Genomic DNA, 115,343 nt, shown 5'->3' on the forward strand with positions numbered 1-115,343 from the left:
CAATCTCGCTATAAGTTTTAACAATATCTTTTTGCTCTCTTTGGGTTTTAGATAAATCACTCATAGTTTGTTTTACATGCTCACTGCTTAATCTTACAGCTTTTTCTTCAGCATTTACAAGTTCTTGAAAAACTTTGAATTTTCTATCTATTGTATTATCTAGTTCTTTAAAAAATTCCTCATTGCTTACATGTTCAAAAATCGTGCCTATTTTTTCAAAATGTTGCAAACTTTCTTGAAGATATTTTCTATCAATTTCTTCTTTAGACCAAAAAAAATCGCTTGTTGCGTTTTTTTGACGATTTAGAAGTTTTTGGAATTTACTACTACCGTATTTTTCAAAAAATATCCACCAAAGTGCTAAGAAAATTCCATAAATTGATACATAAAAGGCTGTTCCTACTCCATTTAATAAAACTGAAATCTCTTGTTCTAAGCCTGCTGTGTCGCTTGAATTAAAATTTGGCATAGACATGGCTATACTTATAAAAGTTCCTAAAATACCAAGCATAGGAAAAATAGCTGCACCCACAGAAGCAAAATTTTCATTTCTCAAATCTTTCACATAAGCATATGCAAAATCATCAAAGCTAGCATTTGACTTTGTTTCTTTACCTATAACTAAAAAATGCTTCATAATATAGCGTTTTAATATCAGCTTAAACTCATCTTTTTGTTGCTCAAAAATACTTGAAGCATAATCAGCACTATGTCTAGCAAAGATCAAAGCCACTAAAAAGATAATCCCTATCATTACAACACTATGTAATTCTACTTTAAAATCAATCTTTCCAAAATACCCTAAAAGCACTAAAATATACAATATAGCAGGGATAAAAATAATCTTTAAATAAGCAACAATTCCTGTGCTACCTTTTCCTTCAGGTAATACAAGATCAGAAAAATCATCAGTTGTTTTAACTTCCATTTTATAAACCTTTGTTAATTTTACTCTAAAAATTTGAAATCTTCACAGGAAAATCAACTAAGAGTTATAAAACTCTTAGTTTCTATCGATACAATTTAAATCACTAAAAGCACATTCTAAGCGTTTGATCATACTCTCTTCGCCCGCTCTAAGCCATACTCTTGGATCATAATATTTTTTATTTGGCTTATCTTCTCCATCTGGATTACCAATTTGGCCTTGCAAATAAGCTTTATTTTTAAGCTCATATTCTCTAACACCATCCCAAAAAGCCCATTGTGTATCTGTATCAATATTCATTTTAATTACACCGTAGCTAAGTGCTGCTTTGATATCCTCTATATCGCTACCACTACCACCATGGAAAACAAAATTGATTGGTTTATCTTCACCAAGATTGAATTTTTCTTTTACATAATTTTGAGAGTTTTTAAGAATTTCAGGTCTTAAAATCACATTTCCTGGTTTATATACTCCATGTACATTACCAAAACTAGCTGCAATTGAAAATCTATCACTAATTTTAGAAAGTCTCTCATAAGCTAATGCTACATCTTCAGGCTGAGTGTATAATTTTGCATTATCAATATTAGTATTATCCACTCCATCTTCTTCACCACCCGTACATCCTAGCTCAAGCTCTAAAGAAATTCCAAGCTCAGACATTTGTTTTAAATAATTCTCACAAGTGCCTAGATTACTTTCTAAATCCTCTTCACTTAAATCAATCATATGAGAGCTAAACAAAGGCTTACCTGTTTCTTTTTTAAACTCAATATTTGCTTCAATCAAAGCATCAATCCAAGGAAGTAATTTTCTAGCAGCATGATCTGTGTGTAAAATTACTGGAACTCCATAAGCTTTTGCCATTAAATGTACATGTCTTGCACCACTTATAGCACCAAGCACATCAGCTTTTGGACAAGCTTTTCCTGCTACAAATTTAGCTCCACCATTTGAAAATTGAATAATCACAGGTGAATTAACTTTTTTAGCACTTTCTAAAACCGCATTAATAGAATTTGTCCCCACGACATTTACCGCAGGGATAGCAAATCCTTCTTTTTTTGCATAATTATATACAGTATTTAGATCATCGCCACTTAAAACACCTGGTTTGACAAGATCTAATACACCCATTATTTATATTCCACTTTTGCTTTTTGACGAAGCTCTTGAGCTTTTTTATTCATAAGTTCTTTAAATTCTTCCATTTTGATATTGCTTTCAATACCTGCTTTTACTTCATTATAACTCATAGTACTTTTCGCTCTAGCATCTTCTTTTAAAATAATATGATATCCAAAATCACTTTTTACTGGTGTTTTAGAAATAGTACCTTTTTTCATAGAAAAAGCTGCATCAGCAAATGGTTTTACCATAGTTGATTCAGCAAACCATCCAAGATCACCACCTTGAGCCGAAGAACCTTTGTCGATTGATTTTTCTTTTGCAAGTTGAGCAAATTTATCATTTAAAGCTTTTCCACTTAACTTACTAAGCTCGGCAATAATATCTTTAGCTTCTTTTTCACTAGTTACCAAAATATGCTTAGCTTTTACTTGAGCTGGTTTAGTAAATTTATCTTTATTTGCTTCATAGTATTTTTTAGCCTTAGCATCATCATTTTTGATAGAATCAAAAATTTTCTTTTGATAGATATTTACCATGATAGCTTCTTTAGCACGCTCTAATTCTTCTTTATATGAAGGATCATTTTCTATTTTTTGAGCTTTAGCGTCTTTTAATACAAGTTGTTGGATGATATATTGATCAATGATTGCTTTTTTTTGTTCAGCTGGTAAGTCAGTGATTTTAGCACCTCTTAACATAGGAGCAAAAAACTCATTTATTTCTGTATCGCTAATATTGTTTCCATCAAGGGTTGCAACCACCGCAGCATTTAAACTCAAACCTGTTAATAAAGCCGCAGCAACTAAAGAAATTTTTTTCATTGTTTTTCCTTTGAAATAGTTTTGTTGATTTTATTATATCTAAACTTTATTTAAAGCCGATTAACATACAATAAGTTTATGAAAAGAAATTTAGAAATTAAAGAATTATTTTTAAAACATTTTGGACAAGCAAAAACAGAATTAGTTTTTAGTAATGCTTATGAACTTATAGTTTGTGTTATGCTTTCAGCTCAATGTACTGATAAAAGGGTTAATCTCATCACACCTGCTTTATTTAAAGCTTACCCTAGCGTGCAAGATTTAGCTAAGGCAAATTTATCTTCTTTAAAACTTTTGATTAATTCTTGCTCATTTTATAATAATAAAGCACAAAATTTAATCAAAATGGCTCAAGCAGTTTGCGAGCAATTTAATGGTGAAATTCCAATGGACGAGCAAGATTTGAAAACTCTAGCAGGTGTAGGACAAAAAACTGCACATGTAGTGATGATAGAATGGTGCGGGGCTAATTGCATGGCTGTAGATACCCATGTATTTAGAGTTTCGCATAGACTTAATCTTAGCAAAGCCAAAACTCCCGAAGAAACCGAAAAAGACTTAACTAAAATTTTTAAAGATAATCTAAACTATCTTCATCAAGCTATGGTGCTTTTTGGGCGTTATACATGTAAAGCTAAAAATCCTTTATGCAAAGAGTGCTTTTTAAATCATTTATGCAAAAGTAAAGATAAGAAAATTTAATCTAGCACCAATTTAGTGCTAGATGATTTTAATGAAAGAATGGTAGATATAAGAAAGCATTGATCACTAAAGCATTTACTATATCTATGAAAAACGCACCCACTAAAGGTACAATAATAAATGCCATATGGCTCATACCATAGTGATTTGTTACAGTTTGCATATTTACCATAGCTGTTGGAGTAGCGCCCAAACCAAAACCACAATGTCCTGCTGCTAAAACTGCTGCGTCATAATCTTTTCCACACACTCTAAAAGTGATAAATATAGCATAAGCAGCCATCATAGCAACCTGAACAGCTAAAATTACCAACATCGGTAGTGCAAGAGTTACTAAATCCCAAAGATTAATAGTCATTAGAGCTAAAGCTAAAAATAAAGATAAGCTTACATTACCCAAAACTGATACTTCTCTATCAAATACATGATGAATTTTTGTAGCTGATAAAACATTTCTTAAAACCACACCTACAAAAAGACAATACACAAAAGTTGGTAAAGTAAAACCTGTATTTGTTTTAATATAAGTAGACAAAGCACTACCTATTAATAAACATAAAGCAATTAATGCCAAAGATTCTATAAAAGAAGAAGGTGTGATTAGTCTTTCTTTTTCTGGAGACTGGAAATTTAAAATCGCATCTTTATCATCATTTTGCTTTGGAACTACTAACTTATATTTATTGACTAAATATCTTGCAACAGGCCCACCTATGATACCACCTGAAATAAGCCCAAAAGTAGCACAAGCAATAGCAACAGTAGTTGCACTAGAGTAAAAATAAGGTTCTTTAATAAATTCAGCTGCCCATGCTGCACCTGTTCCATGACCGCCACTCATTGTAACAGAACCTGCTATAAGTCCCATTAGTGGATTTTGCCCCATAGCACTTGCCACACCTATGCCAACTATATTTTGAGCAAAAAGCAAGCCAACAACAACAACTAAAAAAATTGCTAATTTTCTTCCACCCTTTTTTAAAGAAGCAAAATCAGCTAACAAACCAATACTTGAAAAAAATGCAAGCATTAAAGGATCTTTCATAGATTCATCAAATTTAATATCCAATGAGAAGAAACTATGTAAGATCAAAAGAATAATCGCAGCAATCCCACCACCAACAACTGGCTCAGGGATATTATAATCACGAAGAAATTTTACCCTTTTAATGACAAATACGCCTAAAAGCAATACTATAACCATAGTAACTAGCGTTGCATAAAAATCAAATTTCATAATTCTCCTTTGTTTGATTTATTTATCAATTGTATTCTAAATGACTTTAAAACAACGCAAATAAACAACACTCTTTTCTTATAATATTACAAAATGAAACACTTTTAGTCTTTTTTACTCTGAAATTAAAACAATATTATGATATAAATTAATATTTTTAAGCAAAGATAGCTTTGCTCTGCTAAGCTCTTGGAGTGAATTTATAAACAAAGCGTCCGCATCAAGATAATCTTTTAATTCACTGCGACCTAATTCATATTTTTCTAAATATAGCTGTGTAATTTTTTCTTGATTAACATTAATGTCTTTTACTAATTTTAACAAATCATTATAATACTTGTCATTTTCATAACAAAAATTAAATTCATGGATAGTTCTTTGTAATACATCTTTATATTCAACCAAACGAGCTTGGTATGTTAATTCAGAAATTTTTACATTTTGTTTTACTCTATAAAAGTCCAAAAATGGTAAGTCAATGGCGACATTGCCTCCTAAAATTAAAAATTTAAAACTTTCATCAATATTCTTATCATTCCCATCTAAATTTCCCAATATTTTTATGCTAGGTAAAATACTTTTTTGCACACTTGTATAATCCTTGTAAGAAGCCATAAGTTGATTTAGTTTTGCTTGAACTTGTGGTCTATAAGCAAGCATTTTTAATTCTATATCAAAATTAATTTTTTGCAAAGAAAAATCTTCAAGAGTATAATTTAGCATTTTATTAATCAAATGCTCATCATCTTTACCCAGTAAGTCTTTTATATTTTTAAGAGTTAAGTCTTTATTTTGCAAATTTGTAATGATATTTTGTTTAGTGTTTAATAAAGATTTTTTAATATTTAAAAGATCTATATATTCAACTTTTCCATAATTAAGTTTAGTAGTATAAATTTCTAGCATTTGCTCTAGATTTTTTAAATGTTTGTTTAATAAATGATCTACATCATTGAAATAAATAAATTCAAAAATACTATTTATCGCTAAATTAATCGTATCAAGCTCTAAAGAGTGCAACTCATACTCACTCGCCTTTGCTAAAAATTCAGAACTAGCAACTTGATCTGAAATTTTGCCATATATATCAAGCTCATAATTTAACATAATGCCATTTGAAAAACTATGCGTTTTTGTGCCATTGTTTAAATTTTTTCTTATATTTGCACCAAAATTTCCACTCAAAGTAGGATAAAGATCTAAATTTAAAAGCTTATATCTAGCTAAGGTACTTAAAAAATTAATCCTTGCTATATTTAAGTCTTTATTATTATCAATAATAGCTTTTAAGATATTATTTAAGTCTTGATTGTTATATTTTTCCCACCAAGCCTTGCTTGCGTTAAAATCTTCAAAATATTCTTTTTTTATTTGTTCTTGAGATACTTGTTCTAATTTTACTCCTACGCAGGCATTTAAAAAAAAGGCTATAAAAAATAATAAAAATATTCTCATCTCATTCCTTTGATAAAGCACTAATAGGATTTAAATTTGCTGCATTTTTTGCTGGGAAAAATCCAAAAACCACTCCGATTAAAACCGAACTTAAAAGCCCTAAAAATACCGAATTTAATGAAAGTATCATCGTAAAACCAAAATTTAAAGAATTAAATACTTCAATGATGATAAAAGAAAGCATTACTCCAAAAATAGCCCCTAAAGAACAAATCAACACAGCTTCGATTAAAAACTGCATTAAAATATCTTCTTTTCTAGCTCCAATAGCCATTCTAACTCCAATTTCTCTTGTGCGCTCACTTACTGAAACAAGCATGATATTCATCACACCAATACCACCTACTATCAAAGATACCACTGCAATAGAAGAAATGAGTAAAGTTAAAGTAGCAGTATTTTCCTCAATGGCATTTTTAATTGCGTCAGAATTTATAGTGAAAAAATCTTTTTTTCCGCGTTTAATTTCTAAAATTTTTACCATAGCCTCTTCAGCTAAAGCAGGATTTACCTCATCTTTTACCTTAGTTACTATAGCTCTTATTTGCTTATCTCCTGTGATTTTATTCATCAAAGTAGAATAAGGAGTATAAATTTTAATGGTATTTTCATCAGCTCTAAAGCCTTTATTATCTCTTTCTTTTTTTAAAACACCAACTATAGTTAAAGGTTGCTTGTTAAAAATCACGCTTTTACCTAAAACATCTTTAGCACTAATATTATCAAATAAAATTCTCAAAGCATTTTCATCTATAATGCAAATATTAGTATTATCTTTTATATCCTCATTATTAATAAATCTACCATCTACCATCACAAAACCTCTAAGTCTTAGATGATTTGGCCCTACTCCATAAATTCTAGCTTGTAAAGAATTATTCTTATAAGTTACTACCCCTATTTTGCCTACATCTGCTTCTACTGCTTCTAAATAAGGCAAAGAACTTAAGGTTTTTAAATCACTTAAATTTAGTCTTGTTCTACCTGATCGAATATCCCCCAAACCACGCCCTGAAACAACTTCTATGGTATTAGTCCCAATAGAGCTAATAGAAGCAAGTATATTTTGTTGGGCTCCAAGTCCTAAAGCAACCACGCAAACTACTGAAGCTATACCTATAATAATACCAAGCATAGTAAGCAAAGAACGTAGCTTGTGTGCTACAATAGAAGCTATGGACATTTTTAAACTTTCAAAAAGCTGATTTTTAAGCAAATTAAAGCTTTTTTTCTCTTTTGGCATTAACTTAGCTTTTATTTCGTCTGCTTTTTTTGCACCACTATCGCTTATAATCTTACCATCTTTAATTTCTATAACTCTTTTTGCTCTAGCAGCTATTTCTCTATCATGAGTGACTAAAACTACAGTGTGTCCTTGATCGTTTAGTTTATTTAAAATTTCTAAAACTATCTTACCGCTTTTAGAATCAAGTGCACCCGTTGGCTCATCTGCTAAAATAAGCTCACCGCCATTCATCAAAGCTCTTGCTATGGAAACTCTTTGCTGCTGTCCACCACTTAGCTCATTTGGCTTTGATAATTCTTTGTGATCAAGCTCTAAAAAAGAAAGTAATTCTTTAGCCTTTTGTGATCTTTCATGTTTGTTTTTACCTGCATAAACAGCAGGCAAGGCTACATTATCTTTAGCATTTAAAAGACTAAGCAAATTATATCTTTGGAATATAAAACCAATTTTTTCGCGTCTAATCCTTGCTTTTTCATCTTTACTTAAATTAGTTACTTCATATGCATCTAAAAAATATTTTCCACTACTTGGTTCATCAAGTGTTCCTATAATATTTAAAAGAGAGGTTTTCCCACTACCTGATTGCCCTATAATGGCTACAAATTCTCCCTTTTGAATATAAAGATTAATATTTTCTAAAATAGTTGTATTATTAATCTTTTTTTGTATATTTTCTAAGCGTATCATTTTTTATTTTTACCTATGATAACTAAATCACCCTCATTAATACCATCTAAAATTTGAGTATTTAAACTATCTTTAATACCTAATTTAACAGGTGTTTTCACACTTATATTATTTGCTTTTAAAATTTCTACATAATAACCACTTACATCGCTTTTTATAGCTAAAGTTGGTATAACTAAAGTATTATTTTCTGTTTTAATAGCAATTTCATTTTCTGTGCTCATACCTATGCGTAAAAAATTATTATCATTTTTTACAAAAACCCTTGCATAATAATACACAGCGCTAGTGCTAGTACTTGAGTTTGAGTTTAAATTTGTATTGCTTGTTGCATCGCTTATGGTAGTATTTGCTGGATCTATGCTTGAAATAGTTGCTTCATATTTTTTATCAGGCTCATTTAAAATACTAAATTTAACCTTTTTTCCAACACTAATTTTATTAATATCAGCTTCAGCTATTTGCATACGAATTTCCATTTCACTTAAATCAGCCAAACGCACTATACTTGGTGTATTTTGGTTTGCATTTACAGTTTGCCCCTCTTCAACTGCTACATTGATAATCTCACCCTTACTAGGTGCAGTTATAGTAGTATAAGCTAAATCTTTTTGAGCATTTTTTAAAGAAATTTCAAGTTGAGTAGTTTGAGCTTTTAAATCAGCCACATTTGCTCTTAAGGCATAAAAAGTATTTTTAAGATTTTCAAGATTTTCTAAAGAGGTAGCCTTTTTAGCATAAAGCTTTTGCTCTCTTTGGTATTGTTTAGTAGCTATATCAAGAGCAATTTTTTTACTTTCTAAATTTGCCTTTGCACTTTCAAGTCTAGCTTTGGTAATATCTAAATCATTTTGTTGTTTATCTTTATCAATTTGTGCGATTAAATCACCCTCATTAACACGATCGCCCAATTTTACATATAGTTTAGTAATTTGCCCACTAACTTGTGCACCAACATCAACTTGGGTTTTTGCATAAACTTCACCTATTGCTTCTATGCTTTGAGTAATGTCTTGTTTTTTAACCTCATAAGTTAGATAATTATATTCTTCCTTATTTGCAAAAAAGAAAAAATACATCCCTATAATAAGTATAATCAAAAATATGCTCAAATAAATTATTTTTTTCATTTTAATCCTTTAAAAACCGTATAATAAAATATTTGTATGAAGTAAAAATAAAATTGTAGCAATAAAATATAATTTTAACAATTTTAAAGCTTATAAGATATAAGATAAATTAAACTAAAAATAAGGAAATTATATGCAAGATTATTTAAATTTAATGCAAAATCGCTCTTCTATTAGAGCATATACTCAAGAAAAAATTTCTAGAGAGAACTTAGAATATATCTTAGAATGTGCTAGATTATCTCCTAGTTCTTTAGGACTTGAACCTTGGAAATTCTTAGTTTTTCAAAAAGATGAACATAAAAAAGAAATTGCCAAAATAGCTAACAATCAAAATCATGTAGCAAATTGTGCTGCTATTATTGTTGTGATCTCAAGAGCTGATTTTAAAGATTATTTTGAAGAAAAACTAAAAAAGCGTGGTTTAAGCCAAGAAGAGTTAAATAAACGCTTGCAAACCTATAAGCCATTTTTAGACGCAATGGATTTAGAACAAAGTTTTATTTATGCAAAAGAGCAAAGTCATCTTGCTATTGCAAATATTATCAATGCTGCTTATAGTTTAAATTTGGGTTCGTGTATTATCGGTGGTTTTGATAAAGATAAAATCAATCAATATTTAAATTTAGACACCGCTAAACAAAGAGTATCTATGCTCATTGCTCTAGGACATGCCCAAAAAAATTCTGGTACAGAAAAAGCTCGTTTTGCATTTAATGAAGTGGTAGAATTTAAAGATTAATCAAATATCAAAACTCCATTTAAATTTTATATAATAAAATAATATTTTTAAAATAAAATGGAGTTTTAAATGCAAGGAAATTTTTTAAAGATTTTTGGCGTATTGCCATTTTTAGCAGTAGCTTTTATTAATGCTTTTGTGGATTTAGGACACAAAATCATCATACAAAATACCATTTATAAATTTTATGAAGATAGCACCCAACTTTTTCTAACTGCTATTGTCAATGCTTTAATGCTTTTGCCTTTTATTCTTATGCTTTCACCATCTGGATTTTTAGCGGATAAATTTCCTAAAAATAAAATCATGAAAATATCTGCATTATTTTCAGTAATATTAACTTGTATTATTTGTTTGTGTTATTATCTTGGAGCATTTTGGCTTGCATTTACAATGACTTTTATCATGGGAGTGCAATCTGCCTTATACTCTCCTGCAAAATATGGCTTTATAAAAGAATTAGTAGGAAAAGAGCTTTTAGCTATGGGAAATGGAGCTGTCAATGCAGTAAGTATTGTGGCTATTTTAGCCGGTATGGCAGTATTTTCTCTAAGCTTTGAAATGCTTTTTGAGTCAAATTTTAACACTCCTTCGGATATTTTAACACAAATTGCACCTTTGGGTTTTGTATTAATAGCTTTTGCTTTATTAGAACTTTTTTTAGCTTATAAACTTCCTAGCTTAAAAGAAGAAGATAAAAATTTAAGTTTTGATAAAAAACAATATTTACAAGGAAAGCTTTTAACCTCTAATTTAAAAACAATATTTTCTCATAAAATTATTTGGCTTTGCATTATAGGAATTTCACTTTTTTGGGCCATATCACAACTTTATTTAGTGAGTTTTCCTGTATATGCAAAAAATGATCTTTTTATAGAAAATACCTTTTATGTACAATGCTCTTTAGCTTTTTCTGGTATAGGAGTGATTATAGGATCGCTTGTTAGTGGTAAGTTTTCTAAAAATTACATCGAATTAGGTCTTATACCACTAGGTGCTTTAGGGGTTTTTCTAATGAGCATTTTAATGCCATTTTTAGAAAACTTACTAAGTTATAGTGTAGTGTTTTTTATTTTTGGTTTAAGCGGAGCATTTTTTATCATACCTTTAAACTCTCTAATACAATTTCATGCAAAAGAAAATGAACTAGGAAAAGTCTTAGCAGGAAATAATTTCATACAAAATATTTTTATGTTAGGCTTTTTAGCACTAGCTACTTTTGCTGCTTATGTTAAAATTGAAGTGATAAATTTGTTTTATTTTATCATCGCTGTGGCATTTTTTGGAAGCATTTATGTGCTAAGTAAATTGCCTTTTTCTTTAGTGCGTTTATTAATGAGTATAGCGTTTTTTCAACGCTACCGTTTATTGGTAGAAGGTTTTGAGAATATTCCTGAAAAAGGTGGAGCGTTATTGCTTGGTAATCATATATCTTTTATAGATTGGGCTATTGTGCAAATGGCTATACCAAGAAAAATTTATTTTGTTATGGAAAAAAGCATTTATTCTAAGTGGTATATTAGAATTTTTCTTGATAAATTTGGAGTTATTCCTGTTTCAAGTGCTTCTAGCAAATCAAGCTTAGAGCTTATTGCTATGCATATTAAAAATGGAAATTTAGTTTGCCTTTTCCCAGAAGGAGTGCTTTCACGCCATGGACAGCTTAATGAATTTAAAGGTGGATTTGAGTTAGTTTGCTCAAAATTAGAAGAGCAAGATGGAGTGATTTTACCTTTTTATATTAGAGGACTTTGGGGAAGTGCTTTTTCAAGAAGTGATGAAGAATTTTCAGCAAGAAACCGCAAAATAAGCAAAAGAAAAATCGCTATTGCTTTTGGAAAAAGCTTGCCAATACACACTAAAAAAGAAGTGGTTAAAGCAAAGGTTTTTGAACTTTCATTTATTGCTTGGAAATCTCAATGTGAAAGTATGCATACTATAGCTAGAGCTTGGATAGATAGCGCTAAAAGAAATTTAAGTCAAATAGCTATTGTTGATCCTTTAATAGGTGGTATTACTTATAGAAAAATGCTTGCTTTAAGTCTAGTTTTTAGCTCTTTTATAAAAAATAGATCACATGAGTTAAATATACAACCTACCCAAGGAAGCTATGCTCCAAAAGAAGAATGTATAGGAATTTTGCTCCCTGCTTCCATGGCTAGCTCTCTTTGTAATCTAGCTGTATTACTTGCAAATAAAATCGTGGTAAATTTAAATTTCACAGCAGGTGTAAAAGCAATAAATCAAGCCATTCAAAGCTCTCAAATTCAACAAATTTATACTTCTAGAAAATTTATGGAAAAATTAGAAAATAAAGGCATAAAACTAGAATTTGAAGAGCATGTTAGAATTATTTTTATGGAAGATATTATCGCAAACTTTAAAAGACAAAAACTCAAAATCTTTTCTATGCTTGCTTTAGTAAGTATCTTACCTACTTGTTTAATAAAAGCATTATTTGCGTCTAATAAACAAAACCTTGCCATAGCTGCTATATTATTTAGTAGTGGTAGCGAGGGAACACCTAAGGGGGTAATGCTAAATAATCGCAATATTTTAAGCAATATAGCTCAAATTTCAGATGTATTATGTGCAAAAAATGAAGATGTTGTCTTATCTTCTTTGCCACCTTTTCATGCTTTTGGATTAACTGTAACTACTTTTATGCCTTTATTAGAAGGGATTAAAAGCATAACACATGCTGATCCAACAGATGCACTAGGTGTAGCAAAAGCTATAGTAAAAAACAATGTTAGCATTATGTGTGCTACTTCAACTTTTTTAGGTATTTATGCAAGAAATAAAAAACTTGATGCGATTATGTTTGAAAGCCTAAGGATTATCGTTTCAGGTGCTGAAAAACTCAAAAGCGAAGTAAGAACTGCCTTTGAAATTAAATTTAAAAAACCTATTTTTGAAGGCTATGGAGCCACTGAAACCACTCCAGTTGCAAGTGTAAATTTACCGAATAAATTTGATCCTGACTATTGGATTTTACACCGTGCAAATAAAGAAGGTAGTGTAGGTATGCCTTTACCAGGAAGTGCTATACGCATAGTAGATCCATCTACTTATGAAAGTTTAAATCATGGAGAAGATGGATTAATACTCATTGGTGGCCATCAGGTTATGGTGGGTTATTTAAACAATAAAGAAAAAACCGATGAAGTTATCAAAGAAATCGATGGCATACGCTGGTATAATACCGGCGATAAAGGCCATGTAGATGAGGATGGCTTTTTATATATAGTAGATCGTTATTCTCGTTTTGCAAAAATTGGTGGTGAGATGATATCTTTAGGAGCTTTAGAAGAAGAAATTGCTAAATTTATCAATACAGATGTAGTAAAATTTTGCGCAGTTGCACTAGATGATGATAAAAAAGGTGAAATGGTATGCTTATTAGTAGAATGCCAAGAGCAAGATTTTGAAGGAATTTGTGAAGCAATTAAAAACTCTACTATGCCTGCTATTTTTAAACCAAGTAGATATTTTAAGGTAGAACAAATCCCACTTTTAGGCTCTGGCAAAGTGGATCTAAAAGGTGCTAAAGATTTAGCTAAAATCTTGCAAGAAAATTAATTCCCAAAGTAAATTTTACTTTGGGAAATTTTATAAACTATTTCTTTTAGTTTTACAATCATATTTTTTATCAAAAACAAGCTTATTATTTTCCTTAACTACTAATTTTCCCTTAATATAAAAATACTCCAAATCGCTAGTTTGTGTTAAGATTATATCCGCCTCCATCATACAACCCTCGCGTCCTATTTGCATTGTTTGAGTAATGGTATATTCTGCACTTAATGGGTTTTCATTTTGAAGTTTTAATTCTCTTTTTAAATTATGCTTTACTAAAACATCAACCTCATCAAATCTATAAACACCTTCTCCAAAAACCCCGCCAACACCATCTGTAATACAAGTCCAAGTATCGTTTAAAATATCATAAGAAATGCTTCTATCTACCCTACCTTCTTCTAAAAGTGTTATTGGGGTTAAAGGAGCACTTTGTGCTTGCATATTGATTTTATCGCTATCTTGACCATTAAAACATGGTAAATTAAATTCACACTCATTTAAATCTAAAGTCAAGGTTGAAATTTTTGGCATAGGCCAAAACATAGGCCAAAAAGAATTTGCTAATGATAATCTTATCTTAGAACCCTTGGCAAATCTATATCCACAAGCATCAAGTTTGATTTGCTTTTGGATAAATTCATCTTTTTTTAAAGGTATAAATTGCTCTTTATTATCACTTAATGCAAGATTGATTACTCCATAACTTACTCTTTTTACAAAACCATCAGCTCTAACTTCACTAAGTTGAGCAAAAAGCATAGCTTTTTCTTGATCGCTTGCAATTTTTACATTTAACATAGGAAAGCCTAAGACATCTAAATCTTGTTCTAAAAAATCACTTTCAAAAACAACTGCCATCCCATCATCTAACCTTTGATCGCTAGGACTTTCTCCTAAAACACCAGCTCCCATCCACTCTCCTGATAAAAGCCCATGATTTAATGGAGTGTTAATTTTGATAAATTCACTTGATTTTTTACATGTTAATTTATGCGGATTTAAATAGTATCTTTTATAGCTAATATCATTTTTAAAATCATTTAAAGCAACAAAACGACCTTCTACTTTCTCTGTTTTTGAATTTGGCTTAGAGCTATTTTCAATATATGCTTGTATCATAGGAGCTTCAAGCACATCGTTTTCTTCATTTTTAAGCCATTTATCCCACCATTTAAGTGCTTCTTGTAAAAAACCCATTGCAGGCAAAGGTAAACCATCATGAGGATAAACATGAGCCCAAGGACCAACGATAGCTTTTTTTGGAACTTTCAAACCATTCATTAGAGTAAAAACAGGATTAGTATAAGAATCAGCCCATCCATCTAATGCAAAAACAGGGACTTGTATATCATCATAATTTTCCCCAACAGATCCATGCTTCCAATAATCATCTTTTAAAGTATGCTCAAGCCATAATGTGGGCCATAAAGGCATATTCTCAAGCCTATTGAGCCATTTTTTTCTACCATTTGGATCAATTTTTGGATCAACAAAGCGTGATTGATATGCAAGCATGATATTACCCCACCAAAAATTATCATTAAGCAAACATCCGCCTTTATAATGAATATCCTCATTAAACCTATCATCAGTAAAACCTACTACTATAATTGCTTTTAAATTTTTAGGTCTTCTTGCTGCAACTTGTAAAGAATTAAAGCCACCCCAAGATTTACCCATCATACCAATATTCCCATCACACCATTCTTGCTTTGCAATCCACTCAATGACTTCTAAGGCATCATCTTGTTCTTGTTTTAAATATTCATCTTCTAATAAACCATCAGATTCCCCACTTCCTCTAATATCAACCCTAACAACCGCATAGCCATTACCACTAAAATATCCGTGCATAGGCTCATCTCTACCCCTTGTTCCATCATTTTTTCTATAAGGAATGTATTCTAATATAGCAGGAACTTTTTCTTTTACTTGAGGAAGCCAAATTCGTGATGAAAGCTTAGTGCCATCTTTTAAAACTATCCATTCATTTTCTATTACTCTAACCTTGTTTTTAAAGTTAAAAACAATTTCCTTCATTTCATCTCCTTTTTATTGTATTTTTTAATCCAAATCAAACAAAACATTACACCCAAAATAGCCATAACTATCATGATGGTAAAATATATATGAAAACCTTTTACACCTGGGTATCTATCTAATAAATCTCCAGCAAGTAATGGTGCAAAAACTTCAGGCAAATACCCAAAAGTAGATACAATACCTATAGCCATACCCGCTAAATGTATAGGAATTTTTCCCTCACTAAGTAAAGAATAATAAATTCCAAAATTAGAATACATAGCTATATAAATTACGACACAAGCAGAAGTTAAAACACTCATTTGTAAAAATCCATTTAATTTTGAACTAAGCATTAAAAAAATAACACCAATTCCCATTAAAATAAAGCCTATCATCATTATTTTAGCTTTTCCATATCCATCTGCTATAAATCCACCCACTACAGAAGAAACCGGACGAATATATTGAGCCAATACCGTTAAAATAGCTGCAAAAACAGCAGAAGTTCCTATAACATTGCTTGCATAAGGAGTAAAATAATAAAAACTCATGTTAAAAAAATATGTACAAAAAGTAATAGCAACCACAAGCCAAAGAGCAGAATTTTTCAAAAGAAAAACCAAGTCTTTGATTTTAATCTTCTCACTTTGGTCATTAATATCATCTTTCAAAAGAAAAAACAATAAAATAGCACTTGCAATAGGAGCTATAGAATAAAACACAATAACCATTTCTATACCTTGTGCGGCCAAGGCTTTTGTTTGAAAATATCCAAAAATACTCGTAGCTATAGCCAAATGTGCAGCACCAACAACTCCTCTACCGCCTTCAAAAATTCCATAAGCCCTTGCTTGTTCTTTAGAATTTGCTAAGTTCCTTACTATTTTCATCAAAGAAGGCCAAAAAATTAATAAAGAAGTAATCCCCCAAATTCCATAAATAATCAAAAGTGCATTTAAAGAAGTAAAATATAAATGCAATAAACCACCAAGTCCTGTAGCAATTAAAGAAAAAATCAATAATTTTTTTGGTGCAAAACGATCTGCTAAATAACCTCCTAAAGCATAAGAAAACAAACCAAGCAATCCATAAGCACTACCCAAAAGCCCCATTTCAAAATTATTTAAGTGATAAAGACTCATATAATCATCATAATAATACTTTCTAAAATAAGGCAAACCATAAATAATAGATCCGCAAAAGGATAATAACAATAATGTTAAAAAATTATTTTTTAAACTTTGTCCTGTATTTTGTCCCATCAAAAACTCCTTTTGCATACTATATATAATTTTTATGTTTTTTTGCTTTTATGTAAGTGATTTTATGCAAAAAATATTATAATAATATCATTTTAATCTACTTTATTATAAAATTTTATTAATTTAATAATTTATAAGCATAAAAAAATTTATTTACAAGATAAAAATAATTTCTGTTTTTTATTTTTTATTATTGTTTTTTTGATACATTTACATAAACTAAAAATTAAAAAAGGGAAATAATGAAAATTTTTGATATGGTAGTTATTGGCGCTGGCCCTGCAGGTATTGCAGCTGGAGTAGAAGCTAAAATAAAAAATAAAGAAGTTATTGTTTTAGAAAAAGCTGATGCGATTTGTCAAACCTTAGTAAAATTTTACAAAGAAGGCAAAAGAGTAGACAAAGCTTATAAAGGTTGTGATAGCACAAATCATGGACATATAAATTTTGAAGATGGAACCAGAGAAAGCACAATAGAAACTTTCCAAAATGCCATTAAAGAGCACAATCTTGAAGTAAAGCTTTCTAGTGAAGTTGAAAGTGTTAAAAAAGATGGAGAAAATTTCATAGTTAGCACTGCAAATGAAAATTATATTTGTAAAAATGCAGTTATTGCCATAGGTAGAATGGGTAAGCCAAATAAACCAAACTATACTTTACCTATAACTTTAACTAAAATCATCAATTTTAATGCAAATTCAACAAGCCAAGATGAAAAAATCTTAGTTGTAGGCGGTGGAAATTCAGCAGCAGAATACGCTATAGATTTAGCTAAAAATAACGATGTTACACTTTGCTATAGAAGAGAAACTTTCTCAAGATTAAATGATATTAATCTTGAAGATATTCAAAAAGCTTTTGAACAAGGCAGTGTAAAAGCAAAACTCGGCATAGATATAACTGGTATTGAAGATGAAAATGGTAAAGCTAAAGTAAATTTCACTAACAATACAAGTGAAATTTATGATCGCATTATTTATGCTATTGGTGGTTCAACCCCACTTGATTTCTTACAAAAATGCTCTATAGAAGTTGATGAAAAAGGTGTGCCAAGCTTTGATGAAAACAAAGAAAGTAATGTAAAAGGATTATTTGTAGCAGGTGATATAGCGAGTAAAAACGGAGCTTCTATTGTAGTGGGTTTAAATGATTCATTTAAAATCTGCGATCATCTTTATAAATGCTAAAACTCTTTCAATATTCAAAAGGCTATCGTTATAATAATGATAGCCTTTTACTTTTTGACTTTTTATCTAAAAATAACTTAAAAGGAAATATCCTTGATATAGGATGTGGATGTGGAATTTTAGGACTTTTAGTAAAGCAAAAATTTCCAAATTCAAAAGTTTATCTACTAGATATTCAAGAGCAAAATATCAAACTAAGTTATAAAAATGCCAAAGAAAATAAACTTGAAATTCAAAGCATTTGCGAAGACTTTTTAAACTATAAAAGTGATATAAAATTTGATTTTTTGATCTCTAATCCTCCATTTTATAAAAAAAATACACAAAAAAGCCAAGATTTGCATTTATGTATATCAAGATATCAAGAATTTATGCCGCTTGAGAAGATGTTTGCTAAAATAAATACTTTAATCAAGCCAAATGGTAGTTTTTTTATGTGCTATGAGGCAAGTTTTTTAGATGAAATTTGTGCTTATTTAAAACAATTTAAATTAAAACTAGTTTCCCTTCAATGCATTCACACCAATACACAAACTAATGCAAGGCTTGTTTTAATGCATATTAAAAAAAATAGTAAAAGTCCTTGCGCGATAATGCCTACGCTTTTTATGTATGAAAATAATGTTTTAAATCCAAAAATTAGTGAAATTTATGAAAATACAGGAACTATAAGCTATGATATGTGAAAAAGACTTTGATTATTCTTTTGATGAAAATGCTTGTAAAACATGCGGTGGAAAATGCTGCACTGGAGAAAGTGGATATATCTATGCTAGCAAAGAAGAGCTAGAAGCTATTGCTGCTTTTTTAAATTTAAACTTTGAAGCCTTTAAAGAACAATACCTTATCAAAGTTGGATTTAAATATAGTTTTAAAGAAGTAAAGCATGAAAATGGCTATCGTTGTATTTTTTTTGATACAATGTATAAAAAATGTTTAATTTACAAGCATAGACCAAAACAATGTAGAACTTTTCCATTTTGGGAGTATTTTAAAACACACAAAGAGGAGTTGAAAGAAGAATGTATAGGGGTTTGCTTTCACTAATTATCGTTTTTATCCTAACAAACCTTGCTTTGGCTAAAAGCGAAGATAAAATCTTACAAGCACTCATTTATGAAGAACATGGACAGTTTCAAAAAGCATGTGATATTTATACAAATTTATTTCATGAAAATAATGAAAGTATCTATTTGCAAAAAGCATTGCTTTTAGCTTTGGGTGCTAACTTAAAACAAAAAGATGAACTTTTAAAAGCCTCTAAAGAATTTTTAAATCATACAGCTATTGCAAGATTAAATGCTTTGCATTTTTTTGAAATAGGAGATTATAAACAAGCCGAAACTATACTTTATAAACTCATTAAAGAAGAGCAAGATTATAGAAACTATGAAATACTAGGTGATATTTTTGCTAAAAAAGCTTTATACACCAAAGCTTTAGAGCAATACAATCTTGCTTATAAGCTTTTTGAACATGAAAATTTATTACTTAAAATAGTTGAAATTAATATAAAAAATAAAAATATTGATCAAGCTAAAAAAGCTTTAGAAGAATTTGTAAAAAATTCACAATGCACTCTTAAAACATGCACCCTACTTTTAAAAATTTATCAAGAGCAAAAAAACAATAAGGCAAGCATTCAAACCCTTGAAAAACTATATAAACTCAACAATGATATTAAATATATATATGCTATGATAGAATTACTAGTGCAAGAAAAAAATTATAAACAAGCTCTAAATTTAGTCCAACAATACAACATAGATCCTGATACTAAAATTTTCTTATATACACAAACAAAAAATTATAAAAAAGCTTACGAAATAGCTTTAAAACATTATGAACTTAGCAAAGATAAAAAATACCTTTCTATGGCAGGGGTTTTAGAATTTGAAATTTATATGGATTCTAAAAGTAAAAAAATCACGGATCCAAAAATTCTAGCTTCTATTATGAAAAAATTTGAACAAAGTGTAGATGTGCGTAGCGATGCTTTATATCAAAATTACTATGGCTATGCCTTAATCGAATATGATATTGATATTGCAAAAGGTATAGAATTAGTAGGCTGGGCACTTGAACAAGAACCACAAAATCTTTACTACCTAGACTCTTTAGCTTGGGGCTATTATAAACTTAAAAATTGCAAAAAAGCTTATGAAATTTTACAAAAAACATTCCACGATAAAGAATTTGCAAATTCCCAAGAAAGCAAAGATCACTTAAAGGCCATTGAAAAATGTTTAAAACAATAGATTTAAAAGATCATTTTTCAAAAACACAAAAAATTCTAGAAAATAAAAAAGAAATTTTTCCTTATGATATGCTAGGCAGAAGCCTAGCTTCTAATGCTTTTTATCCTAAAGATATTTACACACTTTTGCTTGAAAGAAAACTTTCGCATTTTTTATATTCTAAAGATTTAAATTTTAATCATGAAAATTTTGATGCTATCGTTTTACCAACAAGTCCTTTGCTTAATCAAGACATACAAAATTTAAGTCTTTTTAGACGCTATCATGAAAAACCCATTGTGCAATTTGACTTTATTTTTGATGAATATCAAATTTTAGAAAGCTTGGTATATGGAGCTGATGCGTTTATTGTATTTCCTAAAATGCTAAAAACTATGCAACTAAAAAAACTTTATAATTTTGCAATACATCTTGGCTTAGAGGCCATTTTTTATATTGAAAGCAAAAGCGATCTTAATAATGCTATTTTAGCAGGAGCTAGAATTTTTTTATTAGAAGATGAAAAGCTATTACCTTTGATACCAAAAAATAAAGCTCTTATAAGTAAAAATATCAAAAATCTACATGCTTGCATAAAGGAGAGTTGATGGAGTATTTATATGCACCTTGGAGAGATGTTTATTTTAATAATAAAGATAAAAATTTTTGTCCTTTTTGTCATTGTAAGTATGAACTTAATGAAGATGAAAAACTTGGGGTAATTTTTAGAGCTAAAGAATGTTTTGGCATTATGAATAAATACCCTTATAGTCCGGGTCATTTCATGATTATCCCTTATGATCATTTAGAAAATATAGAAGATTTAAATAATGATACATGGCTAGAAATTAGCCATTTTGTGCGTATTGGAGTTAAAATTTTAAAAGAAAACTTTCATGCTAAGGGTGTTAATATAGGTATGAATTTAGGCAGTGCAGCAGGAGCTGGCATAGCGCCGCATTGTCATTATCATTTAATCCCAAGATGGCAAGGGGATACAAATTTTATCACTACCATAGGACAAACTAGAGTTTGTGGGAGTGATTTGGGAAAAGTTTATACCACCTTATGCAAAGCTTTTAAAGATTATGTATAAAGAAGTTGATTTTGAAAATTTTTTAAAATTTAATTTTGATCTTTTAATTGATGTAAGAAGTCCCAAAGAATACAAACTTGCTCATATAAAATCTGCGCAAAATTACTACGCACTAAATGATAATGAATTTGAAGAAATAGGCACACTTTATAAGAAAAATAAAGGCTTAGCTAAAGCAAAAGGCGCAAGTTATATTTGTAAAAATATGAGTGAACATATTAATAAACTTTATCAAAATTATAAAATAGGTTCTTTGGTGGGAATTTATTGCGCAAGAGGCGGTAAAAGATCAAAAGCTATTGCTTTAATCTTGGCTGAACTTGGTTATAGAGTTGTAAGATTAGAAGGTGGATACAAGGCCTATAGAAGTTATGTGAGCGAGTTTTTTAGGAAAGATTTAAATATTGAGTTTTTATGTCTTTGTGGTAATACAGCAAGTGGTAAAAGTGATTTAATCCAAACTTTAAATAATGCTTTAAATTTAGAAAAACTAGCTAATCACCAAGGATCAAGTTTTGGTAAAATTTATGGAGAACAACCAAGCCAAAAAGCCTTTGAAGATAAGTTGTTTTATTTTTTAAAAGATTATACTCACAAAACTTGTTTTATAGAAGCTGAAAGCAGACAAATTGGAAATTTAACTATCCCGCTAAATTTATATAATAGTATGCAAAAAGCTAAGAAAATTTGGTGCGAGTGTGATATAAATTTACGCATTCAAAGAGTTTTAAAAAACTATACTCCAATGGATAAAAAAGTATTTTATCAATGCGTTGAAAAAATATCACCTTATATCAGCAAGGATTTTAAATTAAGACTTTGTAAAAATTATGAAGAAAATAATTTAGAACTTTGTGTAAAAATGCTTTTTGAATATTATGATAAAGTATATAAAAAACCTGCAAAAATTGATTATTTTATAAATAGCTCTAATTTAAATGAAGCTAAAAAATATCTTATGAGTTTAAACTCATAAGATTATATTTACAAAAATTACAAAAATAATACTTGAAAGAATTCCAGCAACTGGTAAAGTAATAACCCAAGCTAAACCAATAGGTTTCATCATACCCCATTTAGCATCTTTATTAAACACCCCTATACCCAAAATAGCGCCGATTAAAATATGGGTTGAGCTAACTGGAATTCCAAGTTGAGTTGCTAAAAGTATAACAATACTTGCACCAAGTTCAGCACTAAAGCCTGTTGTTGGCTTAATTTCTGCTAGTTTTGAACCAACAGTTTGAATAACTTCTTTACCTAAAAACCAAAGTCCAATAACCAAAGCTATACCAAACATAAGCATTACAGCAAATGGCACTGGCGAACTTGGATTAATGGTATTATTTTTAAGCACATCTAAAATCGCAGCAAATGGTCCAAGAGCATTAGCTATATCATTAGCTCCATGCGAAAAAGCAAAACTAGAAGCAGTAAAAATTTGAAACCACGAAAAAATCTTTTCTATAGTTTTATTTACTTCAGTTTTTTTCATCAATCTTACAACAGCCAAAGTAACTATATAAGCAAAAATAGAAATAATAGAAACTATCCATAAATTCTGCACCATATCTAAAGTAGAAACTTTATTTAAACCTTTAAATAAAAACATTGACGCTATTATTAAAGCAGCTATCCCTGCAACCAAAGGAACATGAAATTTCATTTTAGAAAAAACATCTATATTTTTTTCTTTTTCTTTTAATTCTTTAATTTTTAACTTATATTCACTTCTTTTTTCATCATCATCTAAAACAATGGCACTTAATTCTTTAATTTGCTCTTCTTGACTTTTGTTTTTTAAATTGATAAAAAAATTTTCTTTAAACTCCTTTTTTTCTTTTTTAATTTCTTTTATTTGCATATTAATCAAAGCCGAAGGTTGAAGTATTTTTTTATAAATATAAGCATAAATTAAATACGCCACAAGTCCACCAAGTAAAGGAGAAATAACCCAACTCATAGCTATTTTATAAATACCATTCCAATTTACCATAGAAAAAGCTTGGTCTTGATCAAAAAATACAAACCCCATAGCTATACTTGAACCTACAATACCACCTATAATGCTATGAGTAGTAGAAACTGGAAGTCCTTTTTTTGTTGCTATAAATAACCAAATACCTGAACTTAGCAAAGCAGAAAGCATAACACATACAAACACCATAGGATCAACACTATCTGGTAAAACTACTATACCACTTCTTATAGTATTAGTTACTTCCCCACCTGCAAACACAGCTCCACTTAATTCAAATACTGCTGCAATAATTAAAGCTTGCTTGATAGTAACTGTCTTAGCTCCCACGCTAGTACCAAATGAATTTGCAACATCATTACCGCCAACATTAAAGGCCATAAAAATTCCAAATACACTAGCAAGAATAAATAATATCATGGAATTATTAGGAATATAATTATAACCCCAAACAAAAAAACACAAAACGCTTACAATAAAAATAAAAAATGCAATGGTATTGTCTTTACTCAAGCATTCTCCTTAAGAAATTATTTTAAGAATATTTTAGTAACTTTTACTTATTTTTTTCTTTGATTTGTAAAAATTGTAAAGCAGATTTTACTGCTTGCATATAACTTTGTAAGTTTATTTTTTCATTTTTATAAGCCCTATCATAAGCTGTTCCATGATCAACACTAGTTCGAATTATGGGTAAATTTAAACTCGCATTAATGCTTTTATCAAAATATAAAGCTTTTAAAGGTGCTAAAGCTAAATCATGATACATACTGACTAAATACTTGCATTTACTTAATGCAAAAGGAGTAAAAGCACTATCGGCCACTAAAGGCTCACTTAAAAAAATATTTTCCTTATAAGAAAACTCTTTTTCTTTTTGACTTAAAAAATATTCATTTTCTAAATTTTGTAAATTTAATGCATGATCTTTTAAAAATACATTTGCCATTCTTATGGCCTTTTTTATTTCTTGCTCTTCCTCTCCACCTATTACGCCATTATCGCTTGCATGAGGATTAAAACCCAAAACTCCAATTTTTTCAAATAAAGTGCATTGATAAAAATTAATTAAAAATTTCGCAAGCTTAAAAGCCTTAATCTCTTTATAAACATCTCTTAAAGGCATATGTTCAGTATATAAAGCCACAAAAAGCTCATCACACCCTAACATCATAATAGCATCTTGTTTGAAAAAATCTCTTAGTGCTTCAGTATGACCTTTATAGCTCACTCCCCCCATTTGCCAAGTTTTTTTATTAATCGGTAAAGTTACTAAAGCATCTAAAAATAAATGCGTGCAATAACTAGCTCCTTCAAAACTTAAAAAAGAATAAACTCCACTTTTAGCGTCTAAATTTGCAGGATTTAACTCAAAATCAAAATCAATAATTTTATTAGCTTGATATGAAAACTCATAAATTAAAAAATTTTCTTTTTCTTCTTTAAAGGTAAACTGTGGTTTTAAAGCATTAGAAATTTCAACTAAATTGATTTTAGATTTAGGATTTATTTTCAAAAGCTTACTTGCTTTTTGAAATAATTCATAATGTACAAAATAATATGGCTCACAAATTTTTACTAGCTCATCATGACAAGATAATAAAATTTGCATACCTATACCATTTAAATCTCCTATGCTAATAGCAATTTTTTTCATCTTTTAATCAAAGCTTTCATTTGCAATATAGCTTTTTCTAAGCCTACAAAAACCGATCTTGCTACTATGCTTTGACCTATATTTAACTCTTCTATTTCTAAAATATCCACAATATTTTTTACATTTTTATAATTAAGCCCATGACCAGCTGCCACTCTTAAATTTAAACCCTTAGCCAAACTCGCACTTTGTTTTAATCTTTGGAGTTCATTTTCTAAAAGCTTTTTGAGTTCATTTTTACTTAAAATTAATTCAGGCAATGCATAAGAAGTTTGATTGATATTGGTATATAATGCATTATAAATATTAGCATACAATCCTGTATGAAGCTCTATAAAATCAGCATTTAAAGAAGATGATTTATTAATATCTTCTAAATTTGGATCAATAAATAAAGAAACTTCGATTTGCTCTTGTTTTAAAGCATTAATGGCTTCTTGTAATTTTTCATTGTCTAAATTTAAACCACCTTCTGTTGTAAGCTCTTGTCTTTTTTCAGGTACTAAAGTAACGCGCGAGGGTTTGTATTTTAAAGCATATTCTATCATATCAATAGAGCATTCTAAATTCACTACACACTTGCAGTATTTTAAGATATTTTCTAAATCAAACTCATTAGCATGACGACGATCTTCTCTTACATGGATAGTGATTTGATCAGCTAAATTTGCACTCAAAATAGCAGCTTCAAGTAAATCAGGATCATTTACTTTTCTAGCTTCTCTTAAAACTGCTATATGATCGATATTAACCCCTAAAAGCATAAGTTTTCCTTATAAGTTTTTTGCTATTATACTTTAAATTTTTTAAGGAGAGCTAGTGCTAGGTATTGATATGGGTTCAAATACATTAAGAGCTGTTTTGATGGATGAGAATTTTAATAAATTAAAAAGCGAAGAATTTATCATAGGAGCAGCTAAAAATATGCAAAATGACACCATTAGTGATGAAGCTATAGAAAGAATTTTTAGCGCTTTGAAAATCTTAAAAGAAAAAAATTATAACTTAAGTCAAGCTAAAGCAGTCGCCACAGCTGCTTTTAGAAAAGCAAAAAATACTAAGCTTATTTTTGAAAAAATTCAAAAAGAATTTAAACTTGATATAAAATTAATCGATGCAAAAACCGAAGCAAAACTAAGCGTTTTAGGTATGCAAGAGCGTCTTAAAGCTCTTAAACTTTTTAGAAAAGACTTAAGTTATTGTGATTTGGGCGGTGCTTCTTGTGAAATTTCAAATGATAAATTTAGCAAAAGTTATGATTTTGGAATCATTAGTTTTTATGAAAGAATGCATTTTAAAGCCATAAAACCAAGTGTTTATGTAAGATTTTTTAAAAAATATCCACAAAATCTTGTGCGTATTAAAGATGAAAAATTAAAAATTCATCTAAGCCCCTACCCTGCGCATTTAAAGCAACTTGCCTTAAAAGCTTTTAATCTTAGTAAAGATATAAAATTAAAAGGAAATTTTTTCATACTAAATTCAGGAGTACCTACCACACTTTGTGCTTATAAACAAAACATAAAATACAAAGACTACCTAGAAGAAAGTGTAAATGGTAAAATACTCAAACGCAAAGATTTTTTTGATTTTGCATTAAAAATTTGGAATTTAGAACAAGAAAAAGCTAAAATTTATCTTGGAGAAAATAGAAAAAAATACCTCATAGCAGGCTCAATGATACTTTTTGCTTTATTTAATAAGCAAAAGCTCATTGTGATTGATGATGGTGTTAGAGAAGGTGTGTGTATAGCACATTTTAAAAATATCAAATTTTAAAGGAGAAAAAATGAGTTTAAAAGATCAAATTTTAGAAGACATTAAAGAAGCTATGCGTAATAAAGATGATTTTAAAAGAAACACTTTAAGAACGCTTAATGCTAGCTTTAAACAAATAGAAGTTGATGAGAGAATCACACTTAATAATGAAAGAATATACAAAATCATTGCGAGTGAGATTAAAAAACGAAATGAAGCTGCACTTGCTTTTAGCAAAGGTTCTAGAGAAGATTTAGCACAAAAGGAACTCCAAGAAGTAGCTATTTTAAGTGCTTATTTACCAAAACAACTTAGCGATGAGGAATTAGAAAGTGAGCTAAAAAAACTTATAGATAAATTACAAATTAGCTCTTTAAAAGAACAAGGTATTTTGATGAAAGAAGCTAAAGTAGCTTTTGGCGCAAGCGTTGATGGTAAAAGACTTAATGAAATGGTAAGAAAGCTTTTAGCATGAAAAAAGTTTTAACACTTTGCGCCTTAGCTTTAAGCTCTTTTGCTTATACTCAATATGAATTGCATCCTAGCTTCAAAGCTTATTTTAAAGACTGCTCTTTATTGATGGATAAATATTATTATATTAATTGTTATGATTATAATTACAAAGGCACTAAGGCAATTGCTTATAAACTAGAAGCTAAAATTTTAAATCAAGGGCACATCAAAAAACGCCCAAAATTTAAAGATGATACCAATATTCCTAAAAAGTATAGAACTTATTGGGAGGATTATCTAAGAAGTGGTTATACAAGAGGGCATGTTGTACCAAATCAATCCATGAATGCAACCCCACAAGCCCAACTTAGCACTTTTTTAATGAGCAATATCACTCCGCAAAAAAAAGATATTAATGCAGAAATTTGGAATGAAATCGAACAAAGAGAAAGATATTTAGCAAAGAAAAATAAAGAATTGGAAGTCTTAAATTTAGTACTTTATGATGATAAGCCAAAACGCATTAAAAACAACATAGCCATTCCTAGTTTTTATATCAAAATTCTTAAGGCTAAAAATTTCACTGAATGTTATAAAGTGCCAAATAATGATAATTTTGCAAGATTTGATAGAAATTATTTTAAGGAAGATTGTAAAAAATATATTGATTAAACTAGAAGCAACAAGGCTTCTAGTTTAGTTTTTACTCAACTTCAGCATCGATTACATCATCGTCTTTTTTCTTTTGAGCATTTGGTTCTTCTTTTTTATACATATTTTCTGCTAATTTATGAGAAACTTCACTTAAAGCTTTCATTTTGCCCTCGATTTCTTCTTTAGAAGCATTAGCATTTTTCAATGTCTCTTTTAACTCATCTAAAGCTTTTTGAATATTTGCTTTATCATCATCGCCTACTTTATCTCCAAGCTCACTTAAAGATTTTTCTACTTGATGTACCAAACTATCAGCAGCATTTCTAGCTTCTACTGCCTCTTTGCGTTTTCTATCTTCTTCTTTGTGAAGCTCTGCATCTTTTACCATATTATTGATTTCTTCTTCACTTAATCCACTTGAACCTGTGATTTTAATCTCTTGAGCCTTACCTGTAGCTTTATCTTTTGCACTAACTGTTAAAATACCATTTGCATCAATATCAAAAGTTACTTCAATTTGTGGCATACCACGAGGTGCTGGTGGAATTCCTTCAAGATTGAAATTTCCTAAAGATTTATTATCACGGCTAAATTCTCTCTCACCTTGTAAAACATTGATAGTAACTGCGCTTTGATTATCTTCAGCAGTTGAGAAAACTTGCTCTTTTTTAGTTGGTATAGTTGTACCTTTTTCGATGATTTTAGTCATCACACCACCTAAAGTTTCAATACCTAAAGAAAGCGGAGTAACATCAAGCAATAATACATCTTTAACATCACCTTTAATAACCGCACCTTGAATTGCCGCACCTATTGCAACAACTTCATCAGGATTTACTGATTTATTAAGCTCTTTTCCAAAGGCTTTTTTAACTTCTTCTTGTACTAGTGGAACACGAGTAGAACCACCCACCATAACAATTTCTTTTACTTCACTTTTATCAAGCCCTGCATCTTTTACTACTTCATTAATTTTGCTAATAGTTTCAGCAACTAAACCATCAATCATACTTTCAAATTTAGCTCTTGTTAGAGTTTTAGTTAAGTGTTTTGGGCCACTTGCATCAGCTGTGATAAATGGTAAATTAATATTAGTTTCATTAGCTGAACTCAATTCTTTTTTAGCATTTTCAGCTGCTTCTTTTAACCTTTGTAAAGCCATTACATCGTTTTTAAGATCAATACCTGTTTCATCTTTAAACTCATTTGCTAAAAAGTCGATTAATTTATTATCAAAATCATCACCGCCTAAAAATGCATTACCGCCTGTTGCTAAAACTTCTACAACATTATCACCTGTTTCAAGCACAGTAACATCAAATGTACCACCACCTAAATCATAAACTACAATTTTTTCACTTTCTTTTTTATCAAGTCCGTAAGCTAAAGCTGCTGCAGTTGGTTCGTTGATAATTCTTAATACATTCAACCCTGCAATTTGTCCTGCTTCTTTTGTAGCTTTTCTTTGTGCATCATTAAAATACGCTGGAACAGTAATAACCGCATCTTCTACTTTCTCGCCCAAGAAAGCTTCTGCATCTTCTTTTAATTTCATTAAAACTTTCGCTGAAATTTCTTGTGGAGTATAAATTTTACCTGCTATTTCAATCGCACAAGCTCCATTTCTTTCTGTGATATGATAAGGTAAGCGATTTTTAGCTTCTTTTGCTGCCTCTTCATTGATCATTAAACCCATAATTCTTTTTATAGAATAAATAGTTTTTTCAGGATTAGTCACAGCTTGACGCTTAGCGCTATCTCCAACTAAAACTTCACCTTTATCTGTAAAAGCAACTACCGAAGGAGTAGTATTTTTACCTTCTTTATTTGGGATAACTTTACTCTCACCTCTTTCATACACACTCACACAAGAATTTGTTGTACCTAAATCTATACCTATAACTTTTGCCATTTTTAATCCTTTTTATTAAATTTTATTTTGCAACACTAACTTTTGCTGATCTAATTACTCTATCATTCATCATATAGCCCTTTTGTAAAAGTTGGACAATATGATTGCTTTCATGATCAGCGCTTTCAACATGAAACATCGCTTCATGTAAATTTGGATCAAACTCACCATTTGCTTCTATAACTTTAACCATATGTTTTTCAAGTTTTTTCAAAAGCAAGTCTAAAGTGTTTTGAACCCCTTCTTTTATTTTCAAACTTAATTCATCATTAGCTTCTACATTAATAGCCGCCTCTAATGCATCAACTACATCAAGCAAATCTTTAGCAAAACTTTCATTTGCATAAATTGTTGCTGAAATTTTTTCTTTTTCCATTCTTTTTTTGATATTTTCAAATTCAGCATTTGCTCTTAAATAAGTATCTTTTAACTCATTATACTCTGCTTGAAGTTTTTCTAATTCATTGTTTTGATTTTCTGAATTTTCCACTGCTTCTTCTTGCATTTGCTCATTTTGCTTTTCTTCGCTCACGCAGCCTCCTTTATAATATTTAACATTGTTTTAAAATCAGAATACACACTACCGGCAAAAACCACATTAGATTCTTTGCCTAAAAATGTACTCTTAAGCTTTAATCCCATAAAACCCTCTTCAAATAAAGGATCAAATTGCAATTTATCGTTAAAATAAAATCCAATTTGAGGAGATAAAAGCTTAGCAAATTCATCATTTTGATAAATTTGATAAGCTTTACTCTCATTATATCTATAATAAACCATAGCTTCTTTTAGCATAGTTATTTTTTCCAATAACTCTTTAAACTCAACTCTAAAAGCTAAATTTTCAATACTTTTTAGATCAAGCCCTATAAGTCTTTGTAAGAAAACCAGACTATCTTGGTTAAATCTTAAAACCAACTCATTTTGTCCAAAATCAAGTATGATAAATTTATCATTAACCTTGGTAATATCTTGCAAAATAAGCTCATCGCCACCATAAACTAAAGTATAAATTTCAAACTTATCAAGCAAAAACTCCAACAATGCAAGATCGTTAATCACAATCTCATCTTCGCAAAGTTGCTCATACCAATAAGCCTTCATAGCACTAAAAGTTGGTATGCGACCACTGCTAATATGAAGTTGCGTTAATACACCTTCATCACTTAATTTTTTAAAATAAACTCTTATGGTAGAAGCAGGTATGCTAACTTTATGATTTAACTCATTAGAACCCACAGGGTTATTACCCTCTAGATAGGTTTCAATGATAGTTTTTAAAATTAAATCTTTTTTACTATAAGACTTCACTATAAAACCTTAAATTTTTTATTTTAGCACTCAATGTTTTTAAGTGACAAGATAATTATACAACTTTAGTATAATAATGTCAAGTTATTTTTAAATAAAAATATTTAAAATTATTTAGTCTATATAACTAAAGTTTATTTAGCCATTTATATATAATATATAAAAACTTATTTTTCAGTTTTTTTAAAAGAAAAGATAATATAATTGCGTCTAGCAATATTTTTTAAAAGGTTTATAATAATGAAAAATCTTACTTTAAGAGAAAAGCAAGATCTTGAAGCTTATGTGTTTTCCAATATAGAAAGAAAAAAAATGGCTTTAAGTAGAATTTTAAAGTTATATTATTTAAGATTTTTTAGATTAGTTTTTTAATTTATATTTTCTCATACCCTCTTTTGTAAAAGATAAGTCTTTAAAATCAGGGGATGAGATTAACTCCATACAAGTTTTATCTAAATTTTCCATTCCACTTACTTGCATACTAGCTTGCAAATTTTCATCTAAATATAAATCAAAAATTACACAAGCTTGATTATTGACCTTGTAGAGAATTTTTCCACCTTTTTTCTCATCTAGTTCATACGCTTGTAATTTATCATTTTTACTCATTTTTTTAATTTCATTTGCAAAAGATTGATGTAAGGTATAATAAATCATAAAATCGCGCATAATATTTTTAATATCAGCAATTTCTTTTCTTAGTTTTGATAAATCTTTAGTGTATAAACTTATAAATTGCGTATTTAAGTATTCATTTAGACTTTTTTCGTTTAATTTTTCACACAATGGATAAATTTTAACCACGAAAGCCTTATCTTTAGCAAGTACTATATCCACACAAGCTTGCTTGTTTTGTTTGTATTCTAAAAATAAAGCTTGACTAGAGCTTAAATTTAGCGTGTTTTGTTTATTATAAGCAAAATCACTTAAATCTTCATAGATATTTGCATAAGAAAAAATTCCTATAAAAAGCAATAATAAATTTTTCATTCAAATAAATCTTTATGATGAATTTTTAAGTACTCCACTACTTCTAAGATCTCATCAACTCCTTCTTTTTGGGTATTTTGACAAACTTCATCAATACAATCAATATAAACTCCAATTGCTTTTTCTAATTTTGCTCTTTTTACCCCAGCAAACAAGAGCATTGCTTCTAAAACTATGCTTAATTCATATTGTAAATTTTCTATTTCTTCTTTAAAATCATGATTTGTTTTCATTATTTTCCTTTAATTCTTTGCTTTTAATTAAATCTACAAATTGTGCTTTTATGAAATCATAGTTAGAGCTATCTTTATACGCAGCAAACAATCCACCGCTAGCATTTTTATGCCCTCCCCCATTAACCAAACTTTTAGCCATCAAACTCACATCGATTTTATTATTTGCTCTAAAACTTAAGGTTTTTCTCGAACTAAGATCAACAAAAAAATCAAAATCAGGATTTTGCATTAAAAAATCATTTCCAATTACGGAAGTATTGCCTATATTTGAAGTTAATAAACCTTTACTTCCTTTATAAAATACACTAAATTTTTCTTTATTTACACTTAGTCTTTCTACCACAAATTTTGAAATTAAATTGCTTAAGGTATCATCATTTTCTTTTTTAAAAAAAGATTTTTTTAAGCCATGCAAATCATCATCTAAATTAATATGAGCATTTTTTTGATGAATGTATTTTCTACAAACATCAAAAAGATAAAAAAGATATTTGATATTTTCTTGTGCAAACATTACCCTATTGATTTCTTTTGCTCCAGAAACCATACCAAGCAGTACTTTTCCAAGTTCAAAATTCTCATCTTCACTCAACCAAATATCTACTGCATTTACCACATCCACAAATTCTGACAAAGCCTTATTTTCACCATAACATTTACTAAAAAAATCATAAACAATCTTAGTAGCACATCTTTTATCATCTAAAAAATACCAAGGATATTTTTGCATACATTCTAAGCCACTTTGATGATGATCTAAAAGTAAAAGTTTGATTTTTTTGCCTTCTATGGCTTTTTGAAAATCTTCACATTGACTTAATGTTAAATTTAAATCCGTGATTAAAATCACAAATTCTTCATTAGGATTTTGCTTTAAATCTTCCTCTATATTTTTAAAAATCACATTAAAATTTTCATTAATCTCTTTACCATAATTAGAATTATAAAAATAACAATTCTTAAAATAAAAATCTAACACATACTGACAAGCATAGCCATCTAAATCCGTATGTGAAAGATGATAAATTTTCATATTTTTCCTTTATAAATTATCAACTTTTATGATACCTTCTGTTTCAAACTTGGTATTTTCTGCAATCTCAGCAAAACTTAAGACCGTAATATTAATACCAAAATTAGAACAAATATCAGCAATGAATTTTCTAAGTTGCGGCTCAACACAAAGCAAGAAAGGCTTAATTCTTGTATTTGCCACACTTGCAAGTTCAGCTTTTAAAGCTTCTACTAAAGCACCAGTTTGAGCTACATTTATCATTAAATGATACGAACCATCTTTAAACTGCACATGCTCCATTAATTTTGCAGCCGCAGCAGCATCAAAAATATAAAAGCTAATTTGCCCTTTTTCATCCACATATAAATTTGTAATTGCTCTTGCTAAAGAAGCCCTTACATGCTCAATAATCATATCCAAACTCTTGCTTACTTCAGCTATATCACTAATTGATTCTAAAATTGTAAGCATATCTTTAATAGGAATATGCTCTTTAAGTAAAGCTTTTAAAACTTTTTGAATTAAACCTATACTAGCAACCCTTAAACAATCATCTACCACGATAGGATAATCATTTTTGATTTTATCTAATAAATTTTGCACTTCTTGTTTAGTCAAAAGCTCTGAAGCATTAGCTTTTATAAGCTCACTCATATGGGTTGAAATCACACTTGCTGGATCAATTACAATATAACCATTCAGCGTTGCCTCATCTTTTAAGGATGATTCTATCCACAAAGCATCAGAATTAAAAGCAGGTTCTTTAGTAGCTATACCTTCGATAGGTTCAGTGATAAAACCACTATCCATAGCTAGATATTTATCGGGATAAATTTCAGCACTAGCTATACCCACACCTTTGAGTTTAAAAGTATATTCATTTGGTTTTAATTGCAAATTATCTCTAATTCTAATTTTTGGCATTAAAAAACCTAAACTTTGAGCTATATTGCGTCTTGTTGATCTAATGCGCTCTGTTAATTCACTTTCTGCTAGTTTGATAAGTCCATAACCTAATTCTAATTCTAAAATTTCTAATTTTAAAATATCTGTGATTTTATTTTCTTCTTCTTTTAAGATTTCTTCTTCGCTGCGTTTTTGAGGTTTAGCTTGTTCTTCTTCATGGGTTTCTTGAGACTTTTTAGCTGAAATTGCATTGATTTGAATTTTACCTTCTTGCACTTGCTTTATCATATAACCAAGTCCTAAAAACACCAAAGCCATAAAGCCCAAAGAAAAATGTGGTAAGCCTGGCACTAAAGCAAATATAAATAAAACAAAGCCCACAATTAATAAAGTTTTGTATTCCCCTAAAAGCTGATTGATAGAACCTTCAGCAAAATTATCCTCATCTTTACTAGCACGCGTGATGATAATTGCAGTTGCCGTTGAAGTTATAAGTCCAGGAATTTGAGAAACAAGTCCATCGCCTATTGTTAATATAGTATAAGTTGAAGCACATTCTCCAAGCTCCATATCATGCTGAAAATAACCTATCATAAACCCACCAATTAAATTTACAATGGTGATAATAATCCCAGCAACAGCATCCCCTTTTATAAATTTAGAAGAACCATCCATTGCTCCATAAAAATTTGCTTCAGCTATGATTTCTTGGCGTCTTGCGCGTGCAGTTTTTTCATCAATCAAACCTGCATTTAAATCCGCATCAATAGCCATTTGCTTACCTGGCATTGCATCAAGGGTAAATCTTGCTTGAACTTCAGAAACCCTTGTACTACCTTTAGTTACAACCATAAAATTGATTAAAACTAAAATACAAAAAACAACCATACCTATAACATAATTTCCACCAACAACAAATTCACCAAAACTTGCCACTATATCACTAACAGCAGCTGGACCTTGATGACCCTCGCTTAAAATCATACGCGTTGTAGCTATGTTAAGTGAAAGTCTAAAAAGCGTAATAATTAAAATCATAGTTGGAAAAGTTGTTAAATCTGTAGGTTTTGGTATATATAAAGAAATTAAAATAATTAAAACTGAAATTGCTATACTTAAAGCAAGAAAAAAATCTAAAACTATACTTGGTAAAGGTACTATAATAATAGCTAAAATTGCAATAATTACAGCTACTATAGTTAGACTCTTTGCCCTTAAAATAGGTGCAACAAGTGGAGCAATCCAAGGCAATACTAAGCTAAAAATATCCCTTTTAGCCATTATTTTGAATAATATCCTCTAGAGTAATAGAAACTAAAAAATCATCTATCTTATTTTGAAGCTTCACCAACACAGGCATAATTTTACAATTTTCTTCTTTTTGCGAAGGACAAATTCCATTACTGCACTCAAATACATTGATAGATTTTTTCTCTACACTATTAATAATTTCTTTTAAAGTGTATTCACTTGGCTTTTTAACAAGCATAAATCCACCTTTAGCACCCTTATAAGATTTCAAAAGTGCGTCTTTGGCAAGTGCTTGTAAAATTTTTGCTAAAAAACTTTTTGGTATATCTAAAACACTTGACATAGTATCTACATCTTGTGGTTCTTGGGATTTTGCTATATGAATTAAAGACAATAAAGCATATTCGCTAGCTTTGGTAAATAACACTTTTTTCCTTTCATTAAAATATTAATAAACAATATCTATTTTTAACTTTAAATAAAAATTTTAATTATATCAAAAATATGTGTTGTTAAATATTAAATTTCTTATTTTTTAAATTTCAGCATTTTTTTTGTTTTTTTAGTTATAATTGCACTTTTTATTTTAAATACCGCTCAGGAGGTCTATTATGGCTTTAGATTCGGCTAAAAAAGCAGAAATAGTTGCAAAATTTGCTAGAAAAGAAGGAGATACGGGTTCTCCAGAAGTTCAAATCGCACTTTTAAGCGCAAGAATTTCAGATTTAACAGAACATTTAAAAATCTACAAAAAAGATTTTTCTTCTCGTTTAGGTCTTTTAAAGCTTGTTGGTCAAAGAAAAAGACTTTTATCTTATCTAAAAAGAAAAGATTATCAAGCTTATTCTAAATTAATCAGCGAATTAAATTTAAGAGATAAATAAGCCTCGTGCTTATTTATCTTTAATATATTTTATTTTAGTTATTTACCACTTCTTTAATTTAAGTTTTCAAAATTTCAATATTTTATTCACAAGAGTTTCACGATGTGATTTTAGCTTCTAAGTATCTAAAAATAGCACTTTAAGTTTTATGAGTAAAAATATTTTTCACATTTAATTTTATTGATTTTTAATGTTTTTTCACTTTTGCTATAAAAAACCCATCTGCATAATTATCTGGTAAAACTCTTTTGGCAAATGACAAGTCAAAATCATCACTTTTTGCATTAATGAAGTTAACATTTAATAAATCAAAATCTAGTAATTCTAATTTAAAATTTTCATTTCTTAACGCATTTTCTAAAACAGCTTCATTTTCTTCTCTTAAAAATGTACAAGTACTATAAACCAATTCCCCACCATGTTTTAAGGCTAGTAATGCTGAATGTAAAAGTTTTTTTTGTAAATTTGCTATTTGCTTAATTTCTTTTGTGTTTTTTTGTATTTCAAAACCCATTTTTGCAAAAGTTGAACAAGGCGCATCAAGCAAAATTTTATCAAATTTCAAAGGACAAGCTTTACCTATAGTGCGTGCGTCTTTTAAAAAGCATTTTGCAATTTTAACTTGATAATTTTCCATAGTTTTTTTTAAGGTAAAAAAGCGTGTTTTAGATAATTCACAACTTGCTAAATAACCCTCATTTTGCATAAAATTGGCCAAATTTAAACTTTTTCCACCAGGAGCTGCACACATATCTAATACACTCTCACCAGCTTTAACACCCAAGGTTTTAGCACATAAATACGAAGAATAATTTTGTATATAAAACTTACCCTCATTAAAAGCATTCATTGAGCTTAATTTGCTTTTAAAAATACTAGGTATTTTATAACAATACAAATCAATTTTTTCAAATTTTATATTTTTTTCATTTAGAATTTCTTCTAGTTTTTCATTGTCAATAAGCAAAGAATTTCTAAAAATATTGACATATTTTTCTTGATTAAAACTTTGAAGGATTTGTTCTTTTTGCTCTTTTGTATAAATTTCATCTAAAGCTGTATTTAAATCAAGCAAGGCCATAAAAATCCTTTAAAAATAAATATGCAGCTAAAGAATCAAGTTTGCCATCTTTTTTCTTTAAATTCACTACACCAAGCTCTTGTGCGTTTTTAGAGCTAAAACTCTCATCAACAAAAAAAACTTCTTTATCAAAACCAAGTAAAGATATGAAATGCTCTATTCTTTTTCGCATTTCATCTTCACTAGATCCACCCAAAGGAATTCCTACCACCAAAGTATTTACATCATAGTCTTTAATGTATTTTTTTACCTCATTTGCTGCTTGATTGCGATTTTTTCTAATGATAGCTTCAAGTGGCATGGCCATGCTTTTATTAATACACAAAGCAACACCAATACGCTTTAAACCTATATCTAACGCTAAAGTATTCATATGCAAGCTCTTATTTTCACTCCAGAAATTTCCACCAGACCCTCAAGTTCATATTCATAAACTCTATCACCAAATTTTTTCAAAACTTTTTCTAAATCATTTTCATGCTTTAAAAAGCTTAACAAATCATCCTCACTTTGCTCTTGATAAAGCTCTCCAAACATTTTTACAAATTCCTCAAAATTATGAATTAAATTTGCTTTTTTTGTGGCTAAAAGTAAATTTGTTCCTTCACTTTCATCTTTCCTATGAGGTAATACATATATAGGTTTATTCATACTCAAAGCAAGCCTTGCACTTTGCATAGAACCACTTTTTAAATCAGCTTGAGCTATTATAACAACCTCACTTAAAGCAATAATAAGCCTATTTCTTAATAAAAAATCATATGGCTTTGCTTTATATTTTGCTTCATTTTCACTTAAAGCTAATGCATTTTCATAAATATTTAAAATTTCATTTGTATTAGATTTTGGATAAATCTCATCAAGTCCATTAGCAAATATGGCTATAGTTTGAGGATAAGCTATTTTAGCTGCTTGGATATCCACACCCAAAGCCCCACCACTTACTACACAAACCTTAGTTTTTTTTAACAAAGATACTAACTCAATGAGACAATTTTTAGTATAAACACTCATTTTTCTAGAACCTATAATAGCTACTTTTCTAGCATTTAAAAGCTCTAAATTGCCTTTATAATAAATCTTTGAAGGTGGATTTAAAAGATTTTTAAAATCTTCAATATTCTCAATAAATTTCATTTAAATATACAAGTTCAACTGAATTTAACAAATCTTTACTTTGCACCAAAGCTTTAAAAGTCTTTTCTCTTGGATGACCAATAGCTATAGCAAAACCTTTCTTTCTTGCCTCTTCTACTGCTTGTTTGAGTTGATTTTTAATATATGCTATATCATCTTCATTATCTAAAAAAACATCTCTGGCTATATAAGGCTGATTAAATTGACTTACTAAATTTTTAGCTTTAGAATTTCCTATGGTTCTTGAATCTACAAAAATAAAATCATTTTGTTTAAAAGCATTAAATAATTTTTCCATAGCCTGCTTATTTGCAGTAAATAAACTTCCTGTATGGTTGTTAATAAATTTTACTTTTGGAAATTGTTCTTTTACAAAAGCAATGCGCTTGCTTATTTTTTCCATATCATCACTAGGGTGTAAAGTGTTTAATTCTGCCTTGTCATATTTTATAGCAGCAAGAGGCAAATGCACCATAAAAAAGTCAAAATCCTTTGCAAACTCAGCTGTATAAGGATGGCGTTTATCAGGTGGAAAAAAAGATGGGATTAATTTTAAATTTGTTTTTTTAAGCATATCTACATGAGTGTGACTTGCCATATCATCTATGATAATTGCTAGACGAGGCTTGGTATTTTTTTGTACTAGAATTTGAGTTTTATTATCCTCGCTTTTATCTGATATATTTTGCTCTTCATTTTTTGATTCTTTGCTTGTATTTTGATCTATTACTTCTAAAATTGAAGTTTGATTATCTTCTTTAGTTTGATTTAACTCTGTATTTACAGGGTTTAAATTTAAAATTTCACTAATATTTTTATCTAAAAATTCTAAATTTTCATTTTCTAAAGTCAAATTTATATCATTAAAACTAAAATTATTTTCTTGTTCTATTATAGGTAATGGTTCTTTTTTGTTTATTGTTTGATTATAATCTAAACCTTTATTTTCTTCTTTTTTTAAAAACAAAGCTCCAAATGCAAAAAGAAAAATTCCAATTACAACAAGACAAAGCGCTAAAAGCACTTTGTATTTTTTATTTATAGTTTTCAAATTAGTTTTTATCTTTATCAACTAATTTTTTAGCACTAATCCAAGGCATCATAGCGCGAAGTTCGCGTCCTGTTTTTTCTATCAAAGAATCATTCATTAATTTACGCTCTGCATGCATTCTTGCAAAATTCGCTCTTCTTTCCAAGATAAAATCTTTAGCAAAACTTCCATTTTGTATATCTTTTAAAACACCTTTCATAGCCTCTTTAGTTTCTTTGGTAATAATCTTAGGCCCTGTGATATAATCTCCATATTCAGCAGTATTAGAAACAGAATATCTCATATCAGCAATACCACCTTGATAAATCAAATCTACAATTAATTTCATTTCATGCAAACACTCAAAATACGCCATTTCAGGTTCATACCCTGCTTCAACTAAGGTTTCAAAACCAGCTTGGATTAAAGCACTAAGTCCTCCACAAAGCACCGCTTGTTCGCCAAATAAATCTGTTTCAGTTTCAGCTTTAAAAGTCGTTTCTATAATACCTGTTCTACCACCACCTATAGCACTAGCATAACTTAAAGCTAAATTTTTAGCATTTTTACTTTCATCTTGGTGGATAGCAATTAAACAAGGAGTGCCCCCGCCTATACTAAATTCATGTCTTACAGTATGACCTGGAGCTTTAGGAGCTATCATAATCACATCTATACCTTTTGGAGCAACAATTTGTCCATAATGGATATTAAATCCATGTGCAAATGCTAGAGTTTTACCTGCTTTTAATTCAGTTTTAATTTCTTCATTAAAAATTTCACTTTGAATTTCATCAGGAGCTAAAATCATAATCAAATCTGCTTCTTTAATAGCTTCTTTTACACTTTTTACTATAAAATTTGCTTTTTGAGCTTTTGCCCAACTTTGCCCACCCTCTTTTAAGCCTATGATCACTTCTACACCACTATCTCTTAAATTCATAGCATGAGCATGACCTTGAGAGCCAAAACCTATAATAGCTACTTTTTTTGATTTTATTAAATTAATATCACAATCTTTATCATAATAAATTGACACAGCCATTATGCACTCCTAAAATTAAAATTAAAGCAAAGATTATAACTAAAAAATATAAATTTAATCCTTTTATGATAAAATTTAAGTTTTGAAAAATTACTATAAAGAGTATTATGAAAGAATTATTTAATCAACTAAGCTATGGTCTAAATGCTGATGAAATTACCAATAAAAGCAAGCAAATCATTAGAGAGTTGCTAACTTGCGATATCATTAAATTTTATAAAAACAAATACTATTTAAAAGATGGCTTTACTTTTGGTAAGATTGATATTTCAGCTAATGGAACGGGATTTTTAGAAAGTTTTGATCCTGTTTTTAAGCGTGATTTGCTCATAGAAAATAAAAATTTAAAAGGAGCAAATTATGCTGATATAGTTGTGGCAAAATTACTTCCTCTTAAAAAAAAGCGTCCAAGTGCTAAAGTTATCTTAATACTTAAAAGAGCCCATGAAACTTCTTTGGTTATAACTAAAAAATACGGCGAAGCAGTCCTTGGAGTAAATATTCAAACAGGACTCACATGTGCCTTAAAAGCCTCTCAAAAATCCTTAAAAACTCTACCTTTAGGAACTATTTTAAAAATAGAAAATCATGATAATAATATCACTGAAGTGATAGGGCATATTGATGATGATTTTGTAGATGAAAAACTTTCCTTAGCACTTTTTAATAAAAATGCAGTTTTTGATAATTTATGTGAAAATGAAGCAAGAGCTTATGGAAATGAAGTTGATGCGAGTATGTATCCATCAAGAAAAGATCTTAGAAATTTAAATTTTTGTACCATTGATCCAATTGATGCAAAAGATTTTGATGATGCAATTTATTATGATAAAAATGAGCATGCTATTTATGTAGCCATAGCTGATGTAAGTACTTATGTGCATGCTTATAGTGCTATTGATAAAGAAGCAAGATCGAGGGGTTTTTCGATTTATTTTCCTCATATTGCTATACCTATGTTACCAAGAGCTTTGAGTGAAAATATTTGCTCACTAAAACCTAATAAAGATAGATTAGCATTTTGTTTTAAAATAAGCTTAGATCAAAACAATGAAGTGATTAAAGAAGAGCTTTTTGAGGCTATTATCAACTCAAAACGCCGTTTTAATTACGATGAAGTTGATGAGTATTTACAAAAGCAAGAAGATTTAGGCGCAATCAATTGGCTTTATGAGGTTTTCAAAATCACTCAAAATTTACGAAAAAAACGATTAAAAAATGCTTGTGAGTTTAAAACCCAAGAGCTAAGAATGACTTTAGATGAAAATAATAAACTCACAAAAACACGCCTTGAAAATGACACTGCCTCGCATAATTTAATCGAAGATTGCATGCTTTTAGCTAATAAAGCTGCAGCAAAACTCATTGATATAGGAGTTTTTAGAAATCATTTAAATCCTGATTATAAAAAAATAGATCAATTGCTAGCTGATCTTTCAACACTTAGTATAGATATTAATCCTAAAAATAATGTCATAGAATTATTTAAAGACATTCAAGTCTTAGCAAATGAGCTAAATATAAGAGAAGAAGTAGATAAACTCATCATCAAAGCGCAAAAAAAAGCAGAATATTCTAGTGAAAATGCAGGGCATTTTGGCTTAGGTTTTGATAAATATACCCATTTTACAAGTCCTATTAGAAGATATTCTGATCTTATATTACATAGACTTTTAAAAGCTAAAATCAATAATGATGAAAAAATGTTTAATTATTTGCTTTTAAACATACAAAGCACTTGTGAGGAATTAAGCTTATTAGAAAGAGAAGCAGATAAAGTTGCTTGGCATTTCATGGATAGAAAATTTGCAAGATGGGCAAAAGAAAATATAGGAAAAAGATTTAAGGCTTTAGTGGTAGAAAATCAAAGTTCATTGCAAGTAAAATTAAATGATGAAATTAAGGGGGCTTTGATTACCATCATAGGTTCAAGGGCAAATTTATTAGAAAATATAGAAGTAGAAATCACTGAAGTAGATATTGTTAGTGCTAAAATTTTTGGCAAAATCACCAAGCATTTTAGTTTAGAAAGAAACCAAAATGTATAAAAATCAACTCCAAAGCTTACTTAATAGCAATAATTTTCCTAATTATTTCTTACTTTATGGAGCGGATAATTTCCAAATAGAGCTTTATACTAAATTTATTAAAGACAAATACTCTTTTGATGAGAGTTTAAGATTTTATTTTGAAGAATATGATTTTAAGCAAGCATATGATTATTTATCTAGCGCTTCCTTATTTAGCGAAAGAAAATTGCTAGAAATCAAAACTCAAAAGAAAATCCCAAGTAAAGAACTCAAGCAACTTTTACAGCTTTGTCAAAATTCGCAAGATAATTATTTTTTACTTGAAATTTATGATGAAAGCTCCAAACAAAGTGAAGCGGAGAAAATTTTTGCTAATAATTTTTGTAGATTTTATAAAGTAAATTCAGCTAAGGAAGGCATGGAATTACTAGCTTTAAAAGCTAAAGAATTAAATATTAACATTACTCAAAATGCCCTTTATGCTCTTTTTTATAATTTTAATGAAAATTTATATTTAGCGGCTAATGAGTTAAATAAATTTAGTGGTCTAAATATCGATGAAAAAATCATCCAAGAGCATTGTTATAGTTTAAGTACTATTAGTTTTGAAAGTTTTTTTGATAAATTAATGCAAAAAAAAGATTTAAGGAGTGAACTTGAAAATATTTTAGAAAATTACAATGAAATAGCATTGATTAATGCCTTATATGCAAATTTTTCTAGACTTTTTAAAATAGCTTTATATGTTAAAATTTATGGAAATTTAGACTTGAAAGAAATTTTAGGCTATGCTCCACCTATTTCTGTGGCACAAAATCTTCAAAAACAAGCTCTTATGATCAAAATATCACAATATAAAAATATCTTTCTGACACTTTGTAATTGCGAATATGAATTAAAAAAGAATTCTAAAATAGAAAAAAAAGAATTTTTAATCGCAACACTTTTACAACTTAGCTCCATATTAAAAAGTTAAATTAAGAAAACTTATGGTAAAATAAAATTTGCATTTTATGCAAAATCCTTGCCTAAAATTTTAGGCTTTATATCCATAAGGAGAAATTAAATGAGACATTATGAAGTTTTATTCATATTAAAACCAACACTTACAGAAGAAGAAGTAAGTGCTAAGTTGGAATTCGTAAAAGAAGTCCTTACAAAAAATGGCGCAGAAATTGAAAGCGTAGTTCCAATGGGAACAAGAAAACTTGCGTACAAAATTAAAAAATATGAAAGAGGAACTTATTTTGTGATTTATTTCAAAGCTCCTACAAATTTAATAGCAGAGCTTGAAAGGGTATTAAGAATCACTGAAGAAGTAATCAGATTTTTAATCGTAAAATATGAAAATAAAAAAGAAATTGCAGCTTGGGAAAGACTAAGCAAGGGTATCAAACAAAATAAAAAAGAAATTAAAGCTAGTGAAAGCACAGAAGGCTAATTAATGTTTAACAAAGTCGTTTTAGTAGGGAATCTTACAAGGGACATAGAAATGCGTTATGCTCCATCAGGTAGCGCAATAGGCTCTTCTGCTATAGCTGTAACAAGAAGATTTAGTACAAATACAGGAGAAAAAAGAGAGGAAACCTGCTTTATCGACATTAGCTTTTTTGGAAGAACTGCAGAAATTGCTAATCAATACCTTAATAAAGGTAGTAAAATTTTAATCGAAGGTCGTTTGAGATTTGAGCAATGGAGCGATCAAAATGGACAAAACAGATCAAAGCATAGTATTCAAGTTGAAAATTTAGAAATGCTAGGTTCAACTGTACAAAATAATCAACAAAGTAATTTTGAAAATCAAAATTATGGTTATAATCAAAATTTTAATCAACAACAAAGCTTTGATCCTTATGCTCAAGTACAAACTAGAACAAATTCATCTAATAATACCTATCAAAATCCTCAAAAGGAAGCCCCTATGAAGGAAATTGATATTGATAAATATGATGATGATACAGAATTACCATTTTAAAGGAAAAAACATGGCAGAAAAAAGAAAATACTCACGCAAATATTGTAAATATACTGAAGCTAAAGTTGATTTTATAGACTATAAAGATACAGCATTGCTAAAACATGCTTTATCAGAAAGATTTAAAATCATGCCACGCCGTTTAACAGGCACTAGCAAAAAACACCAAGAAATGGTTGAAGTTGCTATTAAGCGTGCAAGACATGTAGCACTTATCCCTTATATCGTAGATAGAAAAGAAGTTGTTACTAATCCTTTTGAAGGACTATAATTATTAAATCAAACCCAAGCTTTTTAAGCTTGGGAAAATAAAAGGTTGTTTTATGTTTTCAGATATAGAATCTGAAATTTATGTTATTTTACTTGCATCCGTTGCTATTATAGCAGTTTTAAATCCTTTTGGAAATCTTCCACAATTTATTGCAATGACTGAAGGTCTAGATGCTGATATAAGAAAAAAACTTTTTAGAAATATCATTTACACTGCATTTTGTATTGTTTTAGTTTTTTTACTTTCTGGACCATTTATCATGAAATATTTATTTAAAATAGATATTAATGATTTACGAGTTGCAGGTGGTTTGATTTTAATCATTATGAGTACAAAAAATCTACTTTTCACCCCATCAAGCACTCAATTTCAACACTATCAAGGATTAAGCCACAAAGAATTATTAAAAAAAAGTATAGTGCCAATGGCATTTCCTATGCTTGTAGGACCTGGAACACTTTCTACCATAGTAGTTATTTCAGAAGATCAAAATTTAGCTATAGCCATAGCTTCTGTATTACTTACTTTTGCTTTTATTTTTGCTTTATTTCACTTTTCAGCTACTATTGAAAAAGTTATCGGTAAGCTTGTGCTTTATGTTTTTTCACGCATTGCTTTAGTTTTTATTATGGCTATGGGAGTAAAAATGATAGCTATTGGAATTCAAACTTACATTCAATCTACCTAGGATAAATAAAAAAACTTTTTTGTAAAAACACTTCTTCATTTACTGCTTTATTAGTATTTAACAACACACTAATATTTACCACTATAATACTTTTTGCATGAATATACTTTGCAATTAATTTATTATTTTTACATTCACCCAAAGGATAAGCATAATCAATTCGTATTTTTGTATTATTATATTCAAAATTATATTCACTTAAACATTCTTTACCCTCCAAATAGGCTTGATATAAAAAATATTTAGCAAACTCTTTTGCATCATGAAGTAAAATATTTCCTTGGGTATAAAGCGTTAAATCTTTCATAATTCTTGGTGGATATGAAGAAATTTTTATTATAAACGCCATAATAAAAGAAATAAATAAAATAAAAAATATTGTATATATCATTGCAAATGATTTTTTCACAAAAGCATCCATTTATCTAAACATCTATTTTGAGTATTACTGCAAATTGTAATTTTTAATAACTCACCATCATGCTTGAAAATAAGTTTTGAAATATTTTGAGCTAATAAAAATACTTGTTTGTTGTGATTTAAATCATCAATTTGCATATAAATATTTTTATTTTTCAAATACACCTTAATATAAGCATATAAAATAGTATAAAATCCGCTAAAACTCTCATCAAAAAAATTGATTTTTTCTCTATCATCAACTAATATTTTATAGATTTTTGAATTTTTTATATCATAAATATACATATAATCACTAGTGTATATTTTCAACTTCTTCATACTATGCATATCTTTATAATTGCTCAAAATTCCTTCAGAAATTCCATTTTCTATAAAATGCAAATTACTTTTTGGGCTAAAAAAACTTCCATTATTTTCTAAAATAATACCACTGAAGTTTAATTTTTTTAATGACAAATCATAAAAAATATCATCATTTGCACTCATATAACACTCAAAAGAATTACTTGTAAATATTGCATTCAAGCAAGAATTATAAATTTTCTCCATGCTAAGTAAAGCTTGATTTAAATCAAAAAATATTTCACTAGATTTTTTAACATTAAAACTATAATTATAAATATACATAGCTGGATTAATTAAAATAGTAATCAAAATACCCAAAATAACAAGGCTTAACGCAAGTTCCAATAAACTAAAAGCCTTTTTCATCCACAAAAGCTTCTTTATAGGATAAATCTTTTATTTTTAAAGATTTGAGTTTAAATTCATCACTAGTGTATTCTAAAAAGTTGTAAGTATTTATATTTATCTCTTTTGCTTTATATGAAGGAATTTTCTTTAGCAATTCTTTTTCTTCATTAAAAAGGGTTTGATTTTGCCATATAACATTTAAAGATTTATTTGCAAATACAAGATAATAAGATCCAAAAATAAAAGATAAAATTACAATACAAAAAGCAAGCTCTAGGAGACTAAAAGCTTGCTTCATTTATTTAAACTTGCATTAAAAGCTTCAAAAAAGGCACCGCGTAAAGCTCTTTTTTCCAAAGCTTCAATTCCTTTTATAGTTACCCCTGCTGGAGAACAAATTTTTTCTTTAATAATAGCAGGATGAGCATGATTAAACAAAGCACTAAAGCTTTCAAAACTTGCGCGAGTAAGCTCATAACTAAGCTCATTTTTTAAACCATTTTTCACACCTGCATTAGCTAAACTTTCTGCTACCAAAGCTAAAAATGCAGGAGCACAACCACTCAAAACCATAGCTATATCAAATTCTTTTTCATTTTGCAAACTTATGGCTTTACCAAAAGTATTTAACAAAGATAAAATTTCATCTTTAAATAAATCTTTTTCCATTAAATAAGCAGTTGTAGAAGCTTTAAATTCGGCTGCTGTATTTGGCATAATTTTCACATAATTTTGTGCATCAATACAATGAAGCCGCTCAAAAGTAGTGTTTGCTAAAACCGAAATAAGCCATCTTGCCTTGCCTTTTAATTTAACAGCTACTTCCTCTAACGCATAAGGTTTAAAAGCCAAAATAATATTTTTATTATCCATATCAAACTCATCATATGATAATACTTTTAAATTTAAACCACTGGCTTTTTTTAAATCCCTAGCAACAATAACTACTTTATAAGTATCCTCTAAACCTTTAGCTATAGCACTTGCCATAGCACCATTTCCTAAAATATAAATTTCAGACATTATTTTGTTTGTTTAATAAAAGCTGAAATCTTTTCAGACTGAAAATAATTAGGATATTTGCTTGTATCTAAAATCACTTGCACTAAAGAGTTATTATCATAATTCATCACAACAGGTGCTAAAAAATTTACCGTAGATTCTTCTAATGGCTCATTAATAGCCACTATAACAAACACACCAAAATTAGTTTGCTCATTTAAAGCTAATAATTCTTGATAATAATCAGGCACTTCAAAATCATAATCAGGACGGATCATATAAGGATCAATCATCACAAAAGAAAAATCTTTACCATCAAGGCTTTTAAGTCTATAAAAAACCTCGTCTATTTTATAAAAATTCATATTTTTGGTATCTTCAAAACCTAAAATAGGACATTTAACTTCTAAGTTCATCTTGCCTCCTAAAATCTATTAACTAAGAAATTACAACTCATTAAGCAATTTTAGTTCCAATTTTAAAAATTACACTAATTAAGAGTTTTTGACTATAATTTTAGTTTTAAAAATTAACAATTTCATAAACATAAAAACATTATAATTACAATTATTAAATTTATTAAGGTAACACAATGAAAAAACTTTTTATTTTTTCACTTATTATTGCAGGTTTATTTTTAGGAGCATGTAGCTCGAAAAAAGCTGAAGATTTATATAATCTAAGTTCTATGGAATGGTATCAACAAATTATAAAAGATTTACAAGAAAAAAATCTTGAAGCAGCTGATAAACACTATACCTCAATGGCAGGTGAGCATATTGCTGATCCATTATTAGAACAAACTTTACTTATATTAGCTCAAGCTCATATTAGTGAAGAAGAATATGAAATGGCAAATTTTTATCTTGATGAATATTTAAATAAATTTGGTGATTCTAAAAATGTAGCTTATATAAGATATTTAAAAATCAAAGCTAAATTTGACTCTTTTGCTGTTCCAAATCGTAACCAAGCCTTAATGCTAAAAACAATAGAAGAAATCAAAGAATACAATCAAAACTATCCCAATGTACAATATAATGATTTAATCGATACTATGCTAACTAAATTTAATCTTGCAGTTTTTTACCTTGATACAAGTATAGCAGAGTTATATCAGAAAAAAAACAGAGAGCAAAGCTATGAGATTTATAAGCAAAAAATCGAAAATTCCGATTTTAATAAAATCGATATGATTAAACCAGAACTTCCATGGTATAGAAAAATATTTGAAGAAGGTATAATGTAATGAAATTAGAAAATACTCAAAACTATCCAACAAAACTTCCCATTCTTGTAGAAGATGAGCTTTTTTTATACCCTTTTATGATAACACCTATTTTTTTAAATGATATGCAAAATATTAAAGCCTTAGATACCGCTTTACAAAATGAAAGTATGATTTTTGTGGCACCATCAAAAATTGAAGGTGGGCGTGGCTTTGATGATATATATGATTGTGGTGTCATTGGGAGTATTATGAGAAAAGTTCCACTGCCTGATGGTAGGATTAAAATTTTATTCCAAGGATATGCAAAAGCCAAGATTGTTGAGAGAATTTCGGATGATCCTTTATATGCTTTAGTTGATTTAATTCATCAAGAGCCAATTTGCAATACAAAAAAAGAAGCTATTATAGAAGTAGTTAGAGAAAAAGCAAAAGCTTTATCGACTGTGAGTCATTATTTTCCACCTGATCTTTTAAGAACTATAGAAGAAGATGTCGAGCCTAGCAGAATTTGTGATCTAATATTAAATTCTATTAAAATCAAAAAACAACAAGCTTATGAATTTTTTATCGAAACTAATTTAGAAACTAAGCTTTTAAATTTAATTGATTATTTAGCTAAAGAAATTGAAGCAAATAAAATCCAAAAAGAAATCAAAAATAAAGTTCATTCTAAAATTGACAAGGTTAATAAAGAATACTTTTTAAAAGAACAACTCAAACAAATTCAAAGAGAGCTTGGAAGCGATATACAAAAAGAAAGCGAAGTAGAGGAATATAATAAAAAATTAGAAAAGAAAAAAGCTTTTATGTATGAAGAGGCTTATAAAGAAATCAAAAAGCAAATTCAAAAATATGAAAGAATTCATCAAGATAATTCAGAAGCTTCTATGGTGCAAACTTACATAGAAACGGTTTTAGATATACCTTTTGAGCACTCCTCAAAGAAAAAACTAAATTTAAAAGATGTATCTTTACAACTCAATAGTGATCACTATGCCCTAGAAAAACCAAAAGAGCGTATTGAAGAATACTTTGCAGTTAAAGAACTTTTAGAAAAACGCAAGATTAAAGATAGAGATGGTGCAAAAGTCATCTTGTGCTTAGTTGGCCCTCCTGGTGTTGGCAAGACTTCTTTAGCAAATTCAGTCGCAAAGGCATTAAAAAGAGAGTTAGTGCGCATAGCTTTAGGTGGTTTAGAAGATGTTAATGAACTAAGAGGACATAGAAGAACCTATATAGGAGCTATGCCAGGACGCATTATACAAGGACTTATAGAAGCAAAACAAAGCAACCCAGTAGTTGTGCTTGATGAGATTGATAAACTAAGTCGCAATCATAGAGGAGATCCAAGTGCAGTTTTACTTGAAATCTTAGATCCTGAACAAAATACTAAATTTAGAGATTATTATCTAAATTTCAACATCGATTTAAGCAAAATCATTTTCATAGCTACTGCAAATGATGCAAGTTTAATTCCACCTGCTCTAAAAGATAGAATGGAATTTATAGAACTTAGCTCTTACACCCCTCAAGAGAAATTCCAAATAGCCAAAAACTATCTCATACCTGATGAAATAAAAAAACATGGATTAAAAAAAGAAGAAATAAGCTTTAGTGATGATGCTATAGAATTAATAGTAAATGAATATACTAGAGAATCAGGTGTAAGAAATTTAAGAAGAAAAATTGCTGAAATTTGTAGAAAATGTGTTAAAAAACTTCTTTTAGAAAAAGATATTAAAAATATTGAAATTAATGATAAAAATTTAAAAGATTTTTTAAGTAAAAAAGTCTTTGAAATAGAAAAGCACGAAAAAGAAAATAAAATCGGACAGGTAAATGGACTTGCTTGGACTGCGGTAGGTGGAGATGTATTGAAAATCGAAGCCATTAAAATCAAAGGCAAGGGTGATCTAACTTTAACAGGGAGCTTAGGTGATGTGATGAAAGAATCAGCAAAAATTGCTCAAAGTCTTGTTAAGAATTTAATCGATGATGAACAAATTAAAGTCTCAAAGAAACTTTTCTACAAAGAAGATGAAAACATATATAATCAATATAATCTTCACATTCATGTACCAGATGGAGCCACTCCAAAAGACGGACCAAGTGCAGGTATAACTATTACCACAGCCATTGCTTCTATTTTTAGCGACAAGAAAGTAAAATCAAATGTTGCAATGACTGGAGAAATTGATCTAATGGGCAATGTTCTACCAATAGGTGGTTTAAAAGAAAAACTTATTGCTGCTTATAAAGCTGATATTAAAACAGCCATTATCCCACATAAAAACTATGAAAGAGATTTAAAAGATATTCCTGAAGAAGTAGTAAAAAATATGAAAATTATTGGGGTGAAAAATTTACAAGAAGTTTTAAAAATAGCTCTTATCTAAATTAGAAGCTTTAAGCTTCTAATTTATTCATAACTACTCTACTTTCATTTTCAAGTTCTCTTATATCATTAATAATAGAGTCATAATCTTCTTTTGATATATTATCCTTTTTAGCTATTTTTATAGCTTTACTTGCCGCGCTTTGTATTTTCTCACTCTTAATCTCCATTTCATTTTGAGAAATTAAAGGACAGAAAATACTTTTTGCATCTTCATCTTTACATAAAGTTGAAATAGGATCTAGATTTTGAAGATTTTCTTGAGAACCATTTAGAGTTAAATAAACATCAGATTTATATAATATATGATCTATTTTCATTGCAGAAAGAGTTAAATCAGAAGCAAAATTAACAAATTCTTTTCCTAAATGAGAGCTTTTATCCTCTAATTCTTTAAATGCCTCACTAAAATCAGCAACTTTACTATCAGAAGAATTTGCAATATCAAACACTTTTTCGCTATTTTCTTGTATAGAAGCAATTTCTTGATTCATTACTTGAATTGCTAAAGTAATTTCACCTGTTGCTTTTTGTGTTTTTTCAGCAAGTTGTCTTACTTCATCTGCAACTACCGCAAAACCTCTACCATGCTCTCCCGCACGAGCTGCTTCAATAGCTGCATTTAATGCAAGTAGGTTAGTTTGATCTGCAATATCCCTAATTACCTCAACAATTGCATTGATACTCTGAGCATTAGATGCAAAAGTATTTACAGCATTTTTACTTTCATCAGCCACTTGCATCATTGATGAAATTGAATCCTGTAAATTACCTACTTCTAAACCATTTTTTTGTGCTGTATTTGAGATTATTCTAATATCACCAAAAACTTCTCTCATAAGTTTGATGATTTTATTTAATGCAGAAGACAAATCGTTTAAATTTTTATTTTGACTATTTAAACTCAAGTCCATAAGTTCTCTTGATAAAGCATTTTTAAAAACAGATTTTCCTGTTTTTTCTATATCATCTAAAGCTTTATTAATAAAGTTAATATTATGAACAAAAATACCTTTTAAACCTTCAGGGATAGCTCTTCTAAAATATTCACCTTTTTGAGAACAAGCAATTGAAGTATTTATCTCTCTTAAATAAGCTTCTAAACCATCTATTGTATTATTAAGATTATCAGCAATTTCTTTTAATTTTTTATTAGCACATTTAATATATACAATTCTTGAATCAAAATTACCATTTTTTAACTCTCTACTAAGATGTAAAATCTTATCGCTAAATTGTTCTTCTTTTTTTAAAATAAACAATCCATATATAAATAAACAAAACAAAACTAAAAAGAAACCTAAGGAAATAAACTCTGCATAAAACAAAGAATTAATACAAGCTACTATGCTTAAAACTATACCAAGAAACAAAATATTTTTCATAAGAAATCCTTTTTTATTTTTGAATTTTCATCATTAGTTCATTATAGGTCACCCCATAAGATTTTACTATTGCTTTTAACTCTTCTATTCCAGATTTAATACCACCATCTTTTTCTTTCAACAAAAGAACTTTATAAATTTCTTCTATTGTTTTGATAGCTTCCATATTTGGTTTTCTTCTAACTGAATAATAATTTAAAATGTTTCCATTTTCATCACATGAAGCAGTTATATTAGCAAAAACCCAATAATAATCATTATATTTTGTTTTATTTTTTACAAAAGCAAAAACTTCTTTTTTAAGCTGAATGTTATCCCATAAATATTTAAAAACCGTTCTTGGCATATCAGGATGACGCATGATACTGTGAGGTTTGTATAAAATTTCCTCAATTTTATAATCAGAATATCTCAAAAAATCCTCATTTGCATAAATAATCTCACCTTTTAAATTAGTTTTTGATGTTATTAAAACATCCGAGGTTAGAATTTTTTCTGAAGACATAACACAATCTCCTTAGTTTAAAATTAAAATGGGAGTAATTATATCTCAATATAAAATAATAATTTATAAACAAAATTTATCAAATTCATCTTTGAAGCTCTAAAATTAATTGATTATAACTCATACCATAAGAATTAACTATCTTAACAAGTTCATCCACTCCGGCTTTTATACCATCTTTTTCTTCTATTTCTAAAAGAATTTTATAAACTTGCTCTATGGTTGATATTGCCTCTCTTTTAGGTTTTCTTCTAACTGAATAATAATTTATAATATTTCCTTGTTCATCAAAAGAAGCTGTAACATTAGTAAAAACCCAATAATAATCATTTTGTTTGGTTTTATTTTTAACAAAAGCAAAAATTTCTTTTCCATCTTGTATATAATCCCATAAACATTTAAAAACAGTTTTTGGCATATCAGGATGACGCACAATATTATGAGGTTTATATAAAATTTCCTCCATTTTATAACCCGCATATTTTAAAAAATCATCATTAGCATAAATAATATCCCCTTTTAAATCTGTCTTAGAGGTTATTAATGTATCTGGTTCTAAAATTTTTTCTTGCGACATTTTTTTCCTTATAATTTATTTACAAAATATTATATTTCATTTATCATAAAATTTCATTGAAATTAAAACCTTTGTCATAAAGTATCTTTCTGACTAATTCTTGATGTTCTTTTCCTTTTGTTTCCAAAGTAATTGAAATCATCGCATCACCATACTCTAGCTTAGTGGAAAATCTATCATAATCAATTTTAACTATATTAGCTTGAGCTTCTTTTATAGCATCACTCAAAGTACTCAAAGCTCCTGGTTTATCAACCAAAGTAACATTGATAAGCATTTTTCTAAAAGCTTTAAACAAACCTTTTTCTATGATAATATTTAACATTTGTACATCAATATTTCCACCGCTTAAAATCACGCCTATTTTTTTATGATTTTTTAAATCTATTTTTTTATGTAAAAGTGCAGCAACTGCTGATGCTCCAGCACCTTCAACTGTGATTTTGTGTTTTTCAAGTAAATACAACACCGCATTAGCTATTTCTTCATCATCAACTTGAATAAAATCATTAACACATTCAAGAATAATATCAAAATTAATTTTATTTACATCACGCACCGCAATACCATCAGCTATGGTTCTCACAGCCTTTGAATTGATTATTTTTTTACTTTTAAAACTCTCATACATAGCAGGAGCTCCTTTAGCACTTACTCCAATAACTTTTATATTAGGATTAATCTGCTTAGCAGCACTCGCCACTCCACTAATCAAACCTCCACCACCAACTGGAGCTAAAATCATATCTAAATCACTTATTTCATCAAGCATTTCAAGCATTAAAGTACCCTGCCCTGCTATAATACTTTCATTTTCAAAAGGATGAATAAAATTTAAATGATGTTCTTTAGCATAATTTAACGCATAAGCATAAGCCTCATCAAAATTATCTCCTTTTAAAATCACTTTTGCACCTAAATTTTTAGTTGCACTTACTTTTAGCAAAGGTGTAGCTTCAGGCATAACAATCACAGCTTCTATCCCAAATTTTTTAGCACTAATTGCAACTCCTTGTGCATGATTTCCAGCGCTTGCAGCTATTACACCTGCTTGCTTTTGTTCTTTACTTAAATTAGCAATAGCATTATAAGCACCTCTGATTTTATAAGCACCTGTTTTTTGTAAATTTTCACATTTTAGAAAAACATCAGTATCTAAAAACTCACTTAAAAAAGAAGAGTGCACCAAAGGGGTTTTTAATACAAAATCTGCAATTTTTTGCTTTGCTTGATAAATTTTATTTAACTCAATCATGATTTACCTTTTTATCTAATTCTATTTTAATACAACGATCTTGAACGCAATTTATACCAAATTTTTTACATTTTTGCATTATTTCATCGTTAATAATACCAAGTTGCATCCAAAAATTTTTAACATTTTTAGCTAAAAGATCTTCAAAAATTTCATTTGCGTAACTTGCTTTTCTAAACATTACAACCGTATCAATTTCAAAAGGAATTTCCCTTAAATTTCTATAAACTTTCTCGTTTAAAATAAAATCTTCTTTGGGATAGATAGGATAAATTGTATAAGATAAATCTTGTAAATATTTACTTACAAAATACGAAGGTTTTTCTTGATTAGGACTAAGTCCTATAATGGCGATATTTTTCATAGAACTTAGTATTTTATGAGTATCACACAATGCTTTTTCCTTACTTTTAAAAAAAGCATTGTATCTAAAATAAAATTAACAAAAAGTTTTTTTAACTATTAATAAATAATATAAAACAAGAGCAAACAAAACAAGTACAGCACAAAGTGCATAGACATTAGCAAAACCTATACTTGGTTCAACAATACCCAACAGATAAGGACTAACTCCTATGCCAAAATCCAAAGATAGAAAAAAAGTAGAATTAGCTAACCCCATTTTTTCTTTAGGAGCTAGTTTGATAGCCAAAGCTTGTGCGCTTGAAGTAGCATTTGCATAACCTAGTGCACAAAATATACCGGCGATAATAATCATATAAAAATTTTTTGCAAACGCAAGTAAAAGTAAACACAATATAAAACTAAATAATGAAAAAATTATTACAATATTAGCTCCATGTTTATCAAATACCTTTCCAGCAAGAGGTCTAAAAACTATAGAAAATCCAGCATATATTACAAAAAACATAGATCCAGCAAAGCTTAAATTTAAACTTTGAGTATAAGCACTCATATAAGCTATAATAGCTCCAAAAGGACATGCGATCAAAAAAGTAATCAAAGCCAAATTTAAAACTGATTTTTCAAAATAATTATAAATACTAAATTTTCTTTTTACATGATAATGTTTTTTAAATCTTCTTACTTTTAAAAAAATTGATAAAACTAATGCAAAGATAATACTCACACTTGCAATTAAAAAGCTTAGTTGAAATAAGTTGATAGAGTCAAGTTTTATGGCCAAAAAAGGCCCTAAAGCTGAAGTTAAAACAACACTCGTAGCATAATACCCTATACCAATTCCTCTTTTATTACTAGGTATTATTCTAGCAATAGCTGCCCCACAAGCACAAGAACAAATTCCATAGCAAACTCCAGCTAAAAAGCGTATCAATACCAAAAAATACACATTATAAAATTTCAAATACATTAAATTAATAAAAAGATAAAATAAAAGTGAAAATATAATCACTTTTTTTATATTAATACCATCAATAATAGAACCAAAATAAAGTCTAGAAAGCAAAGCGCCTATAACAAAAGCACCCATTATAAGTCCTGCGGTGCTAGTTTGAAGATTTAAAACACCCAAAACATAATCTGTACTAGAAATAGTACTCATATAAAAAACAAGACAAATAACAAAATTTATCCCAAAAATACAGAAAAAATTTATATTAAATAAATTATATTTCTTACTAAGACCCATGAAAAAACCTTTCTTAAATTTTTTCATTGATATAATCAAGTAATTTTAAAAGCACTTCTTGATCTTGTTCATCTAATATATCTAAGATTTCTTTTTCATATTTTCTTATACAAACATTTGCATCAAAAAAAATTTCTTTACCCTTGGCACTTAAAGTAATGATCTTTTCTCTTTTATCATCAGCTTTTAAAAACTCTATATATTCAAGTTTTGCTAGTTTGGAAACAACTCTAGAAAGTATAGCTTTATCCATTTGATAAAATTCACATATTGGAGCTAAAGTGCTATTTTGATGATGGCTTAAATAAACAAAAACTCTCCAATCACTTGATTTCAATCCAAATGGCTTTAAAATTTCATTGACTTTATAGAGTATTTTTCTATTTGTATAAGTAATTTTTTGAAAAAATATGAGAAATCCTTTGTAAAAATTAATTGATTAAATCAACTATTTTAATAGTAACAAAGATTACATAAATTCTAACTTATATAAGTTTTTTCCTTAAATACATTCTGCATTTAAGATAAAAAATATCAAAAAATTAAAGCTTGTAACTTTGTTATAATATTTTAAATTTACAAATATTTGTAGTATTGACAAACTCAAATTAGCTTAGATTAAACTATGACTTTAGAGACTTTATTTATACTAATAAAACTTGCATTATTATTTTATAATGCTTAACATAATTTAACATAAGTCAATAAATTTTACCACTAAGTATTATAAAATATTAAAAATTATCACAATAAAGGTTGTAATCATGATCGATATTTATCCTTATATACTAATAATACATTTATTTTGTGCTATATTTTTTATAGGATTTTTATTTACCGATGTATTCTTATTAAGAAAATTAAATTTGGATATAAAAAATACAATTAAAATAATGCCACCTATTGTATTGATTTTATTTCTTAGCGGTTTATATTTAGCTCATTTTCACTTAAATTTATTAAATTGGATATTTATTTGCAAAATATTCTTTGCTTTTTGTATTTTTATATTAATACTATTTTCTCTTTTTTATAAAATAATCTTAAAAAAACAAAATCCTTTTCATGCATATATTCATCCTATTGTATTTATTTTTACTATAATTATTGTAATATGTGCAAAATTAATGTTTTATATTGTTATTTGATTTTCAAATAAACACCACATTCAAGATGATTTGTGTTTGCAAATTGATCAAAAAATGCAAATTTGGATATTTTATGAGTTTTGCATAATTTCTCAAGGTTTTCTTTTAAAGTGATAGGATTGCACGATATATAAATGATATTTTCATAATTTTTAATAAGTTCAATCACACTTAAATCAAGTCCTGCTCTTGGAGGATCAACTAAGACATGAGATATTTTAAAACCATCTAAATCTATGTCTTTTAAGCGATTAAATTCCCTTTCTTTTTTCAATGCTTGACTTAACTCTTCACTAGAAAGCCTTGTAAAAGTTATATTTTCAATAGAATTTAAAACGCAATTTTTTAAAGCAAACTCAATATTTTTCTTAGAAATTTCAGTTGCTAAAACTTTTTTAAAATTTCTTGCTAAAGCTATAGTAAAATTTCCATAACCACAATAAAGCTCTAATAAATCTTGCTTAAAATCACTCTCTACACAAGATACAACCCATTCGATCATCTTTTCATTAATAAAAGTATTGGGTTGGATAAAACAATCATTATTAAACTCATATGAAAATTCATTTGTATTGATGTTTAAAATTTGTCTTAAATTTTCTCCATTAAATACAAGTTTTTTACCCCTACTTCTTGCTATGAGCTTGAGATTTAATTTTTCTGCTAATTCTTGTAAATCTTGTGTGATTAGCTCTATATTTTTATGGAAAAGTAAAGTTATACTTAAATCTAATTTTGTAGCTAAAAACTCTACTCCAAAAAGCTTTTCTTTTAAATTTTCATTTAGATTATTTAATAAAATAGGCATATATTTTTGAATTTTTTCATCTGCTATATCAAAATTTTCAATAGGAATTTTTTTCTTATTTTCAAACATTGCATAAGAAATTTTCCCATTTTCATGATGATATATAGAAAATTCCGCCCTAGTTCTATAAGCTTTTAAAGGTGATTTAAAGCACTGAATTTCTCCATCATATAAAGAAGAAAACAATGCTTTGTTTAAAGCAATTTTTTCTTCAAAATACATTTACGCATCTACCTTTTTGCCAACCACAAAAAGTAAAGCTATCATAGCTAAGATTCCAAAAACAAGTCCTAACCATACATTAAGTCCTAATGCTACCGGTAAATAACCACAAAGTATACTAATAGCACAAACACTCAAAGCATAAGGCATTTGTGTACTAACATGAGCTAAAAGATCACACTTACTTCCCATAGATGAAAGTATAGTTGTATCAGAAATTGGTGAGCAATGATCTCCAAAAATAGCTCCTGTTAAAACCCCTGAAATATTAATAATCATATATTGGTGCAACTCTGCTCCGCTTAATTCATTATGAACCCCAACAGCCATAGCTAAAGGAATAGCCAAAGGCATTAAAATACCCATAGTTCCATAACTAGTTCCCGTTGAAAAAGAAATAATAGAAGCAAAAATAAAAATTGCTGTAGGAAGCAAATAAAGAGGTGTTTTATCTGAAAATAAGTCAATTAAATATTTAGAAGTTCCCAAATCTTTAATCACAGAAGCTAATGACCATGCACAAAGTAAAATAATCACAGTCATAATCATAGTTCTCCAGCCATGAGTCCAAACCGCAATAGCTTCTTTTAAAGTAAATATTTTTCTATACATTCCCAAAATAATAGCTACTATAGTAGCTAAAAGTGCTGCTTGAAATAATACAACTGAAGCATCAGCTGCGCCAAAAGTCTCTCTAAAAGCAAATAAACTAAGCGGTGCTGCATCAATTTGTGCTTTAACACTCACATCATCTAAGGCATTATAACCACTAAAATAAAAACCTATAAATGAAAACACAATCAAGATAGCTAAAGGTATAATAGCATTAGAAGCTTGCAATTTTACATGCTCTTTTGGCTCTAAGACCTTATCTTCTATATTATCAATTTGTTCATGACCATGAGAAAATTTACCCGCTCTAGCTCTAAGCTCAGCTTTTAACATAGGTCCAAATTCCCTACCTGTATAAATAGTCAAAACAACAAAAATCAACATAAAAAGATTATAAAATCTATAAGGTAAGGTTTGTACAAAGATTTCAAAAGCGTTAATTTCTTCTTTTACTACACCTAAATGTGCAAAAGTTGCATTATCAATTAGATCATATCCGCTGCGAATTAAAGAAATTTCAAGTCCTATCCAAGTAGAAATGATAGCAAGACCGGTAATTGGTGCTGCAGTTGCATCCATTATAAAAGCAAGCTTTTCACGGCTTACTCTAAATTTATCTGTTACCGGACGCATGATAGGACCTACGATTAATGAATTGGCATAATCATCAAAGAAAATAAAAATTCCCATGCACCAAGTAGCAAATTGTGAGCTTTTTGCTTGTTTAGCTTTAGTAGAAAGCCAAATAGCTACTGCTTTTGTCCCCCCTGTTTTGGTAATAAGAGCTACAACACCACCTATAGTTAAAACTTGCAATAAAATTCCTGCATTACCCGGACTTGCCATGGCATTTACCACTTTGGAAATAAAGCCTGTAAAAGAAGCAATGATAGCATGGTAAATACTATTTTCAATAAGTCCTAACATAAAAGTACCACTTAATGCACCAATAAATAACGAAAGTACTACATCTTTAGTAACAAAAGCTAAAATAATAGCTATCACCGGTGGTAAAAGCGTCCAAGCTCCAAAAAGTTCTGCATTTGCTTGTGTATCAGCAAATAACAACAAAGGAGCTAATAATAAATAAAAAATTTTCATAATTATCCTTAAGTTTTTATATTTTTTCGCTAAAAGTTCCCGCCCATGTTTGAGTCACAGGCATAAGCTCTATTTCATTAATATTAATATGCTCAGGTAAGCTAATGATAAAAGTAATAATTTTTGCTATATCTTCAGCTTTGATATATTTAGTATTTTCATAAACCTCATCAGCTTTTTTAATATCACCTTTAAATCTCACTTCACTAAATTCAGTTTTACAAAGCCCTGGAGCAATATTTGTTACTTTTATATTGCTTCCGCGCAAATCCGTTCTTAAAGCTTTAGAAAATTGTGCCACAAAAGCTTTCGTACCACAATAAACATTACCTCCATAATAAGGTACATTAGCTGCAATTGAGCCAAGATTAATTATGTGGGCATTTTTTACTTTTCTAAGTAAAGGTAAAGCAGCTCTTGCTACATATAAAAAGCCTTTGATATTAGTATCTACCATGGCTTCAATATCTTCAATATCCAAAGAATCAAATTCATTTAAACCTAAAGCAAGACCTGCGTTGTTAATAAGCAAAGAAATATTGCCAAAATCTTGAGGTAAATTTTCAATTGATGCAAAAACTGCTTGTTTATCTCTAACATCAAGTTCTATGGGATAAATTTTATCCCCATAAAGCTCTTGTAGTTTTTCTAATCTATCTTTGCGTCTTGCTATAGCTATAACTTTATAATCAAGTTCTATTAAAGCTTTTAAACTCTCTAGTCCAAAACCTGAACTTACTCCAGTTATTAAAGCAGTTTTCATGGTTGTGTCTCTTCATATAGCATCAAATTCTCATTTTCCTTTAAACCAAGTTTTTTTAGATATTTAATATTTTGTTCTTTTTTTGCAATTATGGCAAAATCAAGAGCGTTAAATCCCAAATCATCAATTTCTTTATAATTTGCTTTGTAATCTATAAGCAACTTAAGCATTTTTACATCTGCATAGTTTGCTCCATGCATAAAAATATTTTTAGAAGTATGCTCAAGTGCACATAAAGTAATGAAATATGGCGTATTACTTCCCATACTAGCAATAGAAAGTTTTTCATTATCGTTAATGTATTTTTGATTTACATTAGCTCCATTTTCTAACAAAACTTTTGCAACCTTATAATTGTTGTATTCAACTGCATAAAACAAAGGTGTTTTTCCAAAAGAATTTCTATAATCAATAATAGCCCCATTTTCTAATAAAAGCTTGACATTATCTGCACTATCTAATGCAAAAAACAAAGCAGACTCATAACCTTCATTTATTTTTACACCTAATTTTATAAACTCACTTATAATTTGACTTTCTCTATTGTTTAACAAAGCAGATTTAAAACCATTATTTAATTCTAAATTGCTAATTTTTTTAGAATAAATATATTCTTTTATTTGTTCTAAAGAGTTGTTTTTATTAGCCACAAATTTTTCAAAGTCCGAAATATCTTTAAAGATTTTAGTCTCGCCAACTGCCCAATTTAAAAATTCATTCAAAGCATTACTAGCAAAGTAAATAGCACTTGCTTTATCTAGATTAAATTCGTTTTGAAAATATTTTGTTAAAGGATTAATCGCATTATTATACTCTTTCCAAAATTCCTTAAAGAGCTTAAAATTTCCTATACTTTGATAAGCCCAAAATCTAAAATAAGCTTTTAATTTTGCAAATTTTTCTTCAAGTATTATAGGATCTTGTAAAGTTTTTTGATAAACTTGCGGATCAAGCGCAATTTCTAATAATTTAAAATCAAATTTTCTCAAATCGCTAAAATATTCCCCTCCCATACAGGCACTATTACTTCCTCTAATTTCATTAGCAAGCTCATATAATCTTTTTGTAATTTGATTATTTTTTAAAGAAAAATCGCAATTTAAATCTACTTGAGCAAAATCTTGAGAAACTTGTGGTTTAAACTCTTTAAAAAAATCCATCTTATTTTCTTTGACATACCCGCAAGTGTAATCTAAAGCTAATGCATTTAAACTTATAATCAAACTAAATAATAAAATCCTCAAATATTTTCCTTTGATATAAATTAAATCACTATTTTAACTAAATTTTTGCTTTAATAACAATTAATTAATTTAAAATTCATACAATGATTATTTTAAAATGAGGAAAAAATGTATCAAAGTTTTTACAAAGCTAGTTTTGCTTATATTCTTTTGCAGAGTAATGAAAATAAACTTATCAATGTTGATTTTATAACATATAAGCCCAATTTTAGCAAAGATAAACACATTATTTTAGAACAAGCCTTAGAAGAACTAGACCTTTATTTTAATAAAAAACTTTTTTTCTTTAATACACCCCTAGCTCTTCAGGGGAGCGAATTTGAGCAAAAAGTATATAAAGCTTTAATTAAAATTCCCTATGGACAAACTAAAACATATCAAGAAATTGCTTCTTTTATCAATCATCCAAAAGCTTTTAGAGCGGTAGGTAATGCAAATTCTAAAAACAAACTTGCAATTTTTATACCTTGTCATAGAGTGGTAGCTAAAAATCACTTAGGCGGATACAATGGTGGTTTATTTATCAAAGAAGCTTTACTTAAATTAGAAGGTGTGCTTTAAAATGCCAAGTTTATTACTAGCAAGTTTTATTTGGGCTTTTTCTTTTCCATTAATTGGGCATTTTATAACCTTAGAAATGGATAGTTTTTTTGCTGCATTTGCAAAAGTTTTTTTGTCTTTATTAGTATTTTTACCTTTTTTAAATTTTAAGCTGAATTTGCATTTAAAACTAAAACTCATAAGCATTGGAGCTTTACAACTTGGTGTGATGAATTTATTTTATTATCATTCTTTTTTATATTTAAGTGTAAGCGAAGTGGCACTTTTTACGATTTTTACACCTTTTTATGTTGTACTTTTTTATGGGCTTTTTTCAAAAAATCTTAGATATTTATATTTTATAAGTATTTTTATATGTATTGTAGGTGCTTTTGTAGTTAAATTTGATAATATTAACTCTAATTTTTTATATGGCTTTTTACTTATTCAAGGAGCTAATTTAGTATTTGGCGCTGGACAAAGTTTTTATAAAATTTTATTAGAAAAAAATACAAATTTAAATCAAAAAGAAGCTTTCGCTTATTTTTATTTAGGCGCAACCAGTATAACCTTACCTGCTTTTTTATTTTTTGGAGATTATAATAATTTACCATCCAATTTAAGTTCTTGGATAGCTTTGATTTATCTTGGGACTATTGCTTCAGGATTTGGATATTTTTTATGGAACAAAGGCTCCACTGAAGTAGATAGCGGGGTTTTAGCTTTGATGAATAATGCCATTATACCTATAAGTATTTTTATCAATATGAGTATTTTTGGAGTAGATGTAGAGCTACTACCTTTTTGCATAGGGACCTTGATCATTCTTTTTTCATTTTTTATACATAGAAAAATCATGCATTATTATAATAAGAAATCTTACTCAAATACAAACCACTAGCAGGAGCTAAAAATCTACAATGAGCTTTTTTGGCATTGATTTGATCTAAAAGCTCATTTTTGCTCATTTTTCCTTCTAATACTTTTAAAATACTTGCCATCATCATTCTAATTTGAGATCTTAAAAAACCATTTGCTTCAAAATAAAACACAGTGTAATTTTTATAAGCATAAACTCTAGTTTTATACATTTTTCTTATACTTGTTTTATTATCAGAGCCTTCTTTTTGAAAGAGTTTAAAATCATGCTCTCCTTCAAATAAAAAAGCAATTTCCTTGGCTAATTTAATATTTATTTTTGGATAAAAATGCACATATGAGGCTAAAAAAGGATTATATTTTTCATGACTTATAATATAGCGATATGCTCTTTTTTGCACATCAAAACGCACTTGGAAATTTTCTTGCATTCTTTGGATATGCTTTATATGTATAAATGGGTGTGCAAAATGATTGATTTTATTTTTTAAATATACAAAATCTTTAAAATGTTCTCCTGCTTTTACACAAGCAACTGCATTAAATGCATGCACACCTTTATCAGTTCTTGAAGCAAATAAAGGTTTTTCATAAATACCCAAATGCGACAAGGCCTGCGCTAAGGTATCTTGGACACTAAGCTTATGTGGTTGGGTGGCTGAACCTTGAAATTTAGAACCATCATAAGAAAAAGTTAATTTTAAAAGCATTAATACTTACTTGCAATTTTTGCTTTAAAATAAAACAAAGAAGTAATTAAAAAGCTTGAAAAAATCACAGCGATAGCTACAAAAGGAGGATTATAAAAACTAATCAAAAGCGTAAAATAGGCAAAAATAATCACAAAAATTCCAAAATAAGCAAAACCTTTTTCATAACGATAAGTTACTATACCAAAAGAGAGTGCAAAAAGCACACTAGCTAAAGGAAATAAAGCTATAAGAATATAAATAACAAATTCTTTTACTTTTTCTTTATTGCTTGTTACATCAGACCAATACCCATAAAAACTTTGAGTATTTAATTCTTTAGAAGAAAGTTTGCTTTTAATTAATAAATTTTTAAAACTAGAAATATGCCAATCTTCTTCTTTAATCTCATAAGCTTTTCCTTCATCTAGCTTAAAAGTAATAACCCCATCATTTGTTTCTAACTTTCCTTCTTTAGCTAAAATCACTTGTTCTTTATCTTGTGGGTTTTTCTTTGGATGATACATTATGATATTTTTATAAGTTTCATCAGAATTTTTGGCATCGATAAAAACAAGCCATTCTCCATATCTTTGTCCAAATTCCCCTGTTTTTATACTTACTTTAGCACTAATTTTTTTATAATCTACAAAATTATCAAAAAGTTCAAAAGATATAGGTATAAAAACCAAGACCACCACAAGCATAAAAGCACTTACTAAAGCTGCAATTTTTGCAAAAAAACTTGCTATCATGCTTGGAGCTATACTCAAAGCAAACAACACTGTGCTTTCATTTTCTCTAGAAAGCCTATAAAAGGCCAAAGTCAAAGCTATGAAAAAAGATATGGGTAGAGTAAAAATTAATATCTTTGGTAAAAGAAAAATATATAATTTGATTAATTCAAAAAAAGTAATTTCAATATAAGCAGTAATTTTAGCAAGTTGTATAAAAAAAATAATCGAAACAATAATAAATAAAGTAAAAAATAAAGATAACATTGTACTTAAAAACTGATTAAGCAAATACTTATAAACTAGTTTCATAATATACTTTCTACACTTAGATTAATCAAAATTCCACAAAATAAAAAAGGAATCATAGGCATTTGATAATCTTTCTTGGCTATTTTTATAAACATCAAAAGACTTAAAAAACTTGCAATAAATAAAATCAAAAAGCCTTTTTCATAGCCAAAAATTCCAAAAATCAAAGCTATTATTATAACATCACCTTCCCCTAAACTTTCTAAAATTTCATCTCTTTTTTTAAAATTTTTAATAAAATTAATCACACTTTTTAGTATAAAAATTAACCCCGCTCCAAAACACACTCTAAATAAAAAGCTATCTTGAAAATCCTCTAAATTTAAACCATTTTGCAAAAAATCAAAACAAAAAGCTAAAATAAATAAAATCCAAAGCCATAGCTCACTCACTGCTTTTAGATAATAATCCATCCAAGAAAGTGCTAATAATACAGCTAGCATACAAGCAAAAATTAAAATTTGAAAAACATCTTCGATTAAATAAAAAGCAAAGACAAACAAACACGCACAAATAAATTCATTAAAAGGATAAATCAAAGAAATTTTTTCTTTACAAAAAGCACATTTGCCTTTTAAAAATACAAAAGATAACAAAGGAAAAAGATGATAAAATTTCAAAGTTTTAAAACACTTAGGGCATTTTGATCTTGGGCTTATTATGCTTTCTTTATTAATCGTTCTTAAAATCAAAACATTGACAAAAGAACCCACACAAAGCCCTAGTAATAAAAATAAAAATATCATTTACCAAAGGTTCTTTTGCGTTTTTTAAACTCAGTAATGATATTTGTGATTTCTTTTTTAGTAAGTGCAGGAAATAAGGTTTGACTAAAATAAATTTCTGCATAACTTGATTGCCATAATAAAAAATTTGAAATTCTTTTAGCGCTCCCTACCCTTAAAAACAAATCCACATCTTCACTTAAGTCAAGATTTGCTTGTATATTTGCTTCATTAATTTCAAGATTTTTTTCAATCACCTTTTTAACCGCTCTAACTATTTCATCCTTGCTTCCATAAGAAATAGCTAAATTTACACATAATCTTGTGTGGTTTTTAGTTTGTTCTTGAAAATTTTGTATTTTTTTCAAGGTTAATTCATCTAAAAGACTTAAATTTCCTATAGCTTTAAAACGCACTTCATTAGCTATAAATTTATTTAAAGATTCATCAAGATATTTATTTAATAGTTTAAAAAGAAACTCCACTTCTTCTTTTGGTCTTTGCCAATTTTCTGTACTAAAAGCATAAAGGGTTAGATTTTGAATTTTTTCATCTATACATACTTCTATAATTTTTTCAACAACTTTAGCACCTTGACTATAGCCAATTTTTTCTAAAAGTCCATTTTTTCTAGCCCATCTTCTATTGCCATCCATTACTACAGCAAGATGCTTTAACTCATTCATTCTATCCCTTTATATCCATCAATCTTTTAAAAACAAACATAGGATTGAGCGTATTAACTACTTCAAATTTAAAATACTCGTTTAAAAAATGTGCTACTTTGGCAAAAGGTGTTTGTATGCGTGTGATTTTACCATTATCAATTATAATTTTTAAAGCACCAAAAATTTCAAAATACAAATACACCTCTAAAATATTTCCATTTTTCTTAGCTTCAAATAAAGCTCTATTTCCCTCATAAACAAAAGGTATATGATAAATTCCTTCAAAAAACGCAAAAAACATTTCCTTATAAATTTCAAACTCATATGCGCTTTTGCTTTCCATAAGTCTTTGGATAATGAATTTTTTATACCAAGCTTTTTCATCACCTTCTTGTAAAAGCTTTTCTATAAGTTCAGTCCCTTCTTCAAAAAGTCTAATTTTAGGCTTTTTCAAAAGATTTTTAAAAGAAATCACGCCTTTATCTTCATAAACTTCAGCTAAATACTCCTCCCCTACTTCAAGCTCTATCAAACTTTTTGTTTCAAGCTTTTTAGTGTTTAAAAGCAATACATAGCGATTATATGCGCGTTTTTCTAAAATTTGCATTCTTACAGGTAAGGTTGAGTTGATGATATTCACCAAAGTTTCCTTAATTCTTGTGCTAAAATAAAACCAAGTTTTTCTTTGCTTTGTTTGGAACTTTGAGAGATGCTATTTTTAGTGATAAAACAAATGCTATTTTCATCACTTCCAAAGTTCATTTGCTCATTTAAGACATTTAAACACACCATATCTAAATTTTTACTAACTAAAGATTTTTTAGCATTTTCTAAAGCATTTTGCTCATCAAATTCCATTTTAAAGCCTATTTTTTTGCCTTTAAAATCTAAATTTTTTAAGATATCCTCATTAAGCTTTAATTTTAAATCAAGTCCGTTTAAATGCTCATTTTTCTTAATCTTACCCTTATAAGCCTCAAGAGTAAAATCACTCACAGCAGCAGCCATAATTAAAGCATCAAAATCTTTGTATTTTTGCAATTTTTCTTTTAGTTTTAAAGAAGATTCAAATTTTTCTAATTTATAAGGTGTTTTAAACTCTACTGAGCTAACTAACACTACTTTAGCACCTAAAAAATACAAGGCATCAGCAACCGCCTTTGCCATTTTTCCACTTGAAAAATTACTAATACATCTTACATCATCAATTTTTTCTTTAGTGCCACCACCACTTACAATAAAACTTTTATCTTTAAAAAAATCTTCTTGCATTAGACTTCTTTTTAAAGCATTTATAATACTATCAAGCTCAGCCAAAGCTCCTAATCCTTCATCTTTACAAGCTAGAGTTTTAACTATAGGATCAATGATAATACAACCTTGCTCTTTTAAATTTTTTAAAGAATTTTGAGTGCTAAAATGTAAATACATGTTTGTATTTGCAGCGGGTGCGATTAAAAATGGTTTATTTTTATCTACTGCTATTAAAGTTTGAATAAATAAATTATCTGCTATACCATAGTTTAATTTATTAATAGAATTTATACTAGCAGGCGCAAAAAGTACACAATCGCAAGTCTTGCTAAAAGCTATATGATTATTAGTATTTTGCCAACTTTCATTATCTTCACATAAAACTTCATCCGCTAAAGCTTCAAAGCTAAGCTTAGTGCCAAATTTTAAAACTCCCAAACTTAGTAAAACTTTAACCCTAAAACCTTCTTTTTTTAATAAAGAAATAAGCTCATAAGCTTTATAAAAGGCTATGCTTCCACTTACTGCTAGTAAGATTGTTTTCATTTTTTACCTAGTTTTTTATAGTAAAAATCTTCTATAATTTGCGTCTTTGCTCTATTAATATACAAAGAGCCTTTTTCTACATCCTTACACACAGTGCTTCCTGCTGCGATGATTACCTCATCTTTTATCTCAACCGGAGCGATAAATTGCGTATCTGAACCCACAAAAACATTTTTACCTATTTTGGTCTTATGCTTTTTAACCCCATCATAATTACAAGTGATAGTACCACAACCTATATTAGTTCCCTCATCTATCTCACAATCCCCTAAATAACTCAAATGCCCTGCTTTAACTCCATTCAATAAAGCATTTTTACATTCTACGAAATTTCCTATATGGGTATTTTTAAGCTGGCATTTTGGACGCAAATGCGCTAAAGGCCCTACATCGCTATTTTCTACTATACTATCTTCAATCACACTTGAACTTTTGATGATAGAATTAATGATTTTTGATTTTCCCTCTATACGCACATTTTCATACACTTCACACTCGCCTACAAACTCAACTTCATCTGAAATAAAAGTCGTCGCAGGCATATGAAAAATCACTCCTTGCTTCATCCATTCTTTTTTAATCGCTTCTTGCATAAGATCTTGAGCTAAGCAAAGCTCAATTTTATCATTTACCCCCATAAAATCTTGCTCATTTACAAACACTGCATCGATTTCATAGCCCTTTTCTTTTGCTAAATAAACCGCATCGGTTAAATAATATTCTTTGGCTTTATTATCATTTTTTATCAAAGGCAATACTTCTTTTAAAATTTGTGCTTTTATAGCATAAACACCGCTATTGCAAATGTTTATAGCAAGTTCTTCTTTGCTTGCATCTTTTGTTTCTACTATTTTTTGAATTTTATTTTCTTTTAATACTATTCTTCCATAACTTTTTGGATCTTTTGCCTCAAAAACTGCCACATTAAAATCACTCTCATTTAAAGCTATTTTTTCTAAATCATCTGCTTTAACTAAAGGCATATCACCACATAAAATCAATACTTTTTCATGCTTACTCTCATAACCCCTTAAAGCCCCTGCAGTACCTGGAAAATTTTGCAAGTCTTGTTCTAAAAAACGTGTATTTGGAAAATGCTCTAAAACAACTTGTTCAACCTTTTCTTTTTGATGAGAAAGCACCACACATACATCATCACTAATTTTATATGCTTGTTTTAAAATATGTAAAATCATTGCTTTTGAGCAAATTTTTTGAAGTACTTTTGGATTTTGTGATTTCATACGCGTGCCAAGTCCAGCAGCCAAAATAAGCACAGAAATTTTCATAATTTACCTTTGTTTTAAAAATTATTGCTTATTTTAACAAGCTAAAGTAAAAATTCTTACTAGTTGTTATTTGTTTTTTACAGATTTTCATTTACTTTAAACTTAAATTTATGGGGGAGGGTATAATGCTTTTTTCAATTTAAATTTACTTCCAAAAAATGAATTTTTTGAAGATACTGATTTGGCTCAATTTACAGATTATAAACTTAGTGTTTCTAATGATGGCAAAAGTCTTTTAATTAGCGGTGGTGCTAATGAAAATGTAAGAGATTTATCAAAAATATTAAAATCTGAAATTGATATTAGAAAAGAAGCTTTAGATAGCTTTAATAATATAAAAGAAGATATTAAAAGAAATGAAAATTTAGAAAATTCTGGATTTGGAACCTACCAAAAACCAGGATATATTGGCGATGATGCTATGCTTGAAGCCATAGCACAAGCAGAAAAAGAACTACAGGACCAAATTAAAAAATTAGAACAACAAATCCAAGATATACAAGATAATGGTGGAAAATTTGATGGTAGTGATTTAGTTGAAAATATAAAAGATGTTAGCTTAGAAAATAAAAATTTAGCTGTAAATATGCTAAATAGTATTTTAGATTCTAAACTTAGCAATGATGCTATCGCAGCACTCACTCTAGATACCACAGGAAAAAATCTAAACACACTTACCACAAATACAAAAGCAAGTGCAAAAGCTATAGTAAATAATGCTCAAAATTCTTCTGTTAATTCATCTATAGGTGTAGCAAATGACCTAGCAATTGGAACAAGAATAGCAAAACTTTCAAATCCTTATCAAGATAAAGCTTTAGTAGAAAAATTTGCTACAACCCATATAGCAGCACTAGCAAGCGATGTTTATAATTATTATGGAAATTCTTCATTTAATAATAGCTTTTGGGGTAATGTTTTTGGTGGTGCAAATATCATAGATGGAGATAGTGGTGCTTTATATGGATTTACACTAGGTGCTGATAGAAAAATCAATGATAATGCTTTGCTTGGTTTTTACTTTACTTATGCTGATTCAACTATCAAAGATGGAGTTATGGAACAAAAATCAGATAACTATCAATTTGGTATTTATTCTTTAATTAATCCAAACGATCAATGGGAAATTAATCTAAGAGCTTACGGGCAAATTTCTCCAACAGATCAAAGTGTTGTAATGTTAAATGATTCTAATAAGGCTGATTTTGATAGTAAATTCTTTGGTTTAAGTGCTAATGCCGGTAGAATTTTTAATCCAAATTCATCATCATTATTCATCAAGCCTTTTGCTGGTATAAATTACTACTACGCACACACTCCAAGTTATAAAGAAAGTGGTATGTTTGCAAAAGATGTTCAAAGTATGACAAATAATTCCATATCTTTAGAACTTGGTGCTGAATTTAGAAAATATATGAGCGAAACATCGTATTTATTTATCACTCCAAAAATAGAACAATATGTAATGAATAATGGAGATGATTATGTAGCTGGATTTGTTGGATCAAATTCAAATTTTATCATCAAAGGTAATGATAAGAAAAAAACTTATGGACAAATCATCATAGGTGGAAATGTAGATATTAGTGAGCAATTTAGCCTAAATGCAGGTGTTGGAGCTAAACAAATACTAGCTGGTAAAACAGATGGTAAAAATGAAACTTATGTAAGTGGTCAAGTAGGTTTTAAATACAAATTCTAAAAAAAATATTTTTTGAGAAACTCCTAAATGCTAGAGTTTTTCACTCTAGCATTTTAAAAATAAACCATTAATTCAATCATATAAATTGCATTTTTAAGAGTAAAATTGCTAAAATAATGCTTTTAATTTTAACCAAGGAAATATTTTGAGGGTTTTACTAGTTTTATTTTTATCAAGCCTAGCTCTTTTTGGCGCTGAAGCAACTATACCAACTGTAAATTTAAGCCTTAGTGCCCCAAATAGCCCTCAACAGCTCGTAACAACTTTAAATATAATTATAGTTTTAACTATACTAGCACTTGCTCCAACTATCATCTTTGTAATGACTTCATTTTTAAGACTTATAGTAGTTTTTTCTTTTCTAAGAACTGCTCTTGGCACACAAACCATGCCTCCAAATACTATCTTAGCGACACTAGCTTTGATTTTAACTTTTTTTATTATGGAACCTGTTGCTACAAAATCATACAATGAAGGCATAAAACCCTATATTGCTGAACAAATAGGCTATGAAGAAGCCTTTGCTAAAGGCGTTAAACCTTTTAAAGATTTCATGTTAAAAAATACCAGAGAAAAAGACTTAGCACTTTTTTATAGGATCAGAAATTTAGAAAATCCAAAAACCATAGATGATGTTCCTTTAACGGTTTTAGTGCCTGCTTTTATGATAAGTGAACTCAAAACTGCTTTTGAAATAGGCTTTTTGCTTTTCTTGCCATTTTTAGTTATTGATATGGTAGTAAGCTCAGTGCTAATGGCTATGGGTATGATGATGTTACCACCTGTTATGATTTCCATGCCTTTTAAATTGCTTATTTTTGTTTTGGTAGATGGATGGAATTTGCTTATACAAAATCTCGTCAAAAGCTTTTTAACTTAGCAATTTAGAGCAAAAATATGTGTATTATTAGCTTTATTTGTATTTTTCTAAATCAAAGATTTTAAATGGCATTTGCTATATTTGGAAAATACCTTTATGATGATCTTGTCTTCACTCTTAAAGCTCACACTCAAAAAGAAAGTAAAAAAGCTTTTAAAATCATAGAAAAATATAAAAATCAATATTATTTTTTAGGCTATATTCAATATGAATTCTATAAATATCTAGAAGATAAAAATTATAAAAGCAAAGAGCCTTTTTTATATTTTTTTGCTTTTAAATCAAAAAAAATCTTTACAAACGAAGAAAAAAATTTAGACTTTTATCCAAGTTTTTCATCCAATTTAAACCAAGAAAAGTATTTTGAAAACTTTGACAAAGTCAAAGAAGCCATAGCTAAAGGTCAAAGTTATCAAGTTAATCTTACTCAAGAACTACATTTACAATCAAATCTTAATGTGTATGAGAGTTTTTTAAGCCTTTATCCTAAGCAAAATACACCCTATAAAGCTTATATGAAAAATGAATTTTTAGAATTGGCTTCATTTTCACCTGAACTTTTTTTTAAAATCAAAAATAAAAAAATCATCACAAAACCCATGAAAGGCACAATCAAACGCTCAAATAATCCAAAAGAAGATGAAAGTCTAAAAAACTTTTTAAAATGCGATGAAAAAACTATTAGTGAAAATGTAATGATAGTTGATTTATTACGCAATGATATTTCAAAACTCATCAAAAAACATTCTTTAAAATGCGAACTTTTTAAGGTTAAAACCTACCCTACCTTACACCAACTCATTTCAAAAATAAGTGGGAAATTAAAACAAGAAAATGATTATTTTAAAATTTTCAAAGCCCTTTTTCCATGTGGATCTATCACAGGTGCACCCAAAATAGAAACTATTAAACTCATAGAAAATTTAGAGCAAAGGAAACGCGGGATTTATTGTGGAGCGATAGGCTTAATCCATAAAGATAAAGCAAAATTTAGCGTAGCCATACGCACTTTAGAGAAAAAAAATAATGATGATTTTTTAAGATATGGTGTAGGAAGCGGACTTGTGTGGGACTCACAAAAACAAGATGAATTTGAAGAATTAAAACTAAAAAGTAAAATTTTAAAACCTAACTTTTATTTATTTGAAACAATGTATTATAAAAATCATTCTATTTTATTTTTCAAAGAACATTTGACAAGAATTTTAAACTCAGCTAATTTTTTTGGCTTTGATACTCAAAGATTAAAACATGATTTTAAAAATATACTAGAGAGTAAAGATAAAAAATTCCATTTTAAATCTTTACAAAATTTTAACAATTTTGTTTTCAATCATCATCATTTTTTTACAAAAAGTAATTTTACTCAAAAAGGCTCAAAGGCTATTAAATTAAAACTTTTTGAAAATGGCCTCTATGAGTTTGATTTTAGCAATATACAAGAAAATTCAAGCAAAAAACTACTCATAAGTAAAGACATCATAAAAGTAAATCTTTTAACACACCATAAAACTTCTCTGCGTAGTTTATATGAAGCAAATTCTTATCTATGGAAAGAAAATATTTGCTATGACATAGTTTTTTTTGATGAAAAAGGCATACTTTGTGAGGGTTCAAGAAGTAACATTATTATAAATTTAAATGATGAGTATTTTACCCCTTATGCTAAAAACTGCCTAAATGGTATTTATAGACAAACACTCTTAAAACACAAGCTCATCAAAGAAAAAGATATCACTAAAGATGAGCTTTTAAATGCTAAAGAAATTTATGCTATTAATTCTTTAAGAGGCTTAAAAAAGGTATTTTTGTGAAAGTTTTGATTATAGATAATTATGATTCTTTTACCTACACCATAGCCTTTTATTTAAAAGAATTAAACATTGCTTATAAAATTATTAAAAACGATAAATTTAAAAATCCAAAAAAGCTTAAAAAATATGATTTTACCCATCTTCTAATCTCCCCTGGACCAAATTCTCCAAAAAAATCAAAGTTAAGTTTAAAAGCTATAAAATATTTTAAAAAAGATAAAAAAATTCTTGGAATTTGTCTAGGACACCAATGTATAGCACATGTTTTTGGTGGTAAAATTTCTAAACTTCCAAACCCAACTCATGGTAAGGTAAAAACTATAAAATTCAAACCAAACCCACTTTTTAAAAATCTTAAACAAAATTTTAAAATTTGTTTATATCACTCTCTTTATGTTAATCATATAGGTAAAAAATGTGAAATTTTAGCCCATAGTGAAGATAATATCATCATGACTTTAAAACATAAAAAATACGATATTTATGGAGTTCAATTCCACCCTGAAGCCATACTGAGTCAAAATGGCAAAAAGCTACTTAAAAACTTTCTTACTTTGCAATAATCTAATATTTATATTTTTTTTCATTTACTTTAAACTTAAATTTAGGGGGGGGGTATAATGCTTTTTTCAATTTAAATTTACAAGGAGTAATCAAATGAAACTTTCTTATTACACAAGTAAAGTTTTAATGGGAGTTGGTATTAGTGCTTTATTAAGCAATGCTATCTTAGCACAAGAAATTACCATAACAGATGACACTATGAAAAATTATTTTGAAACCAGTGATGGTCAAAATTTCAATCTAAAACAAGAACATACCAATCAAGACTTAACTATAAATCTCACAATGACAGACCTAGCTAATGATATAGTTAATGATGAATATAAAGATCTCTCAAGAGTAAATATTAACTTAAATTCTAATAATCTTAGTTTTAAAAATACCTCCGAAGGTGCTAGTTATGTAACAAACTATACCATTAATGCTAAAAAAAACTGAGGCAACAGATGTGATATTTCAAAGCTTAGATGGAAAATCCATCGTAAATGGAGATTTTAGCATAAAAGGTTCATCTAATCCTGCAGAGGGTATTTTAGATGATATAAAATCTTCAGCTATTTTAATCGCTGATGGGCATGGCCTACAAGGCTCTCTTGAAGTAAATGGAAATTTTACAGCAGATAAATCTACTCTATTTACCATAGGTGGTAATAAAAGTCAAAACCACATACAAGTAAATGGTAAAGCAAATATCACAAATTCAAACTTTTCCATAGGAACAACAAGTTTTGGTGATTTAGCTTTAAATAATTATGTTTTTATGAGTGCAAGTGAAGGGTTTAATGAAGATATAACAAGCTCAAACAAAGCTAGTGTAAACATAAGTAAAAATTTTGAAAGCATTGTTGGTATGAGCAACAAAGACTTAGGACTTGATTATGAAGTTGTAAGAGCTATGGATGTAAAAGATTTTGTTGAATATGAACTTTCTACAAAAGATAATAAGCTTTTAATTAGTGGTGGTGCAAATGAAAATGTAAATAACAATAAGATGATTCTAGAAAGCGATAAAAAATATCTAGAATTAATTAAAACTGATTTAGAAGATGCCAAAGATGATGAAGGTGTTAATATAGAAAAAATTGATAAAGCTATTGCAAAAATTAATGAGCAAATAAAACAAATTCAAGATATGATTAGCAATGCTGGAAGTGGAATAATCTCTAATGATGATTACATTAAAAACGATTCTAGTGTTTCAGCTTCTAACAAAGACTTTGTTTCTAAAATTTTAGATGGACTTAAAATTGGTGGAGATTTAAATGCAATAGGTAGTATTAAATTTGATAAAGTCGGGGAACAAGTAGCAAATGATATAAAAGATTCAGCTAAATCTATCTCAAATGTAAATCAAGCCTCATCAGGTATAAACTCAACTATCAATGTATCAAATGATGTATCTATAGGTTCTCGTGTAGCTATGTTAAATAATCCTTATGGAAATTACGCTACAAAATTATCTCAAATAAGATTTGCTACTAATGATTATAGAGGAAATTATATTGATAATTATAATAACAGCATTTGGGGTAATGTAATAGGCGGTGCAAACATCATAGATGGAGATAGTGGTGCTTTATATGGAGCCACTATAGGTATGGATAGAAAAATTAACGATGATGTTATTATTGGTGCTTATTTTACTTATGCAAACGCTGAAATAAAAGATAATCTTTTAACCCAAAAATCAGATAATTTCCAATTTGGTGCTTATTCTAATATCCATATAAGTCCAAAGGTAGAAGTTAATGTTAAGGCTTATGCTCAAATTTCTCCAACAGATCAAGATATTGTAAATAGAGGATTTAACACTACAAATAGTGCTGACTTTAATAGAAAATTCCTTGGTTTGAGTGCTAACATGGGATATATTTTTGATTTTAGTAATAATACCTTATTTATCAAACCTTTTGCCGGAGCAAACTACTACTATGCATATACCCCAAGCTATAAAGAAAATGGAATTGCAGGAAAAGATGTCAATAGCGCTAGTAATAATTCTATTTCTTTAGAACTTGGTGCTGAATTTAGAAAATATATGAGCGAAACATCATATTTATTTATCACTCCAAAAATAGAACAATATGTAATGAATAATGGAGATGATTATGTAGCGAGTTTAAATGGAGTGGCGCTACCTAGCGTAAAAAGCGATGATAAGAAAAAAACTTATGGACAAATCATCATAGGTGGAAATGTAGATATTAGTGAGCAATTTAGCCTAAATGCAGGTGTTGGAGCTAAACAAATACTAGCTGGTAAAACAGATGGTAAAAATGAAACTTATGTAAGTGGTCAAGTAGGTTTTAAATACAAATTCTAAAAAAAATATTTTTTGAGAAACTCCTAAATGCTAGAGTTTTTCACTCTAGCATTTTAAAAACCCTCATACTCTTTAGCTATAAAAACTTCATCATCTTTTACAATTAATGGGCGTTTTATAAGCGTTGGGTTTTGCAAAATCATCACTTTAATTTCATCTTGGTTTAAATTTTGAAGTTTTTCTTTATTTAACCCTAATTTTCTAGCACTCATACCCGCTGTATTTACAAGCTCTAAAACACTCCTTTTGCTAAGCCAAAAATCCAAAGTTTCTTCATCTAGCTTTTTAATGTCTAAAAATTCAAATTCAATTTGCTTAGAATTTAAATAATCCATAGCTTTTTTAACACTATTACAATTTTTAATACCATAAAATTTTAACATCTTCTTGCCTTTTTCACTAAGTCTGCTATGATAAATGCTAATTCTAAAGCTTGGTCAGCATTTAATCTTGGATCACATTGTGTTTCATAGCGTTTAGAAAGTTCTTCTTGAGTGATATTTAAAGAGCCTCCTACACATTCTGTTACATTTTGCCCTGTCATTTCCAAATGTACCCCACCAGGATACACTCCTTCACTCATAGCTATCTCAAAAAACGCACGCACTTCTTGAATAATTTTATCAAATTCTCTTGTTTTAAAATTACCTGATTTAACCGTATTTGCATGCATAGGATCTATGCTATAAAGTATATTAAACCCTTCTTGTTTTAACTCTTTAAATAATTTTGGCAAGGCATTTTCTATCTTATCACATCCCATACGGATGATGAAATTTAATCTTCCTGCTTCATTATGCGGATTTAAAATACTTACTAGCTTTTTTATTTCATCTAAATCATAATTAGCACTAAGCTTAACACCGAGTGGATTTTTTACTCCACTTAAAAAATGCACATGTGCTTCATCTGCTTTTCTAGTACGCTCACCTATCCAAAGCATATGTGCTGAACAATCATAAATTTCCCCGCTTAAACTATCTACTCTAGTTAAAGCTTCTTCATAAGGCAAAAGCAAGGCTTCATGAGAAGTATAAAAGGCTGTTTGAGAAAGATTTGGGGTATCAGTGATACCACAAGCTTGCATAAAAGCTAAAGCTTGAGTGATTTTTTCACTAAGTTCATTATATTTTTTCCCAAGCTCTGCTTTTTTTAAAAAACCCAAATTCCACTTATGCACTACTCTTAAATCTGCTAAACCACCTCTTGAAAAAGCTCTTAATAAATTTAAAGTTGTAGCACTTTGATAATACGCTTCTAGCATTCTTTTAGGATCGGCTATTCTTGATTTTTCATTAAATTCAAAACCATTAATAATATCCCCACGATAACTTGGAAGTGTTACTCCATCTACTTCTTCAAAATCACTACTTCTTGGCTTTGCAAATTGTCCTGCAACACGCCCTACTTTAACGATAGGACAAGATCCTGCAAAAGTAAGCACTATGGCCATTTGAAGCATAACTTTAAACATATCTCTTATATTATCAGCACCAAAATTTACAAAACTCTCTGCGCAATCTCCTCCTTGGAGTAAAAATGCTTGAGAATTTACAACATTAGCAAGAGATTTTTTTAACTTATCTACCTCACCTGCAAAAACAAGTGGTGGTAATTTTTCTAATTTTTTAACAACATCTTGTAGTTCATTTTCATCAGGATATTGCGGCTGTTGCTGAATTTTATAATTTTTCCAAGAATCTTTAGTCCATTTCATAGCTTAACTTCCTAATTTTAAGTAAGCTAAAATTATACAAAATGAGACTTAAATTAAGATTTCAAAACACTCTCAACGCGTTCAAGGCTATCTTGTTTATATAGAGTTAAACGCACTATAGAATCTTCTAGTGCTAAAAGATTATGAATTTCATTAGCTTTTAAACTAATGCTATCTAAAGATTTAAGTAGAATTTGCTGATTTAAAACTCCAAAATCAATAGAGCCTTTTAATACTTGTATAGTAATATCAAAAGGTGCTTTATGATCTTTCATAAAGCTATCCTTTGACATATTTATGCATATTTCCTTAGCATAAGCATTTTCTATTTTTTTAGATATATTTATGCCATTTTCAATTTCTTGTTCCCAAGAAATTACTTCATGCATTTGAGTTCTAAATTTCATTTTATTTTTTAAGTTCTTTAATACGAGCAGCCTTACCTCTTCTATCTCTTAAATAGAATAATCTAGCACGGCGTACACGACCTCTTCTTAATACTGTAATACTTTCTAAACTTTCACTATAAATAGGGAAAATTCTTTCAACACCTACATTATTAGCGCCTATTTTACGCACAATGAAAGTTTCATCTACACCATTTCCTCTACGCGCTATACAAATACCTTCAAAATTTTGAATTCTTGTTTTATCGCCTTCTTTAATGCGAATAGCAAGTCTTAAAGTATCTCCAGCACGAAATTCTGGAACATTTTTACCTTCAATTTGTTTTTGCTCAAATTGCTCAATGTATTTATTTTTCATAACGATATTCCTTAAAATTTGCGTTCATGCTTTTGATACAAATCAGGACGAAAATATTTCGTTTTGCAAGACGCCAAAGTAGTTTTTAAAGCTGTAATTTTAGCGTGATTTCCCTTTAAAAACTCTGAAGGAACATAAAATTTTTTATTTTCCTTTTCAAAAACAAATGGCTTAGAAAATGATGGTGCTTCTAATAAATCATTTTCAAAACTTTCTTCACTTAAACTTTCACTATTTCCAAGAACATCTTGAATATTTCTACTAATAGCATCACACATCACCAAAGATGCTAACTCTCCACCTGTAAGTATAAAATCTCCTATAGAAAACACTTCATTAGCAAATTCTTCCACAATACGCTCATCTAAACCCTCATATCTACTACATACAAAACAAATATGCTCTTTGACGCTTAATCTTTTAGCATCTATTTGCTTAAAAGTTTTAGCACATGGTAAAAGAAAAATAAAATGCGTATTTTTATCTTGGCTTTTAATATGCGTTAAACAATCATATAAAGGCTGAGCTTGTAATAAAAGTCCCGCACCACCGCCTATTTTATAATCATCTACTTTTAGATGTTTATTTGTAGTAAAATTTCTAGGATTAACAAAATCAAATTCTAAAATTCCTTTTTCTTTTGCCCTTGCCAAAATAGAAGCTTTAAAATAAGGCTCAATAAGCTCTGGGAATAAACTTACAAAAGTATATTTCATGAATTTTCTAAAATATCTAAAGCAGATTGTGTGAATATTTTTTTATTTTCTATATCAACTTTTTGAATATATTTATCAACATAAGGAATATAAAAGTTTTTAACCTTTGTCTGTAGTTTTTCATCGCATTTTATACAGAATAAAAATCCAGCTCCATTTTCTAAAATATCTTCAACTACACCTAATTTTTGTTTATTTTCAAAAATTTCACAGCCTATAATATCAAAATAAAAATACTCATCTTTTTTTAACTTACAAGTTTCTTTTGTAGTTTTTATGCTTTGAAATAGTGTAATATTAGTTAGTTTTTTTGCAGATTCTAAATTCTCAAAATCTTCAAATAAAACCAAAGATCTTGTTTTATCGAAAGCTTTTATGGTGTAAATTTTTTGATTACCATCAAAAAATTTAGCACCTGCTTTAAACTGCTCATAAAAATCACTTAAATTATGTAATTTTACATAACCTTTCAAACCAACACTTTTCCCAAGTTTAGCAACTTGGACCAAATCATTCTTCAATAGCTTTTACCGTTATACGATATGAAGTTGCATCTTTAACTTTATAAGCCATAATAACTGTTTTTATTGCGTTGATTAATTTCCCATTTTTTCCGATCAACTTACCAGTATCAGTCGGATCAACATAAATGATAATTTCAGCAAAATTGTTTTCTAAATTTTGTTTTTGTATATCAACTTTTTCAGGAAAATCAACAATTAATTTTGCGTATTCTCTTAAAAAATTTTCAACCATTTTTATTTGCTTGTAATAGCTGCTACTCTATCGCTTAATTTAGCACCTACGCTCTTCCAATAAGCTAAACGCTCAGCATCAAATTTTACTACTTCAGGTTCAACCATAGGATTATAATATCCAATGCTTTCTATCCAACTACCATCGCGTCTTTTTCTACTATCAGTTACAACTATACGATAAAATGGTCTTTTTTTGCGTCCCATTTTTGTAAGTCTAATTACTGTCATTTTAATACTCCTAAAAAAATTAAAATTTTGTTATAGATATTTTAACTCATATATCCATAAAAAAGCTTTAATTATTGCGGTCTTTTAGCTTGCTGCAACATATTCATAAAATTTTCCATTCCTTTTTTGTTTGAAAATTTTTTTGCCAACTTAGCCGCATTACTAAATTGTTTTAAAAAGCGATTTACTTCCATTTGAGATAAACCAGCACCCTCTGCAATACGACGCTTTCTTGCGTTGTTTAATAAATCAGGATTTTCTCTTTCTTTTGGCGTCATTGATGAAATCATTGCTTTAATATGAATAATTTCTTTAGAATTATCCAAATCAATATCTTTAATATTTGCTGCCATAGATGATAAACCAGGTATCATACCAATGATTGATTTCATACTACCAAGTTTTTTAACACTTTCCATTTGATTTAAAAAGTCATTGAAATTAAATTCACCTTTTTTGATTTTTTTATTAAGTTTTTTTGCTTCTTTTTCATCTATAATAGCGGCAGTTTTTTCAGCCAAAGTCGCCAAATCACCTTCACCCATGATACGATTAACAATCCTATCAGGGATAAATACTTCTAAATCAGCTACTTTCTCACCAACACCAATAAATCTTAAAGGCACACCAATTTGTTTAGCTATACCTAGCGCAACACCACCTTTAGTATCTGCATCAAATTTACTTAAAATAACCCCAGTGATTTCTAAAGCTTCATTAAAGCTACTTGCTGTTTTAACTCCATCTTGACCACTCATAGCATCAGCTACATAAAATACTTCATCAGGATTTAAAATAGCTTTTACTTCTTTAAGCTCATTCATCAAAGCTATATCAATTGCCAAACGGCCGGCAGTATCTACAAGCAAAACATCATACATAGAATTTTTTGCTTTTTCTAAAGCTTGTTTAGCTACATTTAAAGGATTACTTTCATTTTCTATGAAAAATAAATCAAGCTCATTAGCTTGAGTGAGTTGTCTTAATTGCTCTACCGCAGCTAATCTTTGCAAATCACATGCAGCAATTAATACTTTTTTATTTCTTAGTTTTAAGTAATTAGCAATTTTTACCGTAGTAGTAGTTTTACCACCACCTTGCAAACCGCACATCAAAACAACCGTAGGTGGCTTACTAGCAAATACAAAACCTTGATTTTTACCTTTAACACTAAGAATTTCTTCTAAATTTTTCTTAATTGAGTCTAAAAATTGCTTTTGGCCTATGCCATTAGTTTTTACATCATTTTCTACTAAAGTGAGTAATTCTTTTGTAACTTTATGATGTACATCTGCTTTTAAAAGGGCTTTTTTTAAAGTGTCAAGAGCATTTTTTAAAGCTTTTTCATCATCAACAAAACGAAGTTTATTAACCGCGGATTTAAATGACTCACTAACTATTTCAAACACTTTATTTTCCCTTTATTAAAATTTTAAAAAGCTAAATTATAAACCCTTTTAGCTTTAAACGCCTTTAAAAATTTAAATTTTTTATTTCAAAACCATAAGCATTAAAACTCTCATCAAGTAAAGCTTTAAATTGATAATCAAAAATATGCGTTTCATAAGAATGCAAATACATTCTAGAAGAGCTATTTTTTGCATATTTTTCATCGCCAATAATACCATGTTTTATATGATTTAAATGCACTCTGATTTGATGTGTTCTACCTGTTTTAATGACTGCTTTTATTAAAGTTTTTTTTGCATTTACCATTAAAGGTATAACCTGAGTATGAGCTTCTAAGCCAAATTTATCGATTTTACTAAAAGCTCCGGATTTATTTTTTATAGTAGTTATTTTTTCACAAATTTCAAGTTCTTCAGCAATTACTCCATCGACAATAGCTAAATAGCTTTTATAAACATTTTGTTTTTTATACTCTTGAATGCATTTTAGTCTAAATTCCTCATCTTTACTTAAAAGCAAAACTCCACTTGTTTCTTTATCAAGCCTGTTAATTAATTTAGCATTATAAACACCTTCTAAATTCTCACTAATTTCTCCATAAGGCTTATTTAAGGCTATGATTTTATCATCTTCAAAAAGTATTTTTGCTTTTTTTATTTTTTGCACAACAAATCTTGTTTTTGAGCTCATCAAAGCTCTAGCTATAACAACCTTTTTTCCCATAGCAAAAACACAACCTTTATCAATCAAATCCTTTGCTGCATTATTGGAAATTTTTTCTTGCATTGCAAGCAATTTATAAGCTTTTTCTTGCATCTAAACCTTCTTTTATACTTAATATAATTTCATTTAAATCATTTTGCTCTTTGACTCGTGCTTGTGATAATTTTTGCTTTAAAAAATCATTTATATCTTTTACACTCTCACAAATATACAAATCATCAACTTCTTGATATAAACTTTCTTGATTAAAATAATATTTCCCCGAGATAATAACATTATTCCATCTAGCCGCTTCTATAGGATTATGCCCACCTATATTATTTACAAAAGAGCCACACAAAAAAACCACATCACTAATCTTATAAAAATTTTCTAGCTCACCCAAAGCATCTAGCAATAAACACTTAGTCTTAAAAAAATTTGCAAAATCATTTTCGCTTAAAGTAAAGTCTGAAAATTTTTGCATATTATAATAATTTTTTTGACAAAAATCTTTTAAAATCCCCTCAACCTCGCCAAAACGCTCCGGATGTCTTGGAGCGATAATTAATCTATCGTTTTCTTCTAGTTTAATCTCATTAAGCAATAATCGTTCTTCATTTTCATGCGTACTAGCAAATATAATAACCCTAGCCTTAGGTTTTGAATAATTTTTCACTTGTTCTTGTTTTATATTAGCTTTGATATTTTTATATGCTACAACATTTTTAGCACCCAAACACTCTAACCTTTCTTTGTCTTTTTGACTTTGCGCAAACACAACATCAATATATTTAAAAATCAAACGATAAAAAAAGCTAAAACGCTTGTAGTTTTTTAAAGATCTATCACTAATCCTAGCATTTAATAAAATAACTTTTGCATTATAAAATTTAGCCATCAATACAAGCATAAGCCAAAGCTCTGCTTCAAAAATAATCAAAACTTTGCAAGGTTTCATCCAAAAAGGTATAAAAATTTCAAATGGTAAAAAATTTACTTTTTTAGAATGTCTTAAAGCTTCATTAAATCCAGTTTGCGTGATGGTTGAAATTTTACAAGTTGGAAAAAGTTTTATTAAGGGAGCAATGCTTTTAATCTCCCCAAAGGAGCAAGCATGAAAATATATATCTCCTTGTTCTTGTTTTAAGTTTTTGTAAAGAAAAAATCTAGATTTTAGAGATACTTTATATTTTTCTTTACAAAAACTTAAAATCAACAAAAAAGGAACTGCGATTACATATATAATCACAGCAAAAATGTAATAAAAAAAAATCAATTTTGATTTTCTTCTTTTTCTTTATATAAAATTCTTCCACAATGCGGACAAGTTACGATTTCATCACCTTTTAAAACTGCTAAATAAGTTTTATCATAAATTCTCATAAAACAGCCATAACAAGCATGTTTTTTCACAGGAACTACAGCACTATTTCCCGCCCATTTTCTAATTTTCTCATAAAAAGTTAAAACTTTTTGATTTATTTCGCCAACCAGCTTTACTTTTTTATCATAAATCTCTAATCTTTCTTTTTCAATATCAACTAATACAACTTTTGTTTGAGCATCTATTTGATCCACTTCATTTTCAAGTTCAGTTCTCTTAGTTTGCAATTCTTGTATAAATTTTTCTTTGTTTTCTAAAATTTTATCTAATCTTTCTATCTCTTCATTTGCTGCATCAAGTTGCTCTTTAGCTATATCTTCTTCGATTTTTAAAGCATTTGCTTCTTTTTCAGTTTTCACTGCAGCACTTTTTTTGGCTATTTCTTTAATTTTCACACCAAATTCTGCAATATGGTTATTGTTTTGTATTTTTTGATTTTCTATATCTTTAATATCTTTTTCAAAACCTGCAATTTCTTCTTCAGTTTTATCAAGCAAATTACGCTTTTCTTTTAAATCCTTTGTAGCATCTTCTACTTTATTTGCAAAACCATCTAACTCTTTATCAATTTGCGATAAAGCTATAAGTTGTTCTAAATATTTATTCATTGATTTTTTCCTTAAAAATATTGAAATGGATTTTTTGAAACTGATATTATAACTTCTAAATGAAATTTTTGCAAATCTTTTGCTAAAATTTCACCAAAGTATAACTCACTTTCATAGTGACCTATATCAATCAAATTGAGTTTATTATGATAACTTTCTAAGGCCTGATGATACTTAAAATCTCCACTTAAAAAACAATCTGCTTTTACACTAGAAATCAAATCTCCACCACTGCCTGTACATATTGCTAAAGTTTTTATTTTTTCTTGATGAGCATTAACAACCCTAATATGATTAAGCTTTAAACACTTTTTAACATGATCAACTAATGTATCTAATTGAAAATCTACATCACAATAGATCAAAAATTCATTTTGTTCTTTGATCTTAAAACCCAAAATTTCGCTAGTAAAATAAGTATTTAAATGACTTAAATCAAAATTTGTATGCATAGCAATCAAGGCTATATTTTTTTGTATCATTTTTGTAAGAAGATTTTGCGGATAAAGCACTCCACTTAAATTCTTCAAACCTTTAAAAATTAAAGGATGATGGACTATAAAAAGTGAATTTTCGCTTGCATTTTCAATTAAATGCATATCTACATCAAGCGCAAGATAAATCTTATTTACATCTTGATCGAAATTTCCAAGCAATAAACCACTATTGTCCCATGAACTTTGCGTATTAAATGGACTAATAGTATCTAAATAATCATAAATTTCTTTAATTTTCATCTAAACTTTCTTTATATACTAAAGCACAACTTTTAGATAATTCTCTAATTTTAAGCATAAAATCTTGTCTTTGAGTTACTGAAATAGCTCCTCTTGCATCAAGCAAGTTAAAAGTATGTGCTGCTAACATACAATAATCATATGCTGGTAAAGCAAGTTTTGCATCTAATGCATTTTTACACTCATTGTAAGCATTTTCAAATTGTACATTTAAAGTTTTTACATCACTTACTTCAAAATTATATTTACTAAATTCAAACTCGCCTTGCTTATGAACATCTTTATAGGTAATTTTTTCGCCGTTAAATTCATTCCAAACTATGTCATATACATTATCTACATCTTGTAAATACATTGCAAGTCTTTCCAAGCCATAAGTAATTTCAGCACTAACTAAATCTACGCTTATACCACCAACTTGTTGAAAATAAGTAAATTGTGTAACTTCCATACCATCAAGCCAAACTTCCCAGCCCAAACCCCAAGCACCTAAACTTGGACTTTCCCAATTATCTTCAACAAAACGAATATCATGTGATTTCAAATCAAAGCCTAAATTTTCTAAACTTTTTAAATATAATTCTTGGATATTATCAGGACTTGGTTTAATTAAAACTTGAAATTGATAATAAGCACCCAACCTATTAGGATTTTCACCATATCTTCCATCAGTTGGTCTTCTACTTGGTGCTACATAAGCAGCCGCCCAAGGTTTTTTACCTAAACTTCTTAAAAAAGTTGCCGGGTGAAATGTCCCTGCACCTGCTGGAAAATCATAAGGTTGCATAATAGCACAACCTTGCTTTTGCCAAAATTCTTGTAAATTTAAAATCATTTGAGAAAAAGTCATTTTTCTTCCTTTAATTCTTCAGACTTCTCAGGCGAATTTGCATATAATTCCACTGTTTTATTCCACATCATTTTATATTTTCTTTTTAGAAATTCAACTTCATTACGCGCATATTTAAGTTGCTCGTTAAGATTTTCTATAGTTTTTCTATCCTCATCATAAAGCTCTTGCATAGAATAAAGAGCATCTTTTAAAAATTTATTTTCACCCTTTAAAGCTTCTAAGGTTTCATCCTTAGCATCAAGAACTTTTTCATGTAAATTTAAAATAGTCCCTATAGTTTTTTCTACAAAACTTTCTCCTGCCAAGGTCATAGAATTTACCATAGCAGGTTGCTTTGAACTTGAAGGAACTACGCTAAAAGTACCTTGATTAGCTTCTATATAAATTTTACCTTCTTCTTCTTTGAAATTTAAAGCACCATTTGCCATCATTCCTTTTACAACATCTTCGGATAAATGAACTAACTGACAAAATTCTTTTAATTCCAAGTAAGTTTGCATATACGCTCCTTAAAGAAAAACTTCAATTGTATTAGAATCTTGGATTAATTTTTCTTGTTGTTTTTGTCTATCTTCTAATAATTTTTGCGCTAAAGACTCATCTTCTATTGCTAAAATTTGCACTGCCAAATAAGCTGCATTAATAGCCCCTGCTTTACCTATAGCCACAGTTGCTACAGGAATTCCACTTGGCATTTGCACAGTAGAAAATAAAGAATCCATACTAGCTAAATTACTTCCTGGCATAGGTATACCTAAAACAGGTTTTGTTGTATGTGCTGCAACAGCTCCTGCTAAATGAGCTGCCATACCCGCTGCAGCAATAAATACTTTTGCACCTTTTTCTTCAGCATTTTTGATATATTCTTGGGTTCTTTGAGGACTTCTATGAGCTGAAGTGATCAAGACTTCATATTTTACATCAAATTTTTCCAAAATTCCTAAAGCTTCTTTTACTATATCATAATCACTCTTACTTCCCATCAATATGGAAACAAATTTCATTCAACACTCCTTCTTAAAAAGCTAAATTCTGGAAGTTTAAATGGCAAAGTAATTTCATTTTCATTACCACTATGAATTTCACTAAATTCTTTATTGTTTTTTGCTAATAATTGTTTAAACACTATGAATTTTTTTCCTTCATTTTCATATACTAAACCTAGTTTATTTTCCCCTAATTCTATATTAGAATCAACCGGAGCTAGAATTTCATATTCTTTGTTTAATTCTATCCTACCCTTACATTTAAAAAATTCACCATCTTCGCTAATAGCATGCACTTGATGGGTTCCTTCTTCTATACTTGTATTATGATTTATTGAATCGGTTTTTTCATAAGCTCTTGAAACTAAATATCCATCTGTAAAACCTCTGTGTTTTAAAGTATGAATTTCTTTTTCATACTTAGCCGCATCAAAAGTATTTTGCAACACATCTTGCACTGCCATTTTATAAGTTCTTGTAGTCAAAGCTACATAATACTCACTTTTCGTTCTTCCTTCTATTTTAAAAGCATGAATGCAATCTTCTTGCATAATTTTTTGAATATACGAGCTTAAATTTAAATCTTTAGAATTAAACACATGCGTGCCATTCTCATCTTCTTCAAGTCTAAAAAGTGTATTAGTTTCTGGGTTCTTTGCATAAAGTTCATAGTTAAATCTACAATCATTTGCACATGATCCACGATTACTCATGCGTCCACTTTGCACTGAGCTTATCAAACATCTGCCAGAATACGCAAAACACATAGAACCATGGACAAAACTTTCAAGCTCTATGTCACAATTATTTTTCAAATCTTTTGCATCTTTTAAACCAAGTTCCCTTGCTATAACAACACGCTTAGCTCCCATATCTTTATAAACTTGAGCGTCTAAGTAATTTAAAATATTAGCTTGGGTTGATACATGAAGATTGATTTCAGGTGCAAGCTCTTTAACCAAACGCATAGCACCTACAGAAGCTACTATAAAAGCATCGGGTTTCATTTCTTTTAATTTTAAAATATGCCTTTTCAAACCTTCAATTTGTGAGCTAAAATGAAATCCATTAATCGTTACATAAATTTTTTTTCCTTTTGCATGCGTGTACTCAATAGCTTCTTTAAAAGTTTCATAATTAAAATCTCTAGCAGTTCTTGCTCTTAATGAAAAATTACTCACTCCTGCATAAACAGCATCAGCTCCATAAGCTAAAGCTATTTTTAATTTTGTAAAATTACCTGCAGGAGCTACTATTTCAGGAATAATCATTTTTTTCCTAAACTTGCGATTAATGCCTCAATATCATCATTACTTACAACATCTGCAGTTGTATCTCCTTCGATATGCACAGCAGATCCCACGCGTTTTTCATCATCAATTTTACCTTCAAACAAACTACTCATATATCTACTTAAAGCTCTCATAACATTAATAACACGCTCAATTTTTTGACGATGAATATCTTGATATTGCATAGCATCCATTGCCATCATAACTTCATCTTGTCCAGTTTGCAAACAACCTGTAATCTCATCTATGATATTTTTAGCATTGTTATTTATCTCAATAGCTTCTTTAAAGCTTACCACATTAGGAAATTTTGCATTTAATTTTTCAAAAATTTCTATATTTTTATTTAAAGCATCACTGATTACACAAAGATCACTCTCAGAATTTGCAAAAAAATCGTTAATAGCTTCTAATTTTTCCATCATCTCTGTGGCTTTTATTTCACTATCTCTTGTAACATCATCAAGTTGATGTACAACTTTATGTTCTTTACTAGGTGGTGGTGGTGGCCAAGCCATATCCGCTCTTGCTTTATAATCACCATTAATCATATCATTAACAATTTGCTTATTTTTTTCCTCATCTTCATAATCTGTATCTGGTTTTTCTTCTGTTTCTTCTACAGAATCAAGATCTAAGTCTTCAGTGCCATTCATTAAAGCATCTAATTCTTCTTGGGTCATTGTTACACCTTTTTTAATAAAAAAACTAATGCGAGATTATATTACAAAAAAATATAAATCAACATTAATTTTACCAACTTAATTATTTTTTTACACAAAATAATCTTTTTTTTAATTTGATTATAAAAAAAATATTAATTTAAACTTAATTTAAAAAAAATATACTACAATCTATAAAATAAATTAAAAAACCCAAAAAATAAAAAGGAGAAAAAATGGGTAAATTTGTAAATAACATTGATGAGTTTTTTAGTTATTGTCAAGAACATGAAGTTTTATTTGTTGATTTTAGATTTACTGATATGATAGGCACTTGGCATCACATCACTTATAATATAAAAGCAATTGATGATAAAACCTTTGAAAACGGAATTCCTTTTGACGCAAGCTCTTTGCATGGTTGGCAGCCTATAGAAAAATCAGATATGATTTTAAAACCTGATGTGAAAAGTGCGTTTTTAGATCCTTTTACAGCTGATCCTACTATCATAGTAATTTGCGATGTATATGATATTTACAAAGATCAAATGTATGAAAAATGCCCAAGAAGTATTGCTAAAAAAGCAATGCAGCACTTAAGCACAAGCAATATCGCTGACACTGCTTATTTTGGTCCTGAAAATGAATTTTTTATTTTTGATAATGTAAAAATAGTTGATTCTTCTCACTGTGCAAAATATGAAGTAGATACTGAAGAAGGTGAATGGAATGATAATAAAGATTTTACAGATAGTTACAATAGTGGACATCGCCCAAGAAATAAAGGTGGATATTTTCCTGTAAGTCCTATTGATTCTAGTGTGGATATTAGAGCTGAAATGGTACAAGTTTTAGAAAGAGTTGGTTTAAAAACTTTCGTACATCATCATGAAGTAGCACAAGGACAAGCTGAGATTGGTGTAGAATTTGGGAATTTAGTTGAAGCTGCTGATAATGTACAAATTTATAAATATGTAGTTAAAATGGTAGCGCATTTAAATGGAAAAACAGCGACCTTTATGCCAAAACCACTCTATGGAGATAATGGAAGTGGTATGCATGTGCATATGAGCCTTTGGAAAGATGGAGTAAATTTATTTTATGATAAAGAAGGATATGGAAAATTAAGTGAATATGCGATTAATTACATCGGTGGAATTTTAGCTAATGCAAGAAGTGTTGCTGCATTTACCAATCCTAGTTCAAATTCTTATAAAAGAATAGTTCCAGGTTTTGAAGCACCTTGTATACTAACTTATTCTTGCCAAAATCGCTCTGCAAGTTGTCGCGTGCCTTATGGTATTAATGAAAAAAGCGCAAGAGTTGAAATAAGATTTCCTGATAGCACTTCCAATCCTTACCTAGCTTTTACAAGCTTGCTTATGGCAGGACTTGATGGTATTAAAAATAAAACCATACCGGTAGGCCCTATGGATGAAAATTTATTTGCACTAACCCTAGATGAGATTAGAGAAAAAGGTATAGAGCAATTACCTCACACTTTAAGAGGATCTTTGGAAGCACTCATTAGAAAAAATGCCTTCTTAAAGCCTGTTATGAGTGATGTATTTATTGATGATTATCAACATATGAAATTTGAAACCCAAGTATGGCCTGTAGAAGCTAGACCAACTGCATATGAGTTTAAAACTTGCTATTCATGCTAATCTTGATGCTTTTTAGCATCAAGATTAAAATACTATTGTTTTATTATCATATATAAAAATCCTATCATCAAACACTAAATCCAAGGCCTTAGAAAAAACATTTTTTTCTACATTGCGCCCTGCTTGTTGCATAGCTTGCCAAGAATATTCATGAGTAACTGGTATAACATCTTGGGTAATAATTGGCCCCTCATCTAAGTTATTATTTACAAAATGTGCTGTTGCGCCTATAATCTTTACCCCTCTTTCATAAGCTTGCTTATAAGGATTAGCTCCTATAAATGCAGGTAAAAAAGAATGGTGGATATTAATAATCTTTCCCTCAAAATTCTCTACAAAAGATGGAGATAATATTCTCATATATTTTGCTAAAACAATATAATCAAACTCATATTGTTTTAAACACTCTAGTAGTTTTTTTTCATGCTCTTGTCTGCTTAAATCCTGTGCTAAAATAGTATGAAAAGGTATGTTAAATTTATCCACTAAAGGTTTTAATACATCATAATTTGCAATAACTGCCTTAATATTTGCATTAAATTCTCCACTAAATTGACGGATAAGTAACTCACCTAAACAATGAGTTTCTTTAGTAGCTAAAACAATAATATCTTTTTTTCTCTTTGAAGTAATTTCAATTTGTGCATTATCAGGAAGCATAGCTTCAAGCGTTCCTTTAAAAGCTTTTATATCAAGCTCACCTTCTAAATGTGCCCTAAAGAAAAAACGATTTTCTCCAACAAATTCATCATTTTTTATAATATTGATTCTATATTTAAAAATAACATCTGAAATTCTATAAATCAATCCTTTTTCATCGCTGCATGAAATTTTTAAAATATACTCATTCATTTTTACTCCTTTATATAGTTTTTTAATTCTTGTAATTTTCTTTTTTCAAGTTCAATTCCAAGTTCTTTCCCGCTAAATCCTTCCTTTAGTAAGTCATTGGCGCTAATTTTACTTTCAAAAGCATGATGATATAAATTTATTTTTTTTGCTTGTGTTATACGCTCATTATTCCAAAGCCCAAGCCATTTGCAAAGTGGTATTTTTAAAGCAATTTTAGCTAAATTAAAATCATCAATTTTACCTAAAATAAATTCTTGTTCGCATTTTTTTAAAAGCTCTTTTTTTAATTTTGTTTTTTTGAAAAATTCCTCTTTATTTATATGAAAAAAATTCAAATACAAATACAAAAACAAAGCCTCATCACAAATTAACTTTTGGCTATACTCTAAAAGTCTCTCAAATTCTTTATTACAGCTTTGATAAAAAAAGATTTTTTCTTCTAAATTTAAAATTTTAAAATACTCATAAGCTTTATTTAGTCTTGAAGTTTTAAAAATTTTATAAAGTTCATTATTAATACGCTCTTTAGATAAATCGCTTATATCCATAGTTTGCATTAATTTTAAACTTTCTTTTGCAATTGTTAAATCAAACCTACATGCAAAAGAAATTCCACGAAGCACTCTTAAACTATCTTCAATAAAACTTTTATCATCAATATGTCTTATAATCTTTGCTTGCAAATCTTGCAAACCATTAAAAAAATCCAAAAATTCAAAATCAAAAATATTTACCATCAATGCATTAATGGTAAAATCTCTTCTTCTTGCTCCTTCTTGCTCATTATTACAAACTTTAACTTCAAAACCTCTATGGCCTGTAGAAATTTTATTTTCATAGCGTGCTAGAGCTAAATCAAATTTTTTATATTTATATACAAAAAAACTTTTTCCTACTCCATTTGCACCAAGTTTTTGCATAAGCTCATCAAAAAGCATAGGCTCAATATCATAAATTTCTATATCATAATCATCACTAGATAAATCTAAAAAAGAATTCCTTACACAACCACCTACTAAATAAACCCTTTGTGTGTAAGGCTTAAGTATATTTTTAATTCTTAAAAAATCTTGGTCATTTTTTAAGTCTATCTTCAATCTTTGCAAGTAAAAACTCTAAAAAAGTAATGGTCATATCTAGTCTTTTTTCCATATGCTCATCTTTGGTATTTTTTAATCCTTCAAATAAAACCAAAATACGCTCTCTAAGATTTTTCAAGAAAAATTCTTCATTATTTATAATGCTTTCTTCTTTTTCTTCTAAAGCTTCAACCTTAATAGCGACATTTTGTTTATCATCTTTTACTTTTACTTCTAAATCATCTAGTTCTTGGATTAGCTCTTGTGTAACCTTACTAATTTCTTCTTTGATTTTTTTCTCTTGAGTATTAACATTTTTTTCTTGAGTAATTTCTTCTACCATAGGAGCAAATTCATCGTTTTTATTTTTTTTATTATCTAACTCTGAATTAACTTCACTAATAGCCATTTTTGCTAAATCTTCTATATTCATAGTTTTATCAACCACCTTTTAAATTCATTAATTTCTTCTTCACTTTTCATATTGACAAAAAAATCAAGCATATCATAATTTAAATCTTCATGATTAGAACGCAAGCCACTCAAACGCCTTATAGCATCAATGGCATTTTTATTTTGCGGATCTTGTTTTAATATATTTTTATAAATCTCCAAAGCCTCATCTTTTAAGCCTTGTGCTTCATAAATAGAAGCCTCTGTTACTGTATATCGCATTATTAACTCACAAAAATAAAATCCTAAAATTCTAACAAAAAAGGCTTTAATTTATTTTTAATTTTCACTTAATCACAGGAGCCTTATATGCCAAAAATACAAAAATGTTAAGTATTATAGCTACTATAATAAGCATAATAAAGCCTGAAGTGAAATTTCTAAAATTATCATGAAGCATGCCTATAATCCAAGGTGATTGAGCAGCTATTAAATACCCTATACCTTGTGACATAGCAGAAAGTTTAGCTGCTATGATAGAATTTGAGCTTTTGATAGCAATAAATAATAGCGAAATTGTAAAAACTCCACTAGAAGCAAAACCTAAAAAAATAGCCGCTAAAAACAAAATCGCTTTTACTTTAAAAAGAAAAATCATCATAAAACTTAAAAAATACAAAAACCCTAACATCACTATAGCAAAACTTTTAGCACGAGATCTAAGCTTTCCTAAAATGATAGGTAGTAAAAATGCCACGGGCATTCCTATGATTTGAGATAATAATAAAACATTAGAACCAAAGTCAATTCCAAAGCCCTTTTCACTAATCATCACACTAAGCCATGCAAAAAGACTATAAGATAAAAAACTTTGTAATCCCATTACAATAGTAACTTTCCAGGCTGTTAAGTTTAAAAAGATATTTACTTTATTAATATTTTTCTTTTTAGGGCGTAATAATCTTTTATTTTTCAAATGCGGAAAATAAAAAATCAAAGCAATTAAAGCCAATATAGCCCAAAAAAACATAGCTTGAGGTACATCAAAAAATTTAAGCAAAGGAAGCGATAAGGCCACGCCAGCAATTGAAGATAAGCCTATAATTGATCCATATAAACCCATTATCTTATAAGTATTTTTAGAAAATTTTTCTTTTACAAAAGAAGGTAATAAAACATTAGCTATTGCAATGCCTGCTCCTACCAAAAAAACCCCAGAAAATAAACCTATAGTTCCTCCATAACTTCTAATAACTTCTCCAAAGACAATCAAAATTAAAGCAAAAAACAAAGCTTTAATTTGTGAAAAATACGCTACAAAAAACGATATAAGACCAAAAGCTATTAAAGGTAAGGTTGTTAGCATACCTGCTAAAGTAGAATTGATATTGTAATATTCTTGAATATGTTCTATCATAGGACCTATGGAAGTTATAGGTGCTCTTAAATTTAAAGCAAGAGTAATCACAACTAAAATATTAATCCAAAAGAATTTTTTATATGAAATTTGTGTGTACATGATTATTTTTGATTTAATATATTTTCAAGATATCTTTGTTTATCAGAATCGGTGTTTTTTTGCACTACTTGTTTTTTTTCTTTTACAACTTCATTCTCTTTGGAAAAATAAAAGTGATCAATGATAAAAATAGAAGAAATAATCACAATTAAAGGTATTAAAAAAATCATAATCAATACTTTCTAAAAACATTACCATAGTATTCTAAATTATCTTTTTTTAAATTTTCATCAAAAGTATTTGCCTCAAAATTTGCTTTTAAAATTTTTTCTCTTTCTTCATCCAAATCCTGATAAGAAAATATCATATTAATACTTATCACCCCATCAAGCTGTTCTAATTGTTTATATGCTTTTAACTCATCATCTAAATTTTCACTTTCTATTACCACTATAATTTTTTCTTCTTGAGCCAATTCCACACTACAACATGGTGTTTGTTGAATTTGCTCTTTAAGTTTTTCTAATTTTTCCTCTTTAGTTAAAATCAATACACTAGAAAGATTCATCTATACTCCAAAATATAATTTTATCTTCATAACCAGCACTAATAAATTCATGCTCGTTTAAAAATATAAGATATTCTAGCAAAAAATCTTTATTTTGGAATTTTTTTATTGTTTTTAAATTTTTAGTATCTATAAGCTCTATAATATTTTTTTCATTATCTCCAAAAACCGCTATAGAACCACTTTTATTTAGACTACAAGCATATATTAAAAAGTCTCTTTCTATGCTTTTTTCTTGATCATTTCGCGCTATGCCTAATTTTCTATCAGTGCTACAACTTGTAATAATTGCATTTTTAAAATCAAGTTGATAAATATTATCTTTATGAAGATTTTTATAACTTTTTATTTTTTGCCACTTTTTCACATCAAAAAGTACTATTTCACCACTTTCAAAACCTGCTACTAATTGAGTTTTTGTCTCATTTAAAACCACATCACTTAAACTTGAGTTAGAGAAAGTAAAATTTTTTATAATATTTTTTGTTTTTAGATCAAAAAGCTCTATATTAGAACCTAGCAAGGCTAATAAAATAGTATCATCATCTAAAAACAAAGCTTTTTTTACTCCATCACTTAAAAGCTTATAGTTGTAAAGTTGTTTATTTTTATAAATACTAAGCCTTTTACTACCAAAATCACCTTCACTTAAAATCAAAATAGCCCCATTTAAGTAATCAATACTATAAATTCTAGGGCTAAGATTTTCTTCGTAAAAATTTTTAATCTTATCAAGTTGAGTGATTTTTTGCATTTTTTTGTCTTTAATAAAGTACTGATTTAATTCTCCATTATCAAGTCCTATAAGCAAACTACTATCAACAAGTTTTAAGGCATTTAAATTTGAATCAAGTTTAAGCTCATAACTAAATACATATACACTCATTAGTAAGATTAAAAATATTTTTTTCATAGTTTTATTTTACGCCTTCATTTAAAACATCTAAAAGATTAGATTTTTTCTTTAGTTCCTCATTTTTAAATTTAGCTTCAAAACTATTTCCTACTAAAGGTTTTGCATCGCTTTGTGGTACATGGCATTGTGTACAATTAAACCTTGCATCACTTATCATATCTTTAGTAGATTTGTTTTTTCTTAAGTCAAAATAATGGCTACTTGGAAGCGGAGTGGCTCCAACATCTTTAGCTATAGCTTTATCATGACAGCTTAAACAAATATTATTATCCTTAGTAATTGGAAGCATATCCTCTAAAGTATGTGGAATTAATGGCGGAGCATTTTCAAATGATCTCTCAATTAAAACAGATTCTCCAGCCATTGCTTGAGAATACTTTGCATCCAATAACTCTACATTTTCACTTTCTAAACTTGTTTTTCTTAAACCTATATCTTTTGAATCAACACTTTTAACAGCAAGTCCGCAAGCACTTATTAAAACAGCTGCTGCTAAGGATAAAAAGATTTTATTTTTCATTTTCTCTCCTTAAATTTATTATACTAAAACCTAAAGCATCATCACCGCAAACATCAACACATTTTCCACATCTTATACACTCACCTGATTTTACATCTTGATTTTCTTTACCTATCATCCAAAGCACTTGCTTTTCAGGACATACCCCAAGGCATTTATAACACTTAGTACATTTTTGTAAGTTATATCTTACTTTTAGTAATGAAAAATGCGAACTTAAAGCCCAAAAAGCTCCTAAAGGACAAAAATGCGAGCAAGTAAATCTTGGACTAAAAAATGTATCTATACAAAAAACAATCAAAACTACAAAAAGCCAAGAAACACCGCCGAAAATAATTCCTCTTTGGATTATTCCTATATAAGAAAATTCCTCAAAAACAGGAAAGGAAAAAAGAAAAGAAAAAATCAAAACAAAAGCCAAAACATAATAACGCAAATTTTTATTTACATTAAAAATCCTTGCTTGATTAAAACCTAATTTACTTCTAATAAAATAAGCAAAATCAGTAATGATATTTACAGGACAAACCCAAGCACAAAACGCTCTTCCAGCAAAAATAGCATAAAATAAAAATACTATCAAAGCACCGCTTAAAGCCATTAAATCTACTTGCAAACTTGCTAAAGCAAGTTGAATAAACGCAAAAGGATCACTTAGCGGCACCGAAGAAAATAAAACTGAAGAGCTTAAATTTCCTTTTAATATAAAATTAAATACACCAAAAGAAAAAAAAGTTAAGATAGACAATTGCACTATTCTTCTTAAAATAAGATATTTCATAACAATTCTCCATCATTAAGATAATCTTTAGCCTTGTTTTTATTGAAATTTTTATCTGTGTTTACATCTTGCAAGCGTTTTTCATCTTTTTCATCCCAACCTTTGATGTAATTATCCCCAGCTTTTCCCAAGACAAATTCTCTAGGTAAAACTCTAATAGCAGCTTTTTGCGTTATACAGGCTTTCTCACAAATCCCACATCCCACGCATACTTCATGATCTACTACAGGTAATAAAAATGCGTGCTTTGCAGTTCTTTCATTGCGTTTTATTTCAAGCTTTAATGCTTTATCTATCAATGGACAGGCTCTATAACAAGCATCACATTGAATTCCCCAATAAGCAACACAACTTGCACTATCAATTATAGCTATACCCATTTTTGTTTTATAAATTCCATCATTTTGCTCTAAATATTTATGATCTAGCGCATTTGTAGGGCAATCTCTTATACAAGGTATATCCTCGCACATTCTACAAGGATTTTCTCTTGCTATAAAAAAGGGTGTGCCATTTTTAGCACTATTTTCTAAATTTGCTAGTTTTAAAACATCATAAGGACAAGCTTTTACACAAAGTCCACATCGTATACATTTTGATAAAAATTCTTTTTCATCATCTGCCCCAGGAGGTCTTAAAAAATACTCCTGATTTGAGCTAAATGCTAAACTTGCTAAAAATGCACTTCCGCTTCCTATACATAAAAGCTTAAAAGTAAAGGCTAAAAATTCTCTTCTATTTTTCATTTTTATGCTTTAGTAATTTTTACGGCACATTTTTTGAAATCTGTTTGATTAGACAATGGGCAAGTTGCATCTAATGTAACTTTGTTTATATATACATTTTCATCAAACCAAGGCACATACACAAGCCCTTTAGATGGTTTATTTCTACCACGAAAATCTACTCTAGCTTTTACTTTACCACGGCGTGATTGTACCCATACGATATCACCTTGATTAATTTTCATTGCCCTAGCATCATCTTCATTCATATAACAAAGTGCTTCAGGTACTGCACGGAAAAGCTCAGGAACTCTCATAGTCATAGTTCCACTATGCCAATGCTCTAAAACCCTACCAGTACATAACCAAAATGGATACTCTTCACTCGGTCTTTCAGGAGCTTTCATAAATGGTCTAAAGAAAATTTTCACTTTGTTTTTCAAGCTATATTTTTCTTTAGTCTGCGGAGCCAGCAAATCTCCTTTTGGCAGTTCTTTAGCGAATTCACCATAAAATGCAAAATCTGAATTTGGAGCTGCTTTTTTAGCATAATAATCAAATTTAGTATTAAATCTCCATTGTGTTTCTTTACCGTTTACCACAGGCCATCTTAAACCTCTTACTTTATGATAAGTATCAAAATCCGCTAAATCATGCCCATGACCTAAACCAAATTTACGGTATTCTTCCCAAAGGTATTTTTGAACGAAAAAGCCATAGCCGGTAAATTCTTTACCATCACTACCTATAATTCTTCTTTCATCGCCATTAACATCACTATTATCAAATCCTTTTGCAATAGAATCGTTTGCTTTGAAAGATTTTGCTTCTTTGTTTGCAAATAATACATCATATAAAGTGTCATCTTCACTATAACCCATAGCTTTAGCTTCTTCTAAAACACTTGGCAGAGTAAGTTTATCATTTACCTTAGTTTCACCCCAAACTTCTTTTAATTTAAAGCGTTTTGCAAATTCCATAATTTGCCAAGTATCACTCATAGCCTCACCTACAGGCAGCACTTGCTGTTTCCAGTGTTGAGTTCTTCTTTCAGCATTACCATAAGCACCCCATTTTTCATAAATCATAGCACTTGGTAAAATTAAATCTGCCACCTTAGCACTAATTCCTGGGTAGCAATCACTCACAACGATAAAATTATCCATTTCTCTAGCTGCTGCTATCCAGTGATTTGCATTAGCAGTGTTTTGCCAAGGATTATTTACTTGTACCCAAGCAAATTTGATATTTCCATCTTCTAAATCTCTCATGATTTTTAAGTATGGAGCACCTGGTTTAGGATTGATTGTTTTTGCCGGAACTTTCCAAATTTTTTCGCTAATTTCTCTGTGTTTAGGATTTGCAACGACCATATCAGCAGGTAAACGATGCGAAAAAGTCCCTACTTCTCTTGCAGTTCCACAAGCACTTGGTTGCCCTGTCAATGAAAACGCACCGCTACCTGGCTTAGCTTGTTTACCAAGTAAAAAATGCACCATATAAGCTTGTTCATTTACCCAAGTGCCTCTTGTGTGTTGATTAAACCCCATAGTCCAAAAACTTACAACTTTTCTATTTTTTTCTATATATAAATTTGCTAATTCTTGAAGTTTTTTCTTAAATTCTTCAATGCTTTCATCTTCATTACCTTTAGCAACTTTAGCAACATAATCAAGCGTATAAGGCTCTAATGCTTTTTTGAAATCTTCAAATGAAATTTCCCAATGCGTATCAGGAGCACTTTGGTGTTTCATTTCAAATTTATCGCCTGCTTTTACCCCTAAATAAGCCAAAGATACTGCTTCTTCTTCATCTACAACAATAGCATTTTGTTTTGCTACGGTATCTTTTTCACTTGCTTTAAATTTAGGATGGTTTGGATTATTTCTCATTCCATAACCAATATCAGCATAGCCTGTTGTGAAGATACAATGTTTTTCAATAAATTCTTTATCCATAGCTTCAGGATGATTATAAACAATCTCTCTAGCGATATAATTCCAAATAGCTAAATCAGTATTTGGCTTGAAGATGATTTCAGTATCTGCTATATGAGAAGTTCTATTAGAAAAAGTAGATAAATTTACAATTTTGACTTTATCTAAATTACTTAATTTTCTATCACTTACCCTTGACCATAAAATCGGATGCATTTCTGCCATATTTGCACCCCAAGTAATAATAGTATCAGTAAGCTCTATATCATCATAACAACCAGAAGGCTCATCAACTCCAAAAGTTTGCATAAAACCAACAACCGCACTAGCCATACAATGGCGTGCATTTGGGTCTATATTGTTTGATCTAAAACCAGCTTTTACTAATTTTGCAGCAGCATATCCTTCTTGTATAGTGTATTGACCACTTGCAAAAATTCCAATTCCTTCAACACCTTTTTCTTTGTAAGCTTTTTTAAATTGTTTTTCCATTTCATCAAAGGCTCTTTGCCAAGAAACTTGTTGAAATTTTCCATTTTTATCAAACTCACCTTTTGCATTTACGCGAAGTAAAGGTGTTACTAAGCGATCTTCTCCATACATAATTTTTGCATTAAAATAACCTTTAATACAATTTAATCCACGATTTACAGGAGCTGCTGGATCTCCTTTTACAGCAACAATTTTACCATCTAAACTTGCAACTAAAATTCCACAGCCTGTACCACAAAATCTACAAACAGCCTTATCCCAACGCCATTTATTCTCAGTATTAGCAAGTACACTACTTGGAACACTAAGACCTGCAACACCACAAGCACTAGCAATAGCGGTGTTTTTAATGAAGTCTCTTCTGTTCATTATATCCCTCGTTATTGTTTATTCAATGTATTTTAATACATCTAAAAAATATTACTACATTAATGATAAAATTTAAATTATAAAAAAGAATATTTTATAAGTATTTATAAATAGGAGTTTTTTAGTATATTTTTAAATATTTTTACATATTATAAACGCTAGTTAATTCTAGCGTTTTAATTGATTTACAATTCCAAGCATATCATCACTTGTAGTGATTGCTTTTGAGCCTGCTTCGTAAGCTCTTTGTCCTGTAATAAGATCAGTCATTTCCTCTACAAGTTGAACATTACTAAGCTCCACAAAGCCGTGTTTGATAACAGAAAAACCGTTCTCGCCCGCTATACCTGCAATAGGTGCCCCACTTGCATCAGTTTCTACTAAAAGATTATCCCCTAAAGCATGTAAACCTGCAGGATTGATAAAATTTACAAGTTCAATTTGTCCTATTTGAGTTTCAGCTGTATTTCCTGGCTGCATTACTGAAACTGTTCCATCGCTTGCAACATTTATAGCAATAGCATCTTCAGGTATAGTCATTTCCGGTAAAAGTCTATAACCATCTGAATTTACTATGTTTCCTTCAGCATCTTTAGTAAATTGACCATTTCTAGTATAAGCTATAGTTCCATCAGGCATTTGAATTTGGAAAAAGCCATTATTACCAGCAATTGCCATATCAAGACCTGAAGTTGATGTTTGTTTTAAACTACCTTCACTAAAAATTTTACTTACAGCTGTTACTCTTGCTCCAAGCCCTACTTCAATGCCGCTTGGATGTTTTGTGGTGCTTGAGGTTGAAGTTCCTGCATATTTCATCGTTTGATACATCAAATCTGCAAATTCTGCACGCGATTTTTTATAACCTACTGTATTAACATTTGAAATATTATTTGAAGTCACATCAATTTGTGTTTGTTGCGATACCATCCCTGATGCTGCTGTGTATAATGATCTTAACATTTTATCTATCCTTAGTTTATTTAGTACTTGCTAATTTATTAATAGCTTCTTGATTTAAATCATCCATATGAGATGTCATAACTTTTTGATACATCTCAACCATTCTATTTGCCTCAATTAACCCTACCATTTCTGTAACTGGATTAACATTTGATCCTTGAGTAAAACCTTGCTTAATGGCATTTGAATTTGGTAAATCTCTAATCTTATTTAAATTATCAATTTTATACATATTATCGCCATCTTTTTGTAAATCTCTTAAATCATCAACTTGTGCTACAAATAATCTTGCAATATTTTGATTAGCTGCACTGATGATTCCATTTTTATCCACATTAATAAAAGAAGTGGAATCTCCTATGCGTATGCCATCATTTTCGGGATTATTAAAATAATCACTGCTTAAAACTCTGTATCCTTGACGATTTACCAAATAACCTTCATCATCAAGTTGGAAATTTCCATCTTGGCTTAATCTTATTTCACCATTATTTGTTTTAATCAAGTAAAAAGTATCTTCGCGAGTAAGAGCTAAATCCAAAGGATTATGCGTCATTTTCATAGAACCTACACTAAAATTTGTATAGACATGATTAACCTGCGGAACTCTATCTATAGTTGTATTAACAAATCTTGCAGCATCTCTTGTGTGATTTTGTATAGGTAACTCATCTTGAGTTTCTTTAAAAATCCTTTTAAAATCTGCAATAACAACATTATCTCTTTTATAGCCACTTGTATTTACATTTGCTAGATTGTTAGTTACAACATCTAAGCGATTAAATTGCGTAACCATAGCACCGGTGGCTTGATAATACCCATTTTGCATTATTTTTCCTAACTAAAATCTTAATTTTTCACTAACAAAGCAAAAGTCGTTCCAAAATATTTTTATTTGTTTTTAATTAATTTTTAGGCATAATATTTAGTTTTACACTCATTACTTAAATACAAGGGGTATCCATGGCTAATGAAACTAATGTTTTAGAAGAACTTTTCAAAGAAAATTCTAAAGATTATATCACATATGAAAAACTTGTCAAGTATTTTGCAAAGCTTCCAAACGCAACAAGTGCAAAAAAAATCCGTGATCTAATGGATAAATATAAAGTAGAATTAATCTCTTCAGCTGAAATTGCCAAAAAAAGAAATTTAGAAGAAGCAAAAAAGCTACAAGAGGAAAAACAAAAACTACAAGATACAAGTTTGGAAAATGAATTTGATTTAGCCAATGAAAATGATTTACTTGAGTGGAGCAGATCAGACTCTCCTGTAAGAATGTATTTAAGAGAAATGGGACAAATTGCTCTTTTAAACAAAGATGAAGAAATTGAAATTTCTAAAAAGATTGAGCTAGGCGAAGATATTATCATCGATGCTTTTTGTTCTGTGCCTTATTTGATTGATTTTATACTTGATTATAAAGAACCTTTAATTAATAGAGAAAGAAGAGTGAAAGAGCTTTTTAAAAGCTTTGAGGATGATGATAAAAGCGATGATGATAAAAGCGATGAAGAAATAGATTCTGAAGAAGAAAACGAAAATGAGGAAAATGAAAATTCTAATGAAAAAAAACCTAAAAAAACAAATAAAAAAGAAGATGAAAGAACTCTAAAAGTCATAGAAAGCTTTAAAGCATTAGAAAAAGCAAAAAAAGAATGGTTAAAAACTATATCTACTATTAATGCAGAAAAAAATGATGATGAACTATTAGATAAACTCATAATTGCTTTTAAGAAAAATATACTAAAAGAAAAACTAATGGATCTAGGTCCAACATCAAAACTTATTTCTGAAATAGTAAAATCTATGGAAACAGCATTAAAAAGTGATGAAGAATTTGATAAAGAATTAAAACGCTTAGAGTATCGCTTACCGATGTTTTCAGAAGAATTAAAACAAAGACACCAAGATATTTTAAAAGATATTACCAAACTTAGCAAAGAAGAAATTGCAGAGCGTGCCCTAGAAACTACCATGGTAAGCACTTATATGGAGATTAAAAAACTTATTCAAACTAAAGAAGCTAGTCAAAATTCTTTTGATTTAGAAAAAGATCAATTAAAAGAAATTCTAGAGCAAATTAAACGCGGTAAAAAAATATCTGATGAGGCTAAAACTAGAATGGCAAAATCAAATTTACGCTTAGTTGTAAGCATTGCCAAAAGATATACTAACCGCGGATTACCATTTTTAGATTTAATCCAAGAAGGCAACATAGGCTTAATGAAAGCGGTAGATAAATTTGAATACAAACGCGGTTATAAGTTTTCAACCTATGCAACTTGGTGGATTAGACAAGCTATTTCAAGAGCAATTGCTGATCAAGCAAGAACTATAAGAATTCCTATTCATATGATAGAAACTATCAATCAAATCAATAAAATCATTCGCGAGTATTTACAAAAAGAAGGTAAAGAACCAGATGTAAGTATTATTGCAAAAGAAGTAGGACTTAGTATAGATAAAGTAAAACAAGTTATTAAAATTACTAAAGAACCAATTTCCCTAGAAGCACCTATTAGCAACGAGGATGATGGTAAATTTGGAGATTTTGTAGAAGATAGAACCTCAATTTCACCTATGGATCACATCTTAAAAGATGATTTAAAAGAACAAATTGATGAAGTTTTAGATCAGCTTAATGATAGAGAAAAGGCTGTTATTAGAATGCGTTTTGGCTTAATGGAAGATGAAAGTGATAGAACTTTAGAAGAAATCGGTAAAGAATTAAATGTCACAAGAGAAAGAGTAAGACAAATAGAAAGCTCAGCTATAAAAAAACTTAAACACCCAAAAGTTGGTAGAAAACTTAAAAACTACATAGAAGGTTGGAAATAATCCTTGCTAAAAAAGCAAGGATTAGCTATCCCTAAAAAGCTTCGTTGCTAAGTGCGTCGCCCTGCTGTGATCAGTATCTTTTTTCAAGGTATTAAAAATTCTACTAATATACTCTTCTAAAGTTTGTTGAGAATTGTTGATTTTTTCTGTCTCATTTAAAACAACCTTACGATATCTTCCCTCGCTGTCTAACTCATAAGCTAAATCATTGTCGCTTAATTGTAATTTTAAAATTTGAGCCAATTTTGCACGAGAATGCTCATCAAAAATAGGAGTCATTAATTCTAGTCTTCTTTCTAAATTCCTTGGCATCCAATCAGCGCTTGAAATAAAATAATTTGGTGTTGTATGTTTAAAATATAAAATTCTAGCATGCTCTAAATATTTTCCCACTATACTTCTAACTCTTATATTTTCACTATATCCTTTTACTCCAGGTCTTAAACAACAAATTCCACGCACAATAAGATCTATTTTAACACCTTTATTTGAAGCCTCATATAAAGCTTTAATCACATCACCATCTACCAAAGCATTCATTTTGGCTATGATTACTCCATCTTTTCCATAGCTTGCTTCAGTAGCTATCATATCTAAAATTCTTTCTTTGATTTGCTTTGGACTCATTGATAAAGTCTTTAAACGACGACTTTTGCTATATCCTGAAAGTATGTGAAAAAAAGTTGTAGTGTCTTGAGAATATTCTTCTTTTGAAGTAAAATAACTCACATCAGTATAAATTTTAGCTGAACTTGCATTGTAATTACCCGTACTTAAATGATTATAAATTTTTAATTTATCCCCTTCTTTTCTAATCACTTGAGCTACTTTTGCATGCACTTTAAAGCCAGTGATTCCATATACCACATGAGCCCCTGCATTTTCTAATGATTTTGCCCAATGCAAGTTATTTTCCTCATCAAAACGCGCTTTTAATTCTACCATTACAGTAACTTGTTTGCCATCGCTTGCTGCATCAATTAAAGCTTGAACTATGTTTGAATTTTTTTCTACTCTATAAAGAGTCATTCTTATAGAAACAACCTTAGGATCTTTACTTGCCTCTTTGATAAATTGATATACAGGCTCAAAACTCTCATAAGGCTGTATAGCCAAAATATCTTGTTTATCTATTGCACTAAATATAGATACATTATCCCCAAAAGGTGGTAAAATTTTTGGTGTATACATAGGATTTAGCAAATGTGTAAATTCTTTGTTGGAAATGATTTGCCATAATGAAGCTAAATTTAAAAGTATATTATACTCATAAATATCTTTATGAAAAATATTCATATGAGAACTTAAAAATTCAATCAACTGCTCATCTGCGCCTTTTTCTATTTGCAAGCGTATAAAAGCACCTTTTCTACGAAGTTTTAAACCCTGCTCTAAAATCAACATAAAATCATCAGCTTCTTCTTCTTCTATTTCCATATCTGCATTTCTAGTTACTCTAAAAGCAGCAGAAGATAAGAGCTTATAGCCAGGAAAAATATGCTCAGTATGATAGCGTACTATACTTTCTATAGGCACATAAATATTAGAACTTACTTGATAAAATCTTGGTAAAACCCTAGGTATGCGTATCATGCCAAATTTTAAAAGTTCAGGGTGCATAGGATCACAAAGTTTTACCGCTAAAGAAAATGAAAGGTTATTTAAATGCGGAAAAGGATGAGTTGCATCAACTGCAATTGGAACTATCACAGGAAAAATATTAGAAAAAAAATGCTCATTACATTGCTGTTTTAAATCCTCATCAAGTTCTTCGTATGAGCGAATAAATAAATTTTCTTTTTCTAAATCTTGGGTAATTTTAGTAAAATACTGCTCTACTACATATTTTTCTTCATGTAGATAATTTCTAATAGCTTTAAGTTGCGCAAGAGGAGTCATTTCATCATTGCTTGTTGTGCTTATTCCTGCCACAAAAAGTTGTTTTAATCCAGCCACTCTTATCATATAAAACTCATCTAAATTTGTACAGTATATAGCAATAAATTTAAGTTTTTCAAGCAAAGGAAGATCTTTAGAGCATTGATCTAAAACACGAGAATTAAACGCAAGCCAAGAAAGTTCTCTGTTAATATACATTGATGGTTGAATTTGCATGATATACCTACCTTTATTTCTAGATATTTATATTTTAGTATTTCTTTCATTAAAATTTATTTTATTTGTATAATAGTAAATATAATTATATAAAAAAATAATACTTTTTTTATCTTATTAAAAAAATAATAAATGATTAATAAATATATATTTACTTTTTAGCCTTTATGGTGTTATATAATTATACACAAGTTCTTGTAACTTAAACTTCATTCAAAGGAGAGACTTTGAAAAAAGCAAACTCAAAACTTTTTGCTGTTTTCCTCTTCTTACTTGTAATTTTAGCAGGAGTTGGAATGTATACTTTCCATAATGCTAAGGGCACTTCTTATTTTAGCGATGCTAGTGAAAGCTGTAATAATTGCCATATTATGAACGAGGTTTATAATGATTATTTAAAAGCTTCGCACTCTAAAGAAGTTGATGGTAAACCAAGAGCAACCTGTAATGATTGCCATTTGCCACATAGCTTTTTTGAAAAATGGATTGCTAAAGCTCAAAGTGGCTTAGGACATGCTTATGCATTTACTTTCAAACTAGATTCTTTACCTACACATTTGAGTGCAAATGCAAAAAGTAAAGAAATAGTCCAAAATAACTGTATAGAATGTCACAAAGAAATTGCGAGTAACACTATCAACCCTACCCTAGATCCACATAAAGATAATGCTTTAAGTTGTGTATCTTGCCACCAAGGTGTTGGTCATAAGAGAGGATTTTAAATGAAAGGAGTATTTAATGAATAACAAAGGCATTTTATATAGTGCTATAAGTGCTACTATAGTAGCTATTGCAGGTGTATTATGGCTTAATCAGGACATTACAGCTAAAACAAATGATTCAGTAGGTGGGATCATTTCACAAGAAATTGTAAAACTTGGTGATGAAAATCCTACTTTTGATTACTGGGGAAAGAACTTTCCTGATTATTTAGACATGCACACAGCAGTAGAAAAACAAACACCTAATGCAACAGAATTTGGTGGAAATTTAGCTTATTCAAAGCTTATTCGCTATCCACAACTAACTGTTCTTTGGGCAGGTTATCCATTTAGCATTGATGCAAATGAAGAAAGAGGACACTTTTGGGTTCAAGTAGATCAAATGGATACAGCTAGAAATAATAAAGATTTCTTAAATGCACATGGTTTTACAGGATTTGGCGGTCAACCAACAGCTTGTATGAACTGCCATAGCGGATGGACTCCATGGCTTTTAAACAACACTGCAAAAGGCGATTGGGTAGCATTTAACTCTGCAAAATATTGGACTATGGTTAAAACTATCCCAGCTGTAAATGGAGCTAAAGAAAACTCACCTGAACACAGCGGACCTCATGGTGGAAAAAGAATGGGTGTAACATGCGCAGATTGCCACAACCCAACAGATATGAGTTTAAGACTTACAAGACCAGCTTTAATTAAAGCATTAATTTCAAGAGGTTATGAAGCAGACGAAAAACAAGGCATTAAAGCTTCAAGAAGCGAAATGAGAACTTTAGTATGCTCTCAATGTCATGTTGAATACTACTTCAAACCAACAGGCACTAAAGTGAAAACTATAGGCGAAAGTATTGCTAATGATAGTTCTAAAAAATGGTGGAATGGCACTCAAAAAACTTACGATGAGTTTGATTCTTGGAGAGATGGTAACAAGCCAGTTGAAATCGAAGTTGATGGTATAGAGCTAGCATTTCCATGGAGTGAGTGGAAAAAAGGAGAGCCATTTAGAATAGAAATGATTGATGATTATTATGAAAAAAATAGAGAAAATTTTCCAAGTGATTGGGTTCATAAAATCACAAAAGCGCCAATGATTAAAATTCAACACCCAGAAAGCGAACTTTATAGTGGTGGAGTGCATGCTGCAAATGGTGTAAGTTGTGCAGATTGTCATATGCCTTATATTAGAAAAGGTGCAAAAAAAGTTACTAACCACAATATTACTTCACCTTTAGTTGATATTAACTCAGCTTGTAAAACTTGTCACACTCAAAGCGAAAGCTATCTAGCTAAACAAGTAAAAGATATTCAAAATTCAGTAGCCCATGATTTAAGAACAGCTGAATATTCTTTAGTAAGCTTGATTAAAGATATAGAAACTATTCGTGCAGAACTTGGAAAAATGCCTAAATTTCAAACTGATGGCAAAGCAGATGATGCTAAAATTTCGGCTGAATTAAAAGAAGTATTAGAACTACATAGAAAATCTCAAATTAGAGCGGACTTTGTAGGTGCTGAAAACTCAACAGGTTTCCACAATCCTAGAGAAGCTTCAAGAATGCTTTTACAATCAGTTGATATGTCAAGACAAGGACAAACTAAGCTAGCAGAAATTGCAGCCAAAAATGGCATTAAAGATTTCAAAACTTCAAATTTAGGTTTTGAAGATATTCAAAAATTAAATCCGGGTGAAATTCACTATAAAGTAGATCTAAATGGCAATAAAGCAGGTGATCGCTACTATAAACACCAAGAAGTAAATGGTAATCCACCAGCAAAACTTCTTGAAGATGATAAAAATCTAAAACCTTATAATTATAAAGTAATAGATTAATCAAAATAAACCCTCGCAATCGAGGGTTTATTCTTTTATCAAACTTATATCCTCACCTTTTAAAATTTTATTCATAGTGTTCATAGCACACATTTTTCCACACATTGAACAAGAATTAAGCTCTTCAGGTTTTCTTTCATTAAACATTTTCTTAGCCTTTTCTCCATCAATTGCTAATTTAAACATTTTTTCCCAATCAATATCTTGTCTTGCTTTACTCATTTCATCATCTATTTTTCTTTCTTTGGGAAGCTTGGCTATATCTCCTGCATGAGCTGCTATTTTAGTTGCTACTATACCATCTCTTACATCTTCTAAATTTGGAAGTCTTAAATGTTCAGCAGGAGTTACATAACAAAGTATATCAGCGCCAGCTGCTGCTGCAACTGCTCCACCAATTGCTCCACTTATATGATCATATCCTGCACCTATATCAGTAACTAATGGTCCTAAAACATAAAATGGAACTCCATTGCAAATTCTTTTTTCAAGTTGCATATTAGCTTCTATTTCGTTAATAGCCATATGACCAGGTCCTTCTATCATTACTTGTACATCTTGAGCCCATGCTCTTTTAGTTAATAACGAAAGTTCGATAAGTTCAGCAATTTGAGCTCCATCACTTGCATCATGAGTACAACCGGGCCTTAGTGCATCACCCAAAGAAAGTGTCACATCAAATTCCTTACATATAGCAAGCAAATCATCATAATATTCATAGAATGGATTTTCAGCATCATTCATTTGCATCCAAGCATAAAGAACTGAACCTCCTCTTGAAACTATATTAGTAATCCTATCACACTCTTTAAAAACCCTAGCAGCACGAGAATTTATCCCTGCGTGAATTGTCATAAAATCCACTCCACTTTTAGCATGATGATATACTACATCTAAAAAATCTTTTGCTTTAATATCTTTTAAATCTTTTTCTAAAAAACCTACCGCATCATAAACAGGCACAGTACCTATCATAGCTTTTGAAGTAGCAATTAGCTCATCTCTAAAACGACTAGTTTTACCATAATTACTAAGATCCATAATAGCTTCTATATTAAATTTGTGAGCCAATTCTACCTTTTTCATCTCTTCACTATAATCTACACAATCATTTGAAACACCTAAATTTACATTTACCTTTGTTTTAAGTCCATAGCCAATACCATTTGGATCTAATGCTTTATGGTTAATATTTGCAGGAATGATGATTTTTCCACATGCTATATTTTCAAGTAAAAAACCTTCACTTACTTGTTCTTTTTGTGCAACAATTTGCATTTGCTTTGTGAAAATTCCTTCTTTTGCATAAGACATTTGAGTTTTCATTTGAATTTATCCTTGAAATAATTTTGGATAAATGAAGGGTATGTGAGTAGTTGATAAATTATCCCAACGCTAGTATTACCTAGTTCTGGTGCGGTCTAAGCTTTTAGCTTACTCTCAGCCTGTATCACAAGCTCCCGTCATTTATGCAAAAGAAGTATAGCAATAAATACAAAACAAAGTTTATTTTTTTGTTTGATTTTTAGCTTGCTTGCTAAAATGTAACAATTCTTCAGTAGTTTTAATGTAAAAAGGAATTTTTTTAAGACAGTATTTCAAAATTTCACTTGCGGCCAAAGCATCACTTAAAGCTCTATGATGCTTACTTTCAATACACAAAAACTCTTTTAGAGCATCAAGGCCGTATTTGGGACTTTCAATGCATTTTTTAGCTAAATCAATAGTACATAATCTTCTATTTAAAAGCACTCCAAAATCATTTTCATACATAGCTTTAGATATAAAATGATAATCAAAACGCACATTGTGTGCTACAAAAATGCTATCTTTTAAAAATAACTTAAAATCATTTAACACAGCTTTCAAAGAAGGAGCATTTTCTACCATATCTAAACTAATCCCAGTTAATTCTGTAATATTTTCAGGTATGCTTTCTACTTTTACAAAACTCTCAAATCTATCAATTTCTTTATAATTTTGAATTTTTACAGCACCTATTTCTAAAATTTGACCACTTTTTATCCCGCCAGTACTTTCAATATCTACAACACAAAATATCTCATCTTTTATTTTTGTATTTTTACTTTTTAAACACAAACAATTTTGTGCATTAAGCTCTACCCCTAGTCCTAAAAGCTCAAAAATATATAAATCAAAATCATAGTGGTTTAATTCTTCTATTTTTGCAAGTTCTCTTAAAACCCAAGGAAAAGGTTTATTTTCTTTGCTTAGCTTGATGATTAAATCATCGATTTGTTGTTGGCTCAAAATTCAAGCTTTAAAGAATTAATTGCTGTTTTTTTATCTTGCGAAGAAAAAATATAACTACCCGCGACTAAAATATCAGCTCCTGCTTCATCCAAATCAGGTGCATTTAAGCCATTTACCCCACCATCAACCTCTATAAAAACTTTAAGATTTTTCCTATCTATCATTTCTCTTAACTGGCGAATTTTATTATACACCAAAGGTAAAAAACTTTGGCCGCCAAAGCCTGGATTAACACTCATTAAAAGCACCATATCTACAAATTCTAAAATATGTTCTATGCTTGAAACTGGAGTATGTGGATTTAATACAATAGCAGGATGAATGCCGTTTTTTCTTATATACTCACACACCCTAATAGGATGGTTTTCAGCTTCTAAATGAAAACTAATAAATTTTGGTTTTATAGGTATAAATAAATCTACAAAACTACTAACATTATGCACCATTAAATGCACATCTAAAGGTACTGAAGTAATTTTTGAAATATTTTCAATCACACAAGGACCAAAAGTAAGATTTGGCACAAAATGTCCATCCATCACATCAATGTGCAACAAATCAGCTCCCGCTTGAGATACTTCTTTAATCTCATTTTCTAAGTTTAAAAAATTTGCAGACAATAAACTTGGCGCTACATACATTATATATCTCCAATAAAATAAAAAATAATTTTATCATACTTATTATCAAATTTTCTTTATGTATTTTTAATAATATTTGATTTTTTTAAGCTTGCTTTAGATATAATGCTAAAAATTATTTTTATTTCATAAGGAAAAATTTATGTCAAGAATTTGCCAAATTACAGGAAAAGGACCTATGGTAGGTAACAATGTTAGCCATGCTAACAACAAAACTAAAAGACGCTTTTTGCCAAATTTAAGAACAGTTCGTATTACTTTAGAAGATGGAACTACTAGAAAAGTTAGAGTTGCTGCTTCAACTTTAAGAACACTTAAAAAACAGAGTAGCAAATAATCCTTAATATAAACGAGGAATTATTATGTCTTTTTTGAAAAAGCTACAAAAATTCCTCAATTGGTCCCCTTCTCCAAAACCTTCAATCAACCTCAATGACGAGCTTTACGAGCAACTTAGATTTTTAAGAATTCCTCTTATTGCTGTCGTAATAATGACACTAATTGGAGCTTTTGGTTATATGCTTACAAGTAATTATAATCTCAATGATGCTATTTACCAAGCTGGTATGACATTTACCACTTTAGGCTACACTGAAGTCAATCCCATACCAACAGCGGGTAGAATTTTTACCGTTATATATGTATTATTAACTTTTACAATATTTACTTTTTGCATGGGTTTAGTGATAGAAATAGTAAAAAAAGGAATCTTGTCTAAAATAATCAAGGAGAGAAGAATGCTTCATAAAGTTGCAAGATTAAAAAATCATTTTGTAATATGCTATCACAATGATTTTACCATAGAACTAGCACAGCAATTCAAAGAAAATCACATTCCTTTTGTTGTTGTTGATGAAATAGAAAATTTTAGCGAGATAGCTGAAAAATATAATTATCCTTATTATATAGAAAGTGCTCCACATACAAATATAGCCTTTTTAAAGACCAATCTTTCTAGCGCAAAAGGTGTAATTACTCTTAGCAATAACATAGCAGATAATATAGCCATCATTGCTTCAGTGAGATTGTTTGAAAAAGAATTACAAAGAATCAATCCTTATTTTATACTAGCTAGCTCAAGCAATGAAGACGAAACTGAAAAACTAAAAAAACTTGGAGCAAATTCCATAGTTTCTGCTACAAAATTGGTCGCACAAAGACTTAGTGCTATGTCAGCAAGACCTGATATGGAAAATTTATTAGAAAATTATCTTTACAAAAAAAATAGCCCTATTGATTTAGAAGAGGTTAAAATTCCTGACGAGTCATGGGTAAGATTTAAAAGACTAAAAGAAATCCATTTAAGAGATATGGCAAATGTTAGCATAGTAGGAATTTTGGAAAATAAAAAATTTACCCCTATGCCAAGAGGAGACACTTTAATAGGCACTGGTGCAAAATTGTTAATCGTTGGTACAGCAGATAGTATAAAAATAGCTAAAAAGATTATTAAAAATAAACAAAAACCTGACGAGTTAAAATACATTTAACTTATTTAAGCTATAATCAATAACAATAAAATTTCAAAAAAAGGAGGCTTACATGCTACATGAATTTAGGGATTTAATCACCGAGTTAAAAGGCAAGGATATGCATTTTGATAAGTTGTTTGAAGAGCACAACAAACTTGATCACAAAATCAAAGATGCAGAAGAAGGTAGAATTCATCTAGATAGCTTAGAAATAGCAAATCTAAAGAAAGAAAAGTTAAAATTAAAGGATGAATTAAATACTTATTTATCAAAT

At 29.1% G+C, this 115,343-nt stretch carries 122 protein-coding genes and 1 riboswitch (2 of these 123 cut by a window edge); of the genes, 38 read left to right on the plus strand and 84 right to left on the minus strand.

Annotation, left to right across the window (positions count from 1 at the left end):
- The 3 genes from L8Y18_RS00320 to L8Y18_RS00330 form a co-directional block, all read right to left on the minus strand.
- Positions 1-928, minus strand: partial view of a MotA/TolQ/ExbB proton channel family protein gene (locus tag L8Y18_RS00320; protein ID WP_039626332.1) — the 5' portion only. The gene continues 404 nt to the left of window position 1, outside the view; 928 of the gene's 1,332 nt are visible here — the first part of the coding sequence; its start codon is at positions 926-928; its stop codon lies off the left edge, out of view.
- A gap of 75 nt (positions 929-1,003) precedes the next feature.
- Entirely contained in the window at positions 1,004-2,068 is a 1,065-nt protein-coding gene (fbaA, locus tag L8Y18_RS00325) for a class II fructose-bisphosphate aldolase (protein ID WP_133318824.1), read from the minus strand.
- Positions 2,068-2,883: a peptidylprolyl isomerase gene (locus tag L8Y18_RS00330; RefSeq protein WP_263676054.1), complete on the minus strand. Its 816-nt coding sequence runs from the start codon at positions 2,881-2,883 to the stop codon at positions 2,068-2,070. Before L8Y18_RS00330 ends, fbaA begins: the two co-directional genes overlap by 1 nt.
- 78 nt (positions 2,884-2,961) lie before the next feature.
- Here L8Y18_RS00330 and nth point away from each other — a divergent pair, with 78 nt between their 5' ends.
- Positions 2,962-3,585, plus strand: a complete 624-nt coding sequence (gene nth / locus L8Y18_RS00335) for an endonuclease III (RefSeq protein WP_133318822.1) — start codon at positions 2,962-2,964, stop codon at positions 3,583-3,585.
- A 28-nt stretch (positions 3,586-3,613) separates the two neighbouring features.
- On the opposite strand, the gene gltS is transcribed toward nth, so the two are convergent.
- The 4 genes from gltS to L8Y18_RS00355 all read right to left on the minus strand — a co-directional run bounded on the left by gltS (position 3,614) and on the right by L8Y18_RS00355 (position 9,340).
- Positions 3,614-4,822 carry a sodium/glutamate symporter gene (gene gltS, locus L8Y18_RS00340; RefSeq protein ID WP_133318821.1) on the minus strand — a complete coding sequence of 403 codons (1,209 nt, stop codon included), beginning with the start codon at positions 4,820-4,822 and terminating at the stop codon, positions 3,614-3,616.
- 114 nt (positions 4,823-4,936) lie between these two features.
- Positions 4,937-6,277, minus strand: a complete 1,341-nt coding sequence (locus L8Y18_RS00345; RefSeq protein ID WP_263660934.1) for a TolC family protein — start codon at positions 6,275-6,277, stop codon at positions 4,937-4,939.
- A 1-nt stretch (position 6,278) separates the two neighbouring features.
- Positions 6,279-8,210 carry an ABC transporter permease gene (locus L8Y18_RS00350; protein ID WP_263660935.1) on the minus strand — a complete coding sequence of 644 codons (1,932 nt, stop codon included), beginning with the start codon at positions 8,208-8,210 and terminating at the stop codon, positions 6,279-6,281.
- Positions 8,207-9,340, minus strand: a complete 1,134-nt coding sequence (locus L8Y18_RS00355; protein ID WP_263660936.1) for an efflux RND transporter periplasmic adaptor subunit — start codon at positions 9,338-9,340, stop codon at positions 8,207-8,209. The genes L8Y18_RS00350 and L8Y18_RS00355 overlap by 4 nt, the downstream gene beginning before the upstream one ends.
- A gap of 133 nt (positions 9,341-9,473) precedes the next feature.
- On the opposite strand from L8Y18_RS00355, the gene L8Y18_RS00360 reads away from it, so the two are divergent.
- Positions 9,474-10,082, plus strand: coding sequence for an NAD(P)H-dependent oxidoreductase (locus tag L8Y18_RS00360; RefSeq protein WP_263664430.1), 609 nt, complete (start codon positions 9,474-9,476; stop codon positions 10,080-10,082).
- Positions 10,083-10,151: 69 nt separating this feature from the next.
- A complete protein-coding gene (locus L8Y18_RS00365) occupies positions 10,152-13,664 on the plus strand; it encodes an acyl-[ACP]--phospholipid O-acyltransferase (RefSeq protein WP_263660938.1) in 3,513 nt (1,170 codons plus the stop codon).
- A 30-nt stretch (positions 13,665-13,694) separates the two neighbouring features.
- Here L8Y18_RS00365 and L8Y18_RS00370 read toward each other — a convergent pair whose 3' ends face one another.
- Together L8Y18_RS00370 and L8Y18_RS00375 are read right to left on the minus strand one after the other, a co-directional pair.
- Positions 13,695-15,704, minus strand: coding sequence for a CocE/NonD family hydrolase (locus L8Y18_RS00370; protein WP_263664429.1), 2,010 nt, complete (start codon positions 15,702-15,704; stop codon positions 13,695-13,697).
- A complete protein-coding gene (locus L8Y18_RS00375) occupies positions 15,701-16,951 on the minus strand; it encodes an MFS transporter (protein WP_263676056.1) in 1,251 nt (416 codons plus the stop codon). The genes L8Y18_RS00370 and L8Y18_RS00375 overlap by 4 nt, the downstream gene beginning before the upstream one ends.
- A 242-nt stretch (positions 16,952-17,193) precedes the next feature.
- Between L8Y18_RS00375 and L8Y18_RS00380 the strand changes: the two genes are divergently transcribed.
- From L8Y18_RS00380 to mnmH, 7 genes are read left to right on the plus strand one after another with little or no spacing between them, the layout of a single operon-like run.
- On the plus strand, positions 17,194-18,138 hold the full coding sequence (locus tag L8Y18_RS00380; protein ID WP_220567115.1) for an NAD(P)-binding domain-containing protein: 945 nt from the start codon (positions 17,194-17,196) through the stop codon (positions 18,136-18,138).
- The gene (locus L8Y18_RS00385) at positions 18,132-18,824 is read left to right on the plus strand and encodes a tRNA1(Val) (adenine(37)-N6)-methyltransferase (protein WP_220567116.1); all 693 of its coding nucleotides are present in this window, start codon (positions 18,132-18,134) and stop codon (positions 18,822-18,824) included. Before L8Y18_RS00380 ends, L8Y18_RS00385 begins: the two co-directional genes overlap by 7 nt.
- On the plus strand, positions 18,814-19,185 hold the full coding sequence (locus tag L8Y18_RS00390) for a YkgJ family cysteine cluster protein (RefSeq protein ID WP_220567117.1): 372 nt from the start codon (positions 18,814-18,816) through the stop codon (positions 19,183-19,185). The genes L8Y18_RS00385 and L8Y18_RS00390 overlap by 11 nt, the downstream gene beginning before the upstream one ends.
- A complete protein-coding gene (locus L8Y18_RS00395) occupies positions 19,161-20,396 on the plus strand; it encodes a tetratricopeptide repeat protein (protein ID WP_220567118.1) in 1,236 nt (411 codons plus the stop codon). The genes L8Y18_RS00390 and L8Y18_RS00395 overlap by 25 nt, the downstream gene beginning before the upstream one ends.
- Positions 20,381-20,983, plus strand: coding sequence for an indole-3-glycerol-phosphate synthase TrpC (locus L8Y18_RS00400; RefSeq protein WP_133318809.1), 603 nt, complete (start codon positions 20,381-20,383; stop codon positions 20,981-20,983). Before L8Y18_RS00395 ends, L8Y18_RS00400 begins: the two co-directional genes overlap by 16 nt.
- On the plus strand, positions 20,983-21,471 hold the full coding sequence (locus L8Y18_RS00405) for an HIT family protein (protein ID WP_263666181.1): 489 nt from the start codon (positions 20,983-20,985) through the stop codon (positions 21,469-21,471). Before L8Y18_RS00400 ends, L8Y18_RS00405 begins: the two co-directional genes overlap by 1 nt.
- Complete coding sequence (gene mnmH, locus L8Y18_RS00410; protein WP_220567121.1) at positions 21,464-22,447, plus strand: tRNA 2-selenouridine(34) synthase MnmH; 984 nt, start codon at positions 21,464-21,466, stop codon at positions 22,445-22,447. The genes L8Y18_RS00405 and mnmH overlap by 8 nt, the downstream gene beginning before the upstream one ends.
- Here mnmH and L8Y18_RS00415 read toward each other — a convergent pair.
- Genes L8Y18_RS00415 through L8Y18_RS00425 form a run of 3 tightly spaced genes read right to left on the minus strand, consistent with a single transcriptional unit; the run spans position 22,442 to position 25,870 of the window.
- Entirely contained in the window at positions 22,442-23,962 is a 1,521-nt protein-coding gene (locus L8Y18_RS00415; protein WP_133318806.1) for an inorganic phosphate transporter, read from the minus strand. The genes mnmH and L8Y18_RS00415 overlap by 6 nt on opposite strands.
- 43 nt (positions 23,963-24,005) lie before the next feature.
- A complete protein-coding gene (gene pdxA / locus L8Y18_RS00420; protein WP_263676057.1) occupies positions 24,006-25,106 on the minus strand; it encodes a 4-hydroxythreonine-4-phosphate dehydrogenase in 1,101 nt (366 codons plus the stop codon).
- The gene (locus tag L8Y18_RS00425) at positions 25,103-25,870 is read right to left on the minus strand and encodes a pyridoxine 5'-phosphate synthase (RefSeq protein ID WP_263659101.1); all 768 of its coding nucleotides are present in this window, start codon (positions 25,868-25,870) and stop codon (positions 25,103-25,105) included. Before L8Y18_RS00425 ends, pdxA begins: the two co-directional genes overlap by 4 nt.
- A gap of 55 nt (positions 25,871-25,925) precedes the next feature.
- Between L8Y18_RS00425 and L8Y18_RS00430 the strand changes: the two genes are divergently transcribed.
- Genes L8Y18_RS00430 through L8Y18_RS00440 form a run of 3 tightly spaced genes read left to right on the plus strand, consistent with a single transcriptional unit; the run spans position 25,926 to position 27,989 of the window.
- Positions 25,926-26,885, plus strand: a complete 960-nt coding sequence (locus L8Y18_RS00430; protein WP_133318803.1) for a Ppx/GppA family phosphatase — start codon at positions 25,926-25,928, stop codon at positions 26,883-26,885.
- A 10-nt stretch (positions 26,886-26,895) separates the two neighbouring features.
- Entirely contained in the window at positions 26,896-27,339 is a 444-nt protein-coding gene (locus L8Y18_RS00435; RefSeq protein WP_263676058.1) for a GatB/YqeY domain-containing protein, read from the plus strand.
- The gene (locus L8Y18_RS00440; protein WP_263660078.1) at positions 27,336-27,989 is read left to right on the plus strand and encodes a DNA/RNA non-specific endonuclease; all 654 of its coding nucleotides are present in this window, start codon (positions 27,336-27,338) and stop codon (positions 27,987-27,989) included. The genes L8Y18_RS00435 and L8Y18_RS00440 overlap by 4 nt, the downstream gene beginning before the upstream one ends.
- A gap of 31 nt (positions 27,990-28,020) precedes the next feature.
- Here the strand turns inward: L8Y18_RS00440 and dnaK are convergent, their stop codons facing one another.
- Genes dnaK through L8Y18_RS00455 form a run of 3 tightly spaced genes read right to left on the minus strand, consistent with a single transcriptional unit; the run spans position 28,021 to position 31,194 of the window.
- Positions 28,021-29,883 carry a molecular chaperone DnaK gene (gene dnaK / locus L8Y18_RS00445; RefSeq protein WP_114640400.1) on the minus strand — a complete coding sequence of 621 codons (1,863 nt, stop codon included), beginning with the start codon at positions 29,881-29,883 and terminating at the stop codon, positions 28,021-28,023.
- 22 nt (positions 29,884-29,905) lie between these two features.
- Positions 29,906-30,415: a nucleotide exchange factor GrpE gene (grpE, locus tag L8Y18_RS00450; RefSeq protein WP_087685043.1), complete on the minus strand. Its 510-nt coding sequence runs from the start codon at positions 30,413-30,415 to the stop codon at positions 29,906-29,908.
- Positions 30,412-31,194: an HrcA family transcriptional regulator gene (locus L8Y18_RS00455; RefSeq protein ID WP_263664424.1), complete on the minus strand. Its 783-nt coding sequence runs from the start codon at positions 31,192-31,194 to the stop codon at positions 30,412-30,414. The genes grpE and L8Y18_RS00455 overlap by 4 nt, the downstream gene beginning before the upstream one ends.
- Before the next feature lie 240 nt (positions 31,195-31,434).
- On the opposite strand from L8Y18_RS00455, the gene L8Y18_RS00460 reads away from it, so the two are divergent.
- Complete coding sequence (locus tag L8Y18_RS00460) at positions 31,435-31,566, plus strand: hypothetical protein (protein WP_256374638.1); 132 nt, start codon at positions 31,435-31,437, stop codon at positions 31,564-31,566.
- On the opposite strand, the gene L8Y18_RS00465 is transcribed toward L8Y18_RS00460, so the two are convergent.
- The 5 genes from L8Y18_RS00465 to L8Y18_RS00485 are packed head-to-tail and all read right to left on the minus strand — an operon-like array spanning position 31,555 to position 36,019.
- A complete protein-coding gene (locus L8Y18_RS00465; protein WP_263666174.1) occupies positions 31,555-32,184 on the minus strand; it encodes a hypothetical protein in 630 nt (209 codons plus the stop codon). The two genes, L8Y18_RS00460 and L8Y18_RS00465, sit on opposite strands and share 12 nt — an antisense overlap.
- The gene (locus L8Y18_RS00470) at positions 32,181-32,417 is read right to left on the minus strand and encodes a hypothetical protein (protein WP_133318798.1); all 237 of its coding nucleotides are present in this window, start codon (positions 32,415-32,417) and stop codon (positions 32,181-32,183) included. Before L8Y18_RS00470 ends, L8Y18_RS00465 begins: the two co-directional genes overlap by 4 nt.
- Positions 32,401-33,453: a DHH family phosphoesterase gene (locus L8Y18_RS00475; RefSeq protein ID WP_039618500.1), complete on the minus strand. Its 1,053-nt coding sequence runs from the start codon at positions 33,451-33,453 to the stop codon at positions 32,401-32,403. Before L8Y18_RS00475 ends, L8Y18_RS00470 begins: the two co-directional genes overlap by 17 nt.
- A 9-nt stretch (positions 33,454-33,462) precedes the next feature.
- Entirely contained in the window at positions 33,463-35,622 is a 2,160-nt protein-coding gene (gene flhA, locus L8Y18_RS00480) for a flagellar biosynthesis protein FlhA (protein ID WP_263673133.1), read from the minus strand.
- Positions 35,615-36,019 (minus strand): Rrf2 family transcriptional regulator, encoded by a 405-nt coding sequence (locus L8Y18_RS00485; protein ID WP_220567238.1) that lies wholly within the window; start codon positions 36,017-36,019, stop codon positions 35,615-35,617. The genes flhA and L8Y18_RS00485 overlap by 8 nt, the downstream gene beginning before the upstream one ends.
- Before the next feature lie 184 nt (positions 36,020-36,203).
- Between L8Y18_RS00485 and rpsO the strand changes: the two genes are divergently transcribed.
- On the plus strand, positions 36,204-36,476 hold the full coding sequence (rpsO, locus tag L8Y18_RS00490; protein ID WP_012661650.1) for a 30S ribosomal protein S15: 273 nt from the start codon (positions 36,204-36,206) through the stop codon (positions 36,474-36,476).
- A gap of 187 nt (positions 36,477-36,663) precedes the next feature.
- Here the strand turns inward: rpsO and L8Y18_RS00495 are convergent, their stop codons facing one another.
- From L8Y18_RS00495 to ilvC, 5 genes are read right to left on the minus strand one after another with little or no spacing between them, the layout of a single operon-like run.
- Entirely contained in the window at positions 36,664-37,557 is an 894-nt protein-coding gene (locus L8Y18_RS00495; protein WP_263673135.1) for an RsmB/NOP family class I SAM-dependent RNA methyltransferase, read from the minus strand.
- Entirely contained in the window at positions 37,544-37,930 is a 387-nt protein-coding gene (gene ruvX, locus L8Y18_RS00500) for a Holliday junction resolvase RuvX (protein WP_263664421.1), read from the minus strand. The genes L8Y18_RS00495 and ruvX overlap by 14 nt, the downstream gene beginning before the upstream one ends.
- Entirely contained in the window at positions 37,927-38,694 is a 768-nt protein-coding gene (locus L8Y18_RS00505; RefSeq protein ID WP_263664420.1) for a DNA-protecting protein DprA, read from the minus strand. The genes ruvX and L8Y18_RS00505 overlap by 4 nt, the downstream gene beginning before the upstream one ends.
- Positions 38,681-39,718 carry a divergent polysaccharide deacetylase family protein gene (locus L8Y18_RS00510; protein ID WP_263676061.1) on the minus strand — a complete coding sequence of 346 codons (1,038 nt, stop codon included), beginning with the start codon at positions 39,716-39,718 and terminating at the stop codon, positions 38,681-38,683. Before L8Y18_RS00510 ends, L8Y18_RS00505 begins: the two co-directional genes overlap by 14 nt.
- A 28-nt stretch (positions 39,719-39,746) precedes the next feature.
- Positions 39,747-40,769, minus strand: coding sequence for a ketol-acid reductoisomerase (ilvC, locus tag L8Y18_RS00515; RefSeq protein ID WP_263676062.1), 1,023 nt, complete (start codon positions 40,767-40,769; stop codon positions 39,747-39,749).
- A 107-nt stretch (positions 40,770-40,876) separates the two neighbouring features.
- Here ilvC and L8Y18_RS00520 point away from each other — a divergent pair, with 107 nt between their 5' ends.
- The 6 genes from L8Y18_RS00520 to L8Y18_RS00545 all read left to right on the plus strand — a co-directional run bounded on the left by L8Y18_RS00520 (position 40,877) and on the right by L8Y18_RS00545 (position 45,733).
- The gene (locus tag L8Y18_RS00520; RefSeq protein ID WP_263664418.1) at positions 40,877-42,817 is read left to right on the plus strand and encodes a VacB/RNase II family 3'-5' exoribonuclease; all 1,941 of its coding nucleotides are present in this window, start codon (positions 40,877-40,879) and stop codon (positions 42,815-42,817) included.
- On the plus strand, positions 42,810-43,775 hold the full coding sequence (gene holA, locus L8Y18_RS00525) for a DNA polymerase III subunit delta (protein ID WP_263664417.1): 966 nt from the start codon (positions 42,810-42,812) through the stop codon (positions 43,773-43,775). The genes L8Y18_RS00520 and holA overlap by 8 nt, the downstream gene beginning before the upstream one ends.
- A 90-nt stretch (positions 43,776-43,865) precedes the next feature.
- Positions 43,866-44,240, plus strand: coding sequence for a 30S ribosomal protein S6 (gene rpsF, locus L8Y18_RS00530; RefSeq protein ID WP_133318789.1), 375 nt, complete (start codon positions 43,866-43,868; stop codon positions 44,238-44,240).
- Between the two features lie 3 nt (positions 44,241-44,243).
- On the plus strand, positions 44,244-44,774 hold the full coding sequence (locus L8Y18_RS00535; RefSeq protein ID WP_133318788.1) for a single-stranded DNA-binding protein: 531 nt from the start codon (positions 44,244-44,246) through the stop codon (positions 44,772-44,774).
- Between the two features lie 10 nt (positions 44,775-44,784).
- A complete protein-coding gene (gene rpsR / locus L8Y18_RS00540; protein ID WP_039618521.1) occupies positions 44,785-45,045 on the plus strand; it encodes a 30S ribosomal protein S18 in 261 nt (86 codons plus the stop codon).
- A 52-nt stretch (positions 45,046-45,097) separates the two neighbouring features.
- A complete protein-coding gene (locus tag L8Y18_RS00545) occupies positions 45,098-45,733 on the plus strand; it encodes a MarC family protein (RefSeq protein WP_263659084.1) in 636 nt (211 codons plus the stop codon).
- Here L8Y18_RS00545 and L8Y18_RS00550 read toward each other — a convergent pair.
- The 5 genes from L8Y18_RS00550 to fliW all read right to left on the minus strand — a co-directional run bounded on the left by L8Y18_RS00550 (position 45,726) and on the right by fliW (position 48,267).
- The gene (locus L8Y18_RS00550; protein ID WP_263660089.1) at positions 45,726-46,040 is read right to left on the minus strand and encodes a hypothetical protein; all 315 of its coding nucleotides are present in this window, start codon (positions 46,038-46,040) and stop codon (positions 45,726-45,728) included. The two genes, L8Y18_RS00545 and L8Y18_RS00550, sit on opposite strands and share 8 nt — an antisense overlap.
- Positions 46,041-46,138: 98 nt before the next feature.
- A complete protein-coding gene (locus tag L8Y18_RS00555; protein ID WP_263664416.1) occupies positions 46,139-46,867 on the minus strand; it encodes a prepilin-type N-terminal cleavage/methylation domain-containing protein in 729 nt (242 codons plus the stop codon).
- Positions 46,851-47,147 (minus strand): hypothetical protein, encoded by a 297-nt coding sequence (locus L8Y18_RS00560; RefSeq protein ID WP_263664415.1) that lies wholly within the window; start codon positions 47,145-47,147, stop codon positions 46,851-46,853. The genes L8Y18_RS00555 and L8Y18_RS00560 overlap by 17 nt, the downstream gene beginning before the upstream one ends.
- The gene (locus tag L8Y18_RS00565) at positions 47,144-47,872 is read right to left on the minus strand and encodes a pyrroline-5-carboxylate reductase (protein WP_263659080.1); all 729 of its coding nucleotides are present in this window, start codon (positions 47,870-47,872) and stop codon (positions 47,144-47,146) included. The genes L8Y18_RS00560 and L8Y18_RS00565 overlap by 4 nt, the downstream gene beginning before the upstream one ends.
- Complete coding sequence (gene fliW / locus L8Y18_RS00570) at positions 47,872-48,267, minus strand: flagellar assembly protein FliW (protein WP_012661666.1); 396 nt, start codon at positions 48,265-48,267, stop codon at positions 47,872-47,874. The genes L8Y18_RS00565 and fliW overlap by 1 nt, the downstream gene beginning before the upstream one ends.
- A 176-nt stretch (positions 48,268-48,443) precedes the next feature.
- On the opposite strand from fliW, the gene bamD reads away from it, so the two are divergent.
- Positions 48,444-49,100, plus strand: coding sequence for an outer membrane protein assembly factor BamD (gene bamD / locus L8Y18_RS00575; RefSeq protein WP_133318782.1), 657 nt, complete (start codon positions 48,444-48,446; stop codon positions 49,098-49,100).
- On the plus strand, positions 49,100-51,478 hold the full coding sequence (lon, locus tag L8Y18_RS00580) for an endopeptidase La (protein WP_133318781.1): 2,379 nt from the start codon (positions 49,100-49,102) through the stop codon (positions 51,476-51,478). Before bamD ends, lon begins: the two co-directional genes overlap by 1 nt.
- 10 nt (positions 51,479-51,488) lie before the next feature.
- On the opposite strand, the gene L8Y18_RS08660 is transcribed toward lon, so the two are convergent.
- The 11 genes from L8Y18_RS08660 to L8Y18_RS00635 form a co-directional block, all read right to left on the minus strand.
- A complete protein-coding gene (locus L8Y18_RS08660; RefSeq protein WP_133318780.1) occupies positions 51,489-52,862 on the minus strand; it encodes a methyl-accepting chemotaxis protein in 1,374 nt (457 codons plus the stop codon).
- Between the two features lie 13 nt (positions 52,863-52,875).
- Positions 52,876-53,367: a PAS domain-containing protein gene (locus tag L8Y18_RS00590; protein WP_133318779.1), complete on the minus strand. Its 492-nt coding sequence runs from the start codon at positions 53,365-53,367 to the stop codon at positions 52,876-52,878.
- 85 nt (positions 53,368-53,452) lie between these two features.
- Positions 53,453-53,944 carry a PAS domain-containing protein gene (locus L8Y18_RS00595; protein WP_133318778.1) on the minus strand — a complete coding sequence of 164 codons (492 nt, stop codon included), beginning with the start codon at positions 53,942-53,944 and terminating at the stop codon, positions 53,453-53,455.
- A gap of 43 nt (positions 53,945-53,987) precedes the next feature.
- A complete protein-coding gene (ilvA, locus tag L8Y18_RS00600; protein WP_263662534.1) occupies positions 53,988-55,199 on the minus strand; it encodes a threonine ammonia-lyase in 1,212 nt (403 codons plus the stop codon).
- Complete coding sequence (locus L8Y18_RS00605; RefSeq protein ID WP_257928492.1) at positions 55,192-55,563, minus strand: CoA-binding protein; 372 nt, start codon at positions 55,561-55,563, stop codon at positions 55,192-55,194. The genes ilvA and L8Y18_RS00605 overlap by 8 nt, the downstream gene beginning before the upstream one ends.
- Positions 55,564-55,638: 75 nt before the next feature.
- On the minus strand, positions 55,639-56,811 hold the full coding sequence (locus L8Y18_RS00610; RefSeq protein WP_263659077.1) for an MFS transporter: 1,173 nt from the start codon (positions 56,809-56,811) through the stop codon (positions 55,639-55,641).
- Positions 56,812-56,824: 13 nt separating this feature from the next.
- Positions 56,825-57,148 (minus strand): MarR family winged helix-turn-helix transcriptional regulator, encoded by a 324-nt coding sequence (locus L8Y18_RS00615; protein ID WP_133318774.1) that lies wholly within the window; start codon positions 57,146-57,148, stop codon positions 56,825-56,827.
- An 803-nt stretch (positions 57,149-57,951) separates the two neighbouring features.
- Positions 57,952-58,989 (minus strand): tRNA (uridine(54)-C5)-methyltransferase TrmA, encoded by a 1,038-nt coding sequence (trmA, locus tag L8Y18_RS00620; protein WP_263659076.1) that lies wholly within the window; start codon positions 58,987-58,989, stop codon positions 57,952-57,954.
- A complete protein-coding gene (locus L8Y18_RS00625) occupies positions 58,990-60,702 on the minus strand; it encodes a Na+/H+ antiporter NhaC family protein (protein ID WP_263676064.1) in 1,713 nt (570 codons plus the stop codon).
- A 16-nt stretch (positions 60,703-60,718) separates the two neighbouring features.
- On the minus strand, positions 60,719-61,465 hold the full coding sequence (locus L8Y18_RS00630; protein WP_263659074.1) for an SDR family NAD(P)-dependent oxidoreductase: 747 nt from the start codon (positions 61,463-61,465) through the stop codon (positions 60,719-60,721).
- Entirely contained in the window at positions 61,462-62,709 is a 1,248-nt protein-coding gene (locus L8Y18_RS00635) for an ankyrin repeat domain-containing protein (protein WP_133318769.1), read from the minus strand. The genes L8Y18_RS00630 and L8Y18_RS00635 overlap by 4 nt, the downstream gene beginning before the upstream one ends.
- 108 nt (positions 62,710-62,817) lie before the next feature.
- Here L8Y18_RS00635 and L8Y18_RS00640 point away from each other — a divergent pair, with 108 nt between their 5' ends.
- Together L8Y18_RS00640 and L8Y18_RS00645 are read left to right on the plus strand one after the other, a co-directional pair.
- Positions 62,818-63,270: a methylated-DNA--[protein]-cysteine S-methyltransferase gene (locus tag L8Y18_RS00640; RefSeq protein WP_220567261.1), complete on the plus strand. Its 453-nt coding sequence runs from the start codon at positions 62,818-62,820 to the stop codon at positions 63,268-63,270.
- A 1-nt stretch (position 63,271) separates the two neighbouring features.
- Positions 63,272-64,150 (plus strand): EamA family transporter, encoded by an 879-nt coding sequence (locus tag L8Y18_RS00645; protein ID WP_263664411.1) that lies wholly within the window; start codon positions 63,272-63,274, stop codon positions 64,148-64,150.
- Here the strand turns inward: L8Y18_RS00645 and truA are convergent.
- Genes truA through glmU form a run of 7 tightly spaced genes read right to left on the minus strand, consistent with a single transcriptional unit; the run spans position 64,104 to position 70,345 of the window.
- A complete protein-coding gene (gene truA, locus L8Y18_RS00650; protein ID WP_263664410.1) occupies positions 64,104-64,838 on the minus strand; it encodes a tRNA pseudouridine(38-40) synthase TruA in 735 nt (244 codons plus the stop codon). The two genes, L8Y18_RS00645 and truA, sit on opposite strands and share 47 nt — an antisense overlap.
- Positions 64,838-65,863, minus strand: coding sequence for an LptF/LptG family permease (locus L8Y18_RS00655; RefSeq protein WP_263676066.1), 1,026 nt, complete (start codon positions 65,861-65,863; stop codon positions 64,838-64,840). The genes truA and L8Y18_RS00655 overlap by 1 nt, the downstream gene beginning before the upstream one ends.
- Positions 65,860-66,609 carry a prepilin peptidase gene (locus L8Y18_RS00660; protein ID WP_263664409.1) on the minus strand — a complete coding sequence of 250 codons (750 nt, stop codon included), beginning with the start codon at positions 66,607-66,609 and terminating at the stop codon, positions 65,860-65,862. The genes L8Y18_RS00655 and L8Y18_RS00660 overlap by 4 nt, the downstream gene beginning before the upstream one ends.
- Positions 66,606-67,274: a polyprenyl diphosphate synthase gene (uppS, locus tag L8Y18_RS00665; protein ID WP_263672766.1), complete on the minus strand. Its 669-nt coding sequence runs from the start codon at positions 67,272-67,274 to the stop codon at positions 66,606-66,608. Before uppS ends, L8Y18_RS00660 begins: the two co-directional genes overlap by 4 nt.
- Position 67,275: 1 nt before the next feature.
- On the minus strand, positions 67,276-67,896 hold the full coding sequence (locus L8Y18_RS00670) for a hypothetical protein (protein WP_263664407.1): 621 nt from the start codon (positions 67,894-67,896) through the stop codon (positions 67,276-67,278).
- Entirely contained in the window at positions 67,893-69,056 is a 1,164-nt protein-coding gene (gene coaBC, locus L8Y18_RS00675; protein ID WP_263664406.1) for a bifunctional phosphopantothenoylcysteine decarboxylase/phosphopantothenate--cysteine ligase CoaBC, read from the minus strand. Before coaBC ends, L8Y18_RS00670 begins: the two co-directional genes overlap by 4 nt.
- Entirely contained in the window at positions 69,053-70,345 is a 1,293-nt protein-coding gene (gene glmU, locus L8Y18_RS00680; RefSeq protein WP_214118230.1) for a bifunctional UDP-N-acetylglucosamine diphosphorylase/glucosamine-1-phosphate N-acetyltransferase GlmU, read from the minus strand. Before glmU ends, coaBC begins: the two co-directional genes overlap by 4 nt.
- 181 nt (positions 70,346-70,526) lie before the next feature.
- On the opposite strand from glmU, the gene L8Y18_RS00685 reads away from it, so the two are divergent.
- The 6 genes from L8Y18_RS00685 (at position 70,527) to L8Y18_RS00710 (ending at position 77,628) form a co-directional block, all read left to right on the plus strand.
- Positions 70,527-72,047 carry an autotransporter outer membrane beta-barrel domain-containing protein gene (locus L8Y18_RS00685; RefSeq protein ID WP_263676067.1) on the plus strand — a complete coding sequence of 507 codons (1,521 nt, stop codon included), beginning with the start codon at positions 70,527-70,529 and terminating at the stop codon, positions 72,045-72,047.
- Positions 72,048-72,192: 145 nt separating this feature from the next.
- A complete protein-coding gene (fliP, locus tag L8Y18_RS00690; RefSeq protein ID WP_133318758.1) occupies positions 72,193-72,927 on the plus strand; it encodes a flagellar type III secretion system pore protein FliP in 735 nt (244 codons plus the stop codon).
- Positions 72,928-72,992: 65 nt separating this feature from the next.
- Positions 72,993-74,741 (plus strand): bifunctional anthranilate synthase component I family protein/class IV aminotransferase, encoded by a 1,749-nt coding sequence (locus tag L8Y18_RS00695; RefSeq protein ID WP_263664404.1) that lies wholly within the window; start codon positions 72,993-72,995, stop codon positions 74,739-74,741.
- The gene (locus tag L8Y18_RS00700; RefSeq protein ID WP_263664403.1) at positions 74,738-75,304 is read left to right on the plus strand and encodes an anthranilate synthase component II; all 567 of its coding nucleotides are present in this window, start codon (positions 74,738-74,740) and stop codon (positions 75,302-75,304) included. The genes L8Y18_RS00695 and L8Y18_RS00700 overlap by 4 nt, the downstream gene beginning before the upstream one ends.
- A gap of 94 nt (positions 75,305-75,398) precedes the next feature.
- Entirely contained in the window at positions 75,399-75,743 is a 345-nt protein-coding gene (locus tag L8Y18_RS08690) for a hypothetical protein (RefSeq protein ID WP_263676068.1), read from the plus strand.
- Positions 75,727-77,628 carry an autotransporter outer membrane beta-barrel domain-containing protein gene (locus L8Y18_RS00710; RefSeq protein WP_263676069.1) on the plus strand — a complete coding sequence of 634 codons (1,902 nt, stop codon included), beginning with the start codon at positions 75,727-75,729 and terminating at the stop codon, positions 77,626-77,628. The genes L8Y18_RS08690 and L8Y18_RS00710 overlap by 17 nt, the downstream gene beginning before the upstream one ends.
- A 53-nt stretch (positions 77,629-77,681) precedes the next feature.
- Here the strand turns inward: L8Y18_RS00710 and L8Y18_RS00715 are convergent, their stop codons facing one another.
- The 18 genes from L8Y18_RS00715 to L8Y18_RS00800 form a co-directional block, all read right to left on the minus strand.
- Positions 77,682-78,011: a Spx/MgsR family RNA polymerase-binding regulatory protein gene (locus L8Y18_RS00715; protein WP_263676070.1), complete on the minus strand. Its 330-nt coding sequence runs from the start codon at positions 78,009-78,011 to the stop codon at positions 77,682-77,684.
- A complete protein-coding gene (locus L8Y18_RS00720) occupies positions 78,005-79,345 on the minus strand; it encodes a class II 3-deoxy-7-phosphoheptulonate synthase (protein WP_173786628.1) in 1,341 nt (446 codons plus the stop codon). Before L8Y18_RS00720 ends, L8Y18_RS00715 begins: the two co-directional genes overlap by 7 nt.
- Positions 79,346-79,398: 53 nt before the next feature.
- Positions 79,399-79,752, minus strand: a complete 354-nt coding sequence (locus L8Y18_RS00725; RefSeq protein ID WP_243705616.1) for a cupin domain-containing protein — start codon at positions 79,750-79,752, stop codon at positions 79,399-79,401.
- Position 79,753: 1 nt separating this feature from the next.
- The gene (rplS, locus tag L8Y18_RS00730; RefSeq protein ID WP_012661698.1) at positions 79,754-80,110 is read right to left on the minus strand and encodes a 50S ribosomal protein L19; all 357 of its coding nucleotides are present in this window, start codon (positions 80,108-80,110) and stop codon (positions 79,754-79,756) included.
- 11 nt (positions 80,111-80,121) lie between these two features.
- Positions 80,122-80,826 (minus strand): tRNA (guanosine(37)-N1)-methyltransferase TrmD, encoded by a 705-nt coding sequence (gene trmD, locus L8Y18_RS00735; RefSeq protein WP_263666155.1) that lies wholly within the window; start codon positions 80,824-80,826, stop codon positions 80,122-80,124.
- A complete protein-coding gene (gene rimM, locus L8Y18_RS00740; protein ID WP_263664398.1) occupies positions 80,823-81,347 on the minus strand; it encodes a ribosome maturation factor RimM in 525 nt (174 codons plus the stop codon). Before rimM ends, trmD begins: the two co-directional genes overlap by 4 nt.
- Positions 81,337-81,582, minus strand: a complete 246-nt coding sequence (locus L8Y18_RS00745) for a KH domain-containing protein (RefSeq protein ID WP_043019956.1) — start codon at positions 81,580-81,582, stop codon at positions 81,337-81,339. Before L8Y18_RS00745 ends, rimM begins: the two co-directional genes overlap by 11 nt.
- A 2-nt stretch (positions 81,583-81,584) precedes the next feature.
- Entirely contained in the window at positions 81,585-81,812 is a 228-nt protein-coding gene (rpsP, locus tag L8Y18_RS00750; RefSeq protein ID WP_012661702.1) for a 30S ribosomal protein S16, read from the minus strand.
- Positions 81,813-81,883: 71 nt separating this feature from the next.
- The gene (gene ffh / locus L8Y18_RS00755; RefSeq protein ID WP_220566836.1) at positions 81,884-83,221 is read right to left on the minus strand and encodes a signal recognition particle protein; all 1,338 of its coding nucleotides are present in this window, start codon (positions 83,219-83,221) and stop codon (positions 81,884-81,886) included.
- Between the two features lie 64 nt (positions 83,222-83,285).
- On the minus strand, positions 83,286-84,038 hold the full coding sequence (locus L8Y18_RS00760; RefSeq protein ID WP_263669824.1) for a pseudouridine synthase family protein: 753 nt from the start codon (positions 84,036-84,038) through the stop codon (positions 83,286-83,288).
- On the minus strand, positions 84,019-85,203 hold the full coding sequence (waaA, locus tag L8Y18_RS00765; protein ID WP_263676073.1) for a lipid IV(A) 3-deoxy-D-manno-octulosonic acid transferase: 1,185 nt from the start codon (positions 85,201-85,203) through the stop codon (positions 84,019-84,021). Before waaA ends, L8Y18_RS00760 begins: the two co-directional genes overlap by 20 nt.
- Entirely contained in the window at positions 85,200-85,919 is a 720-nt protein-coding gene (locus L8Y18_RS00770; protein ID WP_133318747.1) for a zinc ribbon domain-containing protein, read from the minus strand. The genes waaA and L8Y18_RS00770 overlap by 4 nt, the downstream gene beginning before the upstream one ends.
- An 11-nt stretch (positions 85,920-85,930) precedes the next feature.
- Entirely contained in the window at positions 85,931-86,656 is a 726-nt protein-coding gene (locus L8Y18_RS00775; RefSeq protein WP_263669826.1) for a Nif3-like dinuclear metal center hexameric protein, read from the minus strand.
- The gene (gene glyQ / locus L8Y18_RS00780; protein ID WP_263659059.1) at positions 86,646-87,506 is read right to left on the minus strand and encodes a glycine--tRNA ligase subunit alpha; all 861 of its coding nucleotides are present in this window, start codon (positions 87,504-87,506) and stop codon (positions 86,646-86,648) included. The genes L8Y18_RS00775 and glyQ overlap by 11 nt, the downstream gene beginning before the upstream one ends.
- Positions 87,503-88,009, minus strand: a complete 507-nt coding sequence (locus tag L8Y18_RS00785) for a DUF3972 domain-containing protein (RefSeq protein ID WP_220566839.1) — start codon at positions 88,007-88,009, stop codon at positions 87,503-87,505. Before L8Y18_RS00785 ends, glyQ begins: the two co-directional genes overlap by 4 nt.
- A 9-nt stretch (positions 88,010-88,018) precedes the next feature.
- A complete protein-coding gene (gene purE / locus L8Y18_RS00790) occupies positions 88,019-88,513 on the minus strand; it encodes a 5-(carboxyamino)imidazole ribonucleotide mutase (protein ID WP_133318743.1) in 495 nt (164 codons plus the stop codon).
- Entirely contained in the window at positions 88,510-89,766 is a 1,257-nt protein-coding gene (locus L8Y18_RS00795) for a peptidase U32 family protein (protein WP_263660113.1), read from the minus strand. The genes purE and L8Y18_RS00795 overlap by 4 nt, the downstream gene beginning before the upstream one ends.
- A complete protein-coding gene (locus L8Y18_RS00800) occupies positions 89,763-90,470 on the minus strand; it encodes a protein phosphatase CheZ (protein ID WP_263659057.1) in 708 nt (235 codons plus the stop codon). The genes L8Y18_RS00795 and L8Y18_RS00800 overlap by 4 nt, the downstream gene beginning before the upstream one ends.
- 215 nt (positions 90,471-90,685) lie before the next feature.
- On the opposite strand from L8Y18_RS00800, the gene glnA reads away from it, so the two are divergent.
- Positions 90,686-92,116, plus strand: coding sequence for a type I glutamate--ammonia ligase (gene glnA, locus L8Y18_RS00805; protein ID WP_263660992.1), 1,431 nt, complete (start codon positions 90,686-90,688; stop codon positions 92,114-92,116).
- A 24-nt stretch (positions 92,117-92,140) separates the two neighbouring features.
- Here glnA and purU read toward each other — a convergent pair whose 3' ends face one another.
- The 14 genes from purU to L8Y18_RS00875 form a co-directional block, all read right to left on the minus strand.
- A complete protein-coding gene (gene purU / locus L8Y18_RS00810) occupies positions 92,141-92,968 on the minus strand; it encodes a formyltetrahydrofolate deformylase (protein WP_133318739.1) in 828 nt (275 codons plus the stop codon).
- A gap of 2 nt (positions 92,969-92,970) precedes the next feature.
- Positions 92,971-94,074: a CCA tRNA nucleotidyltransferase gene (locus L8Y18_RS00815; protein WP_263662510.1), complete on the minus strand. Its 1,104-nt coding sequence runs from the start codon at positions 94,072-94,074 to the stop codon at positions 92,971-92,973.
- Entirely contained in the window at positions 94,043-94,480 is a 438-nt protein-coding gene (ciaD, locus tag L8Y18_RS00820; protein WP_263660994.1) for an effector protein CiaD, read from the minus strand. The genes L8Y18_RS00815 and ciaD overlap by 32 nt, the downstream gene beginning before the upstream one ends.
- Entirely contained in the window at positions 94,477-94,725 is a 249-nt protein-coding gene (locus tag L8Y18_RS00825) for a hypothetical protein (RefSeq protein ID WP_087691144.1), read from the minus strand. The genes ciaD and L8Y18_RS00825 overlap by 4 nt, the downstream gene beginning before the upstream one ends.
- Before the next feature lie 61 nt (positions 94,726-94,786).
- Entirely contained in the window at positions 94,787-95,959 is a 1,173-nt protein-coding gene (locus L8Y18_RS00830; RefSeq protein WP_220566844.1) for an MFS transporter, read from the minus strand.
- Between the two features lie 2 nt (positions 95,960-95,961).
- Positions 95,962-96,129 (minus strand): hypothetical protein, encoded by a 168-nt coding sequence (locus tag L8Y18_RS00835; RefSeq protein WP_087699327.1) that lies wholly within the window; start codon positions 96,127-96,129, stop codon positions 95,962-95,964.
- Between the two features lie 2 nt (positions 96,130-96,131).
- Positions 96,132-96,467: a chaperone NapD gene (locus tag L8Y18_RS00840; RefSeq protein ID WP_220566845.1), complete on the minus strand. Its 336-nt coding sequence runs from the start codon at positions 96,465-96,467 to the stop codon at positions 96,132-96,134.
- Entirely contained in the window at positions 96,454-97,380 is a 927-nt protein-coding gene (locus L8Y18_RS00845; RefSeq protein ID WP_220566846.1) for a WD40 repeat domain-containing protein, read from the minus strand. Before L8Y18_RS00845 ends, L8Y18_RS00840 begins: the two co-directional genes overlap by 14 nt.
- A 4-nt stretch (positions 97,381-97,384) precedes the next feature.
- On the minus strand, positions 97,385-97,903 hold the full coding sequence (locus L8Y18_RS00850) for a nitrate reductase cytochrome c-type subunit (RefSeq protein ID WP_133318733.1): 519 nt from the start codon (positions 97,901-97,903) through the stop codon (positions 97,385-97,387).
- Positions 97,893-98,684, minus strand: a complete 792-nt coding sequence (gene napH / locus L8Y18_RS00855) for a quinol dehydrogenase ferredoxin subunit NapH (RefSeq protein WP_220725372.1) — start codon at positions 98,682-98,684, stop codon at positions 97,893-97,895. Before napH ends, L8Y18_RS00850 begins: the two co-directional genes overlap by 11 nt.
- Positions 98,681-99,430 (minus strand): ferredoxin-type protein NapG, encoded by a 750-nt coding sequence (gene napG, locus L8Y18_RS00860; protein WP_263676074.1) that lies wholly within the window; start codon positions 99,428-99,430, stop codon positions 98,681-98,683. The genes napH and napG overlap by 4 nt, the downstream gene beginning before the upstream one ends.
- Before the next feature lie 2 nt (positions 99,431-99,432).
- Positions 99,433-102,207, minus strand: a complete 2,775-nt coding sequence (gene napA, locus L8Y18_RS00865) for a periplasmic nitrate reductase subunit alpha (RefSeq protein WP_263676075.1) — start codon at positions 102,205-102,207, stop codon at positions 99,433-99,435.
- A gap of 168 nt (positions 102,208-102,375) precedes the next feature.
- On the minus strand, positions 102,376-103,170 hold the full coding sequence (gene flgG / locus L8Y18_RS00870; RefSeq protein ID WP_133318729.1) for a flagellar basal-body rod protein FlgG: 795 nt from the start codon (positions 103,168-103,170) through the stop codon (positions 102,376-102,378).
- Between the two features lie 16 nt (positions 103,171-103,186).
- Positions 103,187-103,999, minus strand: coding sequence for a flagellar hook-basal body protein (locus L8Y18_RS00875; RefSeq protein WP_133318728.1), 813 nt, complete (start codon positions 103,997-103,999; stop codon positions 103,187-103,189).
- A gap of 134 nt (positions 104,000-104,133) precedes the next feature.
- On the opposite strand from L8Y18_RS00875, the gene rpoD reads away from it, so the two are divergent.
- Positions 104,134-106,011 carry an RNA polymerase sigma factor RpoD gene (gene rpoD / locus L8Y18_RS00880; RefSeq protein WP_263676076.1) on the plus strand — a complete coding sequence of 626 codons (1,878 nt, stop codon included), beginning with the start codon at positions 104,134-104,136 and terminating at the stop codon, positions 106,009-106,011.
- A gap of 21 nt (positions 106,012-106,032) precedes the next feature.
- On the opposite strand, the gene L8Y18_RS00885 is transcribed toward rpoD, so the two are convergent.
- Positions 106,033-108,126 (minus strand): RNA degradosome polyphosphate kinase, encoded by a 2,094-nt coding sequence (locus L8Y18_RS00885; protein WP_220566850.1) that lies wholly within the window; start codon positions 108,124-108,126, stop codon positions 106,033-106,035.
- Between the two features lie 227 nt (positions 108,127-108,353).
- Between L8Y18_RS00885 and nrfH the strand changes: the two genes are divergently transcribed.
- Together nrfH and L8Y18_RS00895 are read left to right on the plus strand one after the other, a co-directional pair.
- The gene (nrfH, locus tag L8Y18_RS00890; protein WP_039618639.1) at positions 108,354-108,848 is read left to right on the plus strand and encodes a cytochrome c nitrite reductase small subunit; all 495 of its coding nucleotides are present in this window, start codon (positions 108,354-108,356) and stop codon (positions 108,846-108,848) included.
- A gap of 16 nt (positions 108,849-108,864) precedes the next feature.
- Complete coding sequence (locus L8Y18_RS00895) at positions 108,865-110,682, plus strand: ammonia-forming cytochrome c nitrite reductase subunit c552 (RefSeq protein ID WP_220566851.1); 1,818 nt, start codon at positions 108,865-108,867, stop codon at positions 110,680-110,682.
- Positions 110,683-110,709: 27 nt separating this feature from the next.
- On the opposite strand, the gene thiC is transcribed toward L8Y18_RS00895, so the two are convergent.
- The 3 genes from thiC to rpe form a co-directional block, all read right to left on the minus strand.
- On the minus strand, positions 110,710-112,008 hold the full coding sequence (gene thiC / locus L8Y18_RS00900) for a phosphomethylpyrimidine synthase ThiC (RefSeq protein ID WP_220566852.1): 1,299 nt from the start codon (positions 112,006-112,008) through the stop codon (positions 110,710-110,712).
- A gap of 43 nt (positions 112,009-112,051) precedes the next feature.
- Positions 112,052-112,156, minus strand: a riboswitch (TPP riboswitch).
- Between the two features lie 32 nt (positions 112,157-112,188).
- Positions 112,189-112,953 carry a 3'-5' exonuclease gene (locus L8Y18_RS00905; protein ID WP_220566853.1) on the minus strand — a complete coding sequence of 255 codons (765 nt, stop codon included), beginning with the start codon at positions 112,951-112,953 and terminating at the stop codon, positions 112,189-112,191.
- Positions 112,950-113,597 carry a ribulose-phosphate 3-epimerase gene (rpe, locus tag L8Y18_RS00910; protein WP_220566854.1) on the minus strand — a complete coding sequence of 216 codons (648 nt, stop codon included), beginning with the start codon at positions 113,595-113,597 and terminating at the stop codon, positions 112,950-112,952. Before rpe ends, L8Y18_RS00905 begins: the two co-directional genes overlap by 4 nt.
- Positions 113,598-113,739: 142 nt before the next feature.
- On the opposite strand from rpe, the gene rpmB reads away from it, so the two are divergent.
- The 3 genes in view from rpmB to L8Y18_RS00925 are tightly spaced (at most 52 nt apart) and all read left to right on the plus strand, a layout consistent with a single transcriptional unit that may run on beyond the window.
- Positions 113,740-113,934, plus strand: coding sequence for a 50S ribosomal protein L28 (gene rpmB, locus L8Y18_RS00915; protein WP_012661734.1), 195 nt, complete (start codon positions 113,740-113,742; stop codon positions 113,932-113,934).
- Between the two features lie 25 nt (positions 113,935-113,959).
- Complete coding sequence (locus tag L8Y18_RS00920) at positions 113,960-115,087, plus strand: potassium channel family protein (protein WP_220566855.1); 1,128 nt, start codon at positions 113,960-113,962, stop codon at positions 115,085-115,087.
- 52 nt (positions 115,088-115,139) lie between these two features.
- On the plus strand, positions 115,140-115,343 hold the 5' portion of the coding sequence (locus tag L8Y18_RS00925; RefSeq protein WP_133318720.1) for a YdcH family protein. The gene runs 12 nt beyond the window's last position; 204 of the gene's 216 nt are visible here — the first part of the coding sequence; it begins with the start codon at positions 115,140-115,142; the stop codon falls past the right edge of the window.

The sequence above is a fragment of the Campylobacter sp. CNRCH_2007_0968H genome (assembly GCF_025773245.1).
Taxonomy (GTDB): domain Bacteria; phylum Campylobacterota; class Campylobacteria; order Campylobacterales; family Campylobacteraceae; genus Campylobacter_D; species Campylobacter_D lari_D.

Excerpts from the sequence above, each read along its gene's own strand:
- ruvX (WP_263664421.1), bottom strand. The coding sequence starts at position 37,930 with ATGAATACTTTAGCGTTAGATATAGGTTTAAAGCGTATTGGTGTTGCT.
- L8Y18_RS00720 (WP_173786628.1), bottom strand. The coding sequence starts at position 79,345 with ATGAAATGGACTAAAGATTCTTGGAAAAATTATAAAATTCAGCAACAG.
- L8Y18_RS00425 (WP_263659101.1), bottom strand. The coding sequence starts at position 25,870 with ATGCTTTTAGGGGTTAATATCGATCATATAGCAGTTTTAAGAGAAGCT.
- L8Y18_RS00850 (WP_133318733.1), bottom strand. The coding sequence starts at position 97,903 with ATGAAAAATAAAATCTTTTTATCCTTAGCAGCAGCTGTTTTAATAAGT.
- fbaA (WP_133318824.1), bottom strand. The coding sequence starts at position 2,068 with ATGGGTGTATTAGATCTTGTCAAACCAGGTGTTTTAAGTGGCGATGAT.
- L8Y18_RS00390 (WP_220567117.1), top strand. The coding sequence starts at position 18,814 with ATGATATGTGAAAAAGACTTTGATTATTCTTTTGATGAAAATGCTTGT.
- L8Y18_RS00495 (WP_263673135.1), bottom strand. The coding sequence starts at position 37,557 with ATGGCCTTGCTTGATTTAAATACAGCTTTAGATGAAATTTATACAAAA.
- L8Y18_RS00695 (WP_263664404.1), top strand. The coding sequence starts at position 72,993 with ATGGCATTTGCTATATTTGGAAAATACCTTTATGATGATCTTGTCTTC.
- L8Y18_RS00840 (WP_220566845.1), bottom strand. The coding sequence starts at position 96,467 with ATGAATCTTTCTAGTGTATTGATTTTAACTAAAGAGGAAAAATTAGAA.
- L8Y18_RS00875 (WP_133318728.1), bottom strand. The coding sequence starts at position 103,999 with ATGCAAAATGGGTATTATCAAGCCACCGGTGCTATGGTTACGCAATTT.
- L8Y18_RS00560 (WP_263664415.1), bottom strand. The coding sequence starts at position 47,147 with ATGAAGCAAGCTTTTAGTCTCCTAGAGCTTGCTTTTTGTATTGTAATT.
- L8Y18_RS00370 (WP_263664429.1), bottom strand. The coding sequence starts at position 15,704 with ATGAAGGAAATTGTTTTTAACTTTAAAAACAAGGTTAGAGTAATAGAA.
- fliW (WP_012661666.1), bottom strand. The coding sequence starts at position 48,267 with ATGAACTTAGAAGTTAAATGTCCTATTTTAGGTTTTGAAGATACCAAA.
- L8Y18_RS00760 (WP_263669824.1), bottom strand. The coding sequence starts at position 84,038 with ATGCAAGAAAAAGCTTATAAATTGCTTGCAATGCAAGAAAAAATTTCC.
- L8Y18_RS00645 (WP_263664411.1), top strand. The coding sequence starts at position 63,272 with ATGCCAAGTTTATTACTAGCAAGTTTTATTTGGGCTTTTTCTTTTCCA.
- L8Y18_RS00590 (WP_133318779.1), bottom strand. The coding sequence starts at position 53,367 with ATGTCTTCAGAAAAAATTCTAACCTCGGATGTTTTAATAACATCAAAA.
- glnA (WP_263660992.1), top strand. The coding sequence starts at position 90,686 with ATGGGTAAATTTGTAAATAACATTGATGAGTTTTTTAGTTATTGTCAA.
- ciaD (WP_263660994.1), bottom strand. The coding sequence starts at position 94,480 with ATGAATATAGAAGATTTAGCAAAAATGGCTATTAGTGAAGTTAATTCA.
- L8Y18_RS00465 (WP_263666174.1), bottom strand. The coding sequence starts at position 32,184 with ATGAAAAATTTATTATTGCTTTTTATAGGAATTTTTTCTTATGCAAAT.
- L8Y18_RS00435 (WP_263676058.1), top strand. The coding sequence starts at position 26,896 with ATGAGTTTAAAAGATCAAATTTTAGAAGACATTAAAGAAGCTATGCGT.
- L8Y18_RS00605 (WP_257928492.1), bottom strand. The coding sequence starts at position 55,563 with ATGAAAAATATCGCCATTATAGGACTTAGTCCTAATCAAGAAAAACCT.
- L8Y18_RS00715 (WP_263676070.1), bottom strand. The coding sequence starts at position 78,011 with ATGTTAAAATTTTATGGTATTAAAAATTGTAATAGTGTTAAAAAAGCT.
- L8Y18_RS00520 (WP_263664418.1), top strand. The coding sequence starts at position 40,877 with ATGAAAGAATTATTTAATCAACTAAGCTATGGTCTAAATGCTGATGAA.
- L8Y18_RS00440 (WP_263660078.1), top strand. The coding sequence starts at position 27,336 with ATGAAAAAAGTTTTAACACTTTGCGCCTTAGCTTTAAGCTCTTTTGCT.
- L8Y18_RS00835 (WP_087699327.1), bottom strand. The coding sequence starts at position 96,129 with ATGATTTTTTTAATACCTTTAATTGTGATTATTTCTTCTATTTTTATC.
- rpoD (WP_263676076.1), top strand. The coding sequence starts at position 104,134 with ATGGCTAATGAAACTAATGTTTTAGAAGAACTTTTCAAAGAAAATTCT.
- dnaK (WP_114640400.1), bottom strand. The coding sequence starts at position 29,883 with ATGGCAAAAGTTATAGGTATAGATTTAGGTACAACAAATTCTTGTGTG.
- holA (WP_263664417.1), top strand. The coding sequence starts at position 42,810 with ATGTATAAAAATCAACTCCAAAGCTTACTTAATAGCAATAATTTTCCT.
- flgG (WP_133318729.1), bottom strand. The coding sequence starts at position 103,170 with ATGTTAAGATCATTATACACAGCAGCATCAGGGATGGTATCGCAACAA.
- L8Y18_RS00845 (WP_220566846.1), bottom strand. The coding sequence starts at position 97,380 with ATGAAAAAAATATTTTTAATCTTACTAATGAGTGTATATGTATTTAGT.
- L8Y18_RS00330 (WP_263676054.1), bottom strand. The coding sequence starts at position 2,883 with ATGAAAAAAATTTCTTTAGTTGCTGCGGCTTTATTAACAGGTTTGAGT.
- L8Y18_RS00565 (WP_263659080.1), bottom strand. The coding sequence starts at position 47,872 with ATGTCTGAAATTTATATTTTAGGAAATGGTGCTATGGCAAGTGCTATA.
- nth (WP_133318822.1), top strand. The coding sequence starts at position 2,962 with ATGAAAAGAAATTTAGAAATTAAAGAATTATTTTTAAAACATTTTGGA.
- rpmB (WP_012661734.1), top strand. The coding sequence starts at position 113,740 with ATGTCAAGAATTTGCCAAATTACAGGAAAAGGACCTATGGTAGGTAAC.
- glyQ (WP_263659059.1), bottom strand. The coding sequence starts at position 87,506 with ATGACTTTTTCTCAAATGATTTTAAATTTACAAGAATTTTGGCAAAAG.
- L8Y18_RS00505 (WP_263664420.1), bottom strand. The coding sequence starts at position 38,694 with ATGAAATTTATTGAGAATATTGAAGATTTTAAAAATCTTTTAAATCCA.
- L8Y18_RS00375 (WP_263676056.1), bottom strand. The coding sequence starts at position 16,951 with ATGGGACAAAATACAGGACAAAGTTTAAAAAATAATTTTTTAACATTA.
- L8Y18_RS08660 (WP_133318780.1), bottom strand. The coding sequence starts at position 52,862 with ATGAAAAATATTTTGTTTCTTGGTATAGTTTTAAGCATAGTAGCTTGT.
- L8Y18_RS00800 (WP_263659057.1), bottom strand. The coding sequence starts at position 90,470 with ATGACCCAAGAAGAATTAGATGCTTTAATGAATGGCACTGAAGACTTA.
- L8Y18_RS00795 (WP_263660113.1), bottom strand. The coding sequence starts at position 89,766 with ATGATTATTCCTGAAATAGTAGCTCCTGCAGGTAATTTTACAAAATTA.
- purU (WP_133318739.1), bottom strand. The coding sequence starts at position 92,968 with ATGAATGAGTATATTTTAAAAATTTCATGCAGCGATGAAAAAGGATTG.
- L8Y18_RS00595 (WP_133318778.1), bottom strand. The coding sequence starts at position 53,944 with ATGTCGCAAGAAAAAATTTTAGAACCAGATACATTAATAACCTCTAAG.
- napH (WP_220725372.1), bottom strand. The coding sequence starts at position 98,684 with ATGAAATATCTTATTTTAAGAAGAATAGTGCAATTGTCTATCTTAACT.
- napG (WP_263676074.1), bottom strand. The coding sequence starts at position 99,430 with ATGAAAAATAGAAGAGAATTTTTAGCCTTTACTTTTAAGCTTTTATGT.
- L8Y18_RS00380 (WP_220567115.1), top strand. The coding sequence starts at position 17,194 with ATGAAAATTTTTGATATGGTAGTTATTGGCGCTGGCCCTGCAGGTATT.
- L8Y18_RS00770 (WP_133318747.1), bottom strand. The coding sequence starts at position 85,919 with ATGAATAAATATTTAGAACAACTTATAGCTTTATCGCAAATTGATAAA.
- L8Y18_RS00710 (WP_263676069.1), top strand. The coding sequence starts at position 75,727 with ATGCTAAAAAAAACTGAGGCAACAGATGTGATATTTCAAAGCTTAGAT.
- L8Y18_RS00640 (WP_220567261.1), top strand. The coding sequence starts at position 62,818 with ATGTATCAAAGTTTTTACAAAGCTAGTTTTGCTTATATTCTTTTGCAG.
- thiC (WP_220566852.1), bottom strand. The coding sequence starts at position 112,008 with ATGAAAACTCAAATGTCTTATGCAAAAGAAGGAATTTTCACAAAGCAA.
- L8Y18_RS08690 (WP_263676068.1), top strand. The coding sequence starts at position 75,399 with ATGAAACTTTCTTATTACACAAGTAAAGTTTTAATGGGAGTTGGTATT.
- ilvA (WP_263662534.1), bottom strand. The coding sequence starts at position 55,199 with ATGATTGAGTTAAATAAAATTTATCAAGCAAAGCAAAAAATTGCAGAT.
- L8Y18_RS00725 (WP_243705616.1), bottom strand. The coding sequence starts at position 79,752 with ATGAAATTTAGAACTCAAATGCATGAAGTAATTTCTTGGGAACAAGAA.
- L8Y18_RS00655 (WP_263676066.1), bottom strand. The coding sequence starts at position 65,863 with ATGAAACTAGTTTATAAGTATTTGCTTAATCAGTTTTTAAGTACAATG.
- L8Y18_RS00470 (WP_133318798.1), bottom strand. The coding sequence starts at position 32,417 with ATGAAAACAAATCATGATTTTAAAGAAGAAATAGAAAATTTACAATAT.
- ilvC (WP_263676062.1), bottom strand. The coding sequence starts at position 40,769 with ATGGCTGTGTCAATTTATTATGATAAAGATTGTGATATTAATTTAATA.
- L8Y18_RS00545 (WP_263659084.1), top strand. The coding sequence starts at position 45,098 with ATGTTTTCAGATATAGAATCTGAAATTTATGTTATTTTACTTGCATCC.
- L8Y18_RS00830 (WP_220566844.1), bottom strand. The coding sequence starts at position 95,959 with ATGTACACACAAATTTCATATAAAAAATTCTTTTGGATTAATATTTTA.
- truA (WP_263664410.1), bottom strand. The coding sequence starts at position 64,838 with ATGCTTTTAAAATTAACTTTTTCTTATGATGGTTCTAAATTTCAAGGT.
- L8Y18_RS00555 (WP_263664416.1), bottom strand. The coding sequence starts at position 46,867 with ATGAAAAAGGCTTTTAGTTTATTGGAACTTGCGTTAAGCCTTGTTATT.
- L8Y18_RS00460 (WP_256374638.1), top strand. The coding sequence starts at position 31,435 with ATGAAAAATCTTACTTTAAGAGAAAAGCAAGATCTTGAAGCTTATGTG.
- mnmH (WP_220567121.1), top strand. The coding sequence starts at position 21,464 with ATGTATAAAGAAGTTGATTTTGAAAATTTTTTAAAATTTAATTTTGAT.
- glmU (WP_214118230.1), bottom strand. The coding sequence starts at position 70,345 with ATGAAAATTTCTGTGCTTATTTTGGCTGCTGGACTTGGCACGCGTATG.
- L8Y18_RS00775 (WP_263669826.1), bottom strand. The coding sequence starts at position 86,656 with ATGAAAATTAAAGAAATTTATGATTATTTAGATACTATTAGTCCATTT.
- L8Y18_RS00660 (WP_263664409.1), bottom strand. The coding sequence starts at position 66,609 with ATGATATTTTTATTTTTATTACTAGGGCTTTGTGTGGGTTCTTTTGTC.
- L8Y18_RS00550 (WP_263660089.1), bottom strand. The coding sequence starts at position 46,040 with ATGAAAGATTTAACGCTTTATACCCAAGGAAATATTTTACTTCATGAT.
- rpe (WP_220566854.1), bottom strand. The coding sequence starts at position 113,597 with ATGTATGTAGCGCCAAGTTTATTGTCTGCAAATTTTTTAAACTTAGAA.
- lon (WP_133318781.1), top strand. The coding sequence starts at position 49,100 with ATGAAATTAGAAAATACTCAAAACTATCCAACAAAACTTCCCATTCTT.
- L8Y18_RS00610 (WP_263659077.1), bottom strand. The coding sequence starts at position 56,811 with ATGGGTCTTAGTAAGAAATATAATTTATTTAATATAAATTTTTTCTGT.
- L8Y18_RS00395 (WP_220567118.1), top strand. The coding sequence starts at position 19,161 with ATGTATAGGGGTTTGCTTTCACTAATTATCGTTTTTATCCTAACAAAC.
- L8Y18_RS00885 (WP_220566850.1), bottom strand. The coding sequence starts at position 108,126 with ATGCAAATTCAACCATCAATGTATATTAACAGAGAACTTTCTTGGCTT.
- L8Y18_RS00745 (WP_043019956.1), bottom strand. The coding sequence starts at position 81,582 with ATGGTTGAAAATTTTTTAAGAGAATACGCAAAATTAATTGTTGATTTT.
- coaBC (WP_263664406.1), bottom strand. The coding sequence starts at position 69,056 with ATGAAAACAATCTTACTAGCAGTAAGTGGAAGCATAGCCTTTTATAAA.
- flhA (WP_263673133.1), bottom strand. The coding sequence starts at position 35,622 with ATGGCTAAAAGGGATATTTTTAGCTTAGTATTGCCTTGGATTGCTCCA.
- L8Y18_RS00400 (WP_133318809.1), top strand. The coding sequence starts at position 20,381 with ATGTTTAAAACAATAGATTTAAAAGATCATTTTTCAAAAACACAAAAA.
- trmD (WP_263666155.1), bottom strand. The coding sequence starts at position 80,826 with ATGAAATATACTTTTGTAAGTTTATTCCCAGAGCTTATTGAGCCTTAT.
- rpsP (WP_012661702.1), bottom strand. The coding sequence starts at position 81,812 with ATGACAGTAATTAGACTTACAAAAATGGGACGCAAAAAAAGACCATTT.
- trmA (WP_263659076.1), bottom strand. The coding sequence starts at position 58,989 with ATGTATTTTGAAGAAAAAATTGCTTTAAACAAAGCATTGTTTTCTTCT.
- napA (WP_263676075.1), bottom strand. The coding sequence starts at position 102,207 with ATGAACAGAAGAGACTTCATTAAAAACACCGCTATTGCTAGTGCTTGT.
- L8Y18_RS00475 (WP_039618500.1), bottom strand. The coding sequence starts at position 33,453 with ATGAAAATTTATCATCTTTCACATACGGATTTAGATGGCTATGCTTGT.
- L8Y18_RS00630 (WP_263659074.1), bottom strand. The coding sequence starts at position 61,465 with ATGAAAACTGCTTTAATAACTGGAGTAAGTTCAGGTTTTGGACTAGAG.
- gltS (WP_133318821.1), bottom strand. The coding sequence starts at position 4,822 with ATGAAATTTGATTTTTATGCAACGCTAGTTACTATGGTTATAGTATTG.
- L8Y18_RS00405 (WP_263666181.1), top strand. The coding sequence starts at position 20,983 with ATGGAGTATTTATATGCACCTTGGAGAGATGTTTATTTTAATAATAAA.
- rpsF (WP_133318789.1), top strand. The coding sequence starts at position 43,866 with ATGAGACATTATGAAGTTTTATTCATATTAAAACCAACACTTACAGAA.
- uppS (WP_263672766.1), bottom strand. The coding sequence starts at position 67,274 with ATGAATGAGTTAAAGCATCTTGCTGTAGTAATGGATGGCAATAGAAGA.
- pdxA (WP_263676057.1), bottom strand. The coding sequence starts at position 25,106 with ATGAAAAAAATTGCTATTAGCATAGGAGATTTAAATGGTATAGGTATG.
- L8Y18_RS00360 (WP_263664430.1), top strand. The coding sequence starts at position 9,474 with ATGCAAGATTATTTAAATTTAATGCAAAATCGCTCTTCTATTAGAGCA.
- L8Y18_RS00385 (WP_220567116.1), top strand. The coding sequence starts at position 18,132 with ATGCTAAAACTCTTTCAATATTCAAAAGGCTATCGTTATAATAATGAT.
- L8Y18_RS00920 (WP_220566855.1), top strand. The coding sequence starts at position 113,960 with ATGTCTTTTTTGAAAAAGCTACAAAAATTCCTCAATTGGTCCCCTTCT.
- rpsR (WP_039618521.1), top strand. The coding sequence starts at position 44,785 with ATGGCAGAAAAAAGAAAATACTCACGCAAATATTGTAAATATACTGAA.
- rplS (WP_012661698.1), bottom strand. The coding sequence starts at position 80,110 with ATGAAAAATAAATACATTGAGCAATTTGAGCAAAAACAAATTGAAGGT.
- L8Y18_RS00350 (WP_263660935.1), bottom strand. The coding sequence starts at position 8,210 with ATGATACGCTTAGAAAATATACAAAAAAAGATTAATAATACAACTATT.
- L8Y18_RS00895 (WP_220566851.1), top strand. The coding sequence starts at position 108,865 with ATGAATAACAAAGGCATTTTATATAGTGCTATAAGTGCTACTATAGTA.
- purE (WP_133318743.1), bottom strand. The coding sequence starts at position 88,513 with ATGAAATTTGTTTCCATATTGATGGGAAGTAAGAGTGATTATGATATA.
- rpsO (WP_012661650.1), top strand. The coding sequence starts at position 36,204 with ATGGCTTTAGATTCGGCTAAAAAAGCAGAAATAGTTGCAAAATTTGCT.
- L8Y18_RS00355 (WP_263660936.1), bottom strand. The coding sequence starts at position 9,340 with ATGAAAAAAATAATTTATTTGAGCATATTTTTGATTATACTTATTATA.
- bamD (WP_133318782.1), top strand. The coding sequence starts at position 48,444 with ATGAAAAAACTTTTTATTTTTTCACTTATTATTGCAGGTTTATTTTTA.
- L8Y18_RS00365 (WP_263660938.1), top strand. The coding sequence starts at position 10,152 with ATGCAAGGAAATTTTTTAAAGATTTTTGGCGTATTGCCATTTTTAGCA.
- L8Y18_RS00345 (WP_263660934.1), bottom strand. The coding sequence starts at position 6,277 with ATGAGAATATTTTTATTATTTTTTATAGCCTTTTTTTTAAATGCCTGC.
- L8Y18_RS00625 (WP_263676064.1), bottom strand. The coding sequence starts at position 60,702 with ATGAAAATTTTTTATTTATTATTAGCTCCTTTGTTGTTATTTGCTGAT.
- L8Y18_RS00785 (WP_220566839.1), bottom strand. The coding sequence starts at position 88,009 with ATGCAAACTTACTTGGAATTAAAAGAATTTTGTCAGTTAGTTCATTTA.
- L8Y18_RS00535 (WP_133318788.1), top strand. The coding sequence starts at position 44,244 with ATGTTTAACAAAGTCGTTTTAGTAGGGAATCTTACAAGGGACATAGAA.